This is a genomic window from Bacteroides sp. 1_1_14, assembly GCF_000162515.1.
Classification (GTDB): Bacteria; Bacteroidota; Bacteroidia; order Bacteroidales; family Bacteroidaceae; genus Bacteroides; species Bacteroides thetaiotaomicron.
Genome location: NZ_GG774702.1, coordinates 307,200 through 390,531 on the forward strand (window position 1 = coordinate 307,200; position 83,332 = coordinate 390,531).

Consider the following 83,332-nt stretch of genomic DNA (forward strand, 5'->3'; position numbering starts at 1 on the left):
GACAAATCCAACCGCGTGATGCCGAAAGCGGATTTCTCCGAATCGGGACCGATGAATGAAATGGTGGTAATGGGTGTATTGGCTATCCGTCTGCAAGGATTGAACAAGACACTGGAATGGGACGGCGCTAATATGTGCTTCACCAATATCGGTGATAATGAAACACTCAGAACCTGCATTAAGGACGGATTTACGATTCATGATGGTCACCCGTCATTCAACAAGACCTGGACAGATCCGATCAACGCGAAACAATTCGCAGCCGAACTGGTGAAACATAACTATCGCGAAGGATGGAATTTGCCTGATATGCCACGATAAGAGGAAATTAAAGATCAAAAAAATAAATTGATATTATATGAAAAAAGTATTTTACCCATTAGCTTGTTGTCTTGCAGCGGGAGTTTTAGTTTCCTGCAGCGGTCAGAAGAAAGCCGGGAGTGCTCAGGAAGAGCAATCGGCAAACGAAGTAGCATTATCATATTCAAAATCATTAAAAGCAGCAGAAATGGATAGCTTGCAATTACCGGTAGATGCGGATGGTTACATCACTATCTTTGACGGCAAAACATTTAATGGATGGCGTGGTTATGGCAAGGACAGAGTTCCTTCCAAGTGGACTATCGAAGACGGTTGCATCAAGTTCAACGGTTCCGGTGGCGGTGAAGCACAGGATGGTGACGGCGGAGACCTGATCTTTGCCCACAAATTCAAAAACTTCGAACTGGAAATGGAATGGAAGGTTTCCAAAGGCGGTAACTCCGGTATCTTCTATTTAGCTCAGGAAGTGACTTCTAAAGATAAGGACGGTAACGACGTGCTCGAACCGATCTATATTTCCGCACCTGAATATCAGGTATTGGACAATGACAATCATCCGGATGCAAAATTGGGTAAAGACAATAACCGTCAGTCGGCTTCTTTATATGACATGATTCCGGCAGTTCCTCAGAATGCGAAACCTTTCGGCGAATGGAACAAGGCTAAGATTATGGTTTATAAAGGTACTGTTGTTCATGGACAGAATGACGAGAATGTACTCGAATACCACTTGTGGACCAAACAATGGACTGACCTCTTGCAAGCCAGCAAATTCAGCCAGGACAAATGGCCGTTGGCTTTCGAACTGCTGAATAATTGCGGTGGTGAAAACCACGAAGGATTTATCGGAATGCAGGATCACGGTGATGACGTTTGGTTCCGCAATATCCGCGTGAAAGTTCTGGACTGATCACATAAATAATTCAAAGATAGGCTGTGTCAAAAGTAACATCAACATGGCATTTAGTTCTGAATGACAGAATGATATGCCCGACGAACTTCTGACACAGCTTTTTTATTTTAATACATGAACCCCTTTATCTACAAACATGAAACTCCAAATAAATCTATGTGCGCTGGCTCTTCTTTTAATGATTTCGTTTACGGCCATGGCACAGTCTAAAACAAAAGCGAAAGCAAAAGCTAAAAAAGAAGTAGCGATTCAACTCTATTCTGTCAGGGATATATTGAATAAGGTAGACAATAAGGACGGCAAATGTGACGCCGCTTATATTACTCTTCTGAAGAACTTGGCGAAAATGGGATATACCAGTGTGGAAGCCGCCAATTATAATAATGGAAAGTTTTACGACAGAACTCCCGACCAATTTAAAAAAGATGTAGAATCTGCCGGACTGAAGGTTTTATCCTCACATTGCACAAGAGGATTGTCGAAAGAAGAATTAGCTTCCGGTGATTTTTCAAGTTCACTTCAATGGTGGGACCAGTGTATTGCTGATCATAAAGCTGCCGGCATGAGTTACATTGTAGCTCCTTGGATGGATGTGCCTAAAACACTTAAGGAGTTGGATACATATTGTGCTTATTACAATGAAATAGGCAAACGTTGTAAACAGCAGGGGATGTCGTTCGGATACCATAATCATGCTCATGAATTTCAGAAGGTAGAAGATAAAGTGATGTATGATTACATGATTGAGCATACCAATCCTGAATATGTTTTCTTCCAGATGGATGTTTATTGGGTAGTTCGCGGACAAAACAGTCCGGTCGATTATTTTAATAAATACCCCGGTCGTTTTAAAATGTTCCATATCAAAGATCACAGAGAAATCGGGCAGAGCGGAATGGTTGGTTTCGACGCTATTTTCAAGAATGCAAAGACAGCTGGTGTGAAGCATCTTGTTGCAGAGATAGAAAGCTACAGCATGCCCGTAGAGAAAAGTGTCGAGGTAAGTCTGGATTATTTGCTGGATGCTCCCTTTGTGAAAAGCTCATACGCTAAATAAGGCATAAAAAAAAGTCTGTGCATGCTTTTAGCATGTCAGACTTTCAATTCTCTCTAGGCTGTTCTGAATTATTCAGCTACAGCTTCAGTTGCAGTGCTATCTGCATTCAAAGAGTCAGCTGCTGCCTGAGCTGCTGCTTGTTCTGCTTCAGCTGCTGCTGCTTCTACAGCTGCGATTGAGTCAGCGATGCGGATAGAATCTTGTTGAGCTTTTGCTGCGTCAGCTGCTTTGTTACCACAAGATGCGAATGATACTGCTACGATAGCTACGGCCATCAAAACTAATTTTTTCATTTTCTTTGCTTTTTAAAAACGTAATACAATCAATTGCTTTATTAAAACGCTGCAAAGTTATGTACTTTTTCAATATGTTGTTCTCGAAAAGCCAACTATTTTTATAATTTTTTTTAGAAGCTTGTTATATTACGCCTTCAATCCATGTTTTAAAACATACTAATCGACAGCTATACTGTTATATAGATACCTTTTGATGCTTCTTTTCGGGGTTTTCTCAAATTCCGTAGGATAAAGCTGAATCTTGCTGACTTTTTCATACGCAGCTACATTATTATTTAAGTTCTTCAGATTTTCATCCATGATGGTTTTCAGGTTATCCGGATTGTTCAATCCGAGAGAATCAAGCGCTTCGTAATCCGCATAGACCAGTGCCACCAGTTTCTTGTTACGTTCGATGACGAGGCTTTCAAGAATGAATGGCAGGTTATTGAGTTTGGCTTCCAGCTCTTCGGGGAAGATGTTCTGTCCGCTCGAACTCAGAATCATGCTTTTGAGTCGTCCGCGAATGAAGATATTTCCGCTGGCGTCCATAGTGCCGAGGTCACCGGTGCGTAGCCAGCCGTCTTCGGTAAACACTTCCTGGGTGGCTTCCGGATTCTTATAATATCCTACCATCACGTTTTCGCCACGTACCTGAATCTCTCCGGTTTCCGCTTCCGGATTCTCTTTGTAGATGCGTGCCTCCATGATATCCAGCACTTTGCCGGAAGAGCCTAAAATAAATTCATTCCAGGGAGCATAGCTGATCAGTGGTCCGCACTCGGTCATACCATAACCGATGGTGAAAGGGAACTTTATTTTGTAGAAGAACTCTTCCACTTCCTGATTCATGGCAGCGCCTCCGATGATGATTTCTTTGAAACGTCCGCCTAAGGCGTCTATCAGTTTTTTCCGTATCTGATTATAAATCTGGGTGTCGAGCAAAGGAATGTTTAATGCCCATTTCATACCTTTCTTATTAATGAGCGGCTGAATGACATTTTTATATATTTTCTCGATGACCAGCGGAACAGTGATGATCAGGTTCGGTTTTACCTCCTCAAAAGCTTTCATGATAATTTTGGGAGAAGGCGTTTTACCGAGCAGGGTGACATGAGTTCCGACGGCAGTTGCAGTCAGAAAGTCGAAAGCGCAACCGTAGGCGTGTGCCAGTGGCAGGAAAGAAAGCACTTTATCTCCTTTTTTAAGTAACTCGGTGCGGATGCCGAAAGTGACATTGCCGGCAAGATTGTTGCCCGTCAACATTACCCCTTTGCTGAAGCCGGTAGTTCCCGATGTGTAGTTCAACAGCATTACCTTATCATTGGATAACGTAGTGTATTGAATGTCCTCGCGCGTGAATCCTTTCGGATAGGCGGCGTACATTTCATCATTGAGGTGTACCAGAAACTTCTGAATAGTTTCTCCGTCCCGCTGATAGAGGCAGCGGAAGTCGGTGAGCGAAAAAACTCCGCGCAGTCCGGTCAGCTTTTCTTCTTCCAGGCTTTCCCAGATGCTGTCACTGGTAAAGAGGAAAACGGACTCGGAATGGTTGACGATATGATGCACATCGTTGGGCGTAAAGTCTTGCAGGATAGGGACGATGATGGCTCCGTAGGTGATGGTTGCCATGTAGGCGATGCACCAGTGGGCATTATTTTTGCCGATAACGGCTATTTTATCTCCTCTACGCAGGCTGCAGTGTTTGAAGAGCAGGTGCATACGGGCGATTTCTCCGGCTACCTGGCCATAAGTATAATGAACGGATTCACCATAATCGGTATAGCAAGGTAAATCCCAATTTTCCCGAAAACTATTTTCGTATAGTTTAATGAAATTCTCTTTAATCATTGCACGTTTTTTAGTGAATTGTGCAAAAATAGGAATAAACTTTCGTATCCTAAAGTGTTTTACTAATAATAATGTGTAACTTTGCAGGAAATATGCGTTATAACAGATTATGATAGATACCACTGTATTTCAAAATAAGACAGCCGTTTATTATACGTTAGGCTGCAAATTGAACTTTTCAGAGACTTCAACTATCGGCAAAATCCTGCGGGAGGCAGGAGTCCGGACTGCACGTAAAGGGGAAAAAGCAGACATCTGTGTAGTAAATACTTGTTCGGTGACGGAGATGGCAGACAAGAAATGTCGTCAGGCTATTCATCGGTTGGTCAAGCAGCATCCCGGAGCTTTTGTGGTAGTGACCGGATGTTACGCGCAGTTGAAACCCGGCGACGTGGCAAAGATAAAAGGAGTAGATGTAGTGCTGGGTGCCGAGCAGAAAGGAGACTTGTTGCAGTATCTCGGCGACCTCCATAAGCATGAAGAGGGAGAGGCATTTACTACCACCACCAAAGATATCCGTTCGTTTTCTCCTTCGTGTTCACGGGGCGACCGTACTCGTTTCTTCCTGAAAGTACAAGACGGATGCGATTATTTCTGTTCTTATTGTACCATTCCTTTTGCCCGTGGACGCAGCCGTAACGGTACTGTTGCCTCTATGGTGGAGCAGGCAAGGCAGGCTGCTGCCGAAGGCGGAAAAGAGATCGTACTGACAGGCGTGAATATCGGCGATTTTGGTAAGACTACCGGTGAGACTTTCTTTGATCTGGTGAAAGCGCTGGATCAGGTGGAAGGCATCGAACGTTACCGCATTTCCTCTATCGAGCCCAATCTGCTGACTGATGAAATCATTGAGTTCGTTTCCCGTTCCCGTAGATTTATGCCTCATTTTCATATCCCGTTGCAATCCGGTTGCGATGAAGTGCTGAAATTGATGCGCCGTCGTTATGATACGGCTCTTTTTGCCTCTAAAGTAAAGAAAATCAAGGAAGTGATGCCGGATGCCTTTGTCGGAGTCGATGTGATTGTAGGTACTCGCGGAGAGACGGAAGAGTATTTTGAACAGGCTTATCAGTTTATTTCCGGACTGGATGTGACACAGTTGCATGTGTTCAGCTACTCCGAACGTCCGGGGACGCAGGCCCTGAAGATAGATTATGTGGTTTCGCCGGAAGAGAAACATCAGCGCAGCCAGCGCTTGCTGACACTTTCTGATGAAAAGACACGGGTTTTCTATACCCGTCACATCGGGCAGACCATGCAGGTATTGATGGAAAAATCAAAAGCAGGTACGCCGATGCACGGGTTTACCGCTAACTATATCCGCGTAGAAGTGGAGAATGACGAATCATTGGACAATCAGATGATTAACGTCCGACTGGGAGAATTTAATGAAGACATGACAGCGCTTAAAGGCACAATTCTGATGAATTATGAAGTCTAGATTTATCTATTGGCTGGTATATAGCGGGATGTGGCTGTTTTCGGCGCTTCCCTTCCGGATATTGTATTTACTTTCGGATTTCAATTACCTGTTGATGTACCGTATAGGGAGGTATCGCCGGAAAGTAGTACGGGAGAATCTGAAGAAATCATTTCCCGAAAAAGACAAGAAAGAAAGGCTGCAGATCGAACGCCGTTTCTATCGTTACCTTTCCGACTATATGCTTGAAGACTTGAAAATGCTTCATATGTCACCCGAAGACCTTTATAAGCGGATGACTTATAAGAATACGGAACAATATCTGGAACTGACCGAGAAATATGGCGGAATCATCGTAATGATTCCTCATTATGCCAATTATGAATGGCTGATCGGGATGGGATCTATTATGAAACCGGGTGATGTACCGATGCAAGTCTATAAACCTCTGAAAGATAAATACTTGAACGAATTGTTTCAGCGCATCCGTTCCCGCTTCGGAGGATATAACGTTCCGAAACATTCTACGGCACGCGAAATTATCAAGTTGAAGCGCGAAGGCAAAAAGATGGTTGTCGGTCTGATTACTGACCAGTGGCCCAGCGGAAACGAAAAATACTGGACTACTTTTTTGGGGCAGGAAACCGCCTTTCTGAATGGTGCGGAGCGCATTGCGAAAATGATGAACTTCCCTGTGTTCTATTGTGATCTGACAAAACCCGGCAGAGGGTATTGCGTAGCTGAGTTTAAGCTGATGACAGAGAAACCGAAGGAGACGGGTGAAGGAGAAATTACGGAAATGTTTGCTGATTATCTGGAACAGACGATTCGCAGGGAACCGGCTTATTGGCTGTGGTCTCATAAACGTTGGAAAGCGTCTAAGGCTGAATGTGAAAGGGGGTAAGGATGAAAGTGTCAGTGGTTATTCTGAATTGGAACGGGTGCGATATGCTTCGTACTTTTCTTCCGTCCGTGATCCGCTATTCGAAGAGCGAAGAAGTAGAAGTCTGTGTGGCCGACAATGGCTCTACGGATGCTTCTGTGGAAATGCTTCGGGAAGAATTTCCTTGTGTCCGGATCATTGTGCTGGATCAGAATCATGGATTCGCAGATGGATATAACCTGGCTTTGCAGCAGGTAGAAGCGGAGTATGTGGTACTTCTGAATTCTGATGTTGAGGTGACCGAACATTGGCTTGAACCGATGATCTCCTATCTTGATGGCCATCCGGAGGTAGCTGCCTGTCAGCCGAAAATCCGTAGCCAGCGGCAAAAAGAGTATTTTGAATATGCCGGAGCAGCCGGAGGATTTATAGATAAGTACGGCTATCCGTTCTGTCGTGGACGTATAATGGGAGTGGTTGAAAAGGATGAGGGACAGTATGATACGATCCTGCCAGTTTTCTGGGCAACGGGAGCCGCCCTGTTTATCCGTCATGCGGATTATCGTGAGGCGGGCGGACTGGACGGACGTTTCTTTGCCCACATGGAAGAGATTGATTTATGCTGGCGACTACGTTCCCGTGGTCGGGAAATCGTTTGCATTCCTCAAAGTACGGTCTATCACGTCGGTGGTGCAACTCTGAAAAAGGAGAATCCCCGCAAGACTTTTTTGAATTTTCGTAATAATCTTGTCATGCTCTATAAGAATCTTTCGGACGAAGAGTTAAATAAAGTGATGCGTATCCGGACTTGTCTCGATTACGTGGCTGCATTCACATTTCTGCTGAAGGGGCAGTTGGACAACGCCCGTGCGGTGATGCGTGCCCGGAAAGAATATAAACAGATTTGTCCTTCATTTTCTTCTTCCCGTAAAGAAAACTTAAGAAAAACTTCTTTGAATCCAATCCCTGAACGGATAAAAAGTAGTATCTTGTGGCAGTTTTATGTGGGAGGGTGCAAAAGATTCTCTCAATTGTCGGATTTAAAAGGATAACAAAATGGAACCAAAAGTAAGGAGAGGCATCGGGCTGGTAGCACATGATGCCATGAAAAAAGACCTCATCGAATGGGTGCTGTGGAACTCGGAACTGTTGATGGGAAATAAATTCTATTGTACAGGTACTACAGGTACTCTGATTCTGGAAGCACTGAAGGAGAAGCATCCTGAAGTGGAGTGGGACTTCACAATTCTGAAATCCGGTCCTTTGGGAGGTGACCAGCAGATGGGATCGCGTATTGTGGACGGTCAGATTGATTATCTATTCTTTTTCACTGACCCTATGACTTTGCAGCCACATGATACGGATGTTAAAGCATTAACCCGACTGGCCGGTGTTGAGAACATCGTTTTCTGTTGTAATCGTTCTACGGCGGATCATATCATTTCCAGCCCTCTGTTTATGGATCCCGATTACGAACGTACCCATCCGGACTATTCCAGTTATACGAAACGGTTCGAAAACAAATCCGTGGTAACGGAAGCTGTAGAATCGGTAAATAAAAGAAAAAGAAAGAAGAGATAGGTCGTTATAGACTGAAAATATGATAGTGTGAGGCTGCTTCAAGTAGAAATGAGGCAGCCTTACTTGTGCCATGCCTTTGGCACGACGATGCCACGCCTTTGGCACAACTGTGCCATGCCCTTGTCACAACTGTTTCCAAGCCTTTGTCACAACTGTGCCACACCCTTGTCACAACCGTGACACTCCTTTGGCATAACTGTGCCCATTACTTGGCACAAGCGGAATGATAGGGTGTTGTAAATAAGTTGACCGGATGTGGCAGTCCGGATGATAGGATGACAGACCAATGTGCTTCTTGATAATAACACAAACTGATAAAGCAAAGGTACTTATCTGCTGCAATGCAGTTCTACTCCGGCTGAGTCGATGTCTGCTCCCATAGGCGGATTCCGTTTGGAAAGACGAAGTTCTATTTCTTCAATGGCAGGAAATTCTGCCAGTAGTCTTTTAGCTATTCGTCCGCATACGTGTTCCAGCAACTTCGACGGGATGGACATTTCAGCTTTCACGGCTTCGTGTATTTCGGCATAGTTGACCGTATCCACCACGTCGTCTGTTTGAATAGCCTGACTGATATCTACCTTCAACTTCAAGTTGATAATATACTCATTTCCAATGATATTCTCTTGGGGGGCTACTCCATGATAAGCGAAGCAGCAGATGTCTTTCAGCAAAATATAGCTGTTGTTTATCTTCATATCTTTTGTTTTCTAAAAAAGTAAAGGTAAGGCTTTATTTCTTTTTATAAAGTGTTTTCGATCATTTTTGTTCGCTTATTAAATGAATGAAAGGCTTTATAAATGAGATTTTACTCATCAGCTATGTAATTCAACTGCCATTTTTAGTCCCATGGAAGACGTCGTGCGATATCTATAATATGGGGGACTTCTTTATTCAAAGGTTCGCCGTTCAGTACAGTTTCATATTTCTTTAAATAAGCTTCTGCCATGACACTTGAATTGAATAGATCTCTGGCATATTCGTGGCAGACTTTCGGAGAATATTGTGCTGACTGTATATGTTCGGCCATTTCCTGTCCGTGAGCGGTCAGAAAACCGACTTCCGGTGAAACGAGTTCGGGAAGCGCACCGTAGGGAGTACCGAATACGGGAGCTCCGAAGTATAAGGATTCGGTGATTGCAAGTCCGAAAGGTTCGTGCCATGTAACGGGGAAAATAAGCCCTTTTGACTGCTCAATAATAACTTTTTTCTTTGAATCATCTACCATTCCATGAAAATGAATCCGTGGATTCCATGTGAATCGGAAGCCCATTTTGAGATTGAGGCGATAACCGCCTAAAACGTCCAGTTGTGCGTTCTTGATGCTTTGGACAACGGCGATAGCTCCTTTGATATTTTTGACCTTCCAGGCTGCTTTGCCTAGAAAATGGTAGTTTTTTCTGGAAAGGGTGAGGTTGGCGGGACCGTAGTCATCCCAGTCCAGTCCATTGTAAACGAATGATTCGCTTCCAAGTCTTTGTGCATGATTACGTGAGACAAAAACGATGTTCCGGTCTGCGTTGGCCGGGATTCCATTGCCGTGTATGGTCAGTAAGTGCGGCTTGGTGATTCCTTCGGGAACGGGAATGTTGAAATGTACGATGTCCGCGTCTGTGGGGATTTGGGTGTTCAGATTTACGCTAGGGTCCAGTTCTATCACTTTAGCGAAAGGGCAGGAGGAACCTTTTCCTGCGATGAAGGTGACTTTGTGTCCGCGCTTATTGAGTTCTTTACCCAGATACCACATTACTCTTTGAGTTCCGCCGTATTTTATAGATGGAATTTTATCTCCTAAGACAATCGTTATATTCATTTGTTCTCGGTCTATAGTTCTTTGGAACAAAAGTAGTAAATTATTTGATAATTAAACTTAGAGTTAAGAAAAGTTTGGCTTGCACAATGTTTTATTATTTGACTTTTAATAAATCCTTTTGTGCCACCAACTGTGGAATTATCTTAAGCAGGATAGGGGTAAAGAGAATGCAGATGGTCAATGTCAGCAGGAGCAGTGCGCTTGCTTCTGCCCAGTCGTTATGAATATAATGCGAAACGACCGGTCTTGTAAAGTGAATAATCGGTCCATGAATACTGAGTGTGATAATGGAATATCGCCCCAGATAAGAAACGATGCTTATTCTTTTTATTTTCTTACAGATCAGCATAATCATAAAGATTCCGGCAAATGCGGCAATGTATACCTGGAATATGTTGCCGGGATAATTGTTGGTCCGCATACCCGGCGTGGTGGCGGTGAAGTACATTACGACCAGTGCCAGCAGGACAAATGAGGGAATAATCTTGTCGAACCGATGACTGGGGAACAGGAAGAAATTATATCGGCGAACCCAGAAACCTGCCACATAGAAGGGAAGGGCAGTCATGGCAACGTCTATATACAAAGGAAGTTCGATGTGAAATTTGCCCAGGAAGAATCCTGTGCATCCGATCAGTAACGTTGCTGCAAACATCAGAGATAAATGCTTGTCACGCAGATAATGAATCAGATAGAACAGGATATTGCAGTTGAACAGAGCAAGCAGAAACCAGATGGGAGGATTGAACTTGATGAGGTCGTGCCCGTGAAAGACAAACAGTAATTCTCTCCATGACACAGGGAGATGGAAAGTTCCCGGTGCAATCTTCCATACAATGTATTTTAGTAGAAAGGCGCTGACGTAGAAGAAGATAAAGGGAATGATTAGCTTATTGGTCTTTCGGATAATGAACCCGTATAATCCTTCATAAGGCTTGAAGAAAATTCCTGATATAAAGAAATAGAGAGGCATGCGAAAGCAGGATAGCATGGAATGCTTGTCAAGTTGGTCGAAAGCGCCTCCGATATGCGCCATCACTACCAGAATAATGCAGACTCCCTTGGTTAAGTCCACAAAATCAATACGCCGATGCTGATTGTCTCCCATTTATTTTGCGTTGCGTTTTTGCGTTGCAAAGATACTTGATTAATTGGAAAAAACGGAATGAAGGAAGATAAAGAATTGCCGCATGGGAGAGAAACGGAGGTGTCAAAACTATCAGTTGATTTTATTCAGGCACAGATGACACGGATTTACAGTTTTAAGAGATTATAGGTCTAAAAAACGTGTTAATCCGTGTCACCCGTGCCTAAAGATATTTATTTCTTGGGAGCTCTGCCGGTGTATTTTATTAGCTCACGTATCTTGTCATTGAGTGCTTCTGCTTTCATCAACTGTTCCAGAGTGAGGTGCATCCGGTAACGCCAATAATTGCGCGGATTGGCTGGTACATTAATCCGTTCTTCCTGCACATTCGGATTTCTCCATTTGCCATCAATGCTCAGCCAGTCTTGCAGGGACAGAATACAAAGTATGGAATTGCTTTTCAGATGATTGCGCACCACTTCTTCGCACAATTCGGGAGTGGCGACTGTCGGTGCGGTTCCGTAATGCCCCAGCATCGTGTTGTAGTAACGCTGTGTCTGCAGGTAATCTTCTTCCCACCAGCCTCGCAAAGTAGACATATCATGAGTGGAGATGGTACAAACCGACCGGTATGGGTATTCATTTAAATATCCGAACTCGTGCATCGGATTCTTTGGCATCCGCTGAATCTCCAGGCTGAGGATACGAAGATCATTCATGACGGACGAAACACAATCCGGAATCATACCCAGGTCTTCTCCGCAAACCAGCATACGTGTCGATTGTGTCAGTTGCGGTAGTTTCTTCATAGCCTGTTGGCGCCAGAACTCGTTGTGGCGGTGATAATAATACTGGTCATACAGTCTGTTAAACGCATTCTGCTCCTGTTCATTGAGTGAACGGAAGATGAAATCGCGTTGTATTCCGATGCGCGGATGATATTTATCTTTTTCTTTCGTGTCCGGTACAAAAAGAACATCACTGATCAAAGTGTATAGTCCATCCCGAATCCAAAGACTGTTTTCATCATTCTTTCCTGCAAAGAAACTCTCCACTTCCCGTTGGGTGGTGAACTCCGGTTTCATGTGATAAACACCGGGTGTTTCGGCAGGAAGCAGAAAAGTCTGTTTCACATAATCGGTATGCGGACCGAATACTTGCCCGAGGAAGGATTCATGAATATATGGAATCAAATATTCTTCCCGAAAGGGGAGACCGTAACTTTCGATTTCCTCCCGACTCATAGGGATGGAGGGAATGAACTGTCCGAGTAATCCGTGTACGGCATGCATCGGGATTTCCCAGATACGGAAGAAACCGAGGATGTGGTCAATCCGGTAAGCGTCGAAGTACTCTGACATTTTTTGGAAACGCTTCATCCACCAGCGGTAGCCGTCCTTTTCCATGACGTCCCAGTTGTACGTGGGGAATCCCCAGTTTTGTCCGTTCACCGAGAAATCATCGGGAGGGGCGCCCGCCTGCCCGTTGAGATTGAAGTAATAAGGTTCGGTCCATGCTTCCACACTGTTACGGCTGATGCCGATAGGGATATCTCCTTTGAGTACGACACCGTGTTCGCGGGCGTATTTCGTAGCGGCTACCAATTGCAGGTGCAGGTGAAACTGGATATAATAATAAAGTGCGATGTGCGGGTAATCTACAGATTCCGGCCGGCACATCTTCTCTATATCTTGTGCATTATAAACGGAATGTCTGGGCCATTCACGGAAATTAGGTGTCTGAAAGGCATCGCGCAGGTAGCTGAAAACAGCGTAAGGTTGCAGCCATTCCTTGTTGGCATTAAAGAATTCGCCGAACTCTCCGGAGGCTAATACTTTTTCTCCTTCCTGCTTGAAGATCAGTCGGAAGTATTCCCATTTCGTTTGGTTGACAGCTTCATAATCCATCGCCGGCAGGCCGTTGAGTTCTTTCTGTTTTTTGTTGAACTTCGCTGCGGCTGACTTGTCTTTCAGTGTTCCCATCTGCTTTATATCTGCATACATCGGGTGGAAAGCATAAATGGAGATACTATTATATGGATAAGAATCGGTCCACGCATGAGTCATGGTCGTATCATTGATCGGTAATATCTGTATAACCTTTTGTTGGGTACTTACAGCCCAGTCAATCATGCGTTTCAAATCTCCGAAATCTCCTACTCCGAAACTGTTCTCTGATTTCAGTGAAAAGACTGGGATGGCTATACCGGCCCCTTTCCATACCGGAATATCGAAATATGCATATCGGTCGGAGATGACCAGCGTCTCATTTGTTTTCAGTTCCGGGTCGGCAAGATAGCGGTTGGGGTTATTTTCCCAGCAGTCCGCTTTCTTTTCTTCTTTATGGTAAAGGATGAATTTGTATTCCAGCGGGAATTTCAGCTTACTTGCATCCAGCTCGATCTGCCATTCCGGAAAGTTGGCATCGCTCATGGGAATCGCTTTGTCCGGGTCCCAGTTTCCCAATGCTTTCTGATTTCCGCAAATAGCCAGGCAATAGTCTTTGTTGATGCGTGGGGCGTATGCCTTGATGACCAGCCCTTTTCTGTGACAAGGCGGAATTTCAGCTCTGTCGGGATGGGCTAACAAGGCTTCCGTGAAGGCCGAACTGTAGTAATACAATTGTTCGGGGATATTTTTCCAGCAGTCTTTAATCTGATACTTCTTTTTAGAGTTACCGGATAAAAAGAGACGTCTCGGAAAACTGTCCCATTCTTTGCGGATGATAATTTGGTTTTGTTCTATCTGATAGCTGTAATTGATAGTCATTCCTTCTTTAGGAACTTCCAGTTCCACGTCTGCCGTCCAGTATATGCCGTCTGTGGTATGCATGGGGATCGACTCCGGCAGCAGTCCGGCAATCCTGACTTCTTCTCCCCAACTGGTACGATATTCGATGTTAAATGATACAGTCATATATATTAGATTTTGATTAGACACTAATGACTATGCAAGTATAAGACATTTTTTTGAATAAAAAATAAAAGGAGCCATATTAGGACTCCTTTTAATCTTTTGTTTATATATTAATTAACATACGTCACATGTTAACCGCATCTGGAAGCACCACAAGTGGTACAGATCAGACAGCCTTCCTGATAGACCAAAGTTTCATTACCGCAATTCGGGCATTTCTTTCCTTTGGCTTCCGTTCCGTCCTGAATATATTTCTTCAATGCACGTTCTACACCGTTCTTCCAAGTGTTGATGCTCTCGCTGTTCAGTTGCAGAGAACCTACCAGCTTGATAACCTGCTCGATCGGCATCCGGTAACGGAGTACACCGGAGATCAGCTTCGCATAGTTCCAGTATTCCTTGTTGAACTTCTCTGACAATCCTTCGATAGTCGTCTTATATCCACGTTTATTTTCGAACTGGAAGTCGTAACGCTTGGTTCCATCCTCGTCTATATTCTTGATAATACGTCCGCTGGTTACGCTTTTCGGCAACAGGATACCTTCATCGTCATCCTGCAAACCGGTGAATATCTCGTAAGGATGTCCATCCAGCAGTCCTACAAAAGCCACCCATTTCTCTTTGTTATTCTGGAAACGAACCACGTCGGCTTCCAGTATTCTTGGGCGTGTTTCTACTACCGTAGGCGGTTTGCAAGGAGGAAGAGTTTCTTTCTTATCCGATTTGGTTGAAATCAATACTCCGGAACGTGAGCCGTCGCGGTATACCGTACATCCTTTGCAACCGGATTTCCATGCTTCTACATACAGGCGGTTGACAAGATCCTCGTCTACATCGTTCGGCAGGTTGATGGTTACGCTGATAGAGTGGTCTACCCATTTTTGGATTCTTCCCTGCATCTTTACTTTCATCAACCAGTCTACGTCATTGGAAGTCGCTTTATAATAAGGTGACTTAGCCACCAGCTCGTCAATCTCTTCCTGCGAATAACGCTTGGCGGGATCGTATCCGTTAGCTTCCATCCATGTCACGAATTTATGATGGAATACGATATATTCTTCGAATGCGTCGCCTGTCTCGTCAACAAAGTCAACGTGTACATTCGTATCGTTCGGGTTTACTTTTCTTCTGCGCTTGTAAACGGGCAGGAAGACCGGTTCGATACCGGAAGTCGTCTGTGTCATCAGACTGGTTGTTCCTGTAGGAGCAATCGTCAGACATGCAATATTACGACGGCCATATTTCTTCATTTCTGCATACAGTTCCGGGTCAGCTTCGGCAAGACGCTGAATGAACGGATTGTTCTGTTCGCGCTCATTGCTGTATATTTCGAAAGCACCGCGTTCTTTTGCCATTTCAACCGAAGAACGATAGGCACCGAGGGCCACTGTCTTATGTACTTTTTCAGAGAATTCGGTTGCTTCTTCGGTTCCGTAGCGCAGACCTAAAGCAGCAAGCATATCGCCTTCCGCAGTGATTCCCACACCTGTACGGCGACCTTGACCGCTCTTCTTATATATCTTGTTCCACAAGTTGCGTTCGGCATGTTTTACCTCTTCGCCTTCCGGGTCTTGATCGATCTTTTCCATGATACGTTCGATCTTCTCCAGTTCGAGGTCGATGATGTCGTCCATGATGCGTTGAGCCAGCGCAACGTGTTTTTTGAACAGTTCGAAATCAAAATAGGCATCCGGTTTAAACGGATTTACTACATAAGAATATAGATTGATAGCCAGCAGACGGCAAGAGTCATAAGGACACAATGGAATTTCACCGCATGGATTGGTAGATACAGTCTTATAACCTAAATCTGCGTAGCAATCGGGCACAGATTCACGGATAATCGTATCCCAGAATAAAACACCGGGTTCTGCCGATTTCCATGCATTGTGCACAATCTTCTTCCATAATGTGGAAGCATCTATTTCTTTAGTGGTAGTCGGATTTGCCGATTCAATCGGATATTGTTGTATATAAGGTTTCTCGTCAACTGCCGCCTGCATGAAAGCGTCGTCCAGCTTTACGGAAACATTGGCTCCGGTAACTTTTCCTTCCGTCATTTTAGCGTCGATGAAGGCTTCCGAATCCGGATGCTTGATAGACACACTCAGCATCAGTGCACCACGACGACCGTCCTGAGCTACTTCGCGGGTAGAGTTGGAATAACGTTCCATGAACGGAACGAGACCAGTGGAAGTCAATGCCGAATTTTTAACGGGAGAACCTTTCGGGCGGATGTGAGACAAGTCATGACCTACTCCTCCACGTCTTTTCATGAGCTGTACTTGTTCCTCGTCGATTTTGATGATAGCGCCATAAGAGTCTGCTGCGCCGTCTACCCCGATTACGAAGCAGTTGGATAGTGAAGCGACCTGATAGTCATTACCGATACCCGTCATCGGGCTTCCTTGCGGAACGATGTACTTAAAATGATCCAGCAGATCATACAGTTCCTTTGCTGTCAGTGCATTCGGATACTTTGCCTCGATACGTGCTACTTCATTGGCAATTCTCCAATGCATATCTTCCGGAGATTTTTCATAGATGTTTCCGAAAGAATCCTTTACTGCGTACTTGTTTACCCAAACCCTTGCAGCAAGCTCGTCGCCTTGAAAATATCGTAAAGATTCTTCGTAGGCTTCGTCATAAGAATAAATTTGTTTTTCCACGATCCAATGTGTCTTAGATTTTATTATTTAATAAGTAATGTGTAGAAGTTTACTTATCAGTAACAAATGTGGCTACAAAGCTAAGAATGTTTTTTTATCTATCAAAATAAAAATGCAACATTTTATCAACAGGCTTTAAGTTTTCCGTTTGTTATTGTTAAGTCTTTGATTAACAGATAACTTTGCTTTTTGTTCATGGCTTTAAGTTTTCCAAAAAGAAAATTAGATTATTTCATTGATATGGCAAAATAATATTTCTTTTTGTATCTTTGCAAAAAAAAGATATGTTTGAAACCGTAAAGAACAGAAGAACAATCCGGAAATACCAGCAAAAAGATATTGCTCCTGATTTGTTAAATGATTTGCTCGAAACCTCTTTCCGCGCTTCTACGATGGGAGGGATGCAACTTTATAGTGTTATAGTGACTCGCGATGCAGAAATGAAAGAGAAACTTTCTCCTGCTCATTTCAATCAGCCGATGGTAAAAGGGGCACCTGTCGTGCTTACTTTTTGTGCCGATTTCCGCCGTTTCAGCAAGTGGTGTGAACAGAGAAACGCTGTTCCCGGCTACGATAATTTAATGTCTTTTATGAATGCGTCTATGGATACCTTGTTGGTTGCGCAAACCTTCTGCACGTTGGCTGAAGAGGCAGGCTTGGGTATCTGTTATCTGGGAACGACTACTTATAATCCGCAAATGATCATCGATACACTTCAACTGCCGAAACTGGTATTCCCTATTACGACGATCACAGTCGGCTATCCGGACGGTACTCCGGCCCAGGTGGACCGCTTGCCTCTCGAAGCTGCCGTGCATCAGGAAGTTTACCATGATTATACTCCGGAAGACATCGATCGCTTGTACGAGTATAAAGAATCACTGCCGGAAAATAAACAGTTTATAGAAGAAAATAAGAAAGAAACTCTGGCACAGGTATTTACGGATGTACGTTATACAAAGAAAGACAATGAATTTATGTCTGAGAACTTGTTGAAAGTGCTTCGTCAACAAGGATTCTAATGATAGGTAATAGGTAATAAGTAATAGATAATAGCTATGCGGACTGCACTTGTTTATGCAGCTTCGATATTACCTATTACTTAATACCTATTACTTAATACCTAATACTTGAATTATGCTTTCTTCTTCAGCAACGACTCAATCTCCTGTACCTCAGCCTGAAAGCTTTTATCTACTTCCAGTTGACCTTTTACAGTCTTGCAAGCATGCAGCACTGTCGCATGATCCTTATTGCCGATGAACTTACCGATTTTTGAAGTTGAGAAATCCGTATAATTCTTAGCCAGGTACATTGCAATCTGACGTGCCTGAACCACTTCTCTTTTTCTGGATTTGGTGTGAATAGCCGATGCTTCCAGATCAAAGTGCTTGCATACTACTTTCAGTATATCGTCAATGGTAACTGCTTTTGTTTCGTTGTGAACTACGCCGTGTACAATATGTTGGGCTAAATCCAGGTCTATTTCTTTGTTGAAAATAGTAGAGCGTGCCATAATGGCGATGACGATACCTTCCAGGTCTCGTACACTCTCATTTACATTTTCAGCGATATAGTCGATCACTTCCGGTGGGAATTGCAGACCGTCGCGGTGTATCTTGTTCCGCAGGATGTTTTTGCGGAGTTCGACAGTCGGTTTTTCCAGTTCTGCCACCATTCCCCATTTGAAACGGGTCAACAGACGTTCTTCCATACCCTGCAATAATACCGGGGCACGGTCGGAAGTCAGTATAAGCTGCTTTCCGTTTTGATGTAAATGATTGAAGATATGGAAGAAAGTATTTTGAGTTTTCGTTACTCCGGCAAATTCCTGAATATCATCAATGATTAATACATCAATTGTCTGGTAGAAGTTGATAAAGTCGTTGGTCGTGTTATTACGTACGGAGTCTGTATATTGCACTTGAAACAGATGTGCCGAAACATACAATACTCTTTTATCGGCATATAATTCTTTGATTTTAGTACCGATTGCGTTTGCCAGGTGTGTTTTCCCCACTCCGGACGCTCCGTAAAGGAACAATGGATTGAAGGCAGTACCTGCTGGATTTTGCGCAACCGCTTCTGCTACGCTTCTTGAAAGTTTGTTGCTGTATCCTTCTATAAAGTTCTCGAAGTTATAGTTCGGGTTCAAGTGCGGGTCTAAGTCCTGTACGGCAGGAGCTTTCAGGAAACTGGGCGCCTTGTTGCCACCGACGATGCTTTTAGGAGTAACAGCTGTAGAACGATTGCTTGCTTCGAGATTCACGGTTTGATTCGGAATCGAAGTCTTGTCGACCATGACGTTATACATTAACTTGGTGCCTTCGCCAATAGCTTTGTACAATGTCTTTCGCAGCAAATCCACGAATTTCTCTTCCAGTATTTCATAGAAAAACTGGCTCGGGATCTGTACGATCAATGTTTTGTCCTCATATTTTAATGGAACAATCGGGGCAAACCAAGTATTATATGTCGTCTCTGGAACATTGTCTTTAATTACTTCGAGACAGCGGTTCCAAAGTACAACATGATTTGATTCAATCATAGTGACTTTAATACATTTATTAAATTAAGCGAAACTTCTACGTTTGCAAAATTGGGAATCTTATTTGGAAAAAACAAATTAGCTTTTTCTTGTTTTTCTCGGGCAAACAATAATGTGTTTACTTTCAATGACTTATAGAATTGTGTTGGAACACTGTCTGTTTCCCCTCTCTTGCAAAATTATAAGTATCTGTATTTTAGTTGTTTATCGTTTTATTCTTACTCTTTTATACTTCCCGTACTTGTTTGTACGGGAATATTATTTCGGTCTGTAGATAGACTTTTGCAGAGGTTATACTCCCTTTTATATACCGCCTGCTTATTTAGATAAAATCTATATAAGAAAGATTTGCTACTTGTCTTTCTTCCCGAATAAAGAGAAATGAACGTACCGTTTGGGGTGTGCTTTCAGGTCTTCCAGTAAGCTCGCCGCATTCTCTGTGGTAGCGTTCAGATTGTTATATAAAGCAGGGTCGTTGAAGAGCAGTCCGATAGTGTTATCTTTGCTGTTCAACTTCTCTGTAATCATTTTTACGTTAGCGAGTGTTGCGTCAACTTTTTGGAAAATGGCGCTGTAGTCCACTTCCTTCAAGTTACCGCTGATAGCTACAAAATTATCTCCGATGGTATTGAGCTTGCCGGTCAGCTGGGGGATGTCCTTGCTCATGAGTCCTTTCATCTGAGAGCTGACTACAGCAAGATTGGCGGTAGTCGTTTCGATAGAGTGCAGCGTAGAAGGGATGCTCTTGTCACCTACGATGTTGTTCAGTGAGGTGAGGATGGAATCCAGTTTCGGTAACATACTCTCAATTTGGGGCATGAGTTTCGCTACGCTTTCCATCATTCCGTTGTTCAATGTGCCGGGGATGGTGTCGCCTATGGCATATTTCTCACGCGGGTTGTTGGCGAGAAGAATATTCATGCGTACGCCTCCCATCAGTTCGGATACAAGTTCTGCGCTACTTCCTTTCGGGATGCGGAGTTCGGTGTCCAGTTCGACTTCAACGATCACATTTCCGGGATTTACATAGTCATATTCGATGTCGCGTACAATACCTACACGAACGCCATCAGCAAAAACAGGGCTCGACTTGGTCAGTCCGTTTACATTCTGAAACTTGGCATAGAAATAGCTTGAAGGCTGAAACATATGTATGCCTTTCAGCCAATTAATTCCATAGACAAGCACGCATAATGCTACGATACCTGCAATTCCTATTCGAACTTCTTTTGTAATGTACTTCATTTTATTTTCTATTTATTTCTTCTTTTTTTAAATTCGGCTATCGCTTCGTTGACATTCATCTTTTCGCCGTTTCGGAAGGCGATGATGAATGCGTCTTTGAATTGTGCCGAGATGGTACGCTTGGTGCGTAACACTTTATTATAATCACTGGAAGCGCCATACGTATATTTGTACAGTCCTTTTTCTTTGTAATAATCCACATCCTTCAGTCCTTTCAGTCGTTTGTCATTCTTAGTAAGAGGCTTTGAGGAGGTGAGTATCTGTATCTTAAACGTTATTTCGCTGTCATTGGTTGCGCTTTCTGAGACAATAGGCCGTTTGGGAGCTGTTTTTGTGGCGGTGGCGGGTGTTGTACTTGCTTCGGCCATCAGTTCCCTTTGTTCCGGAGCGCTTGTTGCCGGTTCTTCGGTTGGGATAATTGTTTTGCTGGCTCCGGTCAGGCGTATCTCCTGTTCTCTTTTGTAGTTTAAGAATGCGTGGTAGATGCCTTTGGCCATTGTGTTGGCTCCGGCTTCCGAGTTGAGATAGCGTTCTTCTTCCGGAGTTGAGATGAAGCCCAATTCTACCAGGATACTTGGCATGGCGCTTGCTTTCAGCACCAGGAATCCGGCTTGATGCACTCCGCGGTCTACCCGTTTGCAGGTATGGCGGAATTGCTTCTGTACAAGTGATGCCAGATGTACGCTTTGTTCCATGTATTTATCCTGCATAAATTCGAAGATAATGTAGGATTCCGCCGAGTTCGGGTTGAAGCCGGCGTATCTGGTCTGATAGTCGCTTTCATAGAGGATTACCGAGTTCTCTCGTTTGGCTACTTCCAGATTGGCATCGGATTTGGCCAGACCCAGTGTCCATGTAGAAGCTCCTTTGGCGGTGCGGTTTTTTGCCAGAGCGTTGGTGTGGACGGAGATAAAGAGATCGGCTTTTGCGTTATTGGCTATTTCTGCCCGTCGGTCCAGGGGGATAAAGACATCCCTGCTGCGGGTATAGATCACTTTGACGTCATCGCAGTTTTTTTTGATCAGGTTTCCCAGTTTCAGTGCGACGTTCAGATTGATGTTTTTCTCTTTGGATATTTTCCCGATGGCACCGGGGTCGTGACCGCCATGTCCGGCATCGATGACTACTACGAAATCTTTCCCCCATAAATTGCCGATACATAGGGGAGAAGCAAGTAGCCAGAGGCAGATTGATATATATAATATGTAGGTTCTATGCGGTTTCATATTTAAATACGGTGCAAATGTAGTAGAATTTTGCAGAAAACTCATGATTTACACTTAAGTTTTGTGTTTTTTTCGGTTTAATGGTAGCTTTTCTCCCGAAATCTCTGTTACTTTGCACCTCCAAGAAAAAATATACGACGATGCTTAAGTTTTTGAAGAATTGGACGTTGCCTATTGCGATGCTGGTAGGTGCTGTCGGTTATCCGATATTTATCTACTTTTCTTTTCTGACTCCCTATCTTATCTTTACGATGTTACTGTTGACTTTCTGTAAGGTATCACCGCATGATTTGAAGCCTAAACCGTTGCACGCATGGTTGTTGCTGATTCAGATCGGGGGTGCTTTCCTTGCTTATTTATTGCTTTACCGTTTCAATAAGATTGTAGCGGAGGGGGTGATGGTATGTATTATTTGTCCTACGGCTACGGCTGCTGCGGTGATTACTTCCAAGTTGGGAGGGAGTGCGGCAAGTCTGACTACTTATACATTGTTGGGTAATATCGGTGCTGCTATTGCGGTGCCTATTCTCTTCCCTTTGATAGAGGTAAATCCGGATGTAAGTTTTTGGGGAGCATTTTGGGTTATTTTGAGTAAGGTGTTCCCCTTGTTGATCTGCCCTTTCCTTGCAGCATGGCTGTTGAGTAAATTCCTGCCGAAAGTGCATCAGAAGTTACTGGGATATCATGAACTCGCCTTTTATTTGTGGGCGGTCTCTTTGGCTATTGTGACGGCTCAGACCCTGTATTCGTTACTGAACGATCCTGCGGATGGATTCACGGAAATAATGATTGCGGTCGGTGCCTTGATTGCCTGTTGCTTGCAGTTTTTTTTGGGAAAGACTATCGGCTCGGTCTATAATGACCGCATCAGTGGCGGGCAGGCACTGGGGCAGAAGAATACGATTCTTGCTATCTGGATGGCGCATACTTATCTGAACCCGTTATCGTCTGTTGCTCCCGGTTCGTATGTCCTGTGGCAAAATATTATTAATAGCTGGCAATTGTGGAAGAAGAGAAAGAAAGAGATAAAATAGTGAATATAAGATATTTAGTTATTTGTTGTTTGTATCTCTCTTTTCCTTTGTTTTTCCTATTTTCCTACTTATATAGAGGAGCGTATAGATAGCTATCATTATGGTTCAACAGAATATGATTCGGCTGTAGGAGCATTGTTCCTTCCATGAACAGCAAAATATGTATGCTGGCGAAAAGAGAAAAACACCTTTGTTTTCTTTTCGCCAGCATTATTTTTGTACTTTTGTCGCATATAACAAAACGCAAATGGATATAAATCAGAATTATAGAGAAGCGGTAAAGACCATAAAAGAAGCTATTCTGCGCAGCCAGTACCGTGCAGCCACATCGGTGAACAAAGAACAGCTATCTCTTTATTACGGCATCGGACGTTACGTGTCGAAAAATTCCCGTATAGGCTTTTGGGGTAAAGGAGCAATAGAGCAAATATCTTCTCTGTTGCAAAAAGAATTGCCGGGGCTAAGGGGATTTTCAACTTCGAATATAAAGAATATGCGAGTTTTCTATGAAGAATGGGAACCTGTTCTAAATCGCCAGCCACTGGCTGGCGATTTGGTATTAGATGAAAAATTGCTGTTGAGCGTAATTCGCCAGCCACTGGCTGATGAATTTAACTGGTCAGACTTCTTTTCAATCGGCTTTAGTCATCATATCGAAATAATATCCAAAGCTAAAACTTTGGAAGCAAGGCTATTTTATATACATGAGTGCGCTATTCGCTATTGGAGTAAATACACTTTAAGGGATTACTTAAAAGCAGACCTGTACAGCCACCGGGGAACTTTGCCTAACAATTTCGCACAAACATTGCCTGATACTAAGCAAGCGCTAAAAGCTGTTTGTTCATTCAAAGATGAATACTTGCTTGATTTCATCAATGTGGAGGAACTGGATGAGCAGGAAGAGGATTTAGACGAAAAGATAGTAGAAAAGTCGATTGTTGCCAACGTGAAGAAGTTTATTATGACTTTTGGGCAGGATTTCAGTTTTATAGGCAATCAATATCGTGTTGAAGTGGCTGGAGAGGAAATGTTCATTGATTTGTTGTTTTTCAATCGGGAACTTAATTCTTTAGTGGCGGTTGAATTGAAGTCCGGGAAATTCCGCAGTTCGTATTTAGGACAACTGAATACTTATCTTTCCGCTTTGGATTCATATGTGAGAAAACCGCACGAGAATCCCTCTATCGGAATAATACTTTGCAGAGAAATGAATCAAACTTTTGTAGAATTTGCAGTTCGTGATTATAACAAGCCGATGGGAGTCGCTACTTACCGTACATCCAAAGATATGCCGGAACGACTTCGTAACGCCTTGCCTGACATTGAGGAACTGAGAAAGTTATTGTAGAGCGAAAGCCTATCTCTTTTTTGGCAGGTAATTTCCCTTTGTTGCCTTTGTACACGAAGCCCACCACTAAGCGATTTTCTTCGTTTTTTTGTTACCTGCTATTAGTAATAGGTGGATTTATTTGCTGATAATCAGATTTGTATGGTGATGTGTTAATATGTGGCAAAATATTATTAATAGCTGGCAATTGTGGAAGAAGAGAAAAACAAGAGACTGAAGCTACCTTACTGCTGATAGTTTCCTATTGTAGAAATTGTTTTTTGCTTGATGAAACTTTAGTTTCATCGTCTTGAAACTGGAGTTTCCTCTGCTTGAAACTTTGGTTTCTTCAGCTTGGAACTAAAGTTTCTGCGGCTTGAAACTATTGGTTTCAATGCTTTGGAACTATAGTTTCATCGCATGGAAACCAACTAGACTAAGCTATTCTTTGATTTATCATTCCAAGGAGCAATATATGATAGTAGCAGGATATGACAGCAAAGCGTGACGGCATTGTGACAACAAAATGTGCTGTCACAATGCTGTCACGCCCTGCTGTCACCTCTTTATTAGCTTATAATCAGTGTGTTATTTAGCTTTTGGTGACAGATGACAGCAATTTTAGATATTTAAATTCTCATGTAGAGGTGAATTTGTTAAAGGTTAAAAAAGGACATAATTTCCGATTTATGGGACACTATATTTATCTTTGCTACCAGTTTTTAAAATCGGAAAAATGAAGATTACGAAGAAGAAAATAGCTTGGGGCATCGTTCTCCTGATATTGATTGCCGGTGGTGTCATTTGTAAGATACGCTGGAAAGTCTGGTTCCACAATATCCCTGAAATACGCTATGTGCTGACGGAAGACCCGCAACGGGTATTTCTGACATTCGGAAATGACGGCGAACTGTCCCGTAATGTGAGCTGGGTGTGCGGAGGCGTTTCCAAGCAGGCAAAGCTGGAATATACAAAGATCGGTTCCGGAGATACTCTTCTCGTTGACGGCTCTTCCAAATTTCTCCGTACACTGGGCGGGTTCGGTTATGCCAACTGGGCAAAATTTAAAGAACTCTCTTATGGCGATTCCTACTCTTATCGGGTATGGAATGACGATCGCTCATCCGATTGGTATTCGTTCACGATGCAACCCGATTCGACTGATCATTTCTCCTTTGTATTTATAGGTGACGTGCAGGATACTTTGCGTGGAAAGACACGTGGCTTTATGGAAAATGTGCGCCATCGCTATCCGCAGGCGGACTTCTATATGTTTGCCGGTGACTTTGCAGAGCGTCCGATGAACTGTTACTGGGATGAAGCCTATCAGAGTGTGGATTCCATAGCTCCCACCAAACCGATATTGGTTTCTCCGGGAAATCATGAATATGTAAAAGGACTAGTACGTGTTTTGGAGAAACGATTTGCTTATGTCTTTTCTTATCTGCTCGAATCGAGGTATAAAAATAATAATGTATATTCTATTGATTACAACGATGCCACTATCATCACGCTGGATAGTAACCGTGATCCTTGGTTCCTCTTCTCTCAACGGGAATGGCTGGAGAAAACGCTGAAGGCTTCGAAAAAGAAATGGAAGATCGTCATGCTCCATCACCCGGTATATTCTATAAAAGGTAAGACGAACAACCTTGCCGTGCGCTGGATGTTCGACGGACTGTTCCGTGAATATGGAGTAGACTTAGTGCTTCAGGGACATGAGCATAACTATGCCCGTATGACTAATAAGAACGATGAGGGCGAAATGACCACCCCGTTGTATCTGGTAAGCCACGCTTCCCCGAAGAGTTACCGTCTATCTTTCAATGATGAGTATGATCGTTTCGGGACGAACCGCCGTTTCTACCAGCATATCGACGTGACGGGAGACACGCTCCGGATGCAAGCTTATCTGGAGAATGACTCACTGTACGATGATGTCTGTATTGTGAAGAACGCTTCCGGCACTCAAATCATTGATAATGCAAAAGACATTCCGGAGATACTTGAAATGCCTGCAAGGTTGAGTGGAAAGAAAGCCGAAGAGTTCGAACGGAATGCTGAGAAGTGGAGGAACCGTTCCTTAGTAAAGTAAATACTTCTGTCTCATATCACGGTAGGTCTGCAACTCCTTTTGCCAACTGTCACGGATTTCCTCTTCCGATTCTCCTTTAAGGATCGCTTTGCGTACCGAATCCGTTCCCATCAGTAAGTCAAACCATCGGGGACGGGAGAAGAATGCTGCGCCTTCGCCGGATAAACGGTAGAAACGCAGAAAGTAACGGAGCGTGAAACCGTTTACGTCTGTTACGTTCCGTAAATCTTCGCCATAACAAGTGACTCCTTTGTGCATCGGATTTTTGTCGAATCCCGGCAGGGAGCGCGGAGTGAAGGCAAAATCGCCATACTTTTTGTTAGGTGCGCCTAACACCTGAAAAGGAAAGGTCGTTCCGCGTCCCACACTGACACGTGTTGCTTCAAAAGGGCAAAGTGAGGCATAAAGGCGGATGGATTGTGCATTGGGCAAGTTGGGAGATGGTTTCACGGGAAGTACATAGGGCTGTCCGTGTTTCCACCCTTTTACGGGAATCACAGTCAGCGGACAAGTCTTTGCCTGGGTAGTCATCCATCCTTCTCCATTGATCATCTGCGCCAGCTCTCCGATAGTACAACCGTGAAGAACCGGCAAAGGCAGCATTCCGACAAAACTTTTATATCCGGCTTTTAATACAGGTCCCTCTACGTAATCGCATGGATTGGGGCGGTCCAGTATAATCATCTCTTTTTTGTTTTCCGCACAAGCTTCCATTACATAATACATCGTACTGATATATGTATAGAAACGTGCGCCCACATCCTGGATGTCGAACAAGATTACATCGATATCTTTCAGTTGGGCGGCAGTCGGCTTTTTATTATCTCCGTAGAGCGAGACGATGGTTACTCCCGTACGGCTGTCTTTTCCGTCTTTTACTGTTTCACCGGCATCCGCGTTGCCGCGGAAACCGTGTTCCGGTGCAAAGACTTTCACTATATCGATTTTTTGTTTTAATAAAGTATCCAGCAGATGAATTGGCTCTGTGCCGACGATGGAAGTGTGGTTTACCACCATTCCTACCCGCTTTCCTTTGATTAACGGCAGGTATTGATCCATACGCTCGGCACCCGTAATTACTTTTCCACTGGCGTATGTAGAACACAGTATTATGAACAGAGAGAAAAGAATGAGGGAACTTCTGGCTTGCATATCAGTAAATTTTTGTAATATTGCACAAAAATATCATTTATCAGTAAGGGAACAAGTAATAACTAGTGAAAAAGTATGAATCCAATAGAAATCATCGACAAATTTTATCCGCAGGATACGGAACAACGACACATTCTACTAATACATAGCCTTTCTGTAGCCCAAAAAGCTTTGAAGATTGTAGATGCACATCCTAACTTACCTATCAACCGCAGCTTTGTCAGAGAAGCCGCGCTTCTGCACGATATAGGAATCTTTATGACCGATGCTCCCACCATCCAATGTTTCGGAGAGCATCCCTACATCGCACACGGTTATCTGGGTGCAGACCTTTTGCGAAAAGAAGGTTTTGAACGCCATGCACTGGTTTGCGAACGTCACACCGGAGCCGGACTGACACTGGAAGAAATCATAGAACGCCAGCTTCCTGTTCCTCATCGTGAGATGGTGCCCGTCACTCTGGAAGAGCAAATAATCTGTTTTGCCGATAAATTCTTTTCTAAAACTCATCTTGACGAAGAAAAGACAGTAGAAAAAGCCCGGAAAAGCATTGCAAAATATGGTGAAGAAGGTCTAAACCGCTTTGATGGGTGGTGCTCTTTGTTTTTATAGCACTAAAAAATAATTAAATAACGGAGATTCTCACGCATTATTGATGAAGATTGTGTACTTTTGCCACTTCAAGCGTAAAACTATTAGTTAATGGCGCCATTGAGAGCAAAAATAATTATATCATTCATATTGCTGATTGTCTTGCTGATGCTTCCTGATGAGGCTACGTCTCAGCGTCGAAGAAGAGGGATGATTGCCTCCAACACTGCACAAACGGATTCCCTTAACAGGAAAGATTCGTTAGGGGCGGATACAGTTGTGGTACGCGTCGACTCTGTAGCACCGACAAAGAAACAACCGCTCGATGCACCGGTTATTTATGAATCTAACGACTCCACCACTTTTACATTGGGAGGTGCCGCTACGCTTTATGGTAGCGGCAAAGTCAACTACCAGAACATTGAGCTGGCAGCGGAAGTGATTTCCATGAATCTGGACAGTAGTACAGTACACGCCTATGGTATTAAAGACACAACGGGAACGATCAAAGGTAAACCTGTCTTTAAAGAAGGTGAAACTGCATACGATACAGAAACAATCAGCTATAACTTCAAGAGCAAAAAAGCGGGAATCACCGATATTATCACTCAGCAGGGTGAAGGTTATGTGACCGGTAGCAGAGCCAAGAAGGGAGCAAATGATGAAATCTTTATGGAGCACGGTCGCTACACGACTTGTGATCATCATGACCATCCTCACTTCTACATGCAGCTGACAAGAGCCAAAGTGCGCCCCAAGAAGAATGTAGTGACAGGACCTGCCTATCTTGTGGTGGAAGATGTTCCCCTGCCGTTGGCTGTGCCGTTTTTCTTCTTCCCTTTCTCCAGCAGCTATTCTTCGGGTTTTATAATGCCGACGTATATGGATGATTCAAGCCGTGGCTTTGGTCTGGCGGAAGGCGGATATTACTTCGCTATGAGCGACATCATGGACTTGAAGCTGACAGGAGATATATTCACGAAAGGTTCATGGCGGCTTTCCGGATTGACCAATTATAATAAGAGGTACAAATACTCCGGTACATTGCAGGCGGATTATCAGGTGACCAAGACCGGAGACAAAGGAATGCCGGATTATACGGTTGCCAAAGACTTCAAGGTAGTGTGGAACCACCGTCAGGATGCCAAGGCAAGTCCGAACAGTACTTTCTCCGCTAGTGTGAACTTCTCGACCAGTAGTTACGAACGATCTAACATCAACAACCTTTATAACTCTCAGTTGTTGACTCAGAATACAAAGACATCAAGTATCAGCTATTCCCGCAGTTTCCCCGATATCGGTCTGACTTTGTCGGGAACGACCAATATTGCGCAGACTATGCGTGACTCTTCTATCGCAGTGACGCTTCCTGACCTTAATATTACATTGAGCCGTCTGTTTCCCTTCAAGCGGAAGAAGGCTGCCGGAGCCGAGCGTTGGTATGAGAAGATATCAATCAGTTATACAGGACGTCTGACGAACAGTATCCGTACTAAGGACGACCGTCTGTTCAAGACCGGTATCAGCGGATGGGAAAATGCAATGAATCATAATATTCCTATCAGTGCTACTTTTACACTGTTCAAGTATTTGCAGGTTTCTCCTTCGGTCAACTATACAGAACGCTGGTATACCCGTAAAATGAATCAGACGTATAATATGGAAGAACATAAGTTGGACCCTAACCTGAATGATACCGTTAATGGTTTCTATCGGGTATCCAACTATTCTGCCAGCATTAGTTTGAGTACGAAACTGTATGGTATGTATAAACCTCTTTTTATGAAGAAGAAGGAGATACAGATTCGTCACGTTGTTACTCCGCAGGTAAGTCTGAGCGGGGCTCCCGGATTCAGTAAGTATTGGGAGGAATATACCGATTATAATGGCAATACTCAATATTATTCTCCTTTTACGGGACAACCTTTTGGAGTTCCATCACGCGAAGGTTCGGGAACGGTTAGTTTCTCGTTGTCCAACAATCTGGAAATGAAATATTATGATGCTAAAAAGGACACGCTTAAAAAGGTCAGTCTGATTGATGATTTGAGTGCGAATATGTCTTATAATATGGCGGCAAAGGAAAGACCTTGGAGTGATTTGAGTTTGAATATCCGTATGAAGCTGACCAAGAATTATACTTTCAATATGAACGCTTCATTTGCAACTTATGCCTACGCTTTCGATAAGAACGGTAATGTAGTGACCAGCAATCGTACGGAATGGTCTTATGGACGTTTCGGACGTTTCCAGGGGTATGGTTCTTCTTTTAACTATACCTTTAATAACGACACTTGGAAAAAGTGGTTCGGTCCGAAGGAAGACGCTGAACAGGATAAGAATAAGAAGGATTCTGAAGATGGAGACGGAGAAGATTCTGAAGGAACGGAAGATGGAACTACGACCAAGAAGGTAGAGAAGGCGCAAGCCGACCCGGACGGTTATCAGGTATTCAAGATGCCTTGGTCTTTAAGTTTCAGTTATTCATTCAATATTCGTGAGGACAGGACTAAGCCTATCAACCGTTATTCAATGCGTTATCCGTTTACTTATACCCACAATATTAATATGAACGGAAATATAAAGATTTCCAATAACTGGTCGCTTTCATTCAATTCGGGTTATGACTTTCAGGCAAAAGAGATTACGCAGACTTCTTGTACGATCTCACGTGACCTGCATTGCTTTAACCTTTCTGCCAGCCTTTCACCATTCGGACGCTGGAAATACTACAATGTAACCATTCGTGCTAATGCAAGTATTCTTCAAGACTTGAAATATGAGCAGAGAAGCCAGACGCAAAGTAATATTCAGTGGTATTAATGAAGGAAATAAAGAATAGAGAATAAGTCCGGAAGGATAAGATATAAAAAACGGCTGCATGATCTTTTGTGATGACGCAGCCGTTTTTCTTTATGTCTCAATCCGGTCTATCGGATTTGGTATTACCATATTATTTCCGTTTCTCCGTTTGCTTTCAGATAATCGTTTGCACGGCTGAAGTGTTTGTTTCCGAAGAAACCATTGTAGGCAGAAAGGGGAGAGGGATGAGCAGAGCTAAGTACCAGATGCTTGTTGCGGTCGATGAAAGCTCCTTTTCGTTGGGCATAAGCTCCCCACAGGATAAATACAAGATGTTCCCGTTCTTCTGCCAGTGCGCGGATAGCGGCATCTGTAAAAGCTTCCCATCCACGATTCTGATGAGAGCCTGCCTGATGAGCGCGTACAGTCAGAGTGGCGTTGAGCAATAATACTCCTTGCTCAGCCCAGCGAGTCAGGTTACCGGTAGTAGGAGCGTCTGTACCTATGTCTGCCTTTATCTCTTTAAAGATATTGACCAAAGAAGGAGGGAAGGGTACTCCGTCGTTTACAGAGAAACAGAGTCCATGTGCTTGCCCCGGTCCGTGGTACGGGTCTTGTCCGATGATTACTACCTTCACTTTGTCGAAAGGACAGAGGTTGAAGGCGTTGAAAATAAGTTTTCCCGGAGGGAAAATCTGATACTGGCTATATTCACTTTTTACGAATTCTGTCAGTGTGCGAAAGTAATCTTTTTCAAATTCAGGCTGTAAGTGTGTTTTCCAGCTTTCTTCTATTTGTACGTTCATAGCTATTATATAAGGTGTATATCAAGTTCTTCACATTCTTTACGCATATCTTCGGGCCAGATACTGGCTTGTATTTCTCCGATATGAGCTTTGCGAAGGTAAAACATACACAAACGGGATTGACCGATACCGCCACCGATAGATAGTGGAAGTGTGTCATCCATTAATCGTTTGTGGAAATAAAGTTTCAGTCTCTCTTCTTCGTTTTCTTCTTTGAGCTGGCGTTGCAGCGCTTCTTTGTCTACACGAACACCCATAGAGGACAGTTCGATGGAGCGTTGCAGTACATCATCCCAAAGTAAAAGGTCACCGTTCAGTCCCGGCAGGTTGTTCAGGCCGGTGGATGTGTAGTCATCATAATCCGGTGCACGTCCGTCATGTTTTTTGCCGTCGCTTAGTTTGCAGCCGATACCGATGATAAATACGGCACCGTATTTTTGGCAGATGGCATGCTCACGGCATTTGGGTTCCAGGTTCGGATAGAGTTGGCGTAGTTCTTCCGAATGGATAAAATGTAATTTCTGAGGCAGACAAGGTTTGATCTGCGGATACATTTCATATACCATGTATTCTGTACGGATCATGGCAGCGTAGATACGATTTACGATCTCTTTCAGGAAATCTACGTTTCTGTCCTCGTTGGTGATGACACGTTCCCAGTCCCATTGGTCTACATAGAGCGAATGGAGGTTTCCGAGTTCTTCATCAGAACGGATGGCGTTCATGTCGGTATAGATACCGTATCCCGGTTCGATATTGTAATCGGCGAGAGTTAATCTTTTCCATTTGGCTAATGAATGAACGACTTCTGCTTGTGCGTCACCTAAATCCTTGATAGGGAATGAAACAGGACGTTCTATACCATTCAAGTCGTCATTGATACCCATTCCTTTCAGTACGAAAAGAGGGGCTGTCACGCGTCTGAGGCGTAATTCGGATGACAAGTTTAACTGGAAGAACTCTTTTATTTGTTTGATTCCCAACTCTGTTTGTTTTAAGTCGAGTAACGGTTTATAGTTCTTTGGTTTTATCAAGTAACTCATAGGATTGTTGATTGTTAATTGTCGGCAAAGATAGGAATAATATTAATATCTGTATTGGATATTCTCTAAAAGATTGTCAAATTGATAAAGTATATACTCTAAAGCATTTCAAAATAACAGAATGTTAAGGGGCAATACTGACTTAAGAACTATAAAAAAAGATGAATCATTAGGAAGATGAGAAGATTTTTTATACTTTTGTCATCGCATTTAGGAAATGGCCCCGTAGCTTAGTGAATAGAGCGTCAGATTCCGGTTCTGAAGGTCGTGCGTTTGAATCGCACCGGGGTCACATGAAAATCCCTTGATAATCAGCAGTTATCAAGGGATTTTTGTTCTTATATGACCTTTCTTCTAGCTTCTCGATACCTGCAATCCTTTATCGGAAAGCGTCATTTCAACAAAGCGTGCACGCGGATTAGGAGCCTGTTCGGTCAATATCCGACGGATGCACCCTGCTGCTTGCGGATCTTTAGCCACCATATATAAGTAACCGCCACCGCCTGCACCGGGTAATTTATATCCTAGTGTATAATCTTTAATCTGTTCGATAATAGCTGCTACTGCCGGTGGATTCGTGCCACTGTCCAATGCTTGGTTTTGTATCCAGCTTTTGCCGACAAGATTGCCGAAAGTTTCGAAATTACCTCGCAGGATAGCTTCGCTCATATCCATCGCATGGGCTTTCATTTCTGCTAATAAACTAAGATGCACTCCGGAGTTAAGGAACATGGAACTGACAATTTCAGCCAAGATTCCTTTGGCTGTACGGGTGATTCCAGTATAATAAAGCAGATGGCAATCCCGATATTCCGGCTGCACAAAGAGCTGGTCGGGTAACCACCGTACTAATGGATGTTGTTCGAAGCCGGATTCGGATTGCAGCAGTTTTACGCCGGGGAATACGCCGCCGTATTGATCCTGCCATCCGCCGCCGGTGGTGAGCAATTGTTCCAATACCAGTGTATAATTGCAGATGTCGTTCCTATCCCATGCCAGTCCGCAAAAATCATTGATAGCTCCGAGTACGGTAGATGCAAGGATAGAACTGGTACCTAGTCCCGAACCTGCCGGAATGGCGGCCAGTAAAGTGATTTCCAGTCCTGAACCGAACGCTTTCAGATGTTCTTCCAATGACGCATGAGATTCCGCCGCAAATAATGGGGCAAATCCTGCCAGGGTAAGTGCTGCCTTTGGTATGGAGAAAGGCGAACCGACTTTCTTGTAATCCTGCAATTCCTCATAACTTCGGATAACCTCCACAGCTCCCATATCAATGGAACGAAGTACGATATGGAACTCGTGACATGGTTTGACGTATACCTGTAGCGGCGGCTGCCCATTCAACTCAATCGCCAGATTGACTACACTTCCTCCCGAATAGAGAGAGTAGGGAGGTGTATCTGTCCATCCTCCTGCAACGTCAATGCGCACCGGACTACGTCCCCATACGATCTGATCCGAATAAACATTGAGTTTAGGATAGTTCTTTTTTCCGGCAACGGCTTCCAGTAATCCGTCACGGAGTAGCTGGAACGCGGCTTGTTCTTCTTCTTTGCAGCCTTCATTGCCTTGCAGCTTCAGGATACGTGCCCGAAGCATACGGTTATGTATACGCACCATGGGTGCGGCATCCTCTTTCAAGACAGCGGGAACATCCAGATTGAGCCGGACAAATTCATTGGCTGCGTCTTGCAAGTCAAGCTGATAGAATACACTCTTCTCATAATTGGCGGACAATCCTTTCCAGTTATCCCTGCGGAAAGCGCTGCGCTGTGCGTAAAGACGTTCCAGGTTCGCTTGTGCCGATATCTCGTCAGCGGATAGTTTTTCAGCTCTCAGCCATAACTCTTTTCCTTGTTTTAGTTGTGGCTCAGCTGTCATCCAGCGTATTAAAATACCCAGTTCTTCGATGGAAGTCGTTACGGGGAAAACAGGAGCAGCTTGCAGATCATCTGTACGTCCTTTTATGTCTTCCAGTCCAATCTCTCTTTCCTTCATCCACTGTGTGAAAGAGTTCCCCAAGTAGGTGGTCGAGTCATTACTTAAATCACCTTTGAAAACATCATCCAGCCCATAAGGCCGTGCGACAAAGGCTGCGTCTCCCATAGGAACGATGTCGATGCAGACTCCGTCCGGCAGGTTTATATTCCAATGGTTTTCGGGAACTCCTGTAATAATCTGTCGTGAACCTAATTTCCATCCTTCTCCTACGTGGCTGTTCTCAATCCATAAATTGGCGTTCTCTGCAGATAACTTCACTTGGGTAAACGAGTTTTGTATAAAGATGGCAGGATTCGGTTTTACTTTCCGGTGCATGATACGCCTTTGGTCACGCACTTTATCCTGTATGGCGAGTGTGGAAGAAATCAGTTCCCGACTCGTTCCGAAATGATAAAACTCTCCGCCGGGTAAAGGCAGGATTGCTACCGAAAGTTTGTTTACTTCGTCGTCTGTCGTTTGGGGATGCTCTCCCAGTGCCAGGCCATAATCCGAATATAAATCGTAGTAGCTGATATCATTCGTGCCTTCTTTCAATGACCGTTTCATCAATACCTCAACGGCACGGTCACTTAATATCCATATACCGATATCCATCAGGAAAAGATGGGTCTTTGATAATCCTTCCAATTCCTCTAAAGAAGGTTTCTGCAACATGAAGTCGAGCACTTCCGGCTTCTTGCGGTCCGATACGAATACTCCGTGGTGAGTAGCCAGTGAAGGATTCACCCATAAACCATAACATACGACATCTACTTCCGGAATGTTTTGCAGCGGTTTTTCCGAACGGATATATACGTCTCCGCTGGCTATCAGCGTGTTCAAGCCTTTCGGAGCCTGCTTCATGATTCTTTCGTATAGCGGAAGTTGCAGCGACAGCAGATTCTGTCCCAGCTTTTGTCCTCTCTCCCAACTGAAAACCGGTATGGGAGTCAGTATTTTGCCCGAAGGAGCATAGCCGGGCAAGCGGCGGCTTTGTCCTCCCGCATGCAGCAAAATCTTTTTTTCGTTTCCAATCCATTTGCTGAAAGTCTCTTCCGGTGCAAAAGCCTGATGGCAGGCCTGCAACAGCCAGGTCGTTCCTCCTCCGGAGCCTAACTTGCTGCCTACAGGGTCTGATGTACAAAACCAGTCAGTATGATTCACTTCTTCCAGTTGATGAAAACTGTCAATTAAGTTGGGAGGTAAGGATAATAACTTTTGCATAGTAGAATCGGTATTTATAGGTTTATAACATGATTGTATCCCAGCTATCGCAGAGTGCCTGCATAGAAGGAAACAGCAGATCGGCTCCGGCATCCAGCAACACCTGTCCGTCCAACGGACCAGTATTGACCGCGATTGTGAAAATTCCGGCTTTATGTCCTGCTTCCACGCCCAATGGGGCATTTTCGATAACGATTGCTTCGTCAGCTTTGAACCCTCCTTTTCTTAATGCCATCAGATAAGGTTCTGGATTAGGTTTGCCATATTTCACGTCAAAAGCGGTCACCATCAGCTCTTTATGAAACATTCCCGGAAAATTGTGTTCCAGACGTTCCAACAAAGAAAGCTGTCCCGAACCGGTGACTACCATAGGAGTCAGCCCTTCACTCTTTACTTTCTGCAAAAGTTCCCATGCACCGGGCATACGTTCTGCTTCCGGATAAGAATTGAACAGGATACTTTTTTCGTGATATATACTTTCTATTTCCTCTTGTGTGGCCTCTTTTCCTAATTCACGTTGAAATACGATATTGATAGTCGATGCCCCCGTGCGTCCTTCGTGCATATATGCTTCTTCCCGGCTCAGATCAAGGCCGTGAGTTTTCATGACTTGATGCCATGCTTCGGAGTGGTAGGGCATGGAGTTAAAGAGCACGCCGTCCATATCGAACAGGACGGCTTTCAGTTTCTTTCTCATAATTGGGTTAGATGGAATCTGTTTGATATTTATTCTTTTTTTAGCATATCTTTCAGTTCAGGCACGGTGATCACTACATCATGCTGAGCTTCCGATTGTTTGCCGATATATCTGTAGATTATATTTCTGTCACAATTCACACAACTTTTGATAAACAGTTGGGTAGCAAGATCGGTCTGATTGCCTAATGTTTCGATAATACCTTGTTTCACCTCTGCGGCATTTGCTTTAATCTGGTTCATATCACACAGATCTTCGTCAACACGACAGATATAGATCACCGCTTCATCGCTGAGTTCGATTTTCTCGATCAGAACGTCCTCACTAGCCTGTATCGGGAACTGTAAGTTTGCCATCTGTACCTGCGTTTCCAGTTTAGCCAGGTCGCTTTCGGTGGTGTCGACATCCTTATTGAGAATTTCCTTAATTTCATCTGTTGTCAGTTCGCAGACTACCTGCTCTCCCGAATCTTTACCTATATATATCATTTGCAGGCCCGCTTTACATTTTACAACAAGGTCCAGCAATGACTTTACTTCTTTATTCGGATTCTGGAACATGATTTTCAGGGAAGTCTTCATGCTTTCCGGATTTTTCTGCAGAGTCTTGATGTTGGCAGCCTCTTCGTTCAGATAAAAGGTATACACTACGTTCTCTCCATCATAGACGATGCTGGTGATTTTTCCGGTCTCTCCCATGTCTATCGGACATTGTTTGTTGGCAGCCTCGATGCCTGCTTTGAGTTTGATTTCCTGACAACCGGTGGTTAACATCATCAGTAGTGACAAGCTGATAAACAATATCACTGCATTCGGTCTTCTTACTAATTTTTCCATTGTTCTTTTATTTAGAATTCATTTATTCTTGGGATAAAAAGAGATATACGAAGCAAAGATAGTCATAAAAAATGAGAGATATAACAGAATGGAGGAGATAGTTGCTGGTTGTGTTTTGGATGATAAATCGTATGATAATTTGTCGTTTAGAAGATAATATGTATTTTTGTAGCATGATAAAACTAGTCAATAGCATGAAAAAGAAAGTATTGTTTCTGCTGCCATTGTTTCTGGGTGCTTGTTCGGATAGCGGAGAAAGCCCTGTTATCACGATAGAAAAGCTATATGTGAAAGTAGATCAAGGCGATGGAGAAACCATCCGCGAAGACTATGCAAACCGGATGAGTGAAATGCCTGCTTTGAAAGTGGGAGATAAGGTGGATGCGTTTTTGATCTTGGACGGCAATGGAGCCGAACTGAAATCTTTCCAGCTTCAGAATGGGGAAGAGATGAAGACTGAGCTCCGTTATGAAAAGACAGAAGTCACTACCGAAGGAAATCTGACAGACGAAGAAAAAGGGCAGTTGCGCTTCAAAGATGGCGTGACAAAGACTAAGGTGCTGGTTCATGCCACTATTGAGCATGTAGATAAAAATGGTGATGTACAATTATCTTTTTATCTCTCTTCAAAAGCGGAGTGTGAAGGAGCGCAGGAAGTGATTGACTTGAAAACAGAAGTCGTTGAGAATGAATGAATCCTGAAAGGGAGTGAGTCACTTTAACGTAACGAAGGAAATATAATAAAAAGAAGCGGTCTCCGGAGAGGCCGCTTCTTTTTATTGTCAGTTATTGGATATTACAGTTTAGCCTGAATAGCCTTTGATTCTTCTTCATATCCCGGTTTGTTCAGCAAAGCAAACATATTTTTCTTGTATGCTTCCACGCCCGGTTGGTTGAAAGGATTCACGCCCAACAGATAGCCGCTAATGCCGCAAGCCTTTTCGAAGAAGTACAGCAGACCGCCGATGTTGTATTCGCTCAGTTCTGGAAGAACGATGCGCATGTTGGGTACACCGCCGTCTACGTGAGCCAGCTGAGTTCCCAGTTCGGCCATTTTGTTCACTTCGTCCACCCGTTTGCCGGCAAGGAAGTTCAGGCCGTCCAGATTAGCTTCATCGAAAGGAACTTCCAGTTTATGGTCTACTTTATCCAGTGAGATCACAGTTTCGAAGATCGAGCGTTCGCCTTCCTGAATCCATTGTCCCATAGAGTGCAGGTCGGTAGAAAAGTCAACAGATGCGGGGAAAATACCCTTGTTGTCTTTACCTTCGGATTCTCCGTAAAGCTGTTTCCACCATTCACTTACGTAGTGCAGTTTCGGGCAGAAGTTGACAAGGATTTCAATCTTCTTGCCTTGTCTGTACAGTTCGTTGCGGGTAGCAGCGTAGATAGCCGCAGGGTTTTCTGCAAACGGAACGTCAGAACCGCATGCCTTTTCCATATCGGCAGCACCGGCAACCAGTTTGTCGATGTCGAATCCGGCAACTGCGATCGGCAGCAAACCAACCGGAGTGAGCACAGAGAAACGTCCGCCTACGTTGTCCGGAATGATAAATGTCTTGTATCCTTCTTTGTCGGCAGTCACACGTGCAGCACCTTTCTTGGCGTCTGTCACGGCAACGATGACTTTCTTGGCGGTTTCTTTGCCGCGTTGGTCTTCACATTGCTTTTTCAGCAGACGGAAAGCAAGAGCGGTTTCGGTAGTCGTTCCCGATTTGGAGATATTGATAACGCCGAATTTCTTGTCTTTCAGATATTCGGTCAGTTCATACAGATAGTCTTCGCTGATGTTATGTCCGGCATAGATCATGACAGGAGCAGTTTTCTTGTCCTGCAACCATGTGAAACTGTTAGACAGCGCTTCGATTACGGCACGTGCGCCCAGATAGCTGCCACCGATACCTGCTACGATCACTACTTCGCAGTTGTCTCTTAATACTTTTGCAGTAGCGTTCAGGTCAGCCAGATGCTCTTTGCTGATGGACGAAGGCAGATGTAACCATCCCAGGAAGTCGTTACCTTCTCCTGTTCCTTTTTCCAGCATTTCCTGTGCAGCTTTTACCTCGGCTTCATAAGCAGAAACCTTTTCTTTGGAGATGAATCCAAATGTTTTTTCAATGTTCAAGCTAATCATATCTATCAATTTTAAGTAATATGTAATAGGTAATAAGTAATAGGTATTAAGTAATAAGTATTATGCATGAGACGTAAAGCTTAGGTGGCTACGGTTAATACCTAATACTTATTACTTATTACCTATTTTTCTCATCTAAAAGAATCAGTCAGCAATTTGATCTCTATCATGGGTGAGATGCGTTCATACAAGATATTGTATACGGCATCCAGTATCGGCATGTTGACGTGGTGATGCTTGTTGATCTCTTTGATGCACTTCGTGCCGTAGTATCCTTCCGCGATCATTTCCATTTCAATCTGCGCACTTTTAACGGAATATCCCTTGCCTATCATCGAACCGAACGTGCGGTTACGGCTGAAGTTGGAGTATCCTGTCACCAATAAGTCTCCTAAATAAACAGAATCATCTACATTTCTGTTCAGGGGATGTACTGTATTCAGGAAGCGGTTCATTTCCTGAATCGCATTGGATATCAGTACTGCCTGGAAGTTATCGCCGTATTTCAGTCCGCTGCAGATGCCGGCGGCAATGGCGTATACATTTTTAAGCACCGAACTGTATTCGATGCCGGCTACGTCGTCGCTGACGGAAGTCTTGATGAAGCTGCTTCCCAGACGGCGGGCGAAGATGCGCGCTTTGTCCTTGTCCGGGCAGGCGATGGTCAGATAAGAGAGGCGTTCCAGCGCTACTTCTTCTGCGTGGCAGGGACCTGCCAGTACTGCGATGTTTTCGGGTGGTACGCCATATTCTTTTGTGAAATATTCCGATACAATCACGTTGTCATCGGGTACGATTCCTTTGATAGCAGTGATAATAAACTTATCCTTAATCTTTGTTTTCAGCTTTTTCAGATGAGCTTTCAGATAAGGAGAGGGGGTGACGAAAATCAGTGTATCCGATTCCTTCACGACATCGTTGATGTTAGAACTGAAAGTGATACGCTTCGTGTCGAATTTCACCCCTGTCAGATAGGCGGGATTATGTCCAAGTCTCTTAAAATCAGCGATGCGGTCATCTCGTCGCATGTACCAATTAATAGAGTCTTCCTGAGCCAGACACATCTTTGCGATGGCTGTAGCCCAACTTCCTCCGCCCATTATCGCTATCTTACCGGGTAGTTTCATATTTAGTTGAAAGTTGAAAGTTGAAAGTTGAGAGTTGGTCATTAAAAAGGTTGTTCAAGTAACAACTTTCAATTCTCAACTCTCAACTCTCAACTTATTTAAGTTTATTTATCCACTCGGTCACGTCGTTCACGCTTGGATTGGTCAGTTCTAATTTGTATTTCTTATTGATTCCGCAGATGTCCTGGTGCAACTTTTGCGGATTAACATCCTGCATATCAGCTACTGTGTTGTAGCCGGCTTTCTGGATGACCGGCACCCAGTCTTCTGCAATACCCAGTTCCATGTATTTGGCGGCAGGGTCTTTCTTGATTACTTTCTCCGGACGCATTTGCGGGAAGAACAGTACTTCCTGAATGGTGGTCTGTCCTGTCATCAGCATCACCAGACGGTCGATACCGATACCGATGCCGGATGTAGGAGGCATACCATATTGCAAAGCACGCAGGAAATCCTGGTCGATAATCATTGCCTCGTCGTCACCCTTGTCGGCAAGACGCATCTGTTCTTTGAAGCGTTCTTCCTGATCCAGCGGATCGTTCAATTCCGAGTAGGCATTGGCCAGTTCCTTGCCGTTTACCATCAGTTCGAAACGTTCGGTCAGTCCAGGTTTGGAACGGTGCATCTTTGTCAGAGGCGACATTTCCACCGGATAATCGGTGATGAAAGTCGGCTGGATGTAGCTGCCTTCACAGAATTCACCGAAGATTTCATCAATCAGTTTGCCTTTGCCCATGGTGTCGTCGATTTCTTCCATCTTCAGTTCTTTGCAGATCTGGCGGATTTCTTCTTCGCTCTTGCCGTTGAGGTCATATCCTGTCTTTTCTTTGATGGCGTCGAGGATAGGCAGACGGCGGTAAGGAGCTTTAAAGCTGATTGTCTTTCCGTCTACAACGGTTTCGGTGCTTCCGTTTACGGCGATACAGATGCGTTCCAGCAACTTTTCGGTGAAGCTCATCATCCAGTTGTAATCCTTGTACTGTACATAAAGTTCCATACAAGTGAATTCGGGGTTGTGGGTTCTGTCCATTCCCTCGTTACGGAAGTTCTTTCCTATTTCGTATACACCTTCAAAACCACCTACGATGAGTCGTTTCAGATAAAGTTCCGTTGCGATGCGCAGGTAGAGGTCTATATCCAGTGAGTTGTGGTGAGTGATGAACGGACGTGCGCTTGCTCCGCCTGCGATGGATTGCAGGATCGGTGTTTCTACTTCCGTATATCCGGCTTCGTCGAGGGCGTTGCGCAGTGTTCTCACTACGGTGGCACGCTTTTCGAATGTCTCTTTGATGCCTTCGTTTACTACCAGGTCCACATAACGTTGGCGATAACGGAGTTCGGGATCTTCAAAAGAGTCGTAAGCTACGCCGTCTTTATATTTTACGATAGGCAGCGGTTTGATAGACTTGGCAAGTACGGTCAGTTTCTTGGCATGGATACTGATTTCGCCCATTTGTGTACGGAACACGAAACCTTCGATACCTACGAAGTCACCTAAGTCGAGCAGGCGTTTGAATACAGAGTTGTACAATTCCTTGTCTTCTCCCGGACAGATGTCATCACGTGTGATGTATACCTGTATACGACCTTTAGAGTCCTGCAGTTCGATGAACGAAGCCTTGCCCATCACGCGGCGGCTCATAATACGGCCCGCTACAGAAACTTGACGCGGTTCGTCTTCATCTTTGAATTCTGCTTTTATATCAGTAGAGAAAGCATTGGTTACATACTCTGCAGCGGGGTACGGATCGATACCCATTGCACGAAGCTCATTCAGACTATTGCGCCGAATAATTTCCTGTTCACTTAGTTCTAATATATTCATTTCGTTATGTATTAACTCAATTTTGGAGGCAAAAATACGAAACTTTTCTCATATATCCTGTAATCCGTCTCTTTTTTGTATCTTTGCGCCCTCAAAACAATAGGTATGACAGGACAAAAGACACCCACTGCGCTGGGTACGGAAAAGATCGGGAAGCTTTTAATGCAGTACGCCATTCCGGCAATTATCGCCATGACGGCATCTTCTCTTTATAATATGGTAGATAGTATTTTTATCGGTCACGGGGTGGGGGCAATGGCTATTTCGGGGCTGGCACTTACGTTTCCGCTGATGAACCTTGCAGCGGCTTTCGGTTCGCTGGTAGGTGTGGGAGCGGCTACACTGGTATCGGTGAAGCTGGGACAGAAAGATTATGATACGGCACAACGGGTACTTGGCAATGTGCTGGTATTAAATATTATCATCGGACTGGCTTTTACGGTTCTTACCCTGATCTTCCTCGATCCGATTCTTTACTTCTTCGGGGGAAGTGAGGCGACTGTCGGCTATGCCCGCGACTATATGGTGGTTATCCTCTGGGGAAATGTCATCACCCATCTTTACCTGGGCCTGAATGCGGTACTTCGTTCCGCAGGGCATCCACAGAAGGCGATGTATGCTACGATTGCTACCGTGGTCATTAATACGATACTCGATCCTATTTTTATTTACGGCTTTGGCTGGGGAATACAGGGTGCGGCTATCGCTACGATTACCGCACAGGTCATCGCACTTCTCTGGCAGTTCAAGCTGTTTAGTAATAAGGACGAACTCCTGCATTTTCATAAAGGCATTTTCCGACTGAAAAAGAAGATTGTTTTTGATTCTCTGGCCATTGGTATGGCTCCCTTCCTGATGAATCTTGCCGCCTGCTTTATCGTCATCCTTATTAATAAGGGGCTGAAACAGCACGGAGGGGATCTGGCTATCGGAGCTTTCGGCATTGTCAACCGTCTGGTATTCCTCTTCGTTATGATTGTGATGGGTTTGAATCAGGGAATGCAGCCCATTGCCGGCTATAACTTCGGCGCCAAACAGTATCCGCGCGTGACGCAAGTGCTGAAAATAACGATTTATGCTGCGACCATTGTTACAACCATCGGTTTTCTGATGGGAATGTTTATTCCGCAACTGGCTGTTTCTATCTTTACGACGCACGAAGAATTGGTGAATATCTCGGCAAAGGGCTTACGGATTGTTGTGATGTTTTTCCCGATTGTCGGTTTTCAGATGGTGACTTCCAACTTCTTCCAAAGTATCGGCATGGCGAGCAAGGCTATCTTTCTCTCTATTTCCCGTCAGGTGCTTGTACTGATTCCTTGCCTGTTGATTCTTCCCCGGTTTTACGGGCAGCTCGGCGTGTGGATCAGTATGCCTATCTCTGATTTGATAGCCAGTCTGATTGCAGGAGGGATGCTTTGGTGGCAGTTCCGTCAGTTCTCACTGTCGGCTGATAAAACTCATTAAAAGTAAACCGAAGACTCCTTTACTGTAAGAACTTATCTTTCTTACTTTTCTCAAACCATTCTCACTACGATGAGAAAATTTTCTCACTGTGGTGAGAAAAAATTCTCATTGCATTGAGAAAAAAAATCTCATGCCTATGAGAAAATCTTCTCATTGCGGTGAGAATAATACTACTTAGTAATAGTCTGATAATGATTGCTTATCTTTACTTTTACCAATCGTATTTCTCTATGTATTTATCGAATGCAGGCTTAAACTTGATTCCATGTTTTGAGAAGATGGCGGCAATTTGCTTTTGTTCGTCAGGGTGTAAAAGGCGCTCTTTGTTGCGGATGCGATAATACATGTTACGTCCCATTAGGGAGTACATTTCTTTGCGTATGGTGACGGCCATGGCATGCGGAATGTTATCGAGCAGATGGTCCATGCCGGAGGCAAAGAGGACAGTGCGGAACGGACTGAAAAAAGTACAGTTGGTTTCGTTGCCTGCTATGTGGTTTGGGTTTACTGCTGAATAGTAAGGAGTCGTTTGCGGTATGCAGAGGGCAGCCTGATAGCGGAGGCATTTGCTGTGGCGTGGACATTTGTTGTGGGTACAGTATAAATAATTCTTAGGGATATCATTAAAGTCTATCTGTGTGTTCATGATTCTTGAATGCTTTTATAGTTTGTTGTTGCTTTTAAAAAAGAAAGTCGTATTTACCGTTTTCTATGTCTGTGACTATATTATTCAGAGTAGTGAGTAAAGGTGGTATGCCTATTTTAATAGTATTGAAAATAGCTTCCGGATCAATAGCAGCATATTCATGTGAGAGAATATTGCGTAGACCTATTATTCGCTTCCAGGGAATTTCATTATAGTTTACTATAAATTTTTCTTCTGTTAAATTATCGATTTGCCTAACCGTTTCTCCTATTGTCTGAAGGCACATACAGGTCGAATTAAATAGAACCATGCCAGAGTCGGAAGTTAAGAAATCATGATGTGAATTTAGATGTTTCGTGGTTCTTTCGATGAAAGATCCTTGTTCTTCCACGAATCGTAACATTCCTACTATTTTTTCTTTAGATATAGATCGCATCTTGCTCTAAGCTTTTTCGGAAGAAATTACGCATGATAGCACCTAATGAAATAACATCCACTTTGGTACTGAGTATCTTTTCTAAATCTTCCTTTATGTCCAGTATTATGAAATAATTAGGTTCTTGTAACTTTATACAAATATCAATGTCGCTATTTTCGTCGTGCTCACCTCTGGCAGCGGAACCAAACAACCCTAAAGTGATGATTCCGTATTTCTCAGCATAGTGTGCCTTGAAATCGCGTAATATATCAAGTATTTCAGCAGTTGTTTTCATCTTTTATTCATATTCTGATTACTGGAACAAAGATAGCAATAATTTTGATATAAAGAAGAAATGAGGAGCGATAACCTGCTTTGATTTATTATCTGTTAAATAAGCAGATGAAACCGTACAGAATCTCTTTTGGTCTCTGATTTTCCCAAAACATTTATAGACCTCTTTTGTTATTTTCCGAAAACTATTTGTAACTTTGTCATCGGAACGTAGCATACCGTTTAAAGGTGTGCGATTGCGCGTTTCCTCGGCTAATAGGAAATTGTAACGGATTTTTTTGATGTATGCCGGGAAGACGCCTGTACTTCTATGACTTCTCATAGGGTACGGGCTGTCTGCCCGTATACATCAGGTAGCCGTTACTACCTCCTATTAGCGGGATGTGACAGCTCCGTACTCTTTTATAATATAAAAGGTACGGAACTAGGTAAGAGTATTAACTTAGTTCCGTTTTTTTATGTCCTATTGGCTCACAACAAAACAAATGTCTGAAAGACATGGCGTTCAGGAAGCAACTCTGCGAAACTGGGCGAATCTCGGTTACATTACCAGTTGCCGGATGGGCAACCAACTGTTCTTGGATGACGAAAGTCTGACTGCCTATCTCGAAGCTCACAAAAGGCTTGGATTGCAAGCGGATTATCTGGCAAAGATTGTGGAAGAGAAAAAGCTGGAACGCGACTTTATTATTTCCAGATATGATGATCTGCTATATGTATTGCGAACACAGAAAACGTGTAAACCTCTATATGAAATTATTATTCGTGAACTTTCCCAATTGATTGTTCATCCCGGAGCCCGTGATATTTTCTACTCCATCTCTATGGGGGAGTCAATAGAGAAAGTTGCCGGTCGGCATTGAATTACTTATGACAGGGCGTTACAGATTTATAATTCTCATCTCAGAGGACTGAAAGTGAGAAAGAATGTGTTGGCTACTTATCGGAAACATATCATAGATGCCCGTTTTCAGTCTTTGGCGGATAAACGCAAGAATATAAATTTGAATCAGGAAGAAAGGATTCTCCAATTGTCTGTCGGCAAGGTGGCCGATACGAGGCTGACCAATGTCTTGTATAAAGAAGAAATCCGGACGGTAGGGCAACTGCTGGAATTAGTATCGGGAAAGGGATGGAGATGGCTGCTGAAAATGGAAGGAGTAGGGAGGGTTTCTTATGACCGCTTGCTGTCCAATCTTCAGTTGGCGGGAGTGGTCGATGAAAGTTTGGAGCAGATACTTTCCGGTCGCTCCGACAGATGATTGTTGGTGAAATATGAAGAGCGGTGTATGTTTATGAGTTCGAAGATGCTATTTCCGCCCGAATCCTGCTCAGCGACTGCGGTGTTATCCACAGATAAGATGCAATGTACTTTAAAGGCACATATTGCAACAGCTCCGGAGTCTCCTTGATAAGAGTCAGGTAACGTTCCTTCGCTCGTGGACTGCCGGAGTTGATGAGCCAGTTTTCTTGCAGAAGAAGCTGGTGATCCATCAGCCGCAGTCCCAGATTGGCTAGTCCTATGGAAGAATGATATAATTGATTCAAGGTTGCGCGGGATATACTGTAGGCTACACTGTCGCACATTGCTTCAATATTAATCAGTGAATAAGCATTGTCTGCATATCCCCAGACGGAGAAAGCTGCTTCTCCGTCTGAAGCGAACCAGATGGTGGCATCTGCTCCATCTTTGTGGTAATATGCCCGCCATATTCCCGTTTTTATAAAATAAAGGTTGCTGTTCTTTGTCCCTTCGCGTACAATGAGGTCTCTCTTTTTGAAATGTACTTCCTCCATACAGCCTAGTAAGGTCTGTACGTCACTTTCCAATACTTTATATTTGTCGCAGAGTTTTTTAATGAATGCATCCATGTTGCAAATATACTCATAGTCGGTGGACCATGAAGCGATCTTTGAAATAAATTCCGATAATATAGAGAGTCGTTAACAATTCTGCCAACGGAACAGCCAACCATATTCCCAGTACTCCTAAAACAAGTGGAAGTACAAAGAATCCGATCAGCATGAATACCACTCCCCGCAGAAGAGTGATGATGGTGGCTCGTTGACCTCGTCCGATGCTCTGGTAATAGCCGATGCCTATCATATTGGCGGCAAAAAAATATGAATCCAACCCCAAAATAAGGAATGCCATTGACCGCAATATCAAAGGCCGGACAGCTTCGGTCAATGAACAACGAAACAATATTCTGACGGCATAGAAACGTGATGATGAAAAAGCTGATTCCGCAAATTAAAGCTGTACGGATGGCAAGATGCAGGGCTTTTCGAACCCGATCCGGTTGCCCGGCACCGAAATTATAGCTGATAATCGGCTGTGCGGATTGTGCGATGGCATTGTACACCATAAAGATGATGGGGAAGAAGTAGCAGGCAATGCTGAACGCAGCTACTCCGTCTTCTCCGAGATGATGGATAAAGACATAATTCCCTAAAAACATCATACAGGCGATGGAAGCCTCACTGATGAAAGCGGAAGTTCCCAGTTTTATCATATAGCCACCGTTACGGAGCGTTAGCATCAGGCTTTTCAAACTTAGCTTGATGCGATGCAAATGAATGTTGCGGGAGAACCGCGTAAGATAGATTACAGTCATCAATCCACCTACTACTGTTCCCAGGCTGGTGGCAAAGGCAGCACCCATCATTCCCCAGCCAAATTCAAAGATGAAAATATAGTCGAATATAATATTGAATATAGCTGCGATGGCATTGCACATCATGGCATAATTGGGAGATCCGTCCAGCCGGATGAAAAACATGCCTGTGCTCAATAACTCATAGAATACGAGGAAGGGTAGATACCAGATCATATATTCTATGACAAGAGGCAATAATCTGTCTGAACTTCCGAGTAAGCATCCCAATGGCCCTACGAAGCAAAAACATAAAGCAGACATCACTAATACGATGAACGTAGAGAATACAAGAGCCTGAGTAATGTTGATATTTGCCGCCTTGCGTTTACCTTGAGACAGATAGATGGAAGCGACTACTGAGCCTCCGACTCCGAACATCAGTCCGATGCCTGTTGCGATCATAAAAAGTGGAGCTGTTATATTGACGGCAGCTAGGGCGTCACTGCCTATTCCCTTACCTACAAATATGCCGTCTGTAATAACGAATATAGCTGAGAATACCATTCCCAGTACCGTAGGAACTAATAACTTACGAAACAACGTGGAGATGTCCATACTACCGAAATCAATACTATCTTTCATAACTTTTTATTTTTAGTTTGTTGAAAACATCTGCAAAGGTAGATGGATGTAAGGAGATTAAAATTATCATTTGATAATTTCCGCCTGTCATGCTTGTTTTTGTTTAATCAGGATATGGGATATTTATCTGATTCTTATTTTCATGGCTTGTGCGTCGAATGTTACCGACTCATTATGGAACAGTCTTTCTATATGTCCGCTCGTTATCATCTCATTGGTAGGCAGGCTGTAGAGTTGAGGATTATCAATCAGCATGATTGTGTCGCAAAGTGAGAGAGCGATGTCCAGGTCGTGTGTGGAAAACAGGATACACTTTCCTTCCTTTTGCGTCAGCTTCCGGAGGAGCAGACAGAGTTCGTAGCGGTTGGGCAAGTCAAGGAAGGCGGTAGGTTCGTCGAGCAGGATGACAGGAGTGTCCTGTGCAAGGGCACGGGCTATCATGATGCGTTGGCATTCTCCGTCGGACATTTTGTCCATCGTCTTTTCCGCATAGCTGTCCATGCCTACCAGGTGCATGGCGTTGTCCACCTTCTCCTTGTCTTCTCCTTGCAGCTGACCGAGCCAGTTGGTATAGGGAGCACGTCCCAGTGCGACGACGTCTCTGCATCGCAGGTTGGCAATGCGCACTTTGTCGGTGGTGACGAAGCTGATGTTCCGTGCCAGTTCTTCCGGTTTCAGTGAAGCGATGTTATTCCCGTGCAGGATAATCTCTCCGTTTTGGGGCTTTTCCAGTCCCATGACGGCACGCAGCAGTGTACTTTTTCCTGTGCCGTTTCTGCCGAGCAGTGCGACGAGTTGTCCTCCCGTGATGTGGGCGGAGACTTTTTCCAGCAGCGTACGCTGTTCGTATCCCAGTGTCAGGTCTTTGAGTTGAATCATTTGAATATACGCAAGTTTTTACCTATTACCCATAAAATAACCGGAACTCCCAGCAGTGCGGTGATACAATTCACCGGCAGCAGGAATTTCTTGGCGATGATGTCGCATATCAGCATGGCGATAAGTCCTGTCAGCATGGTGCCCGGCATCAGTATCCGGTGGTCGGCGTTATCAAACAGCAGCCGGGTGATGTGCGGCACTGCCAGTCCGATGAATCCTACGGGGCCGCAAAAGGCGGTGACTGTTCCTGTCAGCAGTGCCGTAGAGATGAAGACAAGCGTTCGCGAGCGTTTGATGCTCATGCCCATCGTGCGTGCGTAGTTTTCGCCAAGCAAGAGCAGGTTCAGTGACTTGATGCAGGCTACGGAGAGCAGCAGACCTATGCATACAACCGGTATCATGATAGACAGCTGTCCGGCTGTGATGTGGCTGAGCGATCCCATCGACCACAGGGTGAACATTTTCAGTTGTTCCGCCGAACTTAGATACTGCAATATCTGGATGATGGCTCCCGCTACATAGCCTATCATGACTCCCATGATCAGTACGCCCAGTATATTCTTTACTTTCCGGCTGATGATGGCTACGCCCAGCAAGATGACGGCGGTCCCTATCCAGCCCGAACCTACGATGCCGGCGGATTGCAAAAGTGGGAAATCCGCCCAGCCGAGCAATGGGGCACCTAATATAAACAACGCCACTCCGAGTCCCGCACCGGAACTGACTCCCAGCAGATAAGGGTCTGCCAACGGATTCTGGAAAACGGTCTGCATTTGCAGGCCGCTGACCGACAAGGCGATACCTATCAACCCTGCTACTACTACCCGTATAAAGCGGATGGAGAGAAGAATGTTGCGTGTCATCTCGTCGCATTCGCCTCCGGTCAGTACGGCCCATACTTTGGGGATGGGGATATAAGTGTCCCCTGTCGCCATGTCTATTAATAATAAGACTACGGCGATTATTCCCAAAGTGATGAATAAAAGAGTGGTGTGTCTACGAGGTTGCTTCATTCCAGGTGTCTGTAATAGTAGGTTGAGTCGGATACAAGTTCGGGATGAAAGATATGAATCAGATCACGCAATACGACGTCCGGCCGTACGACTGCCGATTCCCAATAGTCATTGCCTCCTGTGGCGGTTATCCGCAGGTTGTTGTTATAAACTGTTTTATTACGGACAGATTTGGCATCGGCAAACTTGGGATTCATGTTTTTCAGTTCGTCCAGTGTGGATGCCGTGCCTACATTGATCCAATAGTCTGCTTTTTGTATCAGTCCGTAGGCAGTTTCCAAGCCGATGGGGGTGGAGCTGTTGGAGGTGTTCTCCTTGTATATATAGTCGGCTCCTGCGTCAGTGACCAGTTGTGCCATGTAGCTTTGGGTGGAAGGCATCACCCAGCTGTCGTTCCACGGGGTGTTGAACATCACGGTAGGGCGTTGCTCTACGGATGCGGTGAGATCTTTCAGTGCCTGATAGCGTTTGGGGATTTCCCTGAATACATCGATGCCTTTGTCACGGCTGTCTGTCAGTTCGGAGAGGGCAACCAGCCATTCGGCTTTGCCAAGCGGTGACTCTTCCAGATATTCTCCTACATACATATAGGGGATAGCGAGTTCTTTCAGCTTGTCTGTTACTGCTGTCTGGGCATCACCGATGCCATATAGCAGTACGACGTCCGGTTTCAATCCCAGCAATAGTTCGTAGTTTATTTCGGGGCCCATGTCTTTGATAGAATCTTTGTGGGCGAGGATGTAGGGATTGGCTATGTAGTTGATGCCGGATACGGCTACGATGCGGTCCACTTGTCCCAGTGCGTCGAGCATGGCGATGTAGGAGGAAGACATACATACGATGTGTTGGGCTCCGGCAGGGATGGTCGGTCCGGTGAATCCTGTGGGGGGGAGCTCACCATTGCGGGAGATGAAGTAGGACATTGTTACATTTTTGGCTCCTTGCCACGGGTTGGATACTTGTATCAAGGTGCTTTGGGCATTCTTTGCGCCAAGTATCTTGAATCCGGTAGCATATTCGGGCGTGTATACGTCCTGCTTGAATGCTTCCAAAGAAGTTTTTTTATTGTATACGCAGCTTGCCAAAAAAAGGAGGCATAATAGCGTGATAGTTGAAATAATGGATTTAAATTTCATACGGATGTTTTTATCTGAGGACAAAAGTAGTAAAAAAGAAGAAAAATCACCTCCCTTACGAGAAAGTTTCGCTGGGAGGTGAATGGATTGAATCTAACTTTTCAGTATTGATGCGGAAAGTTATTTGACGAAGACTACGGCGTTCACGTTGGCTGTGCCGGTATTTACCATATCTAGGTAATCACCTCCTGCGGAGTCATAAATATACAATGCGTCTCCCATTGATTGACCGAAGCATACATCTCCGTTGAACGGATTGACTGTTACGCTGAAACCGAACATATATCCGGGATCATCAGTGAAATCGCTAGTATCATCATTAGATAATTGTACTTTTTGCATGATAGTCTTATAGTCAGTTGTGTTCCAATCAATATCTGCTGTATAAAGATATTGACTGCCGATTGCAAATCCACCTGCTTTTTCTGTAACTAATGTTGGAGCTACATTGGGTGTAGTTGGATTGAATTTGTACAATGCAGAGTGCATACCTCCGTCACCCAGTACGTTAAAATACATCTTATTGGCTGAATAGGCTGCTATCAACTTAGGATTTTTAGGAACGGTAATTTGAGTTTCACTACCAAGGGTGAGTGGCAATACGGAAATAGTTGTTCCTTCACCAGCTTGGGTGTCATCAGTATTGCCTGAATTGCAGACATACACTTTGTTGTCTTTGCCGATGCAGATACCTTCTGAATAGGTCGCATCCAGTTCTAGGTAGTTAACTTTAGCATAATTCATGGTGTCGATAGACATCACTGCCCCTGAATAAAAGCTGATATATACTTTTCCATTGGCAGCAGCCAAGTGTCTTGGCATAGCTTTGTGCCCGGTTTTTTCATCATCGTATTGTTTCATTTGGGGTGTGAGAAGTTGACCGGTCTTGGCATTCAGTACCCATATTCCTCCATTATCTGCTGTAAGGTCGTGACCACTTACTGCACAATAGAGTTTTGATCCGTATTGAATCAAGTCGTTGCCTGTGTCTCCAATTTCTAGGGTAGACTTTTTCGTCCAATTGTTATCATAGCGAACAATGCTTCCCGGAGATGAGGGAGGAGCTACATGCCATGTACCTTCGCTAAGTACATACGCATACGTCCAGTCATTACTCGCTGTAGCACGTGTCTGCGGAAGTGAACTGTCTACTTGCTGGACATTGTCCAACACATCATTAGTACAACTGCCCATTGCAAACATAATAGCACTGGCTGCTAAGAAAAAAATGCTCTTTTTCATAATTGTAATTTATTAAGTGATTAATTATCCGGTGTAAAATCACCGGTTGCTGATTCTTGCATCTGTTGTAATGTTACTGTTCCGGGACCACAAGTACGTACGTACCATTGGGCGTCTTCTGTCATTGCATCTGCTATATCTTTGAATAGACTAAAATCGTATAGAGCTGTGAATAGTCTAATACTTATACGATTTGACGATTTTAATTTGGGCAAAAGGTCTTCAAGTGATGTTATGTTGGTATTTCTGCTGCCATACATTTCTAAAAACTCTACAGACTCTAAACTCTTAAAATTTAAATAAGAGAGGTCAGTTACAGTTTTTTCTATATTTATATATAACCTTTCAGTCACTCTTGTAAGTTTAGGAAAGTTGCATCTTTTATTGTCATTTCCAGTAGCGAATTTACCTACAGTTTCTAAATCAGGCATACTCACTGACTCCAATGTCACATTTGCTGTAGCTTGGAAACTTAATTCCCCTGTAACTTGTTTAATACCGGAAATTTCTACATTAGTAAGCGGAGTGGTAACCGTGAGACTGGCAAAAGTAGAGATTCCTTCTGTTTTGGGTAGTTGATATCCTGTGAATGCATAGCTTCCCATTTCTTCTTTTCCTTTTAGAACGAAATTATTGTCAACATAAGTGATAGAAATACTGTTGATGTCTTTTTGACTTGCATCCAATTCCGTTACGCTTGGACAATGTGATACACTTAGCTTTTCCAAATTGGACGGTGCAATGGTTTCGTTCAACTTCGAAAATTTGGCACAAGAAGTAATGCTAAAAGAAGAAAGAGTGGATAATTTGGGAAGACTGATTGTTTCTAACTTATCTGCATAACCAATAGATACTTCTTTACAGGAGATAAGTTCCGGTAGATTAATTTGGGTGAGTTCCGGATGTTTTGTTCCCAACGATAGAGTGAACTTTTTTCCTACCTGCTTTAAGACCGGCAAATCTAATGAAACAAGCTGGCTACCATAAAGAGAGAATGTACCATCTCCATCACTGTTATCTCCTTTTCCCGGAATGCTTTCGAGCGAATTGAGATTTAAGCTTTTCAGGTTGGGAGCTTGGATATAGCATTGTTTTAGAATTGTAGTTAGTTGCGGGCATTTTATAGAAGTGATGTTGTTTTCTGCCGGGTTTGCTATGAATAGTTCTCCACGGATAGAAAGCAAGTTTGGGAGTGCAAACTCGGTCAGTGAGCTATTGTTTCTCATGCTGATACTTCCCACCTTTTCCAGTTTAGCCAGTCCGGCAAGGTTTTCACCTTTATAGTATTGCCCGATAGTGATGTCGTCCATTACTTCGGTAATCTTTGCCAATCCGTTCAGATTAATCACGGGGTCTTCTGTATTTTCTACTGTAGCTATGCTCAGACTGCCTTCGATAACCGTGACATGGTGGTCGGCTAAAGCGTCTACATCAGCTTGCGAATTAAGTATGAATGTGCCGATTTCACTTACAGCGGAGTAGCGTACTGTATATTTATAGGTACGCGTAGTTCCGTTGTAGGAAGTTACTGTGAATTGTTGCTCTTCGCCCCAGGCGGTAACGGAAGAAGGATTGGGGTTAACAGTTGCCTGCTCGCTAAGGGTATAGCTGGCTTGCGCGCCATCGAGCGAAGTTCCTTCGGGAACCGTTACGGTGATCTCATTGTCTATAATCGTCGCTTTCCATACGTTTTCATTGCTTTCCAGTGAAAAACTAAGGAAGTTGTTGTCTACTCCGGTGAACGGGTTTTCATCGTCGTCGTCGCCACATGCTGCAAAGATGCATCCGGTACATAAAACCACTAACAGGGTTTTCCAGTAATTTACTTTTCTCATTGTCTAAAAAATTAAGTGAATTTATAATGAATGATTATTAATCTATCTTTGAAGGAGCTTCGCTCATCTTATAATCGACGAAGCCGAATACTTCGGTAGACAACTCTCCGATGGCTCCCGCTACGGATTGTATGCCGGTCTGCACCTTGATGAAGTCGATGTATTGCAACTTGACCGGAGTGCCGTCGGGATACATGGCGTTTTCTATCTTGAAGGCGTTGCCTACGGGTGCGGCATCGTGATTGTCGCCCTCGGCGAGAATATCTTCTCCCCAGTTGTCCGCATATCCCCACGGATAGGATTCATTGCGCCAGATTCCGCCCGGTGTCCGGGTTGTATTTCGCTTCAGGCGGGTACCGTATAAAGTATAGTTGTTTTCCTTTATCCATAACGGAAAGTTAGGATTGAGGTCGATGGAGCCGGAGTTTCCCCGGTTGTCGATCCATTGCAGGGGCATATTGTGTGTAGGCGGGCGGTAGTAAGTGACGGCATAGTGTTGATAGGTTTCCGCCTTTCCGGTTTCGCTGCCACGTAGTTCGTACCAGGTGTCATTGGGCAGTCCGTCTCCGTTTTCGTCCTGCATGACGTAGACGATACCCGGTTCGGAACTACCGTCGAAGGGATTGCCTATGATAGAGAAGTCATATCCTCCGTTGCTGCTAACATCGGGTTTGTTGTATACGCTGTGGTCGAATCCCACGATGATATATCCTCCCCATGCACCCAGAGACACATAATTGTTTTGTACATTCATGCGAGTCTCAGCGTAACGACAGGCTTCTTCTTCGGTCTGTCCGGAAATCTGTGCTATGAATTGTCCCGGAGCAGGGCGTAGGTGGTATACTTTCACTTTACTGTCCGAACTACCAGCTGACGGTGCGCGGTAGTATTTGGCTTCATCAGACGGCAGGCAGACTACGGTCTGGATAGCACTTTTTATTATGTCGCCATCTGTTCCGGTTACTTTTACCACATAGCTTCCGGTTGTTGGTGGAGTGAAGGTAAAAGTGGGGGCAGTTTCTCCCTGTTGCATTACTTCGTCTATTTCCCACACGTAGGTTGCATGGGTTGTTGTATCCGTAATGACGGGAGCTATACAGGCAGCACGACCTTTGGGGACGGTTAGTTGATTGCTGCTGAAGGTTATATTCATCACTGGTTCAGGTGATACCAGTACGGAAGTCGACGCATTCCCGCTACCGTCTTCGTTGGTAACCGTAAGTTTGAAACTGAATTGTCCTTCTTCGGTGGGGGTAAACGTATAGGTAGCTTCGGTTCCGACCGTTTCTTTGGTTTTACCGCTTTCGTCAATGGACACCCATTCGTACTTTGCTCCTTCAGTGAAATTTACGGAAGATTCGAGGGTTACGCTCTTTCCCATATAGGTAGAGTAGGCGGGAATCAATGATACGGAAGGTATCATTTTTTCCACTACATCTACCCGCAGTTCTTCTTCGGCATAACCATTCTTGGCGTCCACGCGGAATTTGAAATAGACTTCTCCTTCCGCTTTAGGTGAATAGGTGTATGAGAGGTCTGTACATACTATTTTACCTTTCTCGTCTTTCCATGTATATACAGGATCGGTGGCATCGTTCACTAGGGGAGTGATTGTGATGCTTTTCATAATCTTTACTGTGTAGATTCCCGTACCGTTGTCGAAGGTAATTACCGGTGGTTGACCTGTTGTCCCGCCACCCAATTCTTCATCATCACCGTCGTTCCGGCAGGAGGCGAAAGACACGACAGTACATAGCATTAATAAGCTAGCGATTGTTTTTAAAAATCCATTTATCATAAGCATACTTTTAGTTAGTTTGCAAACAGGAATGATAATGGATTTTACGCTGGGCAGTCAGTATCCCGGTAAGTATAAATATAGAAGAAGCCTCTTCCGTCCGCACATGGTAAGTGCCTGTGGAAAATGACAACGACCTGTCTCCCGTATGCCGCAGGAGTAAAATCCAACCGAAAGGAGGTAGGTCTTCTGACTTATTCCCTTATTTGCAGCGCCTTCCCAGAGAAAATTTCCAGTGACAAATTGCTACAAACTGTACTGTCCTTCAAGGGCAGTACGGGAAAATACAGCAGCGGATACTGTTGCCGATTCACACGGCATTCCCTTTTAATCTTCGATAGCTTTTGTTATATCTTAATCGAATGAAATACAACTTATTATAGCGACGAAGAACCAACTTCTTGACCGCAAAGATAGTTATCTTTTTATATAATATGTCTATTTTAACTAATTAATTTTTATTACGTTGTCGGGGGCGGGAAAGGAGGAATTGGATATGGTGACACTATCTCTCTCTGATAGTGTCACCATACTTGCAGGATAGTGTCACTATGCCGATGGTATAGTGACACCATCTCCAAATGTTCTGTTTTTAAGATTTTCTATTGGGAAAATAGAAGCTAAATACTTGAAATAGGAGAAAAATGGATTACTTATATGCAAGAATATGCGGAAAGCGGAGGCCGTTATGCAGGAAAAATGGTTATATATGCAGCTTTTGCCGACCAAGTAGGTTGATTTTCTTTTAAAGGAAGGCGGGCTTGGTTTTAAAGGAAGGTCAGTTTGGTTTAAAACCAATCTTAGTTTGCTTATAAAGCAATGTTAATTCGGTTAAGAAGCAATCTTATTTTGTACGTTATTATGCTTTTTTGTGCTGTTTGCTCCTTTGATATGGATGCTTAGTTTATGATAAAATATCGTAGATATAGTTTCTTTTGTTTGCTGTTGCTTGCATATTCTTGTAATCTAGGCTAAAATGATTGAAAATTGATGGTTTTGATATTAAGCCGCTTTTGTGAAAATAGAAATTCCTCCTCTTTTTGATGAGTCATCCGGTTTTTATCCGAAAGATAGGAAGGAACAGAGGGCAAACTTTTCTCTTTTTCATCTGCTTGCTCATAATGTGCTAATTTGAAGAAGTCTTTAATCTTTTGTTCTTGATAAAAAAGACAGGGGAGAAGTGAGGCGTGAAATATAATTATAGTATCTTTGCACCCGCAAGGTTCGTATTTGGAATTGTCTAACCTTCCAAAACGATGAAAAGGGAATCCGGTGTAAATCCGGGACAGTACCTGCTGCTGTAAGTCCTCTCTTTCGGGAGATGAGTTTATCACATTCTTTGCCACTGGTGACATCACTGGGAAGGCGTGATAAACGGGGACGAGTCAGAAGACCTGCCTTGCCGCTGCAGATTTATACCCGCGGGTTTCGGGTAGAAATCAACTGGTATAGTTCATTCCTATATTCAATTGATTCCTCATTCAACCGGTCGGTACAAATGCTATGTTTGATGTTTGTCGCAAATTATAATTTGCTGGCAGATGTCTAATGAGTGATGTGACAAGTTAGTTAATAACCTTTTCTCACTTTTAATTATGAAACGTATTTTACTATCTGTTTTATTTATTGTCTTCTGTCTGACGGCTTTTGTCGGGTGTATGAAATGGGATTATGGTGAGATGGAGGATTTCTCAGCTACGGGAGACGGTCTTTTCATTACCAATGAAGGGAACTTTCAGTATGGTAATGCTACCTTATCTTATTATGACCCGGAAACGAAAACGGTAGAAAATGAAGTATTCTATCGGGCTAATGCGATGAAGTTGGGAGATGTAGCACAGTCAATGACTATTCGTAATGATGTCGGTTGGGTGGTAGTAAACAACTCTCACGTCATTTTTGCCATTGATATTAATACATTTAAGGAAGTGGGACGCATTACGGGACTTACTTCTCCACGCTACATTCATTTTATTTCGGATGAGAAAGCCTATGTCACACAGATTTGGGATTATCGTATTTTCATTGTCAATCCCAAAACTTATCAGATAACCGGATATATCGAATGTCCGGATATGACGATGGAAACAGGATCGACAGAGCAGATGGTACAATATGGCAAATATGTGTATGTAAATTGCTGGTCTTATCAAAAGCGTATATTGAAAATAGATACTACAACTGATCAGGTAGTAGATCAACTTGAAGTAGGGATACAGCCAACTTCACTGGTGATGGATAAGAACTACAAATTATGGACAATTACTGACGGAGGGTATGAAGGCAGTCCTTACGGATATGAAGAACCATCACTTTATCGCATTGATGCCGAAACATTCAAGATAGAGAAACAATTTAAGTTTCAGTTAGGAGATGCTCCTTCGGAAGTACAGCTTAATGGTGCGGGTGATGAACTTTACTGGATTAACAAAGATATTTGGCGTATGTCTGTTGATGCGGAGCGTGTCCCCGTACGTCCTTTCCTCAAGTACCGTGATACGAAGTATTATGGGTTGACAGTTAGTCCGATAAACGGAGATATCTATGTGGCTGATGCCATTGATTATCAACAGCAGGGGATGATTTATCGCTATACGGAGGATGGGGAACTTGTAGATGAGTTTTATGTAGGGATTATTCCCGGAGCGTTTTGTTGGAAATAATCTGTAAGAAAAAGTATGAAAAAAAATAGATTAATAATACAATTTGCAGGTATGCTTTTGTTGGTACCGGCAATGATAAGTGCGCAACAACAAACTGAAAAAAACTGGGCGGAAAGTGGACTTGTCATTCATGAAGTTCAGGTTTGGGGAAAACGGCCGATGAAAGATATAGGTGTTCAACAAACAAAGTTTGATTCGCTTGTTCTTAAAGAGAATATCGCTTTGTCTATGGCTGATATACTCACTTTCAATTCCTCTATTTTTGTGAAAAACTATGGACGGGCTACGCTTTCTACCGTTTCATTCCGAGGAACATCGGCTTCTCATACACAGGTGACGTGGAATGGCATGAGAATTAATAGTCCGATGCTAGGAATGACTGATTTTTCGATGATACCGTCCTATTTTATTGATGATGCTTCTTTGTTTCATGGAACTTCGTCGGTGAATATGACTGGTGGTGGTTTAGGGGGCTTGGTGAAACTGGCAACTGTTCCTGCTCATCAACAAGGTTTTGGAGTACAATATGTTCAGGGTATTGGTTCATTCAGTACTTTTGATGAGTTTTTGCGATTGAGTTATGGAGATAAACATTGGCAGATTTCAACACGTGCAGTCTATCAATCATCACCTAATGATTATAAATATCGTAATCATGATAAGAAAGAAAATGTTTATGATGATGAACACAATATCATTAAGCAATATTATCCGGTTGAACGTAATCGAAGTGGTGCATTTAAAGACTTACACGTATTACAGGAAGTATATTACAATGCAGGTAATGGTGATCGCTTTGGCTTGAATGCTTGGTATATTGATTCTAACCGTGAGTTAGCCATGTTGACCACAGATTATGGAGACGAGATGGAGTTTGAAAATCGACAGCGGGAACATACATTGCGAAGTGTTTTATCATGGGATCATACGCGAGAGAATTGGAAAATGTCGGTGAAAGGTGGTTATATTCATACATGGATGGCTTATGATTACAAGCGTGATGTTGGTAATGGTGAAATGCAATCAATGGTTCGTTCGCGTAGTAAAGTTAATTCTTTCTATGGACAATTGGATGGTGAATACTTTCTTAATGATAAATTTCTTTTAACGGGAAGTATTTCAGCTCATCAGCATTTAGTGAAAAGTGATGATAGAAACTTGGGCATTTTGCCTAATGCCGGTTACGATAAAGGACGCATTGAACTATCAGGAAATGTGGCTGCAAGATGGAGACCTGTTGAAAGGTTGGGAATGTCATTGGTGTTGCGAGAAGAAATGTTTGGAACAGAATGGACGCCACTTATTCCTGCCTTTTTTGTTGATTATCAACTGTCCAAAAAGGGGAATGTTATAGCTAAAGCGTCAATAACACGTAATTATCGCTTTCCGACACTGAATGACCTCTATTTTATGCCGGGTGGTAATCCTAAATTGAAGAATGAGAGTGGATTTACTTATGAAGCAGGTTTATCGTTTTCTGTAGGGAAGGATAACGCCTATACTTTATCTGGTTCAGCGTCTTGGTTCGACCAGCATATTGATGATTGGATTATTTGGTTACCAACCACTAAAGGCTTTTATTCACCGGATAATATTAAAAAGGTACATGCTTATGGCGTCGAGACTCAAGTTGATTATGCGGTTGTAATGCCAAAATCATGGAAGCTTGGAATGAATGGAACATTTGCCTGGACTCCTTCTATTAATAAAGGCGAAAAGCGGAGTCCAGCCGACCAGTCGGTAGGAAAGCAGTTGCCTTATGTGCCTAAATATTCGGCTACGTTAACTGGGAGATTGACGTATCGCAGTTGGAGTTTGCTTTATAAATGGTGTTATTATAGCGAACGATATACGATGACAAATAATGATATAACCCTCACCGGACATTTACCCCCCTATTTCATGAGCAACGTAACCCTTGAAAAAGGATTCTCTCTCCGTTGGGCAGATTTATCCTTGAAAGGGACAGTCAATAATCTCTTTGACGAAGAATATCTTTCGGTATTGTCTCGTCCGATGCCGGGAATTAACTTTGAATTCTTTATCGGCATAACGCCTAAATGGGGAAAGAAGAAGCGGTAAGATAGTTTATATATGCTACATTTAAATTCCGAATCGATGAATACGTCGAACCGGAATGAAGATAAACAGGAAATGAAAAAGAAAAAACTCAATTCCTTTATGCTTGCCGGCACAGGAAGCGATGTAGGTAAAAGCGTTTTAGCAACAGCTTTTTGCCGCATTTTGAAACAGGACGGATATACTCCTGCACCCTTCAAAGCGCAGAATATGGCATTAAACTCGTATGTTACTCCCGACGGTTTGGAAATAGGTCGTGCGCAGGCGGTTCAGGCAGAAGCAGCCGGCGTTCCGTGTCACGTAGATATGAATCCGCTGTTATTAAAACCCAGTACGGAGCAGATGGCACAAGTCGTATTATGCGGAAAACCTGTCGGTGACCGGAGTGCGTATGACTTTTTTCAGAAAGAAGGACGCAAGGAACTACGGAAAGTTGTAAATGAAGCGTATGATCGCTTGGCTGCTATCTACAATCCTGTCGTAATGGAAGGAGCGGGGAGCATTTCGGAAATCAATCTCCGCGATTGTGATCTGGTCAATATGCCAATGGCGAAGTATGCGGGAGCAGATGTCATTCTGGTTGCAGACATTGATAGAGGAGGTGTGTTTGCCAGTGTCTACGGTTCTGTTCTGCTGCAAACTCCGGAAGAGCGGTCACTAATCAAGGGGATCATCATTAATAAATTCAGAGGAGACATCCGTTTGTTCGAAGAGGGAGTCCGGATGATAGAAGAGCTTTGCAAGGTTCCTGTGCTGGGAGTGGTCCCTTATTACAGAGGTATCTATATCGAAGAGGAAGATTCCGTCATGCTTGAATATAAAAACAGAGAGGCCATAGCCGGCAAAATAAATGTGGCGGTGATCCTGCTGAGACATCTTTCTAATTTTACCGATTTCAATGTACTGGAAAGAGATGAACGGGTACATTTATATTATACCAATAATGTGAATGATATTATGAAGGCGGATATTGTCTTGTTGCCCGGAAGTAAAAATACGCTGGATGATCTTTATGAATTGCGTCGTAACGGCGTAGCGCAAGCAATCCTGAAAGTACAACAGGAGGGGGCGACAGTCCTGGGAATTTGTGGAGGTTATCAGATGATGGGACTGGAAGTACGTGATCCGGAAGGGGTGGAAGGAGATGTCAGAATGCTTCCCGGACTGGGACTGCTTCCTGTGATTACCACCATGCAGGGAAATAAAGTGACCCGACAGGTGGATTTTACTTTTGACGGAACAGGAACAGTCTGTAAAGGATACGAGATACACATGGGCAGGACTGTACCTGTCGAGGGTGCTCCGCCTTCTCCATTGAACCAGTTGGTTGATGGAAGAGAAGACGGCTACCGGAACAACCAGAAATGTATGGGCACTTACATTCATGGAATACTTGACAATCAGACATTCATTGATTTTCTGTTCCGCCCTTATGCGGATAAGTTGGAAAGACAGGAACTTGACTATGCTGCGTTTAAAGAAGAACAATATGATAAGTTGGCGGAACATGTGAGGAAGCATATCAATCTTCCGTTACTCTATAAGATATTGACAAAAAGAGATAAATAGGGATACTTTATCGTTACTTTTAAATATAACTTTCGTATAATGGTGCATCTTTTAGAAAAAAGTCGTATGTTTGCTATCAAACCATAAAACAAAATGTACTATGAGCGGTAATTATGTTATCAATATCGGTCGCCAGTTAGGTAGCGGCGGAAAAGAAATAGGAGAGAAGTTGGCAGCCCGTTTGGGGATCGACTTTTATGATAAGGAACTGATCAATCTGGCTTCCGAAGAGAGCGGCTTATGTAAGGAGTTCTTCGAAAAAGCAGATGAAAAGGCCTCGCAAGGCATTATCGGCGGACTGTTTGGTATGCGTTTTCCTTTCATCAGTGAAGGAGCAATGCCATGTACCAATTGTCTGAGTAATGACGCTTTATTTAAGGTGCAGAGTGATGTCATCCGTCGTCTGGCGGCAGAGAAGTCCTGTGTGTTCGTCGGACGTTGTGCCGACTATATTTTACGGGAACATCCCCGTTGTGCAAATGTCTTTATCTCGGCTACTAAAGAAGATCGTATTGCACGGTTGTGTCAGATGCATCGTATTGATGAGGAGGCGGCAGAAGAGATGATAGAAAAAGCGGATAAGAGACGTTCGGAGTATTATAATTACTACAGTTATAAGACATGGGGAGCAGCGGCTACTTATCATTTGTGTGTTGATTCCTCTTCTTTGGGAATTGAAGAGACGGTTCGGTTTGTGGAAGAGTTTGTGGCCAAAAAACTACAGATTGGATTGTAATTGAAGAAGAAAACAAAATCCCGATAATAATAAAGCCGGCTAAATTCAGAAAGAATTTGGCCGGCTTTATTTATTAATTTAGTTCGCTTTACATCATCGCCAGTAATATCATCTGTCCTGTCAAAATACGGAGGAACATAGATAATGGGTAAACAGTAGAATATCCTACTGCCGGAGCATCACTGGATGTCACCTGATTGGCATAAGCCAGTGCGGGAGGGTCCGTATTACTACCGGCTATCAATCCCATCAGAGTGAAGTAGTTTACCTTATAATATAGTCTTGCGATCGTGCCGATGATAAGCAACGGGATGACAGTGATCAGGAAACCACAGCCTACATACAATAAGCCGTCGCCTTCTACAACTGTTTGCACGAAGTTGGCACCCGCATCTATACCTACGCTGGCAAGGAATAGCACAATACCGATTTCACGCAGCATCAGGTTGGCACTCATCGTGGTGTAAGTCACCAAATGAAGTTTGTGTCCGAAACGTCCGATCAGGATAGCTACCACCAACGGACCACCGGCCAAACCTAATTTCAAAGGAGTCGGCATACCGGGGAATGCAATCGGAAGACTTCCTAAAAGAATACCTAAGAAGATACCTACGAAGATAGTAACGATATTCGGTGTGTCCAGACGTTTCAATTGGTTACCCAATACACCGGAAACACGGTCTACCGCATCTTGCTGACCTACTACCATTACCCGGTCACCTACCTGCAATATCAGGTTCGGATCAGCGAACAGGTCCATACCGGAACGGTTGACGCGGGTCACATTGACACCGTACATACTACGGAAATGCATGGAACCAAGAGTCTTTCCGTTAATTTCCGGTTTAGTAACCAGAATACGGCGGGAAACCATCGGAAGATCTTGCTTCTCCCAGTCCAGTTCCACTTCTTTTCCGATAAATACGGTGATGGCGGGAGCATCTTCTTCCGAACAAACAATAAACAACTGGTCGCCCATATTGAATATCGTCTCGTGGTTCGGAATACTTACGTGTCCTTCGTGACGGATGCGGGAGCAAACAAACTTACGTCCCAGAAATTCTTTGATTTCAATCAGTGTTTTTCCGCTGATAGACTCATTGCGTACCTCAAGGCTCATCATGTGTGGCTTGTGGTGCGCGTCTCCGCTCTGAGTTTTCAGGCTCTCTTCCTCTTTGGTCATATTGACGCGGAAGATGTAGCGGATTGCGATGATAGAACCGATGATACCTACTACACCCAGCGGATAAGCACAGGCATAACCCAGTGCAATCTGCGGTCCGTTGTAGCTCAGCTGGTTCAGGGCCTCATTGGCGGCACCAAGTCCCGGAGTGTTCGTCACAGCTCCGTAGAGGATACCTACCATCATCGGCAGTTCCACACGACCGTTCCAGAGGTAATAAAGCCCCAATGCAACAGCAATATTTAACACTACGATGCCTACAGCCAACAGGTTCAATGTCATTCCCCCCTTTTTGAAAGAAGAGAAGAACGATGGCCCCACCTGAAGACCGATACAGAATACGAACAAGATCAATCCGAATTCTCGGATGAAATGTAGGATGTGTGTATCGGCTGTGAAGCCGAAATGTCCCATTAGGATGCCGGCAAACAAAACAAAAGTGACTCCCAAAGATACTCCGAATATCTTTATTTTACCGAGATACACACCGGCTGCCACTACAAAAGCGTAGAGGAATACAATGTGTGCCACGGAGCTAGGGTCCCACAATAAACTTTGTAACCAATCCATAAATATTAGTAGTTTTTATAATGTTCTTCTAAAAACGGGTGCAAAATTACTCATTACATCGGAGCTAATCAAATAAAAGGAGAACTAAAAATGAAGAATGAAGAATTTGCTTCGTTTAGCCTTAAGTTGCATGGAGATTCTTCATTCTTAGTTTATCATTCTTCATTTTCTCTCTGTAACCTGTAGTGCGAATTTTTTCTAAAAAGAAGAATCGTTCGAACTTATTAATTATATTTGCAAGTCGAACGACTGACATTTAGAAAGAGACAAATAAAAATAAAGACAATATTAATTCTTGTTTTAATTTTAAATAAACTATGGCAGACAAAAAAGAAAAACTCTTCTCAGACTTTTCTCCTGTCTCCACCGAACAATGGATGGAGAAGGTTACAGCCGATTTGAAAGGTGCTGATTTTGAGAAGAAGCTCGTTTGGAAGACAAACGAAGGGTTCAAAGTGAAACCTTTCTACCGGATGGAAGATCTGGAGGGTTTGAAAACAACAGATGCACTTCCCGGAGAATTTCCTTATCTGAGAGGAACCAAGAAGAACAATAATGAGTGGTTGGTTCGTCAGGAAATCAAAGTAGAATGCCCGAAGGAAGCCAATGCCAAAGCACTGGATATTCTGAACAAAGGTGTTGACTCACTTTCTTTCCACGTAAAAGCAAAGGAACTCAATGCGGAATACATTGAAACACTGTTGAATGATATTCAGGCTGAATGTGTAGAACTGAACTTCTCTACTTGTCAGGGACATGTGGTTGAATTGGCCGGTCTGCTGGTAGCTTATTTCCAGAAGAAGGATTATGATGTGAAGAAACTGAGAGGTTCTGTCAATTATGACTTCTTTAACAAGATGCTGACTCGCGGTAAAGAAAAAGGCGATATGGTTCAAACTGCCAAAGCCTTGATCGAAGCTATCCAACCGCTTCCTTTCTATCGTGTACTGAATGTAAATGCAATCTCGCTGAATAATGCCGGAGCTTACATTTCTCAGGAACTGGGTTATGCATTGGCATGGGGTAATGAATACATGAACCAGCTGACAGACGCAGGTATCCCTGCTGCTACAGTAGCCAAGAAAATTAAGTTCAACTTCGGTATCAGTTCCAACTACTTCCTTGAAATTGCAAAATTCCGTGCAGCACGTATGCTGTGGGCAAACATTGTAGCTTCTTACCATCCTGAATGCTTGCGTGATTGCGATAATAAGGGGGCTAATGGAGAATGTCGTTGTGCTGCGAAGATGGCGGTTCATGCCGAAACTTCCACTTTCAATCTTACTTTGTTTGACGCTCATGTGAACTTGCTTCGTACACAGACTGAAGCGATGAGTGCTGCATTGGCAGGTGTGGATTCAATGACAGTCGTTCCGTTCGATAAGACCTATTCGACTCCGGATGAATTCTCTGAACGCCTTGCACGTAACCAGCAGTTGCTACTGAAAGAAGAATCTCATTTTGATAAAGTGATTGACCCGGCTGCCGGTTCTTATTATATCGAGAACCTGACAGTGTCTATCGCTAAACAAGCGTGGGAACTTTTCCTTGCCGTAGAAGAGGCAGGCGGTTTCTATGCTGCACTGAAAGCCGGTACAGTTCAGGCAGCAGTGAACGAAAGCAACAAGGCTCGTCATAAGGCAGTTGCTCAACGTCGTGAAGTGCTACTGGGTACCAACCAGTTCCCGAACTTCAATGAAAAAGCAGGCGAGAAACAGCCGATAGAAGCTAAATGCTGCTGCGGAGGTGATGCTCATACTTGCGAGAAAGATGTGGATACTTTGGTATTTGACCGTGCTGCCAGCGAATTTGAGGCGTTGCGTCTTGAAACGGAAGCTTCCGGCAAACGTCCGAAAGCATTCATGCTGACTATCGGTAATCTGGCTATGCGTCAGGCACGTGCGCAATACTCTTGCAACTTCCTCGCTTGTGCCGGATATGAAGTTATTGACAACCTCGGATTCGAAACGGTGGAAGCCGGAGTAGAAGCTGCTATGGCTGCTAAAGCTGACATTGTAGTTCTCTGTTCAAGCGATGACGAATATGCGGAATATGCGGTGCCGGCATACCATGCATTGGACGGCCGTGCTATGTTTATCGTAGCAGGTGCTCCCGCCTGTATGGATGAACTGAAGGCAGCAGGTATCGAGAACTTCATCCACGTGCGTGTCAACGTATTGGATACCTTGAAAGAGTTTAACGCCAAACTATTGAAGTAAGATGAGAAAAGATTTTAAAAACTTAGATATATATGCTGCATTTCAGCCCGCTAACGGTGCTGAATGGCAAAAGGCTAACGGTATTTCCGCTGATTGGAATACACCGGAACACATTGACGTGAAGCCTGTTTATACAAAAGAGGACCTCGAAGGAATGGAACACCTCGGCTATGCTGCCGGACTTCCTCCTTATCTGCGTGGTCCGTATTCAGTGATGTACACTCTTCGCCCCTGGACTATCCGTCAGTACGCCGGATTCTCTACTGCCGAAGAATCAAATGCTTTCTATCGCCGTAACCTGGCTTCCGGTCAGAAAGGTTTGTCCGTAGCATTTGACTTGGCTACTCACCGCGGTTATGACCCCGATCACGAACGTGTGGTAGGTGACGTAGGTAAGGCTGGTGTATCTATCTGCTCACTCGAAAACATGAAAGTTTTGTTCGACGGTATTCCTTTGAGCAAGATGTCCGTGTCTATGACGATGAACGGTGCGGTACTTCCGATTATGGCATTCTATATTAATGCAGGTCTGGAACAGGGTGCTAAACTCGAAGAAATGGCCGGTACTATCCAGAATGATATTCTGAAAGAGTTCATGGTGCGTAATACCTATATCTATCCGCCTGCATTCTCTATGAAGATTATTTCCGATATTTTCGAATATACTTCGCAGAAGATGCCTAAGTTCAACTCCATCTCTATCTCCGGTTACCACATGCAGGAAGCAGGTGCGACGGCAGATATCGAGCTGGCTTATACATTGGCCGACGGTCTGGAATATCTGCGTGCCGGAACAGCGGCAGGTATCGATATCGATGCGTTCGCTCCCCGTCTGTCTTTCTTCTGGGCGATTGGTACCAATCACTTCATGGAAATCGCGAAGATGCGTGCTGCCCGTATGTTGTGGGCTAAGATTGTAAAACAATTCAATCCGAAGAATCCGAAATCACTGGCATTGCGTACACACTCTCAGACTTCCGGCTGGTCGCTGACAGAACAAGACCCGTTCAATAACGTAGGACGTACTTGTATCGAAGCTATGGCTGCCGCTTTGGGACATACACAGTCTTTGCATACCAATGCGCTGGATGAGGCTATTGCCCTACCGACAGACTTCTCCGCACGTATTGCCCGTAATACTCAGATTTATATTCAGGAAGAAACCTATATCTGTAAGAACGTTGACCCATGGGGCGGTTCTTACTACGTAGAAGCTCTGACCAACGAACTGGCTCACAAGGCTTGGGAACGTATCGAGGAAGTAGAAAAACTGGGTGGTATGGCGAAAGCTATCGAGACCGGTATTCCTAAGATGCGTATCGAAGAGGCTGCTGCTCGTACGCAGGCCCGTATCGACAGCGGTTCTCAGACTATTGTTGGTGTGAACAAATATCGTCTGGAAAAAGAAGCTCCGATTGATATCCTTGAGATTGATAACACGGCAGTTCGTCTTGAACAGATCGAGAACCTGAAACGTTTGAAAGAAGGACGTAACCAGGCAGAAGTGGACAAAGCACTGGCAGCCATCACCGAATGTGTGGAGACCGGTAAGGGTAACTTGCTGGAACTGGCTGTAGAAGCTGCTCGTGTTCGTGCAACGCTGGGTGAAATCTCCTATGCTTGCGAAAAGGTTGTAGGACGTTATAAAGCAATAATTAGAACAATATCAGGCGTGTATTCATCAGAAAGTAAAAACGATGGCGACTTCAAGCGTGCATGTGAACTGGCTGAGAAGTTTGCTAAGAAAGAGGGACGTCAACCTCGTATTATGGTTGCGAAGATGGGACAGGACGGTCACGACCGTGGTGCCAAAGTGGTAGCAACCGGTTATGCAGACTGTGGCTTCGACGTAGACATGGGACCATTGTTCCAGACTCCGGCGGAAGCTGCCCGTGAAGCTGTAGAAAATGACGTTCACGTAGTAGGTGTTTCTTCATTGGCTGCCGGACACAAGACGTTGATTCCGCAGATTATGGAAGAACTGAAAAAGCTGGGTCGTGAAGATATCGTGGTAATTGCCGGCGGTGTTATCCCTGCACAGGATTATGACTTCCTGTATAAGGCAGGTGTAGCTGCTATTTTCGGTCCCGGTACTCCGGTAGCGAAGGCTGCTTGCCAGATTCTGGAAATCCTGATGGATGAAGAATAAACACAACGTTTTTTCTTGTAAATAATAGTTTATCCCGCCCTTCGGTTATACCAGACCGACAGGACGGGATACCTTTTTTCCAGCATTCTTTGTCATAGCTGAGATTTGCTTATATTTGTCTACCCCTTCATTGCAAAAACTAAGCGAATGAATGAAAAGACAAATGACATGGATGCCCGTTTTGAGCAATTTTATGCTGCCAACTTCCCGCGTGTCAAGAACTTTGCACGCTTGTTGACTAAGTCAGAGGAAGATGCGGAAGATATCGCTCAGAATATTTTTCTAAAGTTGTGGACCCGTCCCGATCTGTGGCAGGGGCAGGAGTCTATGACAGGTTATCTTTATACAGTTACCCGAAATGAAATCTTCAACCTGTTCAAGCATCAAAAGGTGGAACAGGAGTATGAAAGTCATATCATCCGTTCGCAATTAATCGGTGAACTGTGCGATGAAGACACCTCCCTTCTCGAAAATCTTTACTATAAAGAGATCGTGCTGCTTGTCGAACTGGCACTTAATCAGTTGCCTCCCCGCCGGAAACAGGTTTTTGAGATGAGCCGTATAGAAGGACTTTCTCATAAAGAAATAGCCGAAAAACTGCAAATCCCTGTACGCACGGTAGAAGACCATATCTATAAGACATTGACAGAACTGCGCAAAGTGTTAATGTTTGTTATACTGCCCGTTCTGTTCCCGTAGTTTGGCTTTCTGAGTAGTGGTATTTATGTAAGCGTTTCTATAAACCAATAAATACTTTTATGAAGAATTATATTCACGATATTATCAGCCGTTACATAAAACACGACTATCCGAAAGAAGTCGATCAGGACTTTCGTGCATGGTTGACTGACGAAGAACATACCAATGAAAAAGAACAGACCCTGAATGAACTTTGGGAAAATACCGAATCGGTAACGACGTCCGATTATCAGCATTCTTTGGAGCGGATGCACGAATTGACCGGAATCGGTACAAGACGGCGGATTCGTACTCTTCATACCCGACTGGTTGCTTGGAGAGTGGCGGCAGCATTGCTGATCGCCGTATCCTCGGTTGCCGTCTATCTGGCTGTGCAGAACCGGCAGGCACCGGACGTATTGCAGGCTTATATCCCTACTGCCGAGACAAGGAATATTACTTTGCCGGATGGCACGCAGGTGATGATCAACTCCCGAAGCACTTTGCTTTATCCGCAGCGGTTTACCGGTGATACACGCTGTGTATATCTGGTAGGCGAGGCAGACTTTAAAGTAAAGCGGGACGAGCGACATCCTTTTATCGTGAAGGCATCTGACTTCCAGATTACTGCCTTGGGAACAGAATTTAATGTGACCGCTTATCCGGAAGAGGAAGAAGTGATGGCTACATTAATTTCCGGAAAGGTATTGGTAGAATATAACGATCAGAAAGAACAGAAGATATTGGAACCGAACGAACAGCTGGCATATAACAAGCGTACCCGTTCGGGCAGTGTGCTCCGTCCCGATATGCAGGATGTTACGGCTTGGCATCGGGGTGAAATTGTATTCCGCAGTATGACGATGGAGGAGATTTTCACCCGACTGGAACGCAAATATCCGTATACCTTTGTGTATAGTTTCCGCAGTTTGAGGGAAGACCGGTTCAATCTCAGCTTCGGACCGAATGCATCGATAGAAGAGGTACTGGATATTATTGCCCGTGTGACGGGAAATCTGGAGTATAAGATTGTGGGGGACAAATGCTATCTGAGTCATCTAACTGAATAAACCTGATTCATTAACCTTGAAAAACAGAAAGCCTATGTTGAAAAAATATCCGGAAGAAGGTTGCAGCTTCCTCCGGATGTGAAATCAAAATTCTTACTATTAGCGTTACCCAGACGCTACTAAATCCGAGAATCTAACTATATCTGTATAAACTAATACTAAGAAGATGCAGCAAATTTATGAATTTATAGTCAATAAGCAGGCAATGAGTCGAGTATTTATGCTTTTTTTGTGCTGCCTGCTTTTATCGACACCCGCTTTTTCTCAAGGCAACCATGCACGGATTACGATTCATAAGAAAAATATATCCGTCATCGAGGCACTGAAAGAAGTGGAGAAGCAGACGAAATTGTCTGTCGGCTACAACGAATCACAGTTGATCAACAAGCCTTCCATTGATCTCGCTTTGGAAAAAGCGACCTTGGAAACCTCTCTGAAAGAAATCCTTAAAGGTACGGGCTATACCTACCAGTTGAAAGGAAAATATGTCATTATCGTTCCGGAAGAAAAGAAAGCAACCGAACTGGTATCTGCCAAGCGGATCACCGGACAGGTACTGGACGAGCAGGGCGAACCTCTGATCGGTGTAAACGTACTTGTAGAAGGTACGACCATCGGAGCGATCACCAATCTGGACGGTAACTTTACAATTGAAGCCCCCGTTGGCAGTACGCTCAGCATCACTTATGTAGGCTATGCTCCGCAAACAGTAAAGGTGGGTGTGCAGAATACGTATAATGTTCAGCTGGCTTCGGACGCCAAGTTGCTAAGTGAAGTCGTGGTAACGGCACTTGGTATCAAACGCGAGCAGAAAGCGTTGAGTTACAATGTGCAGCAAGTGAAGTCTGATGAACTGACTCAGATAAAGGATGCAAACTTCATTAATAGTCTGAACGGTAAAGTGGCGGGCGTTACGATTAATACGAGTTCTTCCGGAGTCGGTGGAGCCAGCAGAGTCGTGATGCGCGGTACGAAGTCCATCGAGCAGAGCAGTAATGCCTTGTACGTCATCGACGGTATTCCGATGTACAATTTCGGAGGCGGAGGCGATACGGAATTTGGTTCAAAGGGTGCCAGTGAAGGAATTGCGGATATCAATCCGGAAGATATTGAGAGCATTTCCGTGTTGACGGGAGCGGCTGCGGCTGCCCTTTACGGTAGCAATGCGGCGAATGGCGCCATTGTGATTACTACGAAAAAGGGCGAAATCGGTAAGTTGCAGGTAGGAGTATCGAGCGGCTTTGAGTGGCTGAATCCTTTTAAGATGCCCGATTTTCAAGGGCGTTACGGGACGGGAAGTAATGGCAAAGCCGGCAATTCCAGCATTTACAGTTGGGGACCGAAGCTGAATCCGGCAGCTCAGAACGGTTACGAACCAACGGACTTCTTCGATACGGGTGCGGTATATACCAACTCTGTCACTTTATCCACCGGTACGGACAAGAATCAGACCTTCTTCTCGGCGGCAGCCGTTAATTCGGCGGGGATGGTTCCGAACAACCGGTATAACCGTTATAATTTTACTTTCCGCAATACGACCAGTTTCCTGAATGATAAGATGAAACTGGATGTGAGTGCCAGTTATATTCTTCAGAACGACCGGAATATGACCAATCAGGGACAGTATTCCAATCCGCTGGTTTCCGCTTATCTCTTCCCGCGGGGAGACGACTTTTCGCTGATAAAGAACTTCGAACGCTGGGATGAGGCGCGAAAGATCAGTGTCCAGTTCTGGCCGCAGGGCGAAGGCGATCTTCGTATGCAGAATCCTTACTGGATTGCTTACCGCAATCTCCGGCTTAACAATAAGAAGCGTTATATGGCATCGGCAGGCCTGAGTTATCAGATTCTTGACTGGCTGAATGTAGCCGGACGAGTGCGTATAGACAATACTCACAGCGAATATGAAGGCAAACTCTATGCAAGCACCAGCACCACATTGACGGATGGCAGCACGCAGGGACATTACACCGTAAACAACGGGCAATACTCGCAGACTTATGCGGACGTTCTTGTGAATATCAATAAACGTATTCAGGACTTTACCATCGTTGCCAATATCGGTGCCAGCTATAGCGGCGTCACCAGCAAGGAACTGGGCTATGCCGGTCCGATACGGGATACAGGTATTCCGAATCTCTTCAATGTTTATGACTTGGACAATGCCAAGAAACGTGCCACGCAAGTCGGCTGGCGTGAAGCTACGGAATCTGTTTTTGCCAGTGCGGAAGTGGGCTGGAAGAGTATGCTCTACCTCACTCTGACCGGACGTAATGACTGGGCATCCCAGTTGACCAATTCTCCGCAGGCGTCTTTCTTTTATCCGTCTGTGGGACTCTCGGCGGTTATTTCCGAAATGGTGAAACTCCCGGAATGGATCGATTATCTCAAAGTACGCGGTTCGTTCAGTTCCGTTGGTACGCCCTATCCGCGTTTCCTCACTTATCCTACCTATGCTTATGACGCCAACAAGCAGGACTGGAAATCACAGACGCATTATCCCATCGGGAAGCTCTATCCCGAACGTACCGATTCGTGGGAAATAGGGCTGGATGCAACTTTATGGAAAGATTTGAAAGTAAGCGGATCGTTCTATTATGCCAATACCTACAATCAGACATTCGATCCGCAACTCCCCGTATCTTCGGGATACGACAAATTGTATGTTCAGACCGGATACGTGCGTAACTACGGTTTTGAGGCTATGTTGTCTTACGGGCATCGTTGGGGAGACTTCGGATGGGACAGCAGTTTCACCTTCTCGACCAATAAGAATGAAATCGTGGAACTGGTGAAAGACTATATCCACCCGGAAAGCGGAAAAACATATAACGTCGACAAACTGGAACTGAAAACCGATGAAGGACGCGGATTCGGAAAAGCGAAGTTTATCCTGAAAGAAGGCGGTACATTGGGCGACCTTTATACTCATGCCGACTTGAAACGGGATATCAATGGCAATGTACTGGTGGACAATGACGGCAATGTGACTGCGATAGACAATGCCGGTGACATCAAACTGGGTAGTGTACTTCCCAAAGCGAACCTGGCATGGAACAACAGTTTCTCTTACAAAGGCGTCAATGTAGGATTCCTGCTGACAGCCCGTCTGGGCGGCATCGCCTATTCGGCTACACAGGCTTATCTCGACCTTTACGGCGTATCCGAGACTTCTGCCGCCGCACGTGATGCGGGCGGAGTATGGATCAACGGACGCAGCCGAGTGAATCCGCAAGGTTTTTATTCGGTAGTAGCGTCGCAAAGCGGTTTGCCTACTTACTATACTTACAGTGCAACCAATCTTCGCTTGCAGGAAGCACGTATCGGCTATACCATCCCCCGCCGTTGGCTGGGCAATGTGTGTGACGTCAATGTTTCCCTTGTCGGCAAAAATCTCTGGATGATCTACTGCAAAGCTCCTTTCGACCCCGAAGCAGTAGCTACTACGAACAACTATTATCAGGGAATCGACTACTTCATGATGCCGAGTACCCGGAATATAGGATTCAACATTAAGATAAACTTCTAAATACTATGATTGGCATGAAACGAATATATTACTTTCAAATAATGATCCTTTCGGTATTTATGCTGCCTTTGGGCGGCTGTTTCGACAGTGAAATCAATCGTAGCATATACGAGGCGGATGCGGAAGAGATGCAGCGAGAGAACCATATCGTCGGCGCTACACTGAGAGGAATGCAGGGACTGGTGATCCCGACCCGTGAACACCTGTACCAATTTATGGATGCGATGGCAGGAGGAGCCTACGGAGGTTATCTGGAAGGCATCGTAGATACTTGGGTGATGAAGTTTTCGACCTTCAACCCCGAGCAGGGATGGCTCAAATCTCCTTTTGCCGACCCTATCACGGAGATGTATCCGCAATACCGCGATATGCTGAACAAGACGGACGACCCCGTGGCGCTGGCTTTCGGAAAAGTACTTCGCGTATGTATCATGCACCGGGTGACGGATATGTACGGTCCGATTCCTTACTCCAACATGATGAGTGATGATAACTCAGGTGAAGACCTTGCGGTAGCCTACGATTCGCAGGAACAGGTGTACACGCAGATGCTGAAAGAACTCGAAGAAGCGGACAAAGTGCTGGAAGAAAATAAAGACCTTTCGTCCGAAGCTTTTCGCAAGCTGGAAGACCTTTACTACGGAAATATAACGAAATGGCGCAGATTCGTGCACTCCATGCAGCTGCGCATCGCCATGCGGATGAGCTACGTGAAACCTGCGGAAGCGCAGCGTGTGGCAGAAGCTGCCGTAGCCGCCGGCGTCATAGAATCGAACGATGATAATGCAGCGCTGCACGTGGCAGAGAATCGCTCCGAATTGCTGTTCAATAACTGGAGTGACTACCGTATCAGTGCCGACCTCGTATCCATTATGAAAGGCTACGACGATCCCCGACTGGACAAGATGCTTGTCAAGGGCGTGCAAACGGTCGATCAGGAGGGCGAGAAGGTGGACGTGTACGATTTCTATGGAGTACGCATCGGCATCTTCACCAAAAAGAAAGATGATATGATTAACCTTTACTCCAAACAGATCATCAGCAGCACCGACCCTTATCTGTGGATGAATGCTGCCGAAGTGACTTTCCTTCGTGCCGAAGGCGCATTACGTGGCTGGGCAATGGGCGGAGAAGCGCAGGCGTTGTACGAGAAAGCAGTCTCCTTATCATTTGACGAGCGCAAAGCGTCGGGAGCCGATGCGTATGTGAAAGATGATGAGAAAGTTCCCGCTGACTATGTAGATCCGATGGGAGAATACAGCCATGATGCCGTAAGCACTATTACTATAGCCTGGGAACCGGGTGCCGCTAACTTTGAAAAGAATCTGGAACGTATTATCACTCAGAAGTGGATTGCCATCTTTCCGCTCGGAGTGGAAGCATGGGCTGAGCACCGTCGTACGGGTTATCCCAAACTGCTGCCTGTGGTGGAAAATAAAGACCCCAACAACAGTGTTAACGTAACTATAGGCCCCCGCCGTCTGCCTTTCCCGGCCGATGAGTATAACTCGAATCCGACCTACATCGGACAAGCCGTACAAATGCTGAACGGACCCGATGCTGCCGGAACACGGCTTTGGTGGGACGTGAAAAATCATTCGGGGAATTAACAATGAACTTTATAGAACCTCTTAAATCAATGAGATTATGAAATATAAACCAATATTAAATCTGTGTTTGCTGTCTGTCTTTCTGTTGATGGTTCCTGTCAGTTGCGATGACTGGACGGAGATGGAAATTCATGATAGTGAGATAAACGGGTTCAAGGAACAGAATCCGGAGCAATATGCCGCTTATACCCAGAAGCTGCGGGCGTATAAGGCCGCCAAGCACGCACTGGTCTATGCACGGCTGGACAATGCGCCGGAAGTATCGTCCAGTGAGAAAGACTTCCTGCGTGCGTTGCCGGACAGTATCGATCTGGTATCCATGCGCAATGCCGGCCGTCTTTCCGGGTTCGACCGTGAAGATATGAAACTGGTACGTACTGACTACGGAACACGGGTGCTGTATTATATTGACGCTTCGGCTGCCGAAGGACTGAACGCTGCTCTCTCTGCTGCCATTGATGCCGTACGTGCCGGAACGTTTGACGGTGTGACGTTAGCTTCCGCATCTTCCGTAGATGAGTCTGTGGTGAAAACATTGGCGGATGCTTTGGGGCAGACAGACTGTCTGCTGATATTCGAAGGAACTCCGTTGCTGGTGTCCGAAGCACAGCGCAGCGTATTCGATTACTATATCGTCGATGTTTCCGCAGCCGCCGATGATTATGATCTGGAAATGGCCATCAATCATGCTTTGAACTGGGGAGTAAGCGCCGAACGTCTGATGCTGGGAAGTGTACACGGGCGTACAGTGACCGACAATGACAAGACAGTTCATTCTTCTCTGAATCGGGCGGCATATTTTGCCCAAAATGCAGGACCACTGGCGGGAGTGGGTATCTACGATGTAGGTACTGACTATTATAACAGTGACATTATTTATAAACAAACCCGCGGGCTTATTCAGCAGCTGAACCCCGCAAAGGGTAAATAAAGTAAGGAGGAAACAATGAGAAAACTCTTTTTACTGACAGGCTGTGTATGGACAATGCTCTTTACCGCCTGCGATAATACGGATTATAGTGATCATTCCCCGTTTGATAATTCTGCCTATCTTAGTGTGGCTGAGATTCGTAATGTAGAATCGTTCACTTTCAACCGGAGAGTGACGGAGCAGACCAAGAAGTTTACCGCCAAGCTGACTTATCCGGTTGGGGTGGACGTAACCGTCCGCTTACAGATAAACCCTTCTCTGGCAGATGCGTACAATGCAAAGAATGATACTCAGTATGAAGTATTGCCCGCCAGGCATTATAAGCTGACAGCAGAAGCCGTCACCATTCCGGCAGGAAAAACGACTTCATCGGAAGCGGCTATTCAATTCACCGGACTGGATGAACTGGAAATTGACGCGACCTATATTTGTCCGTTGACTATCGAAGGAGTGAATGAAGTAGGACTGATGAACGGCTCTCGTACTATGTACTATCTGGTCCGGCGGTCGAGTGCCATTACTACTGCCATCAATCTGAAAAATGTATATGTGGCTGTTCCCGGATTCGACAAGGGGAGTCCGACAGCCGATGTGGTAAATAATATGACTGCTATTACGATGGAAGTAATCGTTCGGGTCAATCAGTTTGAGAAAGAGATTTCCTCTATTATGGGAATCGAACAATATTTATGTATGCGTTTTGGTGATTCCAGTTTCCCGCGCCAGCAGCTGCAAGTGCAGACGCCGGTAGGCAAATTCCCCGGTGAGGACAAGCGCAAACAACTGACGGCCGGAGAATGGTATCACATAGCCCTGACATGGGATTTGGCAGCAAAGACCATCTGTTTCTATGTAAACGGACAGTTACAGCACATAGATAACAATCATGGAAAGTCCGACCTGACCACTCTTAATCTGGGAGATAAGGCAGCGGATAATGAATTTGGTAACGGAGGTGATTTCAATTTCTACTTCGGACGTTCTTACGGAGAGTCGAGTGATCCGAGCCGTCATCTGGACGGAGAAATCTGCGAAGCCCGTATCTGGAAGGTAACACGGACACAGGAGGAAATCTACAAGAATATGTATGATATTCCCGAACCGCAGTCCGAAGCGAACCTGTGTGCATACTGGAAGTTTGACGAAGGCACAGGAATGACCATTGCCGACCGTACAGGCAACGGAAATGATGCGAAAGTGATTCCTTACTGGAAAGATGCAACGCACGTGGAGACATATCCCAAGACCGATGCGGAACTATGGCCTAGCGGAATCGAAGTGCCTAAAGTGAATCAAGAACAATAACCTAATTAACTCAACATAATTATGAAACGAATATTATCATATATAGGAGTCGGAATGTTACTTCTGTCGGTGATGACCGCTTGTGAGGAAGACGCTGCACTGCTTAATCCCGATGTCGGACACGACAAGTCGACCGTGCCGGAAGAAACAGTAACAAGCTTGGGGTATTTTAATAGTACCACTTCGCCGGGGAATGCGATCATACAACTTATAGCAGGGAGTTCGGAACAAGAAAATCGAGGTCTGACCGATGCAGGAGTCGAAGATGAAGTCTGTTTTGTTTTGAGCAAGCCGGCAGAAAAGGATCTGACACTGAAAATCGCAATGGATGAACGTTATCTGGAACCGGACGAAGGCGGATATGTATCGCCGTATGCCATGCAGTATGTAATAGATTTCAAGAAAGAGCATAATATGACGGTATCCGCCAACGCTGTCGATCCGATAGAGGGAATATCCATTCCTTTGGCCGATAACTTCCTGATAAACGGAGGGCGTGAGACGACTGTGACTATTGCTGCCGGTGAACGTCAGTCTGCGAAAGTTAAACTCCTTTTTAAAAATGAAAATCTCGGGCGAGAGGATGTTTTGTTCCCATTTTTTGCTACGGATGTAGCGACAGGTGAAATGTATGGAAAGGTAGAATATATCATTTCTGCGATCGTGCCTCCGTCACGTGAAGGAAAGCAGTTTTTGGCTGTTGCTTATGTAGATACGGAAGTCATGAATCCACTGATAGCCGACCAGTATATATCTACAGTGAGCAAGTTCTATTTTAACCCGTGGACAGAAGAATTGGTACTGCGATGTCCTACCATAGATATAGTAAACGTCCGCACAGCTTTTCTGACACAGACGCAAGGACGTGCCATGCTGACGTATACGCTGGATATGGAGCATGTCCTGAAAAACAATGCACGCTATCTTCAGCCGTTGAGGCAGACCGGAATGAAAGTCTGTCTGGTAATCAAAGGTGGAGGTACCGGTCTGGGATTTGCCAATCTGTCGGATGGTCAGATCAATGACTTTGTCGCACAGGTGAAAGCCGCTGTCGCCACTTTCAAACTGGACGGGGTGAACTTGTGGGATGAAGGAGCCGGCTACGAAAAGGAAGGAGCATCCCCTGTCAACGATACCTCGTATGCTAAGTTGATAAAAGCATTGAAAACGGGCATGCCCGACAAATTGTTGACGATGGTCGATACGCGTGAAACGACTCAGTCTCTTTGTGAAGAACAGGCAGGGATACGTGCCGGAGACTATCTGGATTATGCTTGGAGTTCGCTCACCGACTTTTTGAATCCTTATGCCGCAGATGCAGAATTGAAACCGATACTTGGTATACCGATGGAAAAGTATGCCTCGGTCTTTATACCGGAAATGATGGAATTGCCTGAAGATGAGATGATGGAAGTCGATGAAAAGTTGATGATGTTGTGCGACGGAGAAACGGTGATCAACAATAAATTCTATGTTTTTGGTGATATGCCATATATGGATTATGGAAAAGAAGGCGTGGTAGTGGGTACAATGATGTATGCCACCATGATGCTGTATGATATGAATCCCGACCCGGAAATGATAGGTGACGGTTCCTATATGTGGAGTTCCAATATGGAAACTAGAAAGGCGGCAGCAGATTATTATGCGTTTAAGAAAGACTGGTAATATCCGGAAGCCCTCGTATGATGACCCGAAAGTCATTGTACGGGGGCTATCGTAAATGAGTCATGCTACTGTTTTTTTCGTCTTTATGCGGTCAGTGAGAAATAATCATGTAACTTTGTAGACTGTTAGTATAAAAACAAGAAGAGAAAAAATGATAGTTTGCATAGCCGAAAAGCCGTCTGTAGCACGTGATATAGCCGAAGTACTCGGCGCTCATACAAGAAAAGAAGGGTATATAGAAGGAAACGGATACCAGGTAACCTGGACATTCGGTCATCTTTGTACCTTGAAAGAGCCGCATGAATACACCCCTAACTGGAAATCATGGAACTTGGGTAGCTTACCGATGATTCCACCACGGTTCGGCATCAAGCTGATAGAGAACCCTACTTACGAAAAGCAGTTTCACATTATCGAGGGACTGATGCAGAATGCAGATGAAATCATCAACTGCGGTGATGCCGGCCAAGAAGGAGAATTGATCCAGCGTTGGGTGATGCAGAAGGCAGGTGCCCGCTGTCCGGTGAAACGTCTTTGGATTTCTTCGCTGACAGAAGAGGCGATCCGCGAAGGATTTGCCAAACTAAAGGATCAGGCCGACTTTCAATCACTGTATGAAGCGGGACTTTCCCGTGCAATGGGGGACTGGTTGCTGGGAATGAATGCTACCCGTCTTTATACTATCAAATACGGTCAGAACAAACAAGTGCTTTCCATCGGCCGTGTGCAGACTCCTACGCTGGCATTGATTGTCAACCGTCAACTGGAGATCGCCAACTTCCAGCCGAAACAATACTGGGAACTGAAAACAAATTATCGTGATACCACCTTTTCTGCTCTGATCCGTAAAAGCGATGAAGAAATTGCTGCGGAAGAAGAAAAGAGTGGCGGAAAGAAGAAGATAGACAATCCCGGCATCGACCCTATCGCCAACCGGGAGGAGGGGGAAGCGCTGGTGGAACGCATAAAAGACCTTCCGTTCATTGTCACCAATGTCGGCAAGAAGGATGGAAAGGAATATGCTCCGCGTCTGTTCGACCTGACTTCCCTTCAGGTAGAGTGTAATAAGAAGTTTGCCTATTCCGCTGATGAAACGCTGAAGCTGATTCAGTCGCTTTATGAAAAGAAAGTGGCTACTTATCCGCGTGTCGATACCACTTTCTTGAGTGACGATATTTATCCGAAGTGTCCCGGAATATTGAAAGGCCTTCGGGACTATGAGGTGCTGACTGCTCCTTTGGCAGGTGCTTCATTGCCTAAATCGAAAAAGGTATTTGATAATTCGAAGGTAACAGATCACCATGCCATTATCCCTACAGGCGTTTATGCACAGAATCTGACGGATATGGAACGTCGTGTCTATGACCTGATAGCCCGTCGTTTTATAGCGGTGTTCTATCCCGATTGTAAGATTTCTACCACTACCGTGATGGGTGAAGTGGACAAGATAGAATTTAAAGTAACCGGCAAACAGATTCTGGAGCCGGGATGGCGTGTCGTTTTTGCCAAAGATGTGAAAGATACTTCCGAAGAAAAAGAGGAAGAGGATGAAAATGTACTTCCTGCTTTTGTCAAGGGGGAAAGTGGTCCTCATGTTCCGGACTTGAATGAGAAGTGGACGCAACCGCCCAGACCTTATACGGAAGCAACATTGCTTCGTGCGATGGAAACAGCTGGAAAGTTGGTGGATAATGACGAACTCCGTGATGCTCTGAAGGAGAATGGTATCGGTCGGCCGTCTACCCGTGCCGCCATTATCGAGACGTTGTTCAAGCGAAACTATATCCGCAAGGAAAGAAAGAACCTGATAGCCACCCCTACGGGAGTGGAACTGGTACAGATTATCCACGAAGAACTGCTGAAATCTGCGGAACTGACCGGTATATGGGAAAAGAAACTACGTGAGATTGAAAAGAAGACTTACGATGCCCGTCAATTCCTCGAAGAACTGAAGCAAATGGTATCTGAAATCGTGATGAGCGTACTTTCAGATAATACGAACCGGCGTATCACTATTCAGGAGGCAGTTGCCCAAACGGAAGAAAAGGCAAAGAAAGAACCTAAGAAGCGTGAGCGTAAACCAAGTGCTCCCAAAGAAAAGAAGGCGAAAGCAGAACCGAAAGTTCCTGCATCTTCTCCGTCTCCTGCTCTGACTCCTTCTGCTGCTGTTCCTGCCTCTGCTCCGGCTACCGGTAATGCAGATACTTTTGTCGGACAACCGTGTCCGGTTTGTGGTAAGGGAACCATCATTAAAGGGAAGACAGCTTACGGATGTTCGGAATGGAGAAATGGATGTATTTATCGAAAGAATTTCGAATAGTTTGTGGACAGTGTCTCACATAACAGTGATTTCTCTTTTTTTCTTATAAAAAGAGTCCCTTTTTTCTGTTCGCACCATAAGGAATTAGATAACAGTTTTGCTCTCATGCTCTAACTATTCATCTGTATCCCTTTATTCATCGATGTTTTAGGGGTGGTAGCAAGCGTGGTGGCAAGTATGAGAGCAAACGGTTGCTCTCACTCTATCTCGTCTTGATTAATATCGTTTTTGTAATGTTATCTTTTGGTATACAGGATGTTAATATCTGATGTGTCATCTATTAACGTTTGATTTTTAAGCTATTAATAGTTGAGAAATCAGGTATTAAAGACTGATAACTCATGTATTATTGATCAATAAATGAGTTAATGCTTCCTATCATTTCTTATAATGGAACCTGTCGTTTCCCAGTGAGGGAACGGGCGTTCCTTTTAATGGAAACGACCGTTCCTTTTAAAGGGACTGGCATTTCCTCCGAGGAAACTAACGCCTCCGAGGAAACATACAGAAATAACCACCGAATGCGATGAAGATAATAATTGCAGTTTGCACGAGAAGAATTAGGATAGAATTGACAACATAGACACAAGACAGGTATGA

General features: G+C 44.4%; 58 protein-coding genes, 1 tRNA gene, 3 pseudogenes and 2 riboswitches. Of the genes and pseudogenes, 31 read left to right on the forward strand and 31 right to left on the reverse strand.

Features of this window, described 5'->3' with window-relative positions:
- From HMPREF9007_RS23050 to HMPREF9007_RS23040, 3 genes and pseudogenes are all read left to right on the forward strand, one after another.
- A pseudogene (locus tag HMPREF9007_RS23050) lies at window positions 1-321 on the forward strand (gfo/Idh/MocA family oxidoreductase); the annotation flags it as partial.
- Window positions 322-358: 37 nt separating this feature from the next.
- The gene (locus tag HMPREF9007_RS23045) at window positions 359-1,231 is read left to right on the forward strand and encodes a DUF1080 domain-containing protein (protein ID WP_008759746.1); all 873 of its coding nucleotides are present in this window, start codon (window positions 359-361) and stop codon (window positions 1,229-1,231) included.
- A 139-nt stretch (window positions 1,232-1,370) separates the two neighbouring features.
- Window positions 1,371-2,291, forward strand: a complete 921-nt coding sequence (locus HMPREF9007_RS23040) for a sugar phosphate isomerase/epimerase (RefSeq protein WP_008759747.1) — start codon at window positions 1,371-1,373, stop codon at window positions 2,289-2,291.
- Window positions 2,292-2,359: 68 nt separating this feature from the next.
- Here the strand turns inward: HMPREF9007_RS23040 and HMPREF9007_RS23035 are convergent, their stop codons facing one another.
- Both HMPREF9007_RS23035 and HMPREF9007_RS23030 read right to left on the reverse strand, forming a co-directional pair.
- The gene (locus HMPREF9007_RS23035; protein ID WP_008759748.1) at window positions 2,360-2,584 is read right to left on the reverse strand and encodes a hypothetical protein; all 225 of its coding nucleotides are present in this window, start codon (window positions 2,582-2,584) and stop codon (window positions 2,360-2,362) included.
- Between the two features lie 159 nt (window positions 2,585-2,743).
- Window positions 2,744-4,417, reverse strand: a complete 1,674-nt coding sequence (locus tag HMPREF9007_RS23030) for a long-chain fatty acid--CoA ligase (RefSeq protein ID WP_008759749.1) — start codon at window positions 4,415-4,417, stop codon at window positions 2,744-2,746.
- A gap of 109 nt (window positions 4,418-4,526) precedes the next feature.
- Here HMPREF9007_RS23030 and mtaB point away from each other — a divergent pair, with 109 nt between their 5' ends.
- Genes mtaB through HMPREF9007_RS23010 form a run of 4 tightly spaced genes read left to right on the forward strand, consistent with a single transcriptional unit; the run spans window position 4,527 to window position 8,301 of the window.
- Window positions 4,527-5,858, forward strand: coding sequence for a tRNA (N(6)-L-threonylcarbamoyladenosine(37)-C(2))-methylthiotransferase MtaB (gene mtaB, locus HMPREF9007_RS23025; protein ID WP_008759750.1), 1,332 nt, complete (start codon window positions 4,527-4,529; stop codon window positions 5,856-5,858).
- On the forward strand, window positions 5,848-6,741 hold the full coding sequence (locus HMPREF9007_RS23020; protein ID WP_008759751.1) for an acetyltransferase: 894 nt from the start codon (window positions 5,848-5,850) through the stop codon (window positions 6,739-6,741). The genes mtaB and HMPREF9007_RS23020 overlap by 11 nt, the downstream gene beginning before the upstream one ends.
- Window positions 6,742-6,743: 2 nt before the next feature.
- Window positions 6,744-7,772 (forward strand): glycosyltransferase family 2 protein, encoded by a 1,029-nt coding sequence (locus HMPREF9007_RS23015; RefSeq protein WP_008759752.1) that lies wholly within the window; start codon window positions 6,744-6,746, stop codon window positions 7,770-7,772.
- 4 nt (window positions 7,773-7,776) lie between these two features.
- On the forward strand, window positions 7,777-8,301 hold the full coding sequence (locus HMPREF9007_RS23010) for a methylglyoxal synthase (protein ID WP_008759753.1): 525 nt from the start codon (window positions 7,777-7,779) through the stop codon (window positions 8,299-8,301).
- Between the two features lie 329 nt (window positions 8,302-8,630).
- On the opposite strand, the gene folB is transcribed toward HMPREF9007_RS23010, so the two are convergent.
- The 5 genes from folB to HMPREF9007_RS22985 form a co-directional block, all read right to left on the reverse strand.
- Window positions 8,631-8,999 (reverse strand): dihydroneopterin aldolase, encoded by a 369-nt coding sequence (gene folB / locus HMPREF9007_RS23005; RefSeq protein ID WP_008759754.1) that lies wholly within the window; start codon window positions 8,997-8,999, stop codon window positions 8,631-8,633.
- Between the two features lie 143 nt (window positions 9,000-9,142).
- On the reverse strand, window positions 9,143-10,114 hold the full coding sequence (locus tag HMPREF9007_RS23000) for a glycosyltransferase family 4 protein (RefSeq protein WP_008759755.1): 972 nt from the start codon (window positions 10,112-10,114) through the stop codon (window positions 9,143-9,145).
- Between the two features lie 94 nt (window positions 10,115-10,208).
- On the reverse strand, window positions 10,209-11,222 hold the full coding sequence (locus HMPREF9007_RS22995; protein WP_008759756.1) for an acyltransferase: 1,014 nt from the start codon (window positions 11,220-11,222) through the stop codon (window positions 10,209-10,211).
- Between the two features lie 212 nt (window positions 11,223-11,434).
- On the reverse strand, window positions 11,435-14,116 hold the full coding sequence (locus HMPREF9007_RS22990; protein ID WP_008759757.1) for a 4-alpha-glucanotransferase: 2,682 nt from the start codon (window positions 14,114-14,116) through the stop codon (window positions 11,435-11,437).
- 131 nt (window positions 14,117-14,247) lie between these two features.
- On the reverse strand, window positions 14,248-16,785 hold the full coding sequence (locus HMPREF9007_RS22985; RefSeq protein WP_008759758.1) for an adenosylcobalamin-dependent ribonucleoside-diphosphate reductase: 2,538 nt from the start codon (window positions 16,783-16,785) through the stop codon (window positions 14,248-14,250).
- 284 nt (window positions 16,786-17,069) lie between these two features.
- On the opposite strand from HMPREF9007_RS22985, the gene HMPREF9007_RS22980 reads away from it, so the two are divergent.
- Window positions 17,070-17,807 (forward strand): NADPH-dependent oxidoreductase, encoded by a 738-nt coding sequence (locus tag HMPREF9007_RS22980; RefSeq protein ID WP_008763940.1) that lies wholly within the window; start codon window positions 17,070-17,072, stop codon window positions 17,805-17,807.
- 113 nt (window positions 17,808-17,920) lie between these two features.
- Here the strand turns inward: HMPREF9007_RS22980 and dnaA are convergent, their stop codons facing one another.
- From dnaA to HMPREF9007_RS22965, 3 genes are all read right to left on the reverse strand, one after another.
- Window positions 17,921-19,333, reverse strand: coding sequence for a chromosomal replication initiator protein DnaA (gene dnaA / locus HMPREF9007_RS22975; RefSeq protein ID WP_008759760.1), 1,413 nt, complete (start codon window positions 19,331-19,333; stop codon window positions 17,921-17,923).
- A gap of 351 nt (window positions 19,334-19,684) precedes the next feature.
- A complete protein-coding gene (locus HMPREF9007_RS22970; protein WP_008759761.1) occupies window positions 19,685-20,578 on the reverse strand; it encodes an MlaD family protein in 894 nt (297 codons plus the stop codon).
- Window positions 20,579-20,586: 8 nt separating this feature from the next.
- Window positions 20,587-21,804 (reverse strand): N-acetylmuramoyl-L-alanine amidase, encoded by a 1,218-nt coding sequence (locus HMPREF9007_RS22965; RefSeq protein WP_032840465.1) that lies wholly within the window; start codon window positions 21,802-21,804, stop codon window positions 20,587-20,589.
- A gap of 80 nt (window positions 21,805-21,884) precedes the next feature.
- On the opposite strand from HMPREF9007_RS22965, the gene HMPREF9007_RS22960 reads away from it, so the two are divergent.
- The 3 genes from HMPREF9007_RS22960 to HMPREF9007_RS22950 all read left to right on the forward strand — a co-directional run bounded on the left by HMPREF9007_RS22960 (window position 21,885) and on the right by HMPREF9007_RS22950 (window position 26,263).
- Complete coding sequence (locus HMPREF9007_RS22960) at window positions 21,885-22,838, forward strand: transporter (protein WP_008759763.1); 954 nt, start codon at window positions 21,885-21,887, stop codon at window positions 22,836-22,838.
- A 247-nt stretch (window positions 22,839-23,085) separates the two neighbouring features.
- Entirely contained in the window at window positions 23,086-24,189 is a 1,104-nt protein-coding gene (locus HMPREF9007_RS22955) for a PDDEXK nuclease domain-containing protein (RefSeq protein ID WP_008759764.1), read from the forward strand.
- A gap of 715 nt (window positions 24,190-24,904) precedes the next feature.
- Window positions 24,905-26,263 carry a metallophosphoesterase family protein gene (locus HMPREF9007_RS22950; RefSeq protein ID WP_008759765.1) on the forward strand — a complete coding sequence of 453 codons (1,359 nt, stop codon included), beginning with the start codon at window positions 24,905-24,907 and terminating at the stop codon, window positions 26,261-26,263.
- On the opposite strand, the gene HMPREF9007_RS22945 is transcribed toward HMPREF9007_RS22950, so the two are convergent.
- A complete protein-coding gene (locus HMPREF9007_RS22945) occupies window positions 26,252-27,415 on the reverse strand; it encodes a DUF1343 domain-containing protein (RefSeq protein ID WP_008759766.1) in 1,164 nt (387 codons plus the stop codon). The genes HMPREF9007_RS22950 and HMPREF9007_RS22945 overlap by 12 nt on opposite strands.
- 75 nt (window positions 27,416-27,490) lie before the next feature.
- Here HMPREF9007_RS22945 and HMPREF9007_RS0124515 point away from each other — a divergent pair, with 75 nt between their 5' ends.
- Both HMPREF9007_RS0124515 and HMPREF9007_RS22940 read left to right on the forward strand, forming a co-directional pair.
- Complete coding sequence (locus HMPREF9007_RS0124515; RefSeq protein ID WP_011108149.1) at window positions 27,491-28,027, forward strand: HD domain-containing protein; 537 nt, start codon at window positions 27,491-27,493, stop codon at window positions 28,025-28,027.
- A gap of 90 nt (window positions 28,028-28,117) precedes the next feature.
- Window positions 28,118-30,829 (forward strand): putative LPS assembly protein LptD, encoded by a 2,712-nt coding sequence (locus HMPREF9007_RS22940; RefSeq protein ID WP_008759767.1) that lies wholly within the window; start codon window positions 28,118-28,120, stop codon window positions 30,827-30,829.
- A gap of 122 nt (window positions 30,830-30,951) precedes the next feature.
- Here HMPREF9007_RS22940 and ung read toward each other — a convergent pair whose 3' ends face one another.
- Window positions 30,952-31,614 (reverse strand): uracil-DNA glycosylase, encoded by a 663-nt coding sequence (ung, locus tag HMPREF9007_RS22935; RefSeq protein WP_008759768.1) that lies wholly within the window; start codon window positions 31,612-31,614, stop codon window positions 30,952-30,954.
- A gap of 5 nt (window positions 31,615-31,619) precedes the next feature.
- Window positions 31,620-32,657: an aspartate--ammonia ligase gene (gene asnA / locus HMPREF9007_RS22930; RefSeq protein ID WP_008759769.1), complete on the reverse strand. Its 1,038-nt coding sequence runs from the start codon at window positions 32,655-32,657 to the stop codon at window positions 31,620-31,622.
- A gap of 219 nt (window positions 32,658-32,876) precedes the next feature.
- Here asnA and HMPREF9007_RS22925 point away from each other — a divergent pair.
- A tRNA-Arg gene (locus HMPREF9007_RS22925) sits at window positions 32,877-32,949 on the forward strand.
- A gap of 62 nt (window positions 32,950-33,011) precedes the next feature.
- Here the strand turns inward: HMPREF9007_RS22925 and HMPREF9007_RS22920 are convergent.
- Genes HMPREF9007_RS22920 through HMPREF9007_RS22910 form a run of 3 tightly spaced genes read right to left on the reverse strand, consistent with a single transcriptional unit; the run spans window position 33,012 to window position 37,397 of the window.
- Window positions 33,012-35,957 (reverse strand): bifunctional fucokinase/fucose-1-phosphate guanylyltransferase, encoded by a 2,946-nt coding sequence (locus tag HMPREF9007_RS22920; RefSeq protein WP_128567767.1) that lies wholly within the window; start codon window positions 35,955-35,957, stop codon window positions 33,012-33,014.
- Complete coding sequence (locus HMPREF9007_RS22915) at window positions 35,887-36,561, reverse strand: HAD family hydrolase (protein WP_008759771.1); 675 nt, start codon at window positions 36,559-36,561, stop codon at window positions 35,887-35,889. The genes HMPREF9007_RS22920 and HMPREF9007_RS22915 overlap by 71 nt, the downstream gene beginning before the upstream one ends.
- 29 nt (window positions 36,562-36,590) lie before the next feature.
- Window positions 36,591-37,397: a hypothetical protein gene (locus tag HMPREF9007_RS22910; protein ID WP_008759772.1), complete on the reverse strand. Its 807-nt coding sequence runs from the start codon at window positions 37,395-37,397 to the stop codon at window positions 36,591-36,593.
- Window positions 37,398-37,591: 194 nt separating this feature from the next.
- Here HMPREF9007_RS22910 and HMPREF9007_RS22905 point away from each other — a divergent pair, with 194 nt between their 5' ends.
- Entirely contained in the window at window positions 37,592-38,092 is a 501-nt protein-coding gene (locus HMPREF9007_RS22905; protein ID WP_008766609.1) for a DUF5035 domain-containing protein, read from the forward strand.
- 101 nt (window positions 38,093-38,193) lie between these two features.
- On the opposite strand, the gene HMPREF9007_RS22900 is transcribed toward HMPREF9007_RS22905, so the two are convergent.
- The 3 genes from HMPREF9007_RS22900 to lysS form a co-directional block, all read right to left on the reverse strand.
- Window positions 38,194-39,531 (reverse strand): glucose-6-phosphate isomerase, encoded by a 1,338-nt coding sequence (locus HMPREF9007_RS22900; protein WP_008759774.1) that lies wholly within the window; start codon window positions 39,529-39,531, stop codon window positions 38,194-38,196.
- Window positions 39,532-39,662: 131 nt separating this feature from the next.
- On the reverse strand, window positions 39,663-40,658 hold the full coding sequence (locus HMPREF9007_RS22895) for an NAD(P)H-dependent glycerol-3-phosphate dehydrogenase (protein ID WP_008759775.1): 996 nt from the start codon (window positions 40,656-40,658) through the stop codon (window positions 39,663-39,665).
- A gap of 94 nt (window positions 40,659-40,752) precedes the next feature.
- Window positions 40,753-42,483 (reverse strand): lysine--tRNA ligase, encoded by a 1,731-nt coding sequence (lysS, locus tag HMPREF9007_RS22890; RefSeq protein WP_008759776.1) that lies wholly within the window; start codon window positions 42,481-42,483, stop codon window positions 40,753-40,755.
- Between the two features lie 75 nt (window positions 42,484-42,558).
- Between lysS and HMPREF9007_RS22885 the strand changes: the two genes are divergently transcribed.
- Complete coding sequence (locus HMPREF9007_RS22885; RefSeq protein WP_016268607.1) at window positions 42,559-43,950, forward strand: MATE family efflux transporter; 1,392 nt, start codon at window positions 42,559-42,561, stop codon at window positions 43,948-43,950.
- Between the two features lie 211 nt (window positions 43,951-44,161).
- Here HMPREF9007_RS22885 and HMPREF9007_RS22880 read toward each other — a convergent pair whose 3' ends face one another.
- The 3 genes from HMPREF9007_RS22880 to HMPREF9007_RS22870 are packed head-to-tail and all read right to left on the reverse strand — an operon-like array spanning window position 44,162 to window position 45,309.
- Window positions 44,162-44,596 (reverse strand): DUF6078 family protein, encoded by a 435-nt coding sequence (locus tag HMPREF9007_RS22880; RefSeq protein WP_008759778.1) that lies wholly within the window; start codon window positions 44,594-44,596, stop codon window positions 44,162-44,164.
- Between the two features lie 34 nt (window positions 44,597-44,630).
- Window positions 44,631-45,032 (reverse strand): DUF86 domain-containing protein, encoded by a 402-nt coding sequence (locus HMPREF9007_RS22875; RefSeq protein WP_032850034.1) that lies wholly within the window; start codon window positions 45,030-45,032, stop codon window positions 44,631-44,633.
- Entirely contained in the window at window positions 45,016-45,309 is a 294-nt protein-coding gene (locus tag HMPREF9007_RS22870) for a nucleotidyltransferase domain-containing protein (protein ID WP_008759780.1), read from the reverse strand. Before HMPREF9007_RS22870 ends, HMPREF9007_RS22875 begins: the two co-directional genes overlap by 17 nt.
- 484 nt (window positions 45,310-45,793) lie before the next feature.
- On the opposite strand from HMPREF9007_RS22870, the pseudogene HMPREF9007_RS25695 reads away from it, so the two are divergent.
- A pseudogene (locus HMPREF9007_RS25695) lies at window positions 45,794-46,570 on the forward strand (hypothetical protein).
- Window positions 46,571-46,601: 31 nt separating this feature from the next.
- On the opposite strand, the gene HMPREF9007_RS22865 reads toward HMPREF9007_RS25695, so the two are convergent.
- From HMPREF9007_RS22865 to HMPREF9007_RS22830, 8 genes and pseudogenes are all read right to left on the reverse strand, one after another.
- Complete coding sequence (locus HMPREF9007_RS22865) at window positions 46,602-47,180, reverse strand: Crp/Fnr family transcriptional regulator (protein WP_008759782.1); 579 nt, start codon at window positions 47,178-47,180, stop codon at window positions 46,602-46,604.
- Window positions 47,181-47,193: 13 nt separating this feature from the next.
- Window positions 47,194-48,550: pseudogene (locus HMPREF9007_RS22860) on the reverse strand (MATE family efflux transporter).
- A 123-nt stretch (window positions 48,551-48,673) separates the two neighbouring features.
- The gene (locus HMPREF9007_RS22855; protein ID WP_008759784.1) at window positions 48,674-49,429 is read right to left on the reverse strand and encodes an ABC transporter ATP-binding protein; all 756 of its coding nucleotides are present in this window, start codon (window positions 49,427-49,429) and stop codon (window positions 48,674-48,676) included.
- Complete coding sequence (locus tag HMPREF9007_RS22850) at window positions 49,426-50,442, reverse strand: iron ABC transporter permease (protein ID WP_008759785.1); 1,017 nt, start codon at window positions 50,440-50,442, stop codon at window positions 49,426-49,428. The genes HMPREF9007_RS22855 and HMPREF9007_RS22850 overlap by 4 nt, the downstream gene beginning before the upstream one ends.
- Window positions 50,439-51,578, reverse strand: a complete 1,140-nt coding sequence (locus HMPREF9007_RS22845) for an ABC transporter substrate-binding protein (protein ID WP_032850038.1) — start codon at window positions 51,576-51,578, stop codon at window positions 50,439-50,441. The genes HMPREF9007_RS22850 and HMPREF9007_RS22845 overlap by 4 nt, the downstream gene beginning before the upstream one ends.
- A gap of 120 nt (window positions 51,579-51,698) precedes the next feature.
- Window positions 51,699-52,820, reverse strand: a complete 1,122-nt coding sequence (locus tag HMPREF9007_RS22840) for a hypothetical protein (protein ID WP_008759787.1) — start codon at window positions 52,818-52,820, stop codon at window positions 51,699-51,701.
- 20 nt (window positions 52,821-52,840) lie between these two features.
- Entirely contained in the window at window positions 52,841-54,655 is a 1,815-nt protein-coding gene (locus HMPREF9007_RS22835) for a receptor L domain-containing protein (RefSeq protein WP_008759788.1), read from the reverse strand.
- Between the two features lie 37 nt (window positions 54,656-54,692).
- A complete protein-coding gene (locus HMPREF9007_RS22830) occupies window positions 54,693-56,453 on the reverse strand; it encodes a PKD-like domain-containing protein (RefSeq protein WP_008759789.1) in 1,761 nt (586 codons plus the stop codon).
- A 161-nt stretch (window positions 56,454-56,614) separates the two neighbouring features.
- Window positions 56,615-56,825: riboswitch (cobalamin riboswitch) on the reverse strand.
- Window positions 56,826-57,656: 831 nt separating this feature from the next.
- Window positions 57,657-57,870: riboswitch (cobalamin riboswitch) on the forward strand.
- 178 nt (window positions 57,871-58,048) lie between these two features.
- On the opposite strand from HMPREF9007_RS22830, the gene HMPREF9007_RS22825 reads away from it, so the two are divergent.
- The 4 genes from HMPREF9007_RS22825 (at window position 58,049) to HMPREF9007_RS22810 (ending at window position 63,500) form a co-directional block, all read left to right on the forward strand.
- Entirely contained in the window at window positions 58,049-59,116 is a 1,068-nt protein-coding gene (locus HMPREF9007_RS22825; protein WP_008759790.1) for a glutaminyl-peptide cyclotransferase, read from the forward strand.
- Between the two features lie 15 nt (window positions 59,117-59,131).
- Window positions 59,132-61,198: a TonB-dependent receptor gene (locus HMPREF9007_RS22820; RefSeq protein WP_008759791.1), complete on the forward strand. Its 2,067-nt coding sequence runs from the start codon at window positions 59,132-59,134 to the stop codon at window positions 61,196-61,198.
- Window positions 61,199-61,270: 72 nt separating this feature from the next.
- Window positions 61,271-62,764, forward strand: a complete 1,494-nt coding sequence (locus tag HMPREF9007_RS22815) for a cobyric acid synthase (RefSeq protein WP_008759792.1) — start codon at window positions 61,271-61,273, stop codon at window positions 62,762-62,764.
- Window positions 62,765-62,864: 100 nt separating this feature from the next.
- Window positions 62,865-63,500 (forward strand): cytidylate kinase-like family protein, encoded by a 636-nt coding sequence (locus HMPREF9007_RS22810; RefSeq protein WP_008759793.1) that lies wholly within the window; start codon window positions 62,865-62,867, stop codon window positions 63,498-63,500.
- Between the two features lie 88 nt (window positions 63,501-63,588).
- On the opposite strand, the gene HMPREF9007_RS22805 is transcribed toward HMPREF9007_RS22810, so the two are convergent.
- Window positions 63,589-65,253, reverse strand: coding sequence for a putative transporter (locus tag HMPREF9007_RS22805; protein WP_008759794.1), 1,665 nt, complete (start codon window positions 65,251-65,253; stop codon window positions 63,589-63,591).
- Window positions 65,254-65,570: 317 nt separating this feature from the next.
- Here HMPREF9007_RS22805 and mutA point away from each other — a divergent pair, with 317 nt between their 5' ends.
- From mutA to HMPREF9007_RS22755, 10 genes are all read left to right on the forward strand, one after another.
- Window positions 65,571-67,472: a methylmalonyl-CoA mutase small subunit gene (gene mutA / locus HMPREF9007_RS22800; protein ID WP_008759795.1), complete on the forward strand. Its 1,902-nt coding sequence runs from the start codon at window positions 65,571-65,573 to the stop codon at window positions 67,470-67,472.
- A 1-nt stretch (window position 67,473) separates the two neighbouring features.
- Entirely contained in the window at window positions 67,474-69,621 is a 2,148-nt protein-coding gene (gene scpA / locus HMPREF9007_RS22795) for a methylmalonyl-CoA mutase (protein ID WP_008759796.1), read from the forward strand.
- Between the two features lie 147 nt (window positions 69,622-69,768).
- Entirely contained in the window at window positions 69,769-70,320 is a 552-nt protein-coding gene (locus tag HMPREF9007_RS22790) for an RNA polymerase sigma-70 factor (RefSeq protein ID WP_008759797.1), read from the forward strand.
- Window positions 70,321-70,379: 59 nt separating this feature from the next.
- Entirely contained in the window at window positions 70,380-71,369 is a 990-nt protein-coding gene (locus HMPREF9007_RS22785; protein WP_008759798.1) for a FecR family protein, read from the forward strand.
- A gap of 166 nt (window positions 71,370-71,535) precedes the next feature.
- The gene (locus HMPREF9007_RS22780) at window positions 71,536-74,898 is read left to right on the forward strand and encodes a TonB-dependent receptor (protein WP_008759799.1); all 3,363 of its coding nucleotides are present in this window, start codon (window positions 71,536-71,538) and stop codon (window positions 74,896-74,898) included.
- A 5-nt stretch (window positions 74,899-74,903) separates the two neighbouring features.
- Window positions 74,904-76,508 carry a SusD/RagB family nutrient-binding outer membrane lipoprotein gene (locus HMPREF9007_RS22775; RefSeq protein ID WP_008759800.1) on the forward strand — a complete coding sequence of 535 codons (1,605 nt, stop codon included), beginning with the start codon at window positions 74,904-74,906 and terminating at the stop codon, window positions 76,506-76,508.
- A gap of 37 nt (window positions 76,509-76,545) precedes the next feature.
- A complete protein-coding gene (locus HMPREF9007_RS22770) occupies window positions 76,546-77,439 on the forward strand; it encodes a glycoside hydrolase family 18 (RefSeq protein WP_008759801.1) in 894 nt (297 codons plus the stop codon).
- A 15-nt stretch (window positions 77,440-77,454) separates the two neighbouring features.
- The gene (locus tag HMPREF9007_RS22765; protein WP_008759802.1) at window positions 77,455-78,744 is read left to right on the forward strand and encodes a DUF1735 and LamG domain-containing protein; all 1,290 of its coding nucleotides are present in this window, start codon (window positions 77,455-77,457) and stop codon (window positions 78,742-78,744) included.
- Window positions 78,745-78,765: 21 nt separating this feature from the next.
- Window positions 78,766-80,412: a glycosyl hydrolase family 18 protein gene (locus HMPREF9007_RS22760; RefSeq protein ID WP_016268581.1), complete on the forward strand. Its 1,647-nt coding sequence runs from the start codon at window positions 78,766-78,768 to the stop codon at window positions 80,410-80,412.
- 151 nt (window positions 80,413-80,563) lie between these two features.
- Entirely contained in the window at window positions 80,564-82,732 is a 2,169-nt protein-coding gene (locus HMPREF9007_RS22755) for a DNA topoisomerase 3 (RefSeq protein WP_008759804.1), read from the forward strand.
- Window positions 82,733-83,332 lie beyond the last annotated feature (600 nt).

Coding starts and splice junctions, on each gene's coding strand:
- HMPREF9007_RS22855 (WP_008759784.1), bottom strand. CDS start 49,429: ATGATTCAACTCAAAGACCTGACACTGGGATACGAACAGCGTACGCTG.
- dnaA (WP_008759760.1), bottom strand. CDS start 19,333: ATGATTGAATCAAATCATGTTGTACTTTGGAACCGCTGTCTCGAAGTA.
- mutA (WP_008759795.1), top strand. CDS start 65,571: ATGGCAGACAAAAAAGAAAAACTCTTCTCAGACTTTTCTCCTGTCTCC.
- HMPREF9007_RS22865 (WP_008759782.1), bottom strand. CDS start 47,180: ATGGATGCATTCATTAAAAAACTCTGCGACAAATATAAAGTATTGGAA.
- scpA (WP_008759796.1), top strand. CDS start 67,474: ATGAGAAAAGATTTTAAAAACTTAGATATATATGCTGCATTTCAGCCC.
- HMPREF9007_RS22880 (WP_008759778.1), bottom strand. CDS start 44,596: ATGAACACACAGATAGACTTTAATGATATCCCTAAGAATTATTTATAC.
- HMPREF9007_RS23045 (WP_008759746.1), top strand. CDS start 359: ATGAAAAAAGTATTTTACCCATTAGCTTGTTGTCTTGCAGCGGGAGTT.
- HMPREF9007_RS22990 (WP_008759757.1), bottom strand. CDS start 14,116: ATGACTGTATCATTTAACATCGAATATCGTACCAGTTGGGGAGAAGAA.
- HMPREF9007_RS22910 (WP_008759772.1), bottom strand. CDS start 37,397: ATGGAAAAATTAGTAAGAAGACCGAATGCAGTGATATTGTTTATCAGC.
- HMPREF9007_RS22920 (WP_128567767.1), bottom strand. CDS start 35,957: ATGCCGGAGCCGATCTGCTGTTTCCTTCTATGCAGGCACTCTGCGATA.
- HMPREF9007_RS22830 (WP_008759789.1), bottom strand. CDS start 56,453: ATGATAAATGGATTTTTAAAAACAATCGCTAGCTTATTAATGCTATGT.
- HMPREF9007_RS22840 (WP_008759787.1), bottom strand. CDS start 52,820: ATGAAAAAGAGCATTTTTTTCTTAGCAGCCAGTGCTATTATGTTTGCA.
- HMPREF9007_RS22770 (WP_008759801.1), top strand. CDS start 76,546: ATGAAATATAAACCAATATTAAATCTGTGTTTGCTGTCTGTCTTTCTG.
- HMPREF9007_RS22950 (WP_008759765.1), top strand. CDS start 24,905: ATGAAGATTACGAAGAAGAAAATAGCTTGGGGCATCGTTCTCCTGATA.
- HMPREF9007_RS22960 (WP_008759763.1), top strand. CDS start 21,885: ATGGTAGCTTTTCTCCCGAAATCTCTGTTACTTTGCACCTCCAAGAAA.
- HMPREF9007_RS22820 (WP_008759791.1), top strand. CDS start 59,132: ATGAAAAAAAATAGATTAATAATACAATTTGCAGGTATGCTTTTGTTG.
- HMPREF9007_RS22785 (WP_008759798.1), top strand. CDS start 70,380: ATGAAGAATTATATTCACGATATTATCAGCCGTTACATAAAACACGAC.
- HMPREF9007_RS23020 (WP_008759751.1), top strand. CDS start 5,848: ATGAAGTCTAGATTTATCTATTGGCTGGTATATAGCGGGATGTGGCTG.
- HMPREF9007_RS22915 (WP_008759771.1), bottom strand. CDS start 36,561: ATGAGAAAGAAACTGAAAGCCGTCCTGTTCGATATGGACGGCGTGCTC.
- HMPREF9007_RS0124515 (WP_011108149.1), top strand. CDS start 27,491: ATGAATCCAATAGAAATCATCGACAAATTTTATCCGCAGGATACGGAA.
- HMPREF9007_RS23010 (WP_008759753.1), top strand. CDS start 7,777: ATGGAACCAAAAGTAAGGAGAGGCATCGGGCTGGTAGCACATGATGCC.
- HMPREF9007_RS22980 (WP_008763940.1), top strand. CDS start 17,070: ATGTTTGAAACCGTAAAGAACAGAAGAACAATCCGGAAATACCAGCAA.
- HMPREF9007_RS23015 (WP_008759752.1), top strand. CDS start 6,744: ATGAAAGTGTCAGTGGTTATTCTGAATTGGAACGGGTGCGATATGCTT.
- ung (WP_008759768.1), bottom strand. CDS start 31,614: ATGAACGTACAAATAGAAGAAAGCTGGAAAACACACTTACAGCCTGAA.
- HMPREF9007_RS22810 (WP_008759793.1), top strand. CDS start 62,865: ATGAGCGGTAATTATGTTATCAATATCGGTCGCCAGTTAGGTAGCGGC.
- HMPREF9007_RS22870 (WP_008759780.1), bottom strand. CDS start 45,309: ATGAAAACAACTGCTGAAATACTTGATATATTACGCGATTTCAAGGCA.
- HMPREF9007_RS22805 (WP_008759794.1), bottom strand. CDS start 65,253: ATGGATTGGTTACAAAGTTTATTGTGGGACCCTAGCTCCGTGGCACAC.
- HMPREF9007_RS23035 (WP_008759748.1), bottom strand. CDS start 2,584: ATGAAAAAATTAGTTTTGATGGCCGTAGCTATCGTAGCAGTATCATTC.
- asnA (WP_008759769.1), bottom strand. CDS start 32,657: ATGAGTTACTTGATAAAACCAAAGAACTATAAACCGTTACTCGACTTA.
- HMPREF9007_RS22755 (WP_008759804.1), top strand. CDS start 80,564: ATGATAGTTTGCATAGCCGAAAAGCCGTCTGTAGCACGTGATATAGCC.
- HMPREF9007_RS22995 (WP_008759756.1), bottom strand. CDS start 11,222: ATGGGAGACAATCAGCATCGGCGTATTGATTTTGTGGACTTAACCAAG.
- HMPREF9007_RS22905 (WP_008766609.1), top strand. CDS start 37,592: ATGAAAAAGAAAGTATTGTTTCTGCTGCCATTGTTTCTGGGTGCTTGT.
- HMPREF9007_RS22835 (WP_008759788.1), bottom strand. CDS start 54,655: ATGAGAAAAGTAAATTACTGGAAAACCCTGTTAGTGGTTTTATGTACC.
- folB (WP_008759754.1), bottom strand. CDS start 8,999: ATGAAGATAAACAACAGCTATATTTTGCTGAAAGACATCTGCTGCTTC.
- HMPREF9007_RS22970 (WP_008759761.1), bottom strand. CDS start 20,578: ATGAAGTACATTACAAAAGAAGTTCGAATAGGAATTGCAGGTATCGTA.
- HMPREF9007_RS22955 (WP_008759764.1), top strand. CDS start 23,086: ATGGATATAAATCAGAATTATAGAGAAGCGGTAAAGACCATAAAAGAA.
- HMPREF9007_RS22790 (WP_008759797.1), top strand. CDS start 69,769: ATGAATGAAAAGACAAATGACATGGATGCCCGTTTTGAGCAATTTTAT.
- HMPREF9007_RS22965 (WP_032840465.1), bottom strand. CDS start 21,804: ATGAAACCGCATAGAACCTACATATTATATATATCAATCTGCCTCTGG.
- HMPREF9007_RS22900 (WP_008759774.1), bottom strand. CDS start 39,531: ATGATTAGCTTGAACATTGAAAAAACATTTGGATTCATCTCCAAAGAA.
- HMPREF9007_RS22765 (WP_008759802.1), top strand. CDS start 77,455: ATGAGAAAACTCTTTTTACTGACAGGCTGTGTATGGACAATGCTCTTT.
- HMPREF9007_RS23040 (WP_008759747.1), top strand. CDS start 1,371: ATGAAACTCCAAATAAATCTATGTGCGCTGGCTCTTCTTTTAATGATT.
- HMPREF9007_RS23000 (WP_008759755.1), bottom strand. CDS start 10,114: ATGAATATAACGATTGTCTTAGGAGATAAAATTCCATCTATAAAATAC.
- HMPREF9007_RS22845 (WP_032850038.1), bottom strand. CDS start 51,578: ATGAAATTTAAATCCATTATTTCAACTATCACGCTATTATGCCTCCTT.
- HMPREF9007_RS22780 (WP_008759799.1), top strand. CDS start 71,536: ATGCAGCAAATTTATGAATTTATAGTCAATAAGCAGGCAATGAGTCGA.
- HMPREF9007_RS22825 (WP_008759790.1), top strand. CDS start 58,049: ATGAAACGTATTTTACTATCTGTTTTATTTATTGTCTTCTGTCTGACG.
- lysS (WP_008759776.1), bottom strand. CDS start 42,483: ATGAATATATTAGAACTAAGTGAACAGGAAATTATTCGGCGCAATAGT.
- HMPREF9007_RS22760 (WP_016268581.1), top strand. CDS start 78,766: ATGAAACGAATATTATCATATATAGGAGTCGGAATGTTACTTCTGTCG.
- mtaB (WP_008759750.1), top strand. CDS start 4,527: ATGATAGATACCACTGTATTTCAAAATAAGACAGCCGTTTATTATACG.
- HMPREF9007_RS22815 (WP_008759792.1), top strand. CDS start 61,271: ATGAAAAAGAAAAAACTCAATTCCTTTATGCTTGCCGGCACAGGAAGC.
- HMPREF9007_RS22875 (WP_032850034.1), bottom strand. CDS start 45,032: ATGCGATCTATATCTAAAGAAAAAATAGTAGGAATGTTACGATTCGTG.
- HMPREF9007_RS22945 (WP_008759766.1), bottom strand. CDS start 27,415: ATGCAAGCCAGAAGTTCCCTCATTCTTTTCTCTCTGTTCATAATACTG.
- HMPREF9007_RS23030 (WP_008759749.1), bottom strand. CDS start 4,417: ATGATTAAAGAGAATTTCATTAAACTATACGAAAATAGTTTTCGGGAA.
- HMPREF9007_RS22940 (WP_008759767.1), top strand. CDS start 28,118: ATGGCGCCATTGAGAGCAAAAATAATTATATCATTCATATTGCTGATT.
- HMPREF9007_RS22895 (WP_008759775.1), bottom strand. CDS start 40,658: ATGAAACTACCCGGTAAGATAGCGATAATGGGCGGAGGAAGTTGGGCT.
- HMPREF9007_RS22850 (WP_008759785.1), bottom strand. CDS start 50,442: ATGAAGCAACCTCGTAGACACACCACTCTTTTATTCATCACTTTGGGA.
- HMPREF9007_RS22775 (WP_008759800.1), top strand. CDS start 74,904: ATGATTGGCATGAAACGAATATATTACTTTCAAATAATGATCCTTTCG.